The 111,869-nt window shown below is 62.1% G+C and carries 112 protein-coding genes, 2 tRNA genes, 1 other RNA gene and 2 pseudogenes (2 of these 117 running past the window's edge); 32 read left to right on the forward strand and 85 right to left on the reverse strand.

What is annotated here, in order from left to right; translation table 11 throughout:
* Together prmC and grxD are read left to right on the forward strand one after the other, a co-directional pair.
* Positions 1 to 212: the 3' portion of a peptide chain release factor N(5)-glutamine methyltransferase gene (gene prmC / locus B7X65_RS10265; protein ID WP_293594211.1), read on the forward strand. The gene continues 679 nt to the left of window position 1, outside the view; only the last 212 of its 891 coding nucleotides appear in the window; its start codon lies beyond the left edge, outside the window; the stop codon is at positions 210 to 212.
* 98 nt (positions 213 to 310) lie between these two features.
* A complete protein-coding gene (gene grxD, locus B7X65_RS10270) occupies positions 311 to 631 on the forward strand; it encodes a Grx4 family monothiol glutaredoxin (RefSeq protein ID WP_293594212.1) in 321 nt (106 codons plus the stop codon).
* A gap of 73 nt (positions 632 to 704) precedes the next feature.
* Here the strand turns inward: grxD and B7X65_RS10275 are convergent, their stop codons facing one another.
* From B7X65_RS10275 to B7X65_RS10315, 9 genes are all read right to left on the reverse strand, one after another.
* A complete protein-coding gene (locus tag B7X65_RS10275) occupies positions 705 to 950 on the reverse strand; it encodes a hypothetical protein (protein WP_293594213.1) in 246 nt (81 codons plus the stop codon).
* Between the two features lie 69 nt (positions 951 to 1,019).
* Positions 1,020 to 1,226, reverse strand: a complete 207-nt coding sequence (locus tag B7X65_RS10280; RefSeq protein ID WP_293594214.1) for a DNA gyrase inhibitor YacG — start codon at positions 1,224 to 1,226, stop codon at positions 1,020 to 1,022.
* Positions 1,227 to 1,281: 55 nt separating this feature from the next.
* The gene (zapD, locus tag B7X65_RS10285) at positions 1,282 to 2,037 is read right to left on the reverse strand and encodes a cell division protein ZapD (protein ID WP_293594215.1); all 756 of its coding nucleotides are present in this window, start codon (positions 2,035 to 2,037) and stop codon (positions 1,282 to 1,284) included.
* A 38-nt stretch (positions 2,038 to 2,075) separates the two neighbouring features.
* A complete protein-coding gene (coaE, locus tag B7X65_RS10290) occupies positions 2,076 to 2,675 on the reverse strand; it encodes a dephospho-CoA kinase (RefSeq protein WP_293594216.1) in 600 nt (199 codons plus the stop codon).
* A gap of 4 nt (positions 2,676 to 2,679) precedes the next feature.
* Positions 2,680 to 3,540, reverse strand: coding sequence for an A24 family peptidase (locus B7X65_RS10295; protein ID WP_293594217.1), 861 nt, complete (start codon positions 3,538 to 3,540; stop codon positions 2,680 to 2,682).
* On the reverse strand, positions 3,540 to 4,757 hold the full coding sequence (locus tag B7X65_RS10300; RefSeq protein ID WP_293594218.1) for a type II secretion system F family protein: 1,218 nt from the start codon (positions 4,755 to 4,757) through the stop codon (positions 3,540 to 3,542). The genes B7X65_RS10295 and B7X65_RS10300 overlap by 1 nt, the downstream gene beginning before the upstream one ends.
* Before the next feature lie 83 nt (positions 4,758 to 4,840).
* Entirely contained in the window at positions 4,841 to 6,577 is a 1,737-nt protein-coding gene (gene pilB, locus B7X65_RS10305; protein WP_293594219.1) for a type IV-A pilus assembly ATPase PilB, read from the reverse strand.
* A 156-nt stretch (positions 6,578 to 6,733) separates the two neighbouring features.
* Positions 6,734 to 6,810, reverse strand: a tRNA-Pro gene (locus B7X65_RS10310).
* A 19-nt stretch (positions 6,811 to 6,829) separates the two neighbouring features.
* Entirely contained in the window at positions 6,830 to 7,813 is a 984-nt protein-coding gene (locus B7X65_RS10315) for a polyprenyl synthetase family protein (protein WP_293594220.1), read from the reverse strand.
* Positions 7,814 to 7,972: 159 nt separating this feature from the next.
* Here B7X65_RS10315 and rplU point away from each other — a divergent pair, with 159 nt between their 5' ends.
* From rplU to proB, 4 genes are all read left to right on the forward strand, one after another.
* Entirely contained in the window at positions 7,973 to 8,284 is a 312-nt protein-coding gene (gene rplU, locus B7X65_RS10320) for a 50S ribosomal protein L21 (protein WP_096667182.1), read from the forward strand.
* A 28-nt stretch (positions 8,285 to 8,312) separates the two neighbouring features.
* Positions 8,313 to 8,570 carry a 50S ribosomal protein L27 gene (gene rpmA / locus B7X65_RS10325; RefSeq protein WP_096698185.1) on the forward strand — a complete coding sequence of 86 codons (258 nt, stop codon included), beginning with the start codon at positions 8,313 to 8,315 and terminating at the stop codon, positions 8,568 to 8,570.
* Between the two features lie 132 nt (positions 8,571 to 8,702).
* Positions 8,703 to 9,788: an Obg family GTPase CgtA gene (gene cgtA / locus B7X65_RS10330; RefSeq protein WP_293594221.1), complete on the forward strand. Its 1,086-nt coding sequence runs from the start codon at positions 8,703 to 8,705 to the stop codon at positions 9,786 to 9,788.
* Between the two features lie 91 nt (positions 9,789 to 9,879).
* Positions 9,880 to 11,016, forward strand: a complete 1,137-nt coding sequence (gene proB, locus B7X65_RS10335) for a glutamate 5-kinase (RefSeq protein ID WP_293594222.1) — start codon at positions 9,880 to 9,882, stop codon at positions 11,014 to 11,016.
* Here proB and B7X65_RS10340 read toward each other — a convergent pair.
* Positions 11,006 to 11,503: a CNP1-like family protein gene (locus tag B7X65_RS10340; RefSeq protein WP_293594223.1), complete on the reverse strand. Its 498-nt coding sequence runs from the start codon at positions 11,501 to 11,503 to the stop codon at positions 11,006 to 11,008. The two genes, proB and B7X65_RS10340, sit on opposite strands and share 11 nt — an antisense overlap.
* Positions 11,493 to 12,104 (reverse strand): annotated as a pseudogene (locus tag B7X65_RS10345) (RNA pyrophosphohydrolase); the annotation flags it as partial. The pseudogene B7X65_RS10345 and the gene B7X65_RS10340, both read right to left, overlap by 11 nt.
* A gap of 139 nt (positions 12,105 to 12,243) precedes the next feature.
* Here B7X65_RS10345 and B7X65_RS10350 point away from each other — a divergent pair.
* On the forward strand, positions 12,244 to 13,989 hold the full coding sequence (locus tag B7X65_RS10350) for a proline--tRNA ligase (RefSeq protein ID WP_293594224.1): 1,746 nt from the start codon (positions 12,244 to 12,246) through the stop codon (positions 13,987 to 13,989).
* A gap of 5 nt (positions 13,990 to 13,994) precedes the next feature.
* Positions 13,995 to 14,678 (forward strand): lytic transglycosylase domain-containing protein, encoded by a 684-nt coding sequence (locus B7X65_RS10355; protein ID WP_293594225.1) that lies wholly within the window; start codon positions 13,995 to 13,997, stop codon positions 14,676 to 14,678.
* Positions 14,679 to 14,796: 118 nt separating this feature from the next.
* Here the strand turns inward: B7X65_RS10355 and B7X65_RS10360 are convergent, their stop codons facing one another.
* The 5 genes from B7X65_RS10360 to B7X65_RS10380 all read right to left on the reverse strand — a co-directional run bounded on the left by B7X65_RS10360 (position 14,797) and on the right by B7X65_RS10380 (position 21,402).
* Positions 14,797 to 15,267: an NUDIX domain-containing protein gene (locus B7X65_RS10360; RefSeq protein WP_293594226.1), complete on the reverse strand. Its 471-nt coding sequence runs from the start codon at positions 15,265 to 15,267 to the stop codon at positions 14,797 to 14,799.
* Positions 15,264 to 16,208 carry an ATP-binding protein gene (locus tag B7X65_RS10365; RefSeq protein ID WP_293594227.1) on the reverse strand — a complete coding sequence of 315 codons (945 nt, stop codon included), beginning with the start codon at positions 16,206 to 16,208 and terminating at the stop codon, positions 15,264 to 15,266. Before B7X65_RS10365 ends, B7X65_RS10360 begins: the two co-directional genes overlap by 4 nt.
* Before the next feature lie 33 nt (positions 16,209 to 16,241).
* A complete protein-coding gene (argJ, locus tag B7X65_RS10370; protein ID WP_293594228.1) occupies positions 16,242 to 17,483 on the reverse strand; it encodes a bifunctional glutamate N-acetyltransferase/amino-acid acetyltransferase ArgJ in 1,242 nt (413 codons plus the stop codon).
* 37 nt (positions 17,484 to 17,520) lie between these two features.
* The gene (secA, locus tag B7X65_RS10375; RefSeq protein ID WP_293594229.1) at positions 17,521 to 20,286 is read right to left on the reverse strand and encodes a preprotein translocase subunit SecA; all 2,766 of its coding nucleotides are present in this window, start codon (positions 20,284 to 20,286) and stop codon (positions 17,521 to 17,523) included.
* A 135-nt stretch (positions 20,287 to 20,421) separates the two neighbouring features.
* Entirely contained in the window at positions 20,422 to 21,402 is a 981-nt protein-coding gene (locus B7X65_RS10380) for a M23 family metallopeptidase (protein WP_293594230.1), read from the reverse strand.
* A gap of 35 nt (positions 21,403 to 21,437) precedes the next feature.
* Here B7X65_RS10380 and B7X65_RS10385 point away from each other — a divergent pair, with 35 nt between their 5' ends.
* Positions 21,438 to 21,755, forward strand: a complete 318-nt coding sequence (locus B7X65_RS10385; protein WP_293594231.1) for a hypothetical protein — start codon at positions 21,438 to 21,440, stop codon at positions 21,753 to 21,755.
* 111 nt (positions 21,756 to 21,866) lie between these two features.
* Here the strand turns inward: B7X65_RS10385 and B7X65_RS10390 are convergent.
* The 6 genes from B7X65_RS10390 to petA all read right to left on the reverse strand — a co-directional run bounded on the left by B7X65_RS10390 (position 21,867) and on the right by petA (position 26,242).
* A tRNA-Thr gene (locus tag B7X65_RS10390) sits at positions 21,867 to 21,942 on the reverse strand.
* Positions 21,943 to 21,954: 12 nt separating this feature from the next.
* Positions 21,955 to 22,494 (reverse strand): ClpXP protease specificity-enhancing factor, encoded by a 540-nt coding sequence (locus B7X65_RS10395; RefSeq protein ID WP_293594232.1) that lies wholly within the window; start codon positions 22,492 to 22,494, stop codon positions 21,955 to 21,957.
* Positions 22,495 to 22,656: 162 nt separating this feature from the next.
* On the reverse strand, positions 22,657 to 23,268 hold the full coding sequence (locus B7X65_RS10400; RefSeq protein ID WP_096667159.1) for a glutathione S-transferase N-terminal domain-containing protein: 612 nt from the start codon (positions 23,266 to 23,268) through the stop codon (positions 22,657 to 22,659).
* An 88-nt stretch (positions 23,269 to 23,356) separates the two neighbouring features.
* Complete coding sequence (locus B7X65_RS10405) at positions 23,357 to 24,124, reverse strand: cytochrome c1 (RefSeq protein WP_293594459.1); 768 nt, start codon at positions 24,122 to 24,124, stop codon at positions 23,357 to 23,359.
* Between the two features lie 19 nt (positions 24,125 to 24,143).
* The gene (locus B7X65_RS10410; protein WP_293594233.1) at positions 24,144 to 25,544 is read right to left on the reverse strand and encodes a cytochrome bc complex cytochrome b subunit; all 1,401 of its coding nucleotides are present in this window, start codon (positions 25,542 to 25,544) and stop codon (positions 24,144 to 24,146) included.
* A 74-nt stretch (positions 25,545 to 25,618) separates the two neighbouring features.
* Positions 25,619 to 26,242, reverse strand: a complete 624-nt coding sequence (gene petA, locus B7X65_RS10415; protein ID WP_096699600.1) for a ubiquinol-cytochrome c reductase iron-sulfur subunit — start codon at positions 26,240 to 26,242, stop codon at positions 25,619 to 25,621.
* Between the two features lie 235 nt (positions 26,243 to 26,477).
* Here petA and mscL point away from each other — a divergent pair, with 235 nt between their 5' ends.
* Positions 26,478 to 26,906 (forward strand): large conductance mechanosensitive channel protein MscL, encoded by a 429-nt coding sequence (mscL, locus tag B7X65_RS10420; RefSeq protein WP_293594234.1) that lies wholly within the window; start codon positions 26,478 to 26,480, stop codon positions 26,904 to 26,906.
* A 165-nt stretch (positions 26,907 to 27,071) separates the two neighbouring features.
* Here the strand turns inward: mscL and pdxA are convergent, their stop codons facing one another.
* Complete coding sequence (gene pdxA, locus B7X65_RS10425) at positions 27,072 to 28,133, reverse strand: 4-hydroxythreonine-4-phosphate dehydrogenase PdxA (RefSeq protein WP_293594235.1); 1,062 nt, start codon at positions 28,131 to 28,133, stop codon at positions 27,072 to 27,074.
* 198 nt (positions 28,134 to 28,331) lie between these two features.
* Between pdxA and B7X65_RS10430 the strand changes: the two genes are divergently transcribed.
* Complete coding sequence (locus tag B7X65_RS10430; protein WP_293594236.1) at positions 28,332 to 29,627, forward strand: GGDEF domain-containing protein; 1,296 nt, start codon at positions 28,332 to 28,334, stop codon at positions 29,625 to 29,627.
* Positions 29,628 to 29,640: 13 nt separating this feature from the next.
* Here B7X65_RS10430 and B7X65_RS10435 read toward each other — a convergent pair whose 3' ends face one another.
* Complete coding sequence (locus B7X65_RS10435) at positions 29,641 to 30,423, reverse strand: Nif3-like dinuclear metal center hexameric protein (RefSeq protein WP_293594237.1); 783 nt, start codon at positions 30,421 to 30,423, stop codon at positions 29,641 to 29,643.
* Between the two features lie 112 nt (positions 30,424 to 30,535).
* Positions 30,536 to 31,462: a cysteine synthase A gene (cysK, locus tag B7X65_RS10440; RefSeq protein ID WP_293594238.1), complete on the reverse strand. Its 927-nt coding sequence runs from the start codon at positions 31,460 to 31,462 to the stop codon at positions 30,536 to 30,538.
* 247 nt (positions 31,463 to 31,709) lie between these two features.
* Between cysK and B7X65_RS10445 the strand changes: the two genes are divergently transcribed.
* Positions 31,710 to 32,864, forward strand: coding sequence for a trypsin-like peptidase domain-containing protein (locus B7X65_RS10445; protein WP_293594239.1), 1,155 nt, complete (start codon positions 31,710 to 31,712; stop codon positions 32,862 to 32,864).
* A gap of 69 nt (positions 32,865 to 32,933) precedes the next feature.
* Here B7X65_RS10445 and tatC read toward each other — a convergent pair whose 3' ends face one another.
* The 37 genes from tatC to B7X65_RS10630 all read right to left on the reverse strand — a co-directional run bounded on the left by tatC (position 32,934) and on the right by B7X65_RS10630 (position 68,916).
* A complete protein-coding gene (tatC, locus tag B7X65_RS10450) occupies positions 32,934 to 33,734 on the reverse strand; it encodes a twin-arginine translocase subunit TatC (RefSeq protein ID WP_293594240.1) in 801 nt (266 codons plus the stop codon).
* Positions 33,735 to 33,798: 64 nt separating this feature from the next.
* The gene (gene tatB / locus B7X65_RS10455) at positions 33,799 to 34,278 is read right to left on the reverse strand and encodes a Sec-independent protein translocase protein TatB (protein WP_293594241.1); all 480 of its coding nucleotides are present in this window, start codon (positions 34,276 to 34,278) and stop codon (positions 33,799 to 33,801) included.
* 149 nt (positions 34,279 to 34,427) lie between these two features.
* Positions 34,428 to 34,670 carry a Sec-independent protein translocase subunit TatA gene (tatA, locus tag B7X65_RS10460; protein WP_293594242.1) on the reverse strand — a complete coding sequence of 81 codons (243 nt, stop codon included), beginning with the start codon at positions 34,668 to 34,670 and terminating at the stop codon, positions 34,428 to 34,430.
* A 278-nt stretch (positions 34,671 to 34,948) separates the two neighbouring features.
* Positions 34,949 to 35,323 (reverse strand): histidine triad nucleotide-binding protein, encoded by a 375-nt coding sequence (locus B7X65_RS10465; RefSeq protein WP_293594243.1) that lies wholly within the window; start codon positions 35,321 to 35,323, stop codon positions 34,949 to 34,951.
* Between the two features lie 24 nt (positions 35,324 to 35,347).
* Positions 35,348 to 35,722 (reverse strand): hypothetical protein, encoded by a 375-nt coding sequence (locus tag B7X65_RS10470; protein ID WP_293594244.1) that lies wholly within the window; start codon positions 35,720 to 35,722, stop codon positions 35,348 to 35,350.
* A 22-nt stretch (positions 35,723 to 35,744) separates the two neighbouring features.
* Entirely contained in the window at positions 35,745 to 36,113 is a 369-nt protein-coding gene (locus B7X65_RS10475; protein WP_293594245.1) for a phosphoribosyl-ATP diphosphatase, read from the reverse strand.
* 3 nt (positions 36,114 to 36,116) lie between these two features.
* Positions 36,117 to 36,506, reverse strand: coding sequence for a phosphoribosyl-AMP cyclohydrolase (gene hisI, locus B7X65_RS10480; RefSeq protein WP_293594246.1), 390 nt, complete (start codon positions 36,504 to 36,506; stop codon positions 36,117 to 36,119).
* Positions 36,507 to 36,702: 196 nt separating this feature from the next.
* Entirely contained in the window at positions 36,703 to 37,482 is a 780-nt protein-coding gene (gene hisF / locus B7X65_RS10485; protein ID WP_293594247.1) for an imidazole glycerol phosphate synthase subunit HisF, read from the reverse strand.
* Positions 37,483 to 37,508: 26 nt separating this feature from the next.
* Positions 37,509 to 38,249 (reverse strand): 1-(5-phosphoribosyl)-5-[(5-phosphoribosylamino)methylideneamino]imidazole-4-carboxamide isomerase, encoded by a 741-nt coding sequence (gene hisA / locus B7X65_RS10490; RefSeq protein WP_293594248.1) that lies wholly within the window; start codon positions 38,247 to 38,249, stop codon positions 37,509 to 37,511.
* A gap of 91 nt (positions 38,250 to 38,340) precedes the next feature.
* On the reverse strand, positions 38,341 to 39,009 hold the full coding sequence (gene hisH / locus B7X65_RS10495) for an imidazole glycerol phosphate synthase subunit HisH (protein WP_293594249.1): 669 nt from the start codon (positions 39,007 to 39,009) through the stop codon (positions 38,341 to 38,343).
* Between the two features lie 83 nt (positions 39,010 to 39,092).
* Positions 39,093 to 39,713, reverse strand: a complete 621-nt coding sequence (gene hisB / locus B7X65_RS10500; protein WP_293594250.1) for an imidazoleglycerol-phosphate dehydratase HisB — start codon at positions 39,711 to 39,713, stop codon at positions 39,093 to 39,095.
* Positions 39,710 to 40,786 (reverse strand): histidinol-phosphate transaminase, encoded by a 1,077-nt coding sequence (gene hisC, locus B7X65_RS10505; protein ID WP_293594251.1) that lies wholly within the window; start codon positions 40,784 to 40,786, stop codon positions 39,710 to 39,712. Before hisC ends, hisB begins: the two co-directional genes overlap by 4 nt.
* The gene (hisD, locus tag B7X65_RS10510; protein WP_293594252.1) at positions 40,783 to 42,105 is read right to left on the reverse strand and encodes a histidinol dehydrogenase; all 1,323 of its coding nucleotides are present in this window, start codon (positions 42,103 to 42,105) and stop codon (positions 40,783 to 40,785) included. Before hisD ends, hisC begins: the two co-directional genes overlap by 4 nt.
* 7 nt (positions 42,106 to 42,112) lie before the next feature.
* Positions 42,113 to 42,760: an ATP phosphoribosyltransferase gene (gene hisG, locus B7X65_RS10515; RefSeq protein ID WP_293594253.1), complete on the reverse strand. Its 648-nt coding sequence runs from the start codon at positions 42,758 to 42,760 to the stop codon at positions 42,113 to 42,115.
* Positions 42,757 to 44,043, reverse strand: coding sequence for a UDP-N-acetylglucosamine 1-carboxyvinyltransferase (gene murA, locus B7X65_RS10520; protein WP_293594254.1), 1,287 nt, complete (start codon positions 44,041 to 44,043; stop codon positions 42,757 to 42,759). Before murA ends, hisG begins: the two co-directional genes overlap by 4 nt.
* 8 nt (positions 44,044 to 44,051) lie before the next feature.
* Positions 44,052 to 44,300 (reverse strand): BolA family protein, encoded by a 249-nt coding sequence (locus B7X65_RS10525; RefSeq protein ID WP_096667111.1) that lies wholly within the window; start codon positions 44,298 to 44,300, stop codon positions 44,052 to 44,054.
* A 147-nt stretch (positions 44,301 to 44,447) separates the two neighbouring features.
* Positions 44,448 to 45,203, reverse strand: coding sequence for an ABC transporter permease (locus B7X65_RS10530; protein WP_293594255.1), 756 nt, complete (start codon positions 45,201 to 45,203; stop codon positions 44,448 to 44,450).
* Positions 45,200 to 46,129, reverse strand: a complete 930-nt coding sequence (locus B7X65_RS10535) for an ABC transporter ATP-binding protein (RefSeq protein WP_293594256.1) — start codon at positions 46,127 to 46,129, stop codon at positions 45,200 to 45,202. The genes B7X65_RS10530 and B7X65_RS10535 overlap by 4 nt, the downstream gene beginning before the upstream one ends.
* Positions 46,130 to 46,241: 112 nt before the next feature.
* Positions 46,242 to 46,541 carry an STAS domain-containing protein gene (locus B7X65_RS10540; protein ID WP_324487757.1) on the reverse strand — a complete coding sequence of 100 codons (300 nt, stop codon included), beginning with the start codon at positions 46,539 to 46,541 and terminating at the stop codon, positions 46,242 to 46,244.
* Positions 46,538 to 47,191, reverse strand: coding sequence for a phospholipid-binding protein MlaC (locus tag B7X65_RS10545; RefSeq protein ID WP_293594258.1), 654 nt, complete (start codon positions 47,189 to 47,191; stop codon positions 46,538 to 46,540). The genes B7X65_RS10540 and B7X65_RS10545 overlap by 4 nt, the downstream gene beginning before the upstream one ends.
* A 148-nt stretch (positions 47,192 to 47,339) precedes the next feature.
* A complete protein-coding gene (locus tag B7X65_RS10550) occupies positions 47,340 to 48,086 on the reverse strand; it encodes a VacJ family lipoprotein (RefSeq protein ID WP_293594259.1) in 747 nt (248 codons plus the stop codon).
* Complete coding sequence (gene mlaD / locus B7X65_RS10555; protein WP_293594260.1) at positions 48,083 to 48,589, reverse strand: outer membrane lipid asymmetry maintenance protein MlaD; 507 nt, start codon at positions 48,587 to 48,589, stop codon at positions 48,083 to 48,085. The genes B7X65_RS10550 and mlaD overlap by 4 nt, the downstream gene beginning before the upstream one ends.
* A 10-nt stretch (positions 48,590 to 48,599) precedes the next feature.
* On the reverse strand, positions 48,600 to 49,379 hold the full coding sequence (gene mlaE, locus B7X65_RS10560) for a lipid asymmetry maintenance ABC transporter permease subunit MlaE (RefSeq protein ID WP_293594261.1): 780 nt from the start codon (positions 49,377 to 49,379) through the stop codon (positions 48,600 to 48,602).
* Positions 49,376 to 50,221, reverse strand: coding sequence for an ABC transporter ATP-binding protein (locus B7X65_RS10565; RefSeq protein WP_293594262.1), 846 nt, complete (start codon positions 50,219 to 50,221; stop codon positions 49,376 to 49,378). Before B7X65_RS10565 ends, mlaE begins: the two co-directional genes overlap by 4 nt.
* A 378-nt stretch (positions 50,222 to 50,599) precedes the next feature.
* A complete protein-coding gene (locus tag B7X65_RS10570) occupies positions 50,600 to 52,078 on the reverse strand; it encodes a glutamate synthase subunit beta (protein ID WP_293594263.1) in 1,479 nt (492 codons plus the stop codon).
* A gap of 24 nt (positions 52,079 to 52,102) precedes the next feature.
* The gene (locus B7X65_RS10575) at positions 52,103 to 56,899 is read right to left on the reverse strand and encodes a glutamate synthase-related protein (protein WP_293594264.1); all 4,797 of its coding nucleotides are present in this window, start codon (positions 56,897 to 56,899) and stop codon (positions 52,103 to 52,105) included.
* Between the two features lie 235 nt (positions 56,900 to 57,134).
* The gene (locus B7X65_RS10580) at positions 57,135 to 57,833 is read right to left on the reverse strand and encodes a transposase (RefSeq protein WP_293594265.1); all 699 of its coding nucleotides are present in this window, start codon (positions 57,831 to 57,833) and stop codon (positions 57,135 to 57,137) included.
* Between the two features lie 89 nt (positions 57,834 to 57,922).
* Complete coding sequence (locus B7X65_RS10585; protein ID WP_293594266.1) at positions 57,923 to 59,074, reverse strand: ABC transporter substrate-binding protein; 1,152 nt, start codon at positions 59,072 to 59,074, stop codon at positions 57,923 to 57,925.
* A 254-nt stretch (positions 59,075 to 59,328) separates the two neighbouring features.
* A complete protein-coding gene (locus B7X65_RS10590; RefSeq protein WP_293594267.1) occupies positions 59,329 to 60,546 on the reverse strand; it encodes a CynX/NimT family MFS transporter in 1,218 nt (405 codons plus the stop codon).
* Positions 60,543 to 61,757, reverse strand: coding sequence for a deoxyguanosinetriphosphate triphosphohydrolase (locus tag B7X65_RS10595; protein ID WP_293594268.1), 1,215 nt, complete (start codon positions 61,755 to 61,757; stop codon positions 60,543 to 60,545). Before B7X65_RS10595 ends, B7X65_RS10590 begins: the two co-directional genes overlap by 4 nt.
* Positions 61,758 to 61,841: 84 nt before the next feature.
* The gene (gene aroB, locus B7X65_RS10600) at positions 61,842 to 62,957 is read right to left on the reverse strand and encodes a 3-dehydroquinate synthase (RefSeq protein ID WP_293594269.1); all 1,116 of its coding nucleotides are present in this window, start codon (positions 62,955 to 62,957) and stop codon (positions 61,842 to 61,844) included.
* Between the two features lie 112 nt (positions 62,958 to 63,069).
* Positions 63,070 to 63,612 carry a shikimate kinase gene (locus B7X65_RS10605; protein WP_293594270.1) on the reverse strand — a complete coding sequence of 181 codons (543 nt, stop codon included), beginning with the start codon at positions 63,610 to 63,612 and terminating at the stop codon, positions 63,070 to 63,072.
* Positions 63,613 to 63,783: 171 nt separating this feature from the next.
* The gene (locus tag B7X65_RS10610; RefSeq protein ID WP_293594271.1) at positions 63,784 to 65,931 is read right to left on the reverse strand and encodes a type IV pilus secretin PilQ; all 2,148 of its coding nucleotides are present in this window, start codon (positions 65,929 to 65,931) and stop codon (positions 63,784 to 63,786) included.
* Complete coding sequence (locus B7X65_RS10615; RefSeq protein WP_293594272.1) at positions 65,928 to 66,458, reverse strand: pilus assembly protein PilP; 531 nt, start codon at positions 66,456 to 66,458, stop codon at positions 65,928 to 65,930. The genes B7X65_RS10610 and B7X65_RS10615 overlap by 4 nt, the downstream gene beginning before the upstream one ends.
* 26 nt (positions 66,459 to 66,484) lie before the next feature.
* Positions 66,485 to 67,159, reverse strand: a complete 675-nt coding sequence (locus B7X65_RS10620; RefSeq protein ID WP_293594273.1) for a type 4a pilus biogenesis protein PilO — start codon at positions 67,157 to 67,159, stop codon at positions 66,485 to 66,487.
* 27 nt (positions 67,160 to 67,186) lie between these two features.
* Complete coding sequence (locus B7X65_RS10625) at positions 67,187 to 67,840, reverse strand: PilN domain-containing protein (RefSeq protein WP_293594274.1); 654 nt, start codon at positions 67,838 to 67,840, stop codon at positions 67,187 to 67,189.
* Complete coding sequence (locus B7X65_RS10630) at positions 67,837 to 68,916, reverse strand: pilus assembly protein PilM (RefSeq protein ID WP_293594275.1); 1,080 nt, start codon at positions 68,914 to 68,916, stop codon at positions 67,837 to 67,839. The genes B7X65_RS10625 and B7X65_RS10630 overlap by 4 nt, the downstream gene beginning before the upstream one ends.
* 267 nt (positions 68,917 to 69,183) lie before the next feature.
* Here B7X65_RS10630 and B7X65_RS10635 point away from each other — a divergent pair, with 267 nt between their 5' ends.
* Positions 69,184 to 71,610, forward strand: a complete 2,427-nt coding sequence (locus B7X65_RS10635; RefSeq protein ID WP_293594276.1) for a penicillin-binding protein 1A — start codon at positions 69,184 to 69,186, stop codon at positions 71,608 to 71,610.
* Here B7X65_RS10635 and cyaY read toward each other — a convergent pair.
* The gene (gene cyaY / locus B7X65_RS10640; protein ID WP_293594277.1) at positions 71,600 to 71,956 is read right to left on the reverse strand and encodes an iron donor protein CyaY; all 357 of its coding nucleotides are present in this window, start codon (positions 71,954 to 71,956) and stop codon (positions 71,600 to 71,602) included. The two genes, B7X65_RS10635 and cyaY, sit on opposite strands and share 11 nt — an antisense overlap.
* Before the next feature lie 12 nt (positions 71,957 to 71,968).
* On the opposite strand from cyaY, the gene B7X65_RS10645 reads away from it, so the two are divergent.
* The 3 genes from B7X65_RS10645 to B7X65_RS10655 all read left to right on the forward strand — a co-directional run bounded on the left by B7X65_RS10645 (position 71,969) and on the right by B7X65_RS10655 (position 74,483).
* Positions 71,969 to 72,268, forward strand: coding sequence for a lipoprotein (locus B7X65_RS10645; protein WP_293594278.1), 300 nt, complete (start codon positions 71,969 to 71,971; stop codon positions 72,266 to 72,268).
* Positions 72,269 to 72,279: 11 nt separating this feature from the next.
* A complete protein-coding gene (gene lysA / locus B7X65_RS10650) occupies positions 72,280 to 73,569 on the forward strand; it encodes a diaminopimelate decarboxylase (protein ID WP_293594279.1) in 1,290 nt (429 codons plus the stop codon).
* Between the two features lie 86 nt (positions 73,570 to 73,655).
* The gene (locus B7X65_RS10655) at positions 73,656 to 74,483 is read left to right on the forward strand and encodes an MBL fold metallo-hydrolase (RefSeq protein WP_293594280.1); all 828 of its coding nucleotides are present in this window, start codon (positions 73,656 to 73,658) and stop codon (positions 74,481 to 74,483) included.
* Positions 74,484 to 74,554: 71 nt separating this feature from the next.
* Here B7X65_RS10655 and B7X65_RS10660 read toward each other — a convergent pair whose 3' ends face one another.
* From B7X65_RS10660 to B7X65_RS10680, 5 genes are all read right to left on the reverse strand, one after another.
* Complete coding sequence (locus B7X65_RS10660) at positions 74,555 to 75,199, reverse strand: sulfite oxidase heme-binding subunit YedZ (protein WP_293594281.1); 645 nt, start codon at positions 75,197 to 75,199, stop codon at positions 74,555 to 74,557.
* A gap of 69 nt (positions 75,200 to 75,268) precedes the next feature.
* On the reverse strand, positions 75,269 to 76,267 hold the full coding sequence (gene msrP, locus B7X65_RS10665) for a protein-methionine-sulfoxide reductase catalytic subunit MsrP (protein WP_293594282.1): 999 nt from the start codon (positions 76,265 to 76,267) through the stop codon (positions 75,269 to 75,271).
* Positions 76,268 to 76,344: 77 nt separating this feature from the next.
* On the reverse strand, positions 76,345 to 77,694 hold the full coding sequence (ccsB, locus tag B7X65_RS10670) for a c-type cytochrome biogenesis protein CcsB (protein ID WP_293594283.1): 1,350 nt from the start codon (positions 77,692 to 77,694) through the stop codon (positions 76,345 to 76,347).
* Positions 77,691 to 79,934: a cytochrome c biogenesis protein ResB gene (locus B7X65_RS10675; RefSeq protein ID WP_293594284.1), complete on the reverse strand. Its 2,244-nt coding sequence runs from the start codon at positions 79,932 to 79,934 to the stop codon at positions 77,691 to 77,693. The genes ccsB and B7X65_RS10675 overlap by 4 nt, the downstream gene beginning before the upstream one ends.
* 178 nt (positions 79,935 to 80,112) lie before the next feature.
* Positions 80,113 to 80,757, reverse strand: coding sequence for a c-type cytochrome (locus B7X65_RS10680; RefSeq protein WP_293594285.1), 645 nt, complete (start codon positions 80,755 to 80,757; stop codon positions 80,113 to 80,115).
* A 221-nt stretch (positions 80,758 to 80,978) separates the two neighbouring features.
* Between B7X65_RS10680 and yihA the strand changes: the two genes are divergently transcribed.
* Positions 80,979 to 81,710 (forward strand): ribosome biogenesis GTP-binding protein YihA/YsxC, encoded by a 732-nt coding sequence (gene yihA / locus B7X65_RS10685; protein WP_293594460.1) that lies wholly within the window; start codon positions 80,979 to 80,981, stop codon positions 81,708 to 81,710.
* A gap of 104 nt (positions 81,711 to 81,814) precedes the next feature.
* Positions 81,815 to 82,741 (forward strand): alpha/beta fold hydrolase, encoded by a 927-nt coding sequence (locus B7X65_RS10690; RefSeq protein ID WP_293594286.1) that lies wholly within the window; start codon positions 81,815 to 81,817, stop codon positions 82,739 to 82,741.
* 78 nt (positions 82,742 to 82,819) lie between these two features.
* Here B7X65_RS10690 and B7X65_RS10695 read toward each other — a convergent pair whose 3' ends face one another.
* Both B7X65_RS10695 and B7X65_RS10700 read right to left on the reverse strand, forming a co-directional pair.
* Positions 82,820 to 83,716 carry a lipid A biosynthesis acyltransferase gene (locus B7X65_RS10695; RefSeq protein WP_293594287.1) on the reverse strand — a complete coding sequence of 299 codons (897 nt, stop codon included), beginning with the start codon at positions 83,714 to 83,716 and terminating at the stop codon, positions 82,820 to 82,822.
* Positions 83,713 to 84,600, reverse strand: coding sequence for a lysophospholipid acyltransferase family protein (locus tag B7X65_RS10700; RefSeq protein ID WP_293594288.1), 888 nt, complete (start codon positions 84,598 to 84,600; stop codon positions 83,713 to 83,715). Before B7X65_RS10700 ends, B7X65_RS10695 begins: the two co-directional genes overlap by 4 nt.
* Before the next feature lie 168 nt (positions 84,601 to 84,768).
* Here B7X65_RS10700 and metK point away from each other — a divergent pair, with 168 nt between their 5' ends.
* The gene (gene metK / locus B7X65_RS10705; RefSeq protein WP_293594289.1) at positions 84,769 to 85,953 is read left to right on the forward strand and encodes a methionine adenosyltransferase; all 1,185 of its coding nucleotides are present in this window, start codon (positions 84,769 to 84,771) and stop codon (positions 85,951 to 85,953) included.
* A 120-nt stretch (positions 85,954 to 86,073) separates the two neighbouring features.
* Here the strand turns inward: metK and B7X65_RS10710 are convergent, their stop codons facing one another.
* Entirely contained in the window at positions 86,074 to 86,265 is a 192-nt protein-coding gene (locus tag B7X65_RS10710; RefSeq protein WP_293594290.1) for a hypothetical protein, read from the reverse strand.
* Between the two features lie 26 nt (positions 86,266 to 86,291).
* A complete protein-coding gene (locus B7X65_RS10715; RefSeq protein WP_293594291.1) occupies positions 86,292 to 86,498 on the reverse strand; it encodes a hypothetical protein in 207 nt (68 codons plus the stop codon).
* Positions 86,499 to 86,829: 331 nt separating this feature from the next.
* Between B7X65_RS10715 and groES the strand changes: the two genes are divergently transcribed.
* The 3 genes from groES (at position 86,830) to B7X65_RS10730 (ending at position 88,982) form a co-directional block, all read left to right on the forward strand.
* Positions 86,830 to 87,120, forward strand: coding sequence for a co-chaperone GroES (gene groES / locus B7X65_RS10720; protein WP_096667046.1), 291 nt, complete (start codon positions 86,830 to 86,832; stop codon positions 87,118 to 87,120).
* Positions 87,121 to 87,168: 48 nt separating this feature from the next.
* Positions 87,169 to 88,827, forward strand: coding sequence for a chaperonin GroEL (gene groL / locus B7X65_RS10725; protein ID WP_293594292.1), 1,659 nt, complete (start codon positions 87,169 to 87,171; stop codon positions 88,825 to 88,827).
* 81 nt (positions 88,828 to 88,908) lie between these two features.
* Positions 88,909 to 88,982: non-coding RNA, sX9 sRNA (locus B7X65_RS10730), on the forward strand.
* A gap of 68 nt (positions 88,983 to 89,050) precedes the next feature.
* On the opposite strand, the gene B7X65_RS10735 is transcribed toward B7X65_RS10730, so the two are convergent.
* The 3 genes from B7X65_RS10735 to tal form a co-directional block, all read right to left on the reverse strand.
* Positions 89,051 to 89,374, reverse strand: coding sequence for a DUF805 domain-containing protein (locus B7X65_RS10735; RefSeq protein WP_293594293.1), 324 nt, complete (start codon positions 89,372 to 89,374; stop codon positions 89,051 to 89,053).
* A gap of 84 nt (positions 89,375 to 89,458) precedes the next feature.
* Positions 89,459 to 91,024: a glucose-6-phosphate isomerase gene (gene pgi, locus B7X65_RS10740; RefSeq protein ID WP_293594294.1), complete on the reverse strand. Its 1,566-nt coding sequence runs from the start codon at positions 91,022 to 91,024 to the stop codon at positions 89,459 to 89,461.
* Positions 91,025 to 91,033: 9 nt separating this feature from the next.
* A complete protein-coding gene (gene tal, locus B7X65_RS10745) occupies positions 91,034 to 91,981 on the reverse strand; it encodes a transaldolase (protein ID WP_293594295.1) in 948 nt (315 codons plus the stop codon).
* Between the two features lie 121 nt (positions 91,982 to 92,102).
* Here tal and zwf point away from each other — a divergent pair, with 121 nt between their 5' ends.
* Positions 92,103 to 93,569 carry a glucose-6-phosphate dehydrogenase gene (zwf, locus tag B7X65_RS10750; protein ID WP_293594296.1) on the forward strand — a complete coding sequence of 489 codons (1,467 nt, stop codon included), beginning with the start codon at positions 92,103 to 92,105 and terminating at the stop codon, positions 93,567 to 93,569.
* Positions 93,570 to 93,716: 147 nt separating this feature from the next.
* The gene (locus B7X65_RS10755; protein ID WP_096698505.1) at positions 93,717 to 94,565 is read left to right on the forward strand and encodes an SIS domain-containing protein; all 849 of its coding nucleotides are present in this window, start codon (positions 93,717 to 93,719) and stop codon (positions 94,563 to 94,565) included.
* 612 nt (positions 94,566 to 95,177) lie between these two features.
* On the opposite strand, the gene B7X65_RS10760 is transcribed toward B7X65_RS10755, so the two are convergent.
* From B7X65_RS10760 to B7X65_RS10800, 9 genes and pseudogenes are all read right to left on the reverse strand, one after another.
* Positions 95,178 to 96,173 carry an ABC transporter ATP-binding protein gene (locus B7X65_RS10760; RefSeq protein ID WP_293594461.1) on the reverse strand — a complete coding sequence of 332 codons (996 nt, stop codon included), beginning with the start codon at positions 96,171 to 96,173 and terminating at the stop codon, positions 95,178 to 95,180.
* A gap of 101 nt (positions 96,174 to 96,274) precedes the next feature.
* Positions 96,275 to 97,252, reverse strand: coding sequence for an ABC transporter ATP-binding protein (locus tag B7X65_RS10765; protein ID WP_293594297.1), 978 nt, complete (start codon positions 97,250 to 97,252; stop codon positions 96,275 to 96,277).
* 34 nt (positions 97,253 to 97,286) lie between these two features.
* Complete coding sequence (locus B7X65_RS10770; protein WP_293594298.1) at positions 97,287 to 98,198, reverse strand: ABC transporter permease; 912 nt, start codon at positions 98,196 to 98,198, stop codon at positions 97,287 to 97,289.
* Between the two features lie 9 nt (positions 98,199 to 98,207).
* The gene (locus tag B7X65_RS10775) at positions 98,208 to 99,791 is read right to left on the reverse strand and encodes an ABC transporter substrate-binding protein (RefSeq protein WP_293594299.1); all 1,584 of its coding nucleotides are present in this window, start codon (positions 99,789 to 99,791) and stop codon (positions 98,208 to 98,210) included.
* A 28-nt stretch (positions 99,792 to 99,819) separates the two neighbouring features.
* Positions 99,820 to 101,058 (reverse strand): M20 aminoacylase family protein, encoded by a 1,239-nt coding sequence (locus tag B7X65_RS10780; RefSeq protein ID WP_096698400.1) that lies wholly within the window; start codon positions 101,056 to 101,058, stop codon positions 99,820 to 99,822.
* On the reverse strand, positions 101,058 to 102,038 hold the full coding sequence (locus B7X65_RS10785) for an ABC transporter permease (protein ID WP_293594300.1): 981 nt from the start codon (positions 102,036 to 102,038) through the stop codon (positions 101,058 to 101,060). Before B7X65_RS10785 ends, B7X65_RS10780 begins: the two co-directional genes overlap by 1 nt.
* A 129-nt stretch (positions 102,039 to 102,167) precedes the next feature.
* A pseudogene (locus B7X65_RS10790) lies at positions 102,168 to 102,455 on the reverse strand (ABC transporter substrate-binding protein); the annotation flags it as partial.
* A gap of 185 nt (positions 102,456 to 102,640) precedes the next feature.
* Complete coding sequence (locus B7X65_RS10795) at positions 102,641 to 103,339, reverse strand: DUF3047 domain-containing protein (RefSeq protein WP_293594301.1); 699 nt, start codon at positions 103,337 to 103,339, stop codon at positions 102,641 to 102,643.
* A gap of 201 nt (positions 103,340 to 103,540) precedes the next feature.
* The gene (locus tag B7X65_RS10800; protein ID WP_293594302.1) at positions 103,541 to 104,620 is read right to left on the reverse strand and encodes a porin; all 1,080 of its coding nucleotides are present in this window, start codon (positions 104,618 to 104,620) and stop codon (positions 103,541 to 103,543) included.
* Positions 104,621 to 104,920: 300 nt separating this feature from the next.
* Here B7X65_RS10800 and B7X65_RS23895 point away from each other — a divergent pair, with 300 nt between their 5' ends.
* Both B7X65_RS23895 and coq7 read left to right on the forward strand, forming a co-directional pair.
* Positions 104,921 to 105,205 (forward strand): type II toxin-antitoxin system prevent-host-death family antitoxin, encoded by a 285-nt coding sequence (locus B7X65_RS23895; protein WP_363104028.1) that lies wholly within the window; start codon positions 104,921 to 104,923, stop codon positions 105,203 to 105,205.
* Positions 105,202 to 105,831, forward strand: a complete 630-nt coding sequence (gene coq7, locus B7X65_RS10805) for a 2-polyprenyl-3-methyl-6-methoxy-1,4-benzoquinone monooxygenase (protein ID WP_293594462.1) — start codon at positions 105,202 to 105,204, stop codon at positions 105,829 to 105,831. Before B7X65_RS23895 ends, coq7 begins: the two co-directional genes overlap by 4 nt.
* A gap of 151 nt (positions 105,832 to 105,982) precedes the next feature.
* On the opposite strand, the gene B7X65_RS10810 is transcribed toward coq7, so the two are convergent.
* Positions 105,983 to 106,453, reverse strand: coding sequence for an OsmC family protein (locus B7X65_RS10810; protein WP_293594303.1), 471 nt, complete (start codon positions 106,451 to 106,453; stop codon positions 105,983 to 105,985).
* A gap of 240 nt (positions 106,454 to 106,693) precedes the next feature.
* On the opposite strand from B7X65_RS10810, the gene ilvA reads away from it, so the two are divergent.
* From ilvA to B7X65_RS10840, 6 genes are all read left to right on the forward strand, one after another.
* Positions 106,694 to 108,307 carry a threonine ammonia-lyase, biosynthetic gene (gene ilvA, locus B7X65_RS10815; protein ID WP_293594304.1) on the forward strand — a complete coding sequence of 538 codons (1,614 nt, stop codon included), beginning with the start codon at positions 106,694 to 106,696 and terminating at the stop codon, positions 108,305 to 108,307.
* 11 nt (positions 108,308 to 108,318) lie between these two features.
* A complete protein-coding gene (locus B7X65_RS10820) occupies positions 108,319 to 108,561 on the forward strand; it encodes a cysteine-rich CWC family protein (RefSeq protein WP_293594305.1) in 243 nt (80 codons plus the stop codon).
* Positions 108,524 to 109,573: a nicotinate-nucleotide--dimethylbenzimidazole phosphoribosyltransferase gene (gene cobT / locus B7X65_RS10825; protein WP_293594306.1), complete on the forward strand. Its 1,050-nt coding sequence runs from the start codon at positions 108,524 to 108,526 to the stop codon at positions 109,571 to 109,573. Before B7X65_RS10820 ends, cobT begins: the two co-directional genes overlap by 38 nt.
* Before the next feature lie 2 nt (positions 109,574 to 109,575).
* Positions 109,576 to 110,421, forward strand: coding sequence for an adenosylcobinamide-GDP ribazoletransferase (locus B7X65_RS10830; protein WP_293594307.1), 846 nt, complete (start codon positions 109,576 to 109,578; stop codon positions 110,419 to 110,421).
* A 103-nt stretch (positions 110,422 to 110,524) separates the two neighbouring features.
* Positions 110,525 to 111,091, forward strand: coding sequence for a histidine phosphatase family protein (locus B7X65_RS10835; RefSeq protein WP_293594308.1), 567 nt, complete (start codon positions 110,525 to 110,527; stop codon positions 111,089 to 111,091).
* 12 nt (positions 111,092 to 111,103) lie between these two features.
* On the forward strand, positions 111,104 to 111,869 hold the 5' portion of the coding sequence (locus tag B7X65_RS10840; RefSeq protein WP_293594309.1) for a 5'-nucleotidase. The gene runs 203 nt beyond the window's last position; the window shows 766 of its 969 coding nt (coding positions 1-766); its start codon is at positions 111,104 to 111,106; its stop codon lies beyond the right edge, outside the window.

The raw sequence follows: 111,869 nt of genomic DNA on the forward strand, positions 1-111,869 counted from the left end.
GGATCATCGAACAGGCGCCTGCCTACCTGCAGCCGCAAGGCTGGCTGCTGCTCGAGCACGGCTACGACCAGGCCCGGGCGGTGTGCGAGCTGCTCCGGCAGCGGGGCTTTGGCGATGTGCAAAGCCGGGCCGACCTGGCGGGCATCCCCCGCTGCTCGGGAGGGCGCTGGCCCGACCCTGCTCCGGGCACCGGCAGCCAAACGGCGGGATAATCACCCATTGATTTACCGCGTCCGACATCCATTTATTTGAACAAGGCAAAGGCCGGCTTTCCTTCGGCCACCCAACACTTCCATCCAAAGGACCCCTCATGAACGATACCCAGCAACGCATTGACCAGATCGTCAAGTCCAGTGAGGTTGTGCTTTTCATGAAAGGCACGGCCCAGTTCCCCATGTGTGGGTTTTCCGGACGCGCGATCCAGGTGCTCAAAGCCTGCGGCGTGACCAAGCCCGCCACCGTGAATGTGCTCGAGGACGAAGAGATCCGCCACGGCATCAAGGAATACAGCAACTGGCCGACCATTCCCCAGCTGTATGTCAAAGGCGAATTTGTCGGCGGCTCGGACATCATGATGGAGATGTACCAGAGCGGCGAGTTGCAGCAGGTGCTGGGCACACCCGCCGAATAAAACCCTTCCCGGACCTTCCCGCAGGCCTGCCCGTCACCGGCAGGTCGTGGAGCTCTCAGGTCTGACGCCCTTTTTACTGGGTATACCCTTCACACGCCCCCGCATTGACACGGCCCTTGCACTCGCGCTTGAGCCTTGCAGAGCGCTCCCTGGCGGTTTCCTGCGAGCCGGGCATGAACTTGACGCTTTTTCCCGGTGGGGCACTGGCCTTTTTCTGGGCCTTCTTGCTGGCCGCCAGGCTGGGCCCAGCCGAGAAGCCAAGCAGCAGGGCCGCCGCCAACACGGCCGCCGAGCGGCGTGCCAATAGTGCTTGAATCATGTCCCTCTCCTCCTCGTTGACCGACGGCCTGCCATTTGCAGTCCTGCCGTTTTTACACGATGACAGGCCCTATTGCAATCTGGCGTCGCCGTAGACCTGGTCATCCGGCGGCGCATCGGCTGGCAAGCGAAAACCCTCGCTGGCCCAGGCGCCCAGATCGATATTTTTGCAACGCTCGCTGCAAAAAGGCCTGAAACGGTTTTCCTGCGCGTAAATGCTGGGGCCGCCGCAGGTGGGGCAGACCACTGTTTTGGGTGGGGGCTGGTCTGGATTCATGGTCGCAAGTTCAAACTCAAAATCAGGGGTCAGGATCGGCGTCCACGGACCGGCCTCAGGAACAAAGTGTCAATTCGAAGGCGGCGTCGTCGGTACAGGGGTGTAGCCGGTCGTCACTTTCGTGGCGCATGAGGCGCACGGAAACCATCAGGCGGTTGCCGCTGATCTCCGGAATCAACCCCAGGCTGGGGTCGATCAGCAGGCGCAGAAGCTGGAAGGTACGTCCCTGCGGCAGGGTTTGCTGGTACTGCCCGCCCGACGCCACGACTTTTTGCGGCAGACCGGAGTCGCGTAGCAGCTTGAGCAACATCCGGACCGACTCGGCCAGCGGCACCAGTGTGGCAATCCAACGCTGCAAGTCCTGTTGCCGCAGGTGTGTTTCAAAGTGCTGCCAGGCGAAATAAGCCGGCAGATCGAATTCACAGGTTCCCCCGGGGATGCCGATGCGGCTGCGAATGCTCATGAGCCAGTCGTTTTCAGTCAGGGACTGCCCCGCTTTTCCGGGCAGGCTGTTCAAAGCCGCAAAACACCCATCCAACTGTCCGGTGACCTCGTCGAGCACCGCCTCGGAAATCGCCGGGTTGCCGCGGTAGCCGTTGAGCGTGTGTTTCTGCCGATCCAGGTCCTTGAGTACATCCGTTTTCAGGTCGGCACGGGCCGCCACGTCCATGATTTCGAAAATCGTCGTGATGGCGTAATGGTGGTCAGTCGGATGTTCGCGCGCGGCCAGTTCGCCCAAGCGGTGAAACAGATGCTCAAGTCGCAAATAGGTACGAATGCGTTCGTTGAAGGGATACTCGTAAAGGATCACTGCGATATATCTTTTTCAGCGGGTTGGTGGTCCATCCATCATAGCCCGAAGCGCTGCGACAGTTGCCGTACCATGACCGCCAGCGCGGCCAGCGACAGGGGCGCGTCGTTGTAAATGCAGATGTCGGCGGCGGCGAGCCGCTGGTCGCGGCTGGCCTGCCCGGCCATGACGCGTTCTACCGCTTCACGCGTCCATCCGTTGCGTGCCATCACCCGGCTGACCTGGGTTGCCTCGCTGCAGTCCACCACCAGCACCTGGTCTACACGCTGGCGCCAGCGCCCTGACTCGACCAGCAGGGGAACATCAAATACGATACAGGCGCTGGCGGCCTGAGCTGCCTGGCGGGCGGTTTCTTCGCCGACCAGCGGATGCACAATGGCCTCCAGCTGCTTTTTTGCCCCGGCATCCGCAAAAACCAGCTCGCGCATCGCGTCGCGGTTCAAGCCGCCTTCCGGTGTGATGAACCGGGCACCAAACTGCCTGGCAAGCCCGTCCATGGCGGCGCCCCCCGGTGCCGTGACCTGACGCGAGATGGCATCGGAGTCAATCACCGCGGCGCCCCAGTCGGCCAGCATCGCGGCAACCGTGCTTTTTCCGCTGCCAATGCCACCCGTCAAGCCAACGCGCAACGCCCGCATCCGGCTACAGCCCGATGAAGCGCAGGATGGACTGGGGGCCAAACACCATGGCCGTCAGCCCCGCACCTGCCAGGAAAGGGCCAAAGGGCACATACCCTCCTTCGCGCAAGCCGCTGGAGAACTTCAACGCAATGCCGACCAGGGCACCAATCACCGACGCCATCAGGATCATCGGCACCAGCGCGCTCCAGCCGAACCAGGCCCCCAAGGCCGCAAAAAGCTTGAAGTCCCCGTAACCCATGCCTTCCTTGCCGGTCACCAGCTTGAAAGCCCAGTACACCAGCCACAAGGACAGATAACCGGCCACCGTGCCCCACAGGGCATCGGTGAGCTGCACCGCCGGGTTCCAGCCCAGCGCGGCGACGATCAAGCCGGCCCACAGCAGCGGCAGGGTGACGTCGTCGGGCAACAGCGTGGTATCCCAGTCAATCAGCGCCAGTGCCAGCAAGGTGGCGGCAAAACCGCTCCAGGCCAGGCCGGTGGCGGTCAAGCCCCAGCGCCAGGCGCAAAAAAAGAACAAGGCGCCCGTGACCGCTTCCACCAGCGGATAGCGCCATCCGAACTTCGTCCCGCAGACAGAACATTTTCCCTTCAGGAAAAGGTAACTCAGGAGGGGGATGTTCTCGTACCATGCAATCATATGGCCGCAGTTGGAGCAGCGGGAGCGGGGCACCATCAAATTGAATTTTTCGGTGCCGTCCACAGCCTTGCCGGCAAGCTCGGCACATTCGGCCGCCCACTGCCGCTCCATCATTTTCGGCAAGCGGTAAATGACCACATTGAGGAAGCTGCCGACCAGCAGCCCCAGGATACCTGCCAGCGCGGCGTTGAGTTCGGCAGGCAAACCGAGCGCGAGCCCGGGCATCAGACCACTTGGCCCAGTTTGAAGATCGGCAGGTACATGGACACCACGATCCCGCCGATCAGGCCACCCAGGAACACGATGATGATGGGCTCCATCAGGCTAGACAGGCCCGCCACCATCTCATCGACCTCGGCCTCATAAAAATCTGCCGCTTTGCCAAGCATGTGATCCACAGAGCCAGACTCCTCGCCGATGGCGCACATCTGCAGCACCATGGTCGGAAACAGGTTGGCATTACCCATGGCCGCCGTCAGGCTGGTGCCGGTCGAGACTTCCTGCTGGATCTTCCGGGTGGCGTCCTCGTAAAGGGAATTGCCGGAGGCGCCGCCCACCGAGTCCAGCGCCTCGACCAACGGCACGCCGGCAGCGAACATGGTCGACAGCGTACGCGTCCAGCGGGCGATGCAGGACTTTTCGATCAGGGCGCCAAACACCGGCATTTTCAGCAGGAGCCGATCCATGAATCGCTGCACTTTTTCGTTGCGCTTCCAGGCCTGCATGAAAAAGTAAATCCCCCCCCCTACGCTGCCAAAAATAAGCCACCAGTACGCCACGAAAAACTCGCTGATGGCCATCACAAACAGTGTCGGGGCCGGCAGATCCGCGCCGAAAGAGGAGAACACCTCCTTGAACGCGGGGATCACGAAAATCATGATCACCGCAACCACCACAAAAGCCACCACCACCACCGAGGTCGGGTACATCAGTGCCGACTTGATTTTCGACTTGATGGCCTCGGTTTTTTCCATATAGACGGCAAGGCGATCGAGCAACTGCTCCAGGATACCGGCGGCCTCGCCGGCTTCCACCAGGTTGCAATACAGCGCATTGAAGTACAACGGGTATTTTCGAAAGGCGGCGCTCAAGGACGTGCCGGTTTCCACATCAGTCCGGACGTCATTGAGCAATTTGGTCACGCTGGCATTGGCGTTACCGCGTCCGACAATGTCAAAAGCCTGCAGAAGCGGCACACCGGCCTTCATCATGGTGGCCAGCTGACGCGTGAAGATGGCGATATCCCGGGGCTTGATGGACTTGCCCGAACGCATACTGCGCTTCTTGATCTTGGTCGCCAGGACACCCTGACGGCGCAAGGAGGCCTTGACCTGGTTTTCACCGACCGCGCGGGTTTCGCCCCTCACCTGCTTGCCATTGCGATCCTTGCCCTCCCACTCGAAGACAAATTCCTTGATGTCTCTGGATGCTGCAGTTGCCATGGTGCCTTCTTCAGTAGGAAAGTGATGATGGGGACTCGAAATGTCCAGCGACGCGACAAACCCGCTTGTTGAGGGGCAAGGGCTTAAACATTGGTGCAGGCCAGAATTTCTTCGAGTGAGGTCATGCCGAGTTTGACCTTGTGCAGACCTGCTCCGCGCAGGCTTTTGACACCTTCGCTTTCTGCCTGCGCAGCGATTTCGAGTGCGCTGCCATCACGCAGGATGATCCGCTGGAGTTCCTCGGTGATGGGCATGACCTGGTAAACCCCCACCCGGCCCTTGTAACCGTTGTTGCACATGGAGCAGCCCACCGGCCGGTAAGGCGTCCAGGTGCCATCCACATCATCCTCCTTGAAACCCGCGTCCAGCAAGGTCTCGCGCGGAATGTCAGCGGGGGCCTTGCAATTGGGGCAAAGGCGCCGCGCCAGGCGCTGGGCCGTGATCAGGATGACGCTCGAGGCGATGTTGAAGGGGGCAATGCCCATGTTGCGCAGCCGCGTCAGCGTGGCCGGCGCATCGTTGGTATGCAAGGTGGATAACACCAGGTGGCCGGTCTGGGCGGCCTTGATGGAGATTTCGGCCGTTTCCAGATCGCGGATCTCGCCGACCATGATGATGTCCGGGTCCTGTCGCAAAAACGCCTTCAGGGCCACGGAAAACGTCAGGCCAGCCTTGTCGTTCATGCTGACCTGGTTGACGCCAGGCAGGTTGATCTCGGCCGGGTCCTCTGCCGTGGCGATGTTCACGCCCGGCTTGTTCAGGATATTCAGGCAGGTGTACAGGGACACGGTTTTGCCGGAACCGGTGGGGCCGGTCACCAGCACCATGCCGTAGGGACGCTGCACGGCGTTGAGCAGGCGCTCCTTTTCAACAGGCTCGTAACCCAGCGCATCAATGCCCAGTTTGGCGCTGCTCGGATCCAGGATACGGATCACGATTTTTTCACCGAACATCGTGGGCAGGGTGCTGACCCGGAAATCGATCACCCGGTCGGGCCCGATTTTCAGCTTCATCTTCCCGTCCTGGGGAATCCGCTTTTCCGAAATATCCATTTTCGAGATGACCTTGATCCGCGAGGCCAGCTTTTCCTTGATCGCCACAGGCGGCGAGGCAATCTCGCGCAACTCGCCGTCGATGCGAAAGCGCACCCGGTAGGTGTGCTCGTAAGGCTCGAAGTGCAGGTCCGAGGCCCGCATGCTGAACGCGTCGAGCAGCATCTTGTGCAGGAACTTGACAACCGGCGCGTCCTCGACTTCCGAAACACCGGTGTCGTTGCTGTCCGCGCTGGCCGCCTCCGCGGAGGACTCATCAAACTCAAAATCATCACCAATGATGCTGTCCATGGCTTCGGTCGCAGTGGTGGCAGACGCCTCCACCATCTTGGACAGCTTGTCGTACTCGGCAATGACCCAGTCCACGCCCATCTGGGTGGAAAACTTGATTTTTTCTGCGGCTTCCTGGTCGGACGGGTCGGCGGTCGCGACGATCAGGCGGTTGCTGCGCTTGCTCAGAACCACAATCCGGTAAGCCTGACAGATTTTGGTGTCCAGCAAACCCTTGGGCAAGCGCTGTGTATCTATCGCATTCAGATCAAGAAGGGGGGCCGCAAACGCGGTGGACATGGTGTGGGCGAGGTCCGACGGGGACACCGCGCCGGAGCCGGTCAATTCGGCAATAAAGCTGGTACGCCCGCTCTGGGCCTTGCGAAAGATGTCCTCCGCGGCCTTCTGGCCCAGCTTGCCGGCAATGACCAACGCCCTGCCCAAGCCGGGCAATGCCAGCGTGGCGGGTGCATTGCTTACAGAATCGACAGCTGCCATGGTTTTGAGAATCCAGCCCGAATTGATAAAATTGACATCATCGCCGATAGATCTGGCGGTGTAAATCTAAAAGCGTTCTGCCTTTGCTCCGGTGTTGGAACAAAGCAAAGTCAGACATCCGCGGACGGGATGCGGGGCTCGGAAGCGGACCATGAATGGTCGGGGTGAGAGGATTCGAACCTCCGGCCTCTACGTCCCGAACGTAGCGCTCTACCAGGCTAAGCTACACCCCGAAAAATGCCGCCTCAGGCGTCAGGAACGACGCTGCAGCAGCTGAGAAGCCAATTGTAGCAAGGCCTCGCTGTAGGGGTTGACCCCCAGTGCCGCCAAGGCCTGGACAGCGCGTTGAGCCTCCGCGGCCGCTGCATCCCGGGTCGCCTGCAGGGCACCGGTCTTGCGGACGATCGCCACTATCTCGGCCAGCTGCCCCGTCCCGCCGGTCTCGATGGCCTGCCGGATGGTGGCCTGCTCGTCCGCGGTGCCGCGCTGCATGGCGATGATCAGCGGCAGGGTCGCCTTGCCCTCGCGCAGGTCGTCCCCTAGGTTTTTTCCCATTTCCTCGGCGTCGCCGTCATAGTCCAGCACATCGTCAATCACCTGGAAGGCGGTTCCCAGCGCCTGTCCGTAGTCGGCGCAGGCAAGCTCTATGTCAGCCGGCGCCTGCGCCAGCAATGCAGCCAGCCGGGCGCTCGCCTCGAACAACTTGGCGGTTTTGGAGCGAATCACGCGCAGATAGCCTTCTTCGGACAGACCGGCATCGTGCATGTTCATCAATTGCAGCACTTCGCCTTCGGCAATGATGTTGGTCGCCTCGGCCAGGGTTTGCATGATGCGCATGTCGCCGGCATCGACCATCATCTGGAAGGCCCTGGAATAGAGGAAATCTCCCACCAGAACACTGGCCGGGTTACCAAATGAAGCGTTGGCGGTGGCCCGACCCCGGCGCAGGGCGGACTCGTCAACCACGTCATCGTGGAGCAAGGTCGCCGTATGTATGAATTCCACCACAGCGGCCAGATTGAAACGCTGCTCGCCGCGGTAACCCAAAGCACCGCACATCAGCAGCAGCAACGCAGGGCGCAGGCGCTTGCCACCGGCGGCGATGATGTACTGCGATACCTGGCTGACCAGGGGCACTTCGGTGCTCAGGCGGCGCGCGATCACCGCGTCCATGGCTTGCATGTCGTCGGCAATCAGGGCCAGTGCGGCGGCGGTGCTAGAAGAATTTACAGACAAAACGGTCCAGACATGAGATTTCAGGAATTATAGAAAGCAAGCCCCCAGCCCGGCACACCCAGCGGCGCCGAATGGAAGTCCCGTGACAAATAACGGCGCCGTGCTAGAATCTAGGGCTCTGTGGAAATCCGTCCGCAGAACTCACATACGAGGTCTCACATGTACGCGGTCATAAAAACCGGCGGCAAACAATACAAAGTTGCCACTGGTGAAAAAATTAAAGTAGAACAGATTGCTGCGGACGTAGGCCAAGAGATCGTTATTGACCAGGTATTGGCTGTCGGAAGCGGCAGCACAATCACGGTTGGTACGCCCTTGGTGTCCGGCGCTACTGTTACGGTAACTGTCCTGTCTCACGGCAGGGGCGACAAAGTGCGCATTTTCAAAATGCGTAGGCGCAAGCACTACCAAAAACGTCAAGGTCACCGTCAGAACTTCACGGAACTGCAAATCGGCGCCATCGCCGGTTAAGCAGCGACGCACCAAGGAGTATTGAAAAATGGCACAGAAAAAAGGCGGCGGCTCTACGCGAAACGGGCGGGATTCCAAGCCAAAGATGTTGGGCGTCAAGAAGTTTGGCGGCGAAGTGATCAACGCAGGCAGCATCATCGTGCGCCAGCGTGGCACCAAGTTCCATCCGGGCGTCAATGTCGGCATCGGCAAGGACCACACCCTGTTTGCACTGGTGGACGGTTCGGTATCGTTTGCTGTCAAGGGCTCGCTGAACAAGCACACCGTCAACGTGACCCCAGCGTAAGCTGATCACTTCGATGGCATCGAAGCCCCGCTTGGTCGGGGCTTTGTTGTTTTGGCCCCTCTTGTTTTCCAATCTTTGTAAACTACCTTCAGGACTCGGACAGCCCGTGCTGCCGGACACCCTTTAAAAATCATGAAATTTGTTGACGAAGCCTATATTGACATCGCCGCTGGCGATGGCGGGAGTGGCTGCGTCTCCTTCCGCCATGAAAAGTACAAGGAGTTCGGTGGCCCCAACGGCGGTGACGGCGGCCGCGGCGGGCATGTTTATGCCCTGGCGGACGTGAACCTGAACACCCTGGTCGATTTCCGGTTTTCGCGCCGCCACCACGCACGCAATGGCGAGCACGGCATGGGCTCGGACATGTTTGGCGCCAAGGGCGACGACATCATCCTCAAGATGCCGGTGGGCACGATCCTGACCGACGCCGAAACCGGCGAGGTTCTGTTTGAGCTGCTGGTGCCCGGCGAGGAAGTGCTGATCGCCAAGGGCGGCGACGGCGGCTTCGGCAACCTGCGCTTCAAGAGCTCGACCAACCGGGCGCCGCGCAGCAAGACGCCAGGCTGGCCCGGTGAACACAAAAGCCTCAAGCTGGAACTGAAAGTCTTGGCCGATGTCGGTCTGCTGGGCATGCCCAATGCCGGCAAGTCCACCTTCATTTCGGCCATTTCCAACGCCAGGCCGCGTATTGCCGACTACCCGTTTACCACCCTGCACCCCAACCTCGGTGTAGTGCGGGTTGGCCCGGAACAGAGTTTTGTCGTTGCGGATTTGCCCGGCCTGATCGAGGGCGCCTCAGAAGGTGCCGGTCTGGGCCACCTGTTCCTGCGCCACCTGCAGCGCACCCGCCTGCTGCTGCACATCGTGGACATGGCGCCGTTTGATGACAGCGTGGATCCTGTGGCACAGGCCAAGGCCATTGTGGGGGAACTCAAGAAATACGATGAAGCGCTGTACAACAAGCCGCGCTGGCTCGTACTCAACAAGCTCGACATGGTGGATGCGGACAAGCGGGCCGCGCTGGTCAAGGACTTTGTCAAACGCTTCAAGTTCAAGGGCCCGGTCTTCGAGATCTCGGCCCTGACACGCGAGGGCTGCGAGCAGCTGGTCAAGACGATTTACCAGCACGTCAAGTCTGTGCAGAAAAGCGAGCAGGAACCTGAAGAGGTCGACCCGCGTTTTGCGGAGTTGCCGGCAGACCCGCCGGCAGCCGGCTGAAAACGCCTGCAGCCGCTCTTTTGCCGTGCTACATAAATAGTAGCTACTCGCGTCCAGCCACCAAGGGCTGGAGCACTAAAATGCCCTGAACATGCAGGAAAAACCAGTGTCCACCGTCCTCCTCAACGCCAGACGCATCGTCGTCAAGGTCGGCTCCAGCCTGGTCACCGATGAAGGCCGGGGACTGGACGCGCAGGCCATCGGCCAGTGGTGCCAGCAGCTCGCCGTGCTGGTCAAAAGCGGCCGTGAAGTCATCATGGTCAGCAGCGGCGCCATCGCCGAAGGCATGAAACGGCTGGGCTGGGCCACCCGCCCCAAGGCCATCCATGAGCTGCAGGCCGCTGCTGCCGTCGGCCAGATGGGGCTGGTGCAGGTGTACGAAAGCCAGCTGCGCGAAAACGGCGTCGGCAGTGCGCAGGTGCTGCTCACCCATGCCGACCTGGCTGATCGCGAACGGTATCTCAATGCGCGCTCCACCCTGCTGACCTTGCTGCAGCTCGGTGTGGTGCCGGTGATCAATGAAAACGACACCGTGGTCAACGACGAGATCAAGTTCGGCGACAACGACACCCTGGGCGCGCTGGTGGCCAATCTGGTGGACGCGGACGTGCTGGTCATCCTGACGGACCAGAAGGGCCTGTACACCGCCGACCCGCGCAAGGATGCTTCTGCGCGTTTTGTCCATGAGGCCCAGGCCGGTGACCCGGCGCTGGAAGCCATGGCAGGCGGCGCCGGCTCCAGCATCGGCAAGGGCGGCATGATCACGAAAATCCTGGCGGCCAAACGCGCGGCCGGGTCCGGCGCCTCCACCGTGATTGCCTGGGGCCGCGAACCGAATGCCCTGATCCGCCTGACACAGGGCGAGGCCATTGGCACGCTGCTTGTTGCCCAGACGGGAAAGAACCAGGCCCGCAAGCAATGGATCGCCGACCATCTGCAGCTGCGTGGCGCCGTAACGGTGGACGCTGGCGCGGCCGTCAAGGTACGCGACGAGGGCAAAAGCCTGCTGCCCATCGGCATGACCACCGTGCAGGGCGAGTTTTCCCGCGGAGATGTGATTGCCATCCGCGACGGCGACGGCACCGAAGTTGCCCGGGGGCTGGCCAACTACTCCAGCGCCGAGGCCCGGCTGATCTGCCGCAAACCCTCTTCAGAATTTGAAAAGCTGCTCGGTTACACCGGTGAAGCCGAAATGATCCACCGGACCAACCTGGTGCTTACGGCCTGAGTCCCTGGGTTTTGAGCAGGCGGACCATTTCCTCGACCGAGGACGGGGGCGCAGAGTTGTTGCAGGCCCCGGCCTTGGCCAGTTGCAGCGCGTGCCGCGTCGATGCGCTGCCGAAAAGCGAGCGCCATTCCGGCTTGTCGACCTTGACCCAGGTGCCTTCCGGGGTGTAGCGGGCATAGGTCTTGAGCTCCCCGCTGATGCAGCGCAAGCCTTCATAAAACACATTGCGCGCACCGCTGGCGCTGCTGGCAACCATCACGTAGCGGACAATCCCGTCGTCCGAGATACGCAAGGTGGCCGGATCCACGCCAAAAACCAGCGAGGAACCCGCCACATCAAAAGTCAGAAGTTTTCGCGTGTCAAAAGCCGGTGGCGCTGGCACCTCGCCTTCTTTCCAGTCGAGGGGATCGGTGTTGATATTGGGCTGTGCCCAAGCCGCCAGGGAAAGGCCCAGCAAACATGCCGCACCCCAGGATTTAAATGTCATGCTTGTCTTTTCTGGCAGCAGCCATGAAGCTGGTTTGGGGATCGGGCTCGAACGTTGCACCAGGAGGCAATTCGAAAGATGCACCTGGCAAGCCGGGCCCGCGCAGCCCCTGAAGACCGGGCTCGCCCGAACCGACATCGGCCGGATCGCGGTGGCGCATGCCGCCACGCAAATAGCGGTTCCGGTGGTCGGGCCGCGGCTCGAAGCGGTTGTCAAAACGCGGCACGAAACGCGACAGTTCGGTCAGCGCCATTTCATAGACGCCGCGCTTGAATTCCACAACGACGTCCAGCGGAACCCAGTAGTCGTTCCAGCGCCAGGCGTCGAACTCCGGATGGTCGGTTGCGCGCAGGTTCAAGTCCCAGTCGTGACCGACCAGCTGCAGGAGAAACCAGATCTGTTTCTGGCCTTTGTAATGTCCGCGCGCATCGCGGCGGATAAACCGGTCAGGCACCTCATAGCGCAACCAGTCACGGGTCCGGGCAAGCAATTGCACATGTTGCGGCATCAGCCCCACTTCTTCGTGCAGTTCGCGGAACATGGCCTGCTCGGGATTTTCGCCCCGATCAATGCCACCCTGCGGAAACTGCCACGAGTGGGTACCCGAAAGCCGTCCCGGTCAAGCATAATCAAACCTCAATTTTTTAAACTGAGTCCATTATGCACAGCAGAATGCTCAGAGCCAAGCGCACGCCGGGGCGGCAGTCCCAAAAACCTCACGAAGCCCGGAAAAACCATCCATGAAAGCCTCCCAGTTCTTCATTTCCACCCTCAAGGAAGCGCCCGCTGACGCCGAGGTGGTGAGCCACCAGTTGATGATGCGCGCCGGCATGATCAAGAAACTGGGCGCCGGCATCTACAACTACATGCCCATGGGCCTGCGCGTGATCCACAAGGTGGAAGCCATCGTTCGCGAGGAAATGAACCGCGCCGGCGCGGTGGAAATGAGCATGCCGGTGATCCAGCCGGCCGAACTCTGGCAGGAAACCGGCCGGTTTGCATCCATGGGGCCGGAACTGCTGCGCATCAAGGACCGCCATGGCCGGGACTTTGTGGTGCAGCCGACCAGCGAGGAAGTCATCACCGACGTAATGCGCCAGGACATCAAGAGCTACAAGCAGCTGCCCAAAAACCTGTACCAGATCCAGACGAAATTCCGCGACGAACGCCGGCCACGCTTTGGCCTGATGCGCGGGCGCGAGTTCATCATGAAGGACGCCTACAGCTTTGACCGCGACCAGACCGCCGCCAAGGCCAGCTACCAAGTCATGGCGCAGGCTTACCGCCGGATTTTTGACCGCTTCGGCCTGACCTACCGCGCCGTCGCGGCCGACAGCGGCGCGATTGGCGGCGACCTCAGCGAAGAGTTCCAGGTGATCGCCGCCACCGGCGAAGACGCCATCGTCTACTGCCCGGAGAGCGACTACGCCGCCAACATGGAAAAAGCCGAGGCGCTGGCGCCTCAGGGGGCGCGCCCTGCCCCGGCGCAGGACATGACCAGGACACCGACGCCAGGCAAAGCTACCTGCGCCGACGTGGCCGAACTGCTGGGGCTGCCGCTGGCACGCACCGTCAAGTCGCTGGTGCTGGCCACCGATGAACTCAACGACTACGACGAAGTAGTCAAGACCCAGGTCTGGCTGCTGCTGCTGCGCGGCGACCACGACATGAACGAAGTCAAGCTTGGCAAGCTGCCGGGGCTCAATGCAGGCTTCCGTTTTGCCACCCTAGAGGAGATTGAGGAGCACTTTGGCTGCAAGCCGGGTTACCTCGGGCCGGTGGGCTTGAAGAAGCCGCTCAACATCGTGGCCGACCGGGAGGTGGCGGCAATGAGCGACTGGATCTGCGGCGCCAACGAAGCAGACTTCCACATCACCGGCGTGAACTGGGGCCGCGATCTGCCCGAGCCCGACCTGATCGCCGACATCCGCAACGTGGTCGCCGGTGACGCCTCCCCCGACGGCAAGGGCGTGCTGGCGATTGAACGCGGCATCGAAGTGGGCCATGTGTTCTACCTCGGCACCAAATACAGCCAGGCGATGAACGCGACCTTTCTCGACGAAAACGGCAAGCCGCAATTCCTCGAAATGGGCTGCTACGGCATCGGCATCACACGCCTGCCGGCAGCGGCGATCGAGCAAAACCATGACGAGCGCGGCATCATCTGGCCGGACGCGATTGCACCTTTTACCGTGGTGCTCTGCCCCATCAGCCCGGACCGTTTCCCCGAGGTGAAAGCGGCGGCGGAGAAGCTTCATGACGAACTGGTCGCCGCCGGTGTGGATGTGATCCTGGACGACCGGGGCGAACGGCCGGGTGCCATGTTTGCCGACTGGGAACTCATCGGGGTGCCGCACCGCGTCACCATCGGCGACCGCGGCCTGAAAGACGGCCAGCTGGAATACCAGCACCGCCGCGACGCCGCATCGAGCAAGATCGACCTTGCCGGCGCCTTCCACTTCCTCAAGGGAAAACTGGCCCTCTGAGCTCAATGAGGCCGTCCAACTTCTTTTTGTCACCCCAGACACCCGCTGCAGCCGCGCCCCCGCCGGCTTCCGGGCTTTCAAGAAGAAAGTGCCTGCAGTCCTTTTCCATTCTGGGGGGAGCGCTCCTTTTTTCGGAGCAATCCCAGGCCGGTGCGCAGATCGAAGAACCCCTGATCGACTCGGTTCGCACGGCGTTGAGTTCGGCCGTCGCCAGCCAGGCGCCGCCGGTGCCCGAATTTCGCGACACCGAAAGCCGCCTCGCCTACCTGCGCTGGCTGGGCGCCATGAGCGACCGGCTCAGGAAGAAAAAGCCGGAATGGCAGATCCGCAAGGAATTCCTGCAGACGGTCTGGTACGAAAGCAAACGCGCCGGCCTGGACGTGGCGCTGGTGCTGGGCCTGATCCAGGTCGAAAGCAATTTCCGCAAATTTGCGGTCAGCCGTGTCGGCGCCCGTGGCTACATGCAGGTCATGCCTTTCTGGACCCGAGTCATTGGCGACGGCGATGCCGGCAAGCTGTTTCACATGCAGACCAACCTGCGTTTTGGCTGCGTGATCCTGCGGCACTACCTGGACCGGGAAAAAGGCGACCTGTTCCTGGGCCTGGGCCGTTACAACGGCTCGCGCGGCAAGGCGGCCTATCCGGATGCGGTGCTGGGTGCGAGAAAACAGTGGGAATTCACGGCCTGAGGCCGGCGCCCAAACGATACGCCGAATTTTCAAGCCAAAAGTGCCTACAGCCCTTATTCAGCAAGCGCAGGCAGCTATCAATAACAGAGCACGTCAAGGCCGCCGGTGCACGAACCGGTCAATCGGCAGCGTGCGTCGCGCCGGGAAACCGGCGTTCGGCCGCGAACCAGCCCAGCACCGGCAGCGTACCCGGCAACACAGGCCAGACCTCCACCGGCAGGCGCTGCCAGGCACACTGCTGACCCTCGTGCATCTGCAACTCGCCGGTCCAGTCGAACACCTTGCAGAAATGCAGCCGCACCAGCGCGTGTGGGTAGTCCACCAGCTCGATTTTCCAGGGCTGGACGGCGCCAATCGTGATACCGATTTCTTCCCGCAATTCGCGGCGCAAAGCCTGCTCCACTGTCTCGCCGGGTTCCAGCTTGCCGCCGGGGAACTCCCAGTAGTGTTCATAGACTTTGCCCGGGGGCCGCGAGGTCAGCAGGAAGTCGCCGTCCGGCCGCAACAATACCCCAACCGCGACATCGACCACCTTGCGGTCGGCGCCGCCCTCGCGCGGGCGCTCGCCGTCGGCAACCAGCACACTCATGTCGCGTGATCAGCCGCCGCGTCGCCGGGCCGCTCGTATGCCGCGATGGGCGCTGCGGCGGTGGGCCGCTGCTCGCTGTCACGGCCGGCGTAGTCGCGCGCGAACTGGTAGGCCACGCGGCCGCTGCGCGAGCCGCGCTCCAGCGCCCAGACCAGTGATGCCGGTTGGGCCGCGGTGATCGCGTCCTGGCCGACGCCGAACGATGACAGCCACTGCGCGACGATGATCAGGTATTCGTCCTGGCTGAACGGGTAGAAGCTGACCCACAGGCCAAAGCGTTCGGACAGCGAAATCTTTTCCTCGACCACCTCGCCGGGATGCACCTCGCCGTCTTCACTGCGGGAGTAGGTGAGGTTTTCCGTCATGTACTCGGGCAGCAGGTGGCGCCGGTTGCTGGTCGCGTAAATCAGCACATTCGGCGTGGCCGCGGCGATGGACCCGTCGAGGATGGACTTGAGCGCCTTGTAGCCCGGCTCGCCTTCTTCAAAACTCAGGTCGTCGCAGAACACGATGAATTTTTCGCTCAGACCGGAGACCACATCGACGATGTCGGGCAAGTCGGTCAGGTCGGTCTTGTCGACCTCAATCAGGCGCAGGCCGCGCACCGAATAGGCGTTGAGGCAGGCCTTGATCAGCGAGGACTTGCCGGTGCCGCGGGCGCCGGTCAACAGCACATTGTTGGCGGGCTTGCCGAGCACGAACTGCTCGGTGTTGCGCCGGATCTTTTCCTTCTGGCCGTCGATTTCCTTGAGGTCCGTGAGGCTCATGCTGCCGATGTGGCGCACCGGCTCCAGCGAGCCGTGGCCGGAGCTGCGCTTGCGGTAGCGCCAGGCGATCGCCTGGCTCCAGTCGGGTGCGGACAGCGGTTGCGGCAACACGGACTCAATCCGCGCCAGCAGGGATTCCGCACGCGCCATCAGGCGCTCAAATTGCTCGTTCATGGTCGATCAGGTACGAAGGAAAAGCAGGGACGCTCAACTGCGGTAGTCGGCGTTGATCTTGACGTAGTCGTAGGACAGGTCACAGGTCCAGACCGTGTCCACGGCCTGGCCGCGACCCAGCAACACGCGCACGGTGATTTCGCTTTGTTTCATCACGCGCTGGCCGTCGGCCTCGACATAGCCCGGATGCCGTCCGCCGTTTTTGGCCACCAGCACATCGTCCAGGTAAAGGTCGATTTTTGTCTGGTCGAGATCGGCGATGCCGGCATAACCGACGGCGGCCAGGATGCGGCCGAGGTTGGGATCGCTGGCAAAAAAGGCCGTCTTGACCAGCGGCGAATGCGCAATCGCATAAGCCACGAGACGGCATTCGGCAGCGGTTTTGCCGCCCTCGACCTTCACCGTGATGAACTTGGTGGCACCCTCTCCGTCGCGCACGATGGCCTGTGCCAGCTTTTTCGCGATATCCAGCATGGCAGCCTTCAGGACCTGGCCGTCGGGGCTGTCCAGCGAAGTGACAGGGGCATGCCTGGCCTGGTTGCTCGCGATCACGACAAACGAGTCGTTGGTGGAGGTGTCCCCATCGACCGTGATGCGGTTGAAAGAGCCCTCGGCCAGTTCGGTGGCGAGCTGCGCCATCAGGCCTTGCGCCACACAGGCGTCGGTCGCCAGAAATCCCAGCATGGTGGCCATGTTGGGCCGTATCATGCCGGCGCCCTTGCTGATGCCGGTGATGGTCACGGGTACACCACCCAGGGTGATGCGGCTGGAAAACGCCTTGGCCACGGTGTCCGTGGTCATGATGGCCTCGGCAGCCCGGCCCCAGTTGTCGGCCTTGGCATCGGCCAGTGCAGCGGGCAGGCCTGCGGCGATGCGTTCGTGCGGCAGGGGCTCCATGATCACACCGGTGGAAAACGGCAGGATCTGTTCCGGAGCCACATTGAGTTCGCGCGCCAGCGCAATGCAGCTGGCGTGCGCCCGGCTCAGGCCGTCCGCGCCGGTGCCGGCATTGGCGTTGCCGGTGTTGATCAGCATGGCCCGTATGCCCAGGCTCTGACCGCCTTTTTTGGCGAGGTGCTCGCGGCAAATCTGCACCGGTGCGGCGCAGAAGCGGTTTTGTGTGAACACCGCACCGACCGAAGCGCCCTCATCGAGCAGCAGCACCGACAGGTCCTTGCGGCCGGCCTTGCGTATGCCCGCCTCGGCAATGCCCCAGCGCACGCCGGGCACGGGATGGAGCTGGTCGGCAGGCGTGGCAAGCAGGTTCACAGGCATGTTGTCTTGGCTCCAGAAGCAGGCCGGCGGGCGAAACTCAATTGAGTTTGCCGTGGCAGAGTTTGTATTTTTTTCCCGAGCCGCAAGGGCACGGATCGTTACGGCCCACCCGTGGCACGGCGCCGTCCGGCAAGGCCTGCTTGTAACGCAGCGATTCCTCGTCCACCGTGGTTTCCACTTCGCCGGTTTCAGTGGGCGCCGTGTAGGTCACGTTGGCGATCCTCTCCGCGCGGTCTTCCATTTCCTCGGCGGCCTGACCGAGCTGTTCGCCCGACTGGACCTGGACCGTCATGAGCAATTTGGTGACTTCGTTTTTCACGCTGTCGAGCAACTGGCCGAACAGCTCGAAGGCTTCCCGCTTGTACTCCTGCTTGGGCTGCTTCTGGGCATAACCGCGCAGGTGGATGCCCTGGCGCAGGTAGTCGAGCGAGCTCAGGTGCTCGCGCCAGTGCGAGTCAATGCTCTGCAGCAGCACGATGCGCTCGAACTGGGTGAAGTTTTCCTCACCGATTTTTTCAACCTTGTCGGCAAAAGCCGCGTTGGCGGCGGCAATCACTTTTTCCAGCAGGTCTTCATCGGTGATGGCAGTCGCTGCTTCCACATCGCCCTGCAGCGACAGCTCCATCTGCCACTCATCACGCAGCACTTTTTCCAGGCCCGCAATGTCCCACTGCTCTTCCACGCTTTCGGCCGGGATGTACTGGCGCACCAGGTCGGTAAAGCAACCCTCGCGCAGGGAGGCGATCTGCCCTTCCAGGCTGGCCGCGTCCATGATGTCGTTGCGCTGCTGGTAAATCACCTTGCGCTGGTCGTTGGCCACATCGTCGTATTCCAGCAGCTGCTTGCGAATATCGAAGTTGCGTGCTTCCACCTTGCGCTGGGCGGATTCGATGCTGCGCGTCACGATGCCTGCTTCGATGGCCTCACCGTCCGGCATCTTGAGCCGCTCCATGATGGCGCGGACCCGGTCGCCGGCAAAAATGCGCATCAGCGTGTCGTCCAGGCTCAGGTAAAAACGCGAGGAGCCGGGGTCACCCTGGCGGCCCGAGCGGCCGCGCAGCTGGTTGTCGATGCGGCGGGACTCGTGCCGCTCCGTCGCGATGATGCGCAGACCGCCGAGTGATTTGACTTTTTCATGCTCTTGCGCCCATTCGGCGCGCAGGCGTGCGATTTCCGCATCCTTGGCATCTTTGGGCGCATCCTCCATCGCCTGAACCGCTTCAACCTGTTTCTCCACATTGCCGCCAAGCACGATGTCCGTGCCGCGGCCGGCCATGTTGGTGGCGATCGTGATCATGCCGGGGCGGCCGGCCTGGGCCACGATGTCCGCTTCGCGCGCATGCTGCTTGGCGTTGAGCACCTGGTGCGGCAGCTTTTCCTTGTCCAGCAACTGGTCGATGATTTCCGAATTTTCGATCGACGTGGTGCCCACCAGCACCGGCTGGCCGCGTTCATGGCACTCGCGAATGTCCTTGATGGCCGCCTCGTATTTTTCACGCGTGGTTTTGTACACGCGATCGAGCTGGTCCTCGCGCCGGCTCGGGCGATTCGGCGGGATCACTATGGTCTCGAGCCCGTAGATTTCCTGGAACTCGTAGGCCTCGGTGTCGGCCGTTCCGGTCATGCCGGCCAGCTTGCCGTACAGGCGGAAGTAATTCTGGAAGGTGATCGATGCCAGGGTCTGGTTCTCGGCCTGGATCTCCACGCCCTCTTTCGCCTCGACGGCCTGATGCAGGCCCTCGCTCCAGCGCCGGCCCGACATCAGGCGGCCGGTGAACTCGTCGACGATCACGATCTCGCCGTCCTGCACCACATAGTGCTGGTCGCGGTGGTAGATGTGGTTGGCACGCAGGGCCGCGTACAGGTGATGCATCAGCGAGATGTTCGCCGGGTCGTACAGCGTGGCGCCTTCGGGAATCAGGCCCAGGCTGAACAGGATGCGTTCGGCATTTTCATGGCCCTGCTCGGTCAGGAACACCTGATGCGTCTTTTCATCGAGCGTGAAGTCGCCGGGCTTGATGATGCCCTCGCCGGTACGCGGGTCGGCCTCGCCTTCCTGGCGCGTCAGCAGGGGAACCACCTTGTTGATGGCCAGGTACATCTCGGTGTGGTCTTCGGCCTGGCCGCTGATGATCAGCGGCGTGCGGGCTTCGTCGATCAGGATCGAGTCCACCTCATCGACGATGGCGTAGTTCAGTCCGCGCTGAACACGGTCGGCCACTTCGTAGACCATGTTGTCGCGCAGGTAGTCAAAACCGAATTCGTTGTTCGTGCCGTAGGTGATGTCGGCACGGTAGGCTTCCTGCTTCTCGGGGCGCTGCATGTTCGGCAGGTTGATGCCGACCGTCAGACCCAGGAAGTTGTAAAGCTTGCCCATCCATTGGGCGTCGCGGTTGGCGAGGTAGTCGTTGACCGTGACCACATGCACGCCCTTGCCGGTCAGCGCATTGAGGTAGACCGGCAGCGTCGCTGTCAGGGTTTTGCCTTCGCCGGTTCCCATCTCGGAAATCTTGCCGTTATGCAGCGACATGCCGCCCAGCATCTGCACGTCGAAATGGCGCATCTTCATGACACGCTTGCTGCCTTCCCGGACCACGGCAAAGGCTTCGGGGAGGATGGCGTCCAAAGTCTCGCCCTTGGCCAGGCGGTCTATGAATTCCCGGGTCTTGGCACGCAGCTGCTCATCATCGAGGGCTTCCAGTGGCGCTTCCAGTGCATTGATTTGCTCGATGGATTTGCGGTAGGTTTTGAGCAGGCGGTCGTTGCGGCTGCCGAAGATTTTGGTCAGGATATTGGAAGCCATAAATGCGAGGCCGCGCTGACAGCTCCCATGAGCGGGCAGTGCGGCCGAAATCCTTATTGAGTATCGACTTAGGTGTGGGCGCTGCCAGCTGGTTTCAACTGCGCGCGAAGCGCAGATTTTACCTCTGCCGCGCTCTTACTTCGGCCGGACGGTCTGGACGGCCGGTCCCGGGGCCGAAGGAGCAGCGGCAAGCGCCATCGGCGCGGGCAGTTTCTGGCCCGCCGTCAGGAATTTCTGGGGATCCTGGAACACGCCCTGCACCAGCACCTCAAAATGCAGATGCGGCCCGGTCGAACGCCCGGTCGTGCCCACCTCGGCAATTTTCTGGCCCCGCTTGATCAGGTCGCCCTTTTTAACCATCACCCTCGACGCATGACCATAACGGGACACCAGGTCGTTGCCGTGGTCGATTTCGACCATGTTGCCGTACGCCGGGTGATATTCCTGCGTAACCACAACGCCTCCCGCCGCCGCCAGAATCGAGGTGCCGGGTTCGGCCGGGAAATCCAGCCCGGTGTGGAGTGCGGAGCGACCGTTCAGCGGGTCAATCCGCCAGCCAAAAGCGGAGCCGAGCACGCCGGCCGCCACCGGCTGCTGGGTGGGCACCATCATCTTCTTGATCTTCTGGTCAAACAGCCTGGACTCCATCACCGTCATCAGGTCCACACGCTGATCTGTCAATTTGTCGAGGTCGGCCAGGGTCGCCTGCAGCTCTTCCATGCTCAGCGAGCGTCCTTCCACCAGCGCACCGCCGCGCCCAGGCTGGGTCCTGATATCGTTGGGATTGACGCCTGCCAGGCCCGACACCCGCTCACCAAGCGATTCGAGCTGCATCATCTTGGCCTGCATTTCGCCCAGGCGTTTGGCCATGGCGTCGAGGTTTTCCCGCATGAAGCGGTCCCGTTGTTCGAACTCGTCCTTGACCACCAATTTGACGAGGGCACCGATCACCGGCCAGCCCTCGCGCGCACCCTTGAGGAAAACCCAGTGGTACATGCCTGCCGCCACCAGCATCAATGCCAGTGCCGCGACAAAACCCGCCACCACCAGCTTGGTTCCACTCAGATAAATGGCACGGCTTTGCGCCAGCCAGGCATCCGTGATAATCAAATGCACGTGTTCGTCTCCTTCACAATCAGAGCCTGATAACCTTGAACTCCAGCCCTCGTCTCCACCAGGCCGTCACTTTCAGCCAGGCTGTCGAGAACTCGCCATCGCTGGCGCGGCTGGCCGGGCTTATCCAGGAATCCAGCGACCGGCTCAAGGCTGTGGAGTCCCTGATTCCTGAAGCCTTGCGCCCCGCGATTCAGGCTGGACCGATTGAAGACGGCACCTGGTGCCTGCTGGTCAGCAGCAATGCCGCTGCGGCCAAAGTACGCCAGTTGCTGCCCCTGATCCAGTCCCGCCTGATCGACAAAGGTTGGAAGGTTACCTCAATTCGGTTGAAGATACTAATCGGCCGAAAGTAGTAGCCAGCCTGACCTGCTCACGGCCAAGGCCAGCCTGCCTTGGCCGGACTGCTATCAAATGGGGAGTCAACACTGTCCGCTGGCAGCAGGCCGGGGCAGGATGGAGGAAAATGGTGCCGCTTGTCGGATTCGAACTGACGACCTACCGCTTACAAGGCGGTTGCTCTACCAACTGAGCTAAAGCGGCACAAACTCTATTTTACTTGACGCGCTTGAGTGAAGGGCGCTTGCCTTGTTGCGGCTTGGGTGGTTCGGGCGGTTCCGGATCATCGTCGCGCACCGAAGAGGCCGAAGAGGAATTGTTGGCTGGAACCAATTGTACGATCTTCGCCTCCGAGGCTGGAGACGGGTCCACCTCCGTTGCGACAGGCGGCGCGTCCGCCTGAACCGGTGACTGGGGAACACCCTCCGACGGCCCTGTCGCCAGCGGAAACGCCATTCCCTGACCGTTCTCGCGGGCGTAAATGGCAATCACACGGCCAATCGGCACCATGATCTCGCGGGCACTCCCGGCAAAACGCGCCTTGAACTCGATGAAGTCATTGCCCAGCTTGAGCGAGCTCGTCGCATCAAAACTGATGTTGAGCACGATCTCGTTGTTCTTGACGTATTCACGCGGCACCTGCACGGTTTCATCCACAGCCACCGCCACATAAGGCGTGAGCCCGTTGTCGGTACACCAGTCGTACAGCGCCCGAATCAGGTAGGGGCGTGTGGAGGTGGAGTCCAGGGCGTTCATGACATCAGCCAAGCGAGATCCGGGCCATTGCAATAGACGAAGCTGCAAGCGTGGGGTCCCGCTCCTTCAAGCAGGGGCCGCGGGTCCGGCTCTGCCGGCCCGCAGGCGCAGCGGCCCCCTCGGGGGGCAGCGCAGCACACGCAGTGGCAAGCGTGGGGGCCATTACTTTCTCATGACCTTCTCGGACGGCGTGAGCGCCTCGATGTAGGCCGGACGCGAAAAAATGCGCTCGGCGTACTTGAGCAGCGGCGCGGCATTTTTCGACAGGTCGATGTCGTAGTAATCCAGGCGCCAGAGCAACGGGGCAATCGCCACGTCGAGCATGGAGAAGTTGTCGCCCAGCATGAACTTGTTTTTCAGGAACACGGGTGCCAGCTGCGTCAGGCGGTCACGGATGTGCGAGCGGGCCTTTTCGAGCGCCTTTTCGTTGCCCTTGGAAGCGCGTGCTTCCAGCGTGCTGACGTGGACAAACAGTTCTTTTTCAAAGTTGAGCAGGAACAGGCGAACCCGCGCACGGTCGACCGGGTCGCCGGGCATCAGTTGCGGATGCGGGAAACGCTCGTCGATGTATTCATTGATGATGTTCGACTCATACAGAATCAGGTCGCGCTCCACCAGAATCGGCACCTGGCCGTAGGGGTTCATGACATTGATGTCTTCGGGCTTGTTGTACAAGTCCACATCGCGGATTTCGAAGTCCATGCCTTTTTCAAACAGCACAAAACGGCAGCGATGCGAAAACGGGCAGGTCGTGCCTGAATAAAGGACCATCATGGTTCGGAACTCCTAAATGCAAAGGAGTGGAACCGTTGAAGGCATCCACTCCAGAAGGTGCCGGGAAGCCAGCCCCGGCGAAAAAAAATTACTTGATGTCTTTCCAGAATGCCGCGTTCAGGCGCCAGGCAACGAAAGTCAGACCCAGCAGAAACAGCAGCACCCAAGCACCCACCCTGACGCGGGTATTCTGTGCAGGCTCGGCCATCCACTGCAGGTAGCCCACCAGGTCGCCCATGGCCTGGTCGTACTGAAGGTTCGTCATGGTGCCAGGTGTCACCTGCTGCCAGCCCTTGAAGACCGCCACCTTGTGGCCATGCTCTTCCTTTTCCTCATACAGCGGCTTGCGCTCGCCGGACAGTTCCCACAACACATGCGGCATGGCCACAGTGGGGAAGGCCAGATTATTCCAGCCGGTGGCAGTATTGCCGTCGCGGTAATACGTGCGCAGATAGGTGTAGAGGTAGTCCGCACCACTGCCGCCCGCACCTGCGCGTGAGCGCGCGATCACGGTCAGGTCAGGCGGGTTCGCACCAAACCAGTCCTTGGCCTGCTTCGGGTCGATCGAGGCCTTCATGGTCTCGCCCACCTTGTCGGTGGCAAACAGCAGGTTGTCCTTGATCTGCTGCTCGGTCAGACCGATGTCGCGCAGGCGGTTGTAGCGCATGAACGCGGCGGAGTGGCAGTTCAGGCAGTAGTTGACGAACAGCTTGGCGCCGTTCTGCAACGCGCCCAGGTCGTTGGTCTTGTTGGGCGCCTTGTCCCAGGCAATGCCCGTGGTCGCCGCGTGCGCGCCCGTACCGGCCAGCGCCAGCACGACGGCAAAACCCAGAGCCAGTTGTTTCAGTGTCTTCATCATGTCAGGAGTCTCCGGCTCAATGGGCAACAAAAGTCACGCGGTCAGGAACCGGCCGGAAAGTGCCCAGGCGGCTCCACCAGGGCATCAGCAGGAAGAAGCCGAAATAAAACAGCGTTCCGACCTGCGAGACGCGCTCGTTGATCAATGAGGGGGGGTTGATGCCGAGGTAACCGAGCACCAGGAAGTTGACGACAAAAATGCCGTACAGCCACGAATGCCAGGTGGGCCGGTAACGGATCGATTTGGCGGCACTGTTATCCAGCCATGGCAGGAAAAACAGGATGATGACCGCGCCACCCATGACAACCACGCCCCAGAACTTGGCGTCGATCATCAGCATCGCGCCTATCAGCACCACGGCGGCGCCAACAATCACCAGCTTGAACAGCGCGGCGATTTTTGCCTTGAGCGCACCCAGCATCGCACCCGCCAGCACGCAGGCAATAAGCGCATACATCATCTCGCTGGTGATGGCGCGCAGCATCGAGTAGTAGGGCGTGAAATACCAGACCGGGGCGATGTGCAGCGGCGTCTTCAGTGGGTCGGCCGGGATGAAGTTGTTGTACTCGAGGAAATAACCGCCGGCCTCGGGGGCAAAGAAGATGATGGCCGAGAAGATCATCAGGAACACGCTGACCGCAAAAATGTCGTGCACCGTGTAGTAGGGATGGAAGGGAATGCCATCGAGCGGCTTGCCGGCGGCGTCTTTTTTTGCCTTGATTTCCACACCGTCGGGGTTGTTGGAGCCGACTTCATGCAGCGCGATCAGGTGCGCGACCACGAGACCCAGCAGCACCAGTGGCACGGCGATCACGTGGAAGGCGAAAAAGCGGTTCAGCGTGGCGTCGCCGACCACGTAGTCGCCGCGGATCAGCAGGGCCAGATCAGGGCCGATGAAGGGAATGGCGGCAAACAGGTTGACGATCACCTGGGCGCCCCAGTAGCTCATCTGGCCCCATGGCAGCAGGTAACCCATGAAGGCCTCCGCCATCAGCGCCAGGAAAATCGCACAGCCGAAAATCCAGATCAGCTCGCGCGGCTTGCGGTAGCTGCCGTAGAGCAGTCCGCGGAACATGTGCAGATAGACCACGATGAAAAACGCCGATGCGCCTGTCGAGTGCATGTAGCGGATCAGCCAGCCCCAGGGCACGTCGCGCATGATGTATTCGACCGAGCCAAACGCCAGCGCGGCATCAGGCTTGTAATGCATGGTCAGGAAAATGCCGGTGACGATCTGGATGACCAGCACCAGCAGCGCCAGCGAGCCGAACACGTACCAGAAGTTGAAGTTCTTCGGTGCGTAGTATTCGCTCATGTGCTCTTTGTAGAGCTTGCTGGCCGGGAAGCGGTTGTCGACCCAGTTCATCAACCTGGCGGCAGCCGGCGCATCGGGGGAAATTTCTTTGAATTCAGCCATAAGGGGTCCTATTTGCTACTCGATGGGGGACTTGGCGGGCGCCACGCGGCGCCGGCGGGTTGTCCAGCAAAGCTTCAGGCTTTTTTGTCCTCGCCAATCAGCAGCTTGGCATCTGACAGGTACATGTGAGGCGGCACTTCAAGGTTGTCCGGCGCCGGCTTGTTTTTGTAGACGCGGCCGGCGATGTCGAAGGTGGAACCGTGGCAGGCGCACAGAAAACCGCCCGCCCAGTCATCAGGCAGCGATGGCTGGGCACCAGGGGTGAACTTGTCGCTGGGCGAGCAGCCCAGGTGGGTGCAGATACCGACAGCCACAAAATATTCGGGCTTGATGGAGCGGTTTTCGTTGCGGGCGTACTCGGGTGTGAGTTCGCCGGGCTTGCGCTCGGATTTCGGGTCGGCCAGCTGCGGGTCCAGCTTGGCCAGACCGGCCAGTTGCTCGGGCGTGCGCCTGACGATCCAGACCGGCTTGCCGCGCCATTCCACCGTGAGCTTCTCGCCCGGTTTCATGGTTGAAATATCAACTTCTACCGAAGCGCCGGCGGCTTTTGCGCGCTCGGAAGGCTGGAAGGTGCTGACGAAGGGCACGGCGACAGCGGCCACACCGGCACCGCCGACAGCGCAGGTCGTCACGATCCAGTTTCTTTTGTCTTTGTCAATCGGTGCGCCGGGCGGCACGTTAAGGCTTGCTTGGGTCATGGATGTCCTACAAGAACAGGGCTTGAAAAACTTGAAAGAGGGCTTATTGGGGTCAACCCGGGATTGTAACGGAGCGCGAATGGCATTTTCAAGCCGCGAGACCCATTCCGACAGCGCGGCTGCGACATCGGCAGGCCCGGAGCGCCGGGACAGTCCGAACAGACATCGTTACGCCTTTGCCTCGCAGCATGGGCACAATGGCGGGTGTTGACCAACCACACAAGGAGCACCCCCCATGGGAATGATGAAGGAATTCAAGGAATTCGCCGTCAAGGGCAATGTCATTGATCTGGCTGTGGGCGTGATCATAGGCGCCGCTTTCGCCAAGATTGTGGACTCGGTGGTCAGCGACCTGATCCTGCCGCTGGTGGGGGCGGTGATTGGCAAGCTCGACTTCTCGAATCTTTTTGTGGTCCTGGGCAACGTACCCGCGGGCACGGCCATGACACTCGACGCGCTGAAGAAAGCCGGCGTTCCGGTATTTGCCTATGGCAGCTTCATCACGGTGGCGGTCAACTTTGCCATCCTGGCCTTCATCATTTTCCTGATGATCAGGCAGATCAACCGGCTGAAAAGGGAAACCCCGGCAGCGCCGGCTACGCCCGCCGCCCCGCCCGAAGACGTGGTGCTGCTGCGCGAGATCCGCGACAGCCTGAGGAAATAAGCTCCCCCCTGTGGCTCGCTCACTTCGTGTAGCGGGCCTCTCCCCTGCAGGGGACGGCGCCTGCCGGCTGGCGAAGCCAGACCGGCGGCCCCCGCTGAGCCATACATGGCGCCTGCTATCCATCTGATAGCTACTTGCGCCCGTTCTGCCTGGACTGCAGGCCTTTTAACCCCCGAAAAAGGCCAGTTTGCGCGCCATGCGGATGGCCGCCAGCAGGCTGGACGCGTCGGCCCGGCCGCTACCGGCGATATCAAACGCCGTGCCGTGGTCCGGGCTGGTGCGCACCAGCGGCAGGCCCAGCGTGACATTGACGCCCTGCTCCACCCCCAGGTACTTGACCGGAATCAGGCCCTGGTCGTGGTACATCGCCACCACCACGTCGAACTCGCCGCCCTGCCCGGCCGGAGCGCGGGCCCTCATGAACACGGTATCGGGGGCGAAGGGGCCGCTCACATCCAGTCCCTCTTCACGGGCCCTGGCGATCGCCGGCGCGATGATGTCCACCTCTTCGCGGCCAAACAGGCCGCCCTCGCCGGCGTGCGGGTTCAGGCCGGCCACCGCGATACGCGGCCGGCCGCCCGAGGCGCTGCGCACCGCCTGGTGCGTGATGCGCAGGGTCTGCAACACGTTGTCGAAAGTCACGGCGGCTATCGCCTCGCGCAGAGAGAGATGGATGCTGACCAGCACGGTCTTGAGCTCGTCGTTGGCCAGCATCATGCGCACCGGCAACGCGGACACGTCCTTGCCGAGGAAAGCCGCGGCTTCGGACTGCAACAGTTCGGTGTGGCCGGGAAAACGCGCAAACGCCGCGCCGGCGGCGGCCAGCGCTTCCTTGTGGATGGGCGCGGTGACCATCGCCGCACACTCGCCGGCCAGGGTCGCCTGGGCCGCCCAGACGATGCAGTCTGCCGCCGCCTTGCCAGCCAAAGCACTGATTTTCCCAAAAGGGACGGGCGCAGGCAGCTCGCATTTTTGTAGCACAGGGATGCAGCGCGGCGGCACGGCCTGCCAGTGGTCGGCCGCGTCAAGTTGGGCCACGGATGACGCCAGGGCCGGGCCGCCACCGACCAGTTGCGCGGCGCGGCGCAGGCTCGCGACATCACCCACCACCACGCAGCCGGCCAGTTCGGCCGGCGCGTCGCGAAAGGCCCTGGCGATGATTTCCGGCCCAATCCCGGCCGGATCGCCCATGGTGATGGCCAGTGGCCGCTTTCTCAGGTCCTGCATCTCTTCCCCTGGCGGTCTGTACGTCCCATAATGGTTTGCATGGCGCTGGTGCGTCACGGTGTCACAAGCTGCTTGCCGACCCACCTGACGGACAGGTAGCCGGCAAGGCCACTGAACAGGGGAAAGCGAAGACATGCATCCTGCCGGTATTCTCGCGCAAACCCTGACCTGCGCCCCTGCCCCATGGTGGAAGGCGGCATGAACACGGCCGAAACCATCATCTGGAGCGCCGCCGCAGGATCGATTGGCCTGGTGGTCCTGCTCGGCGCGGCAGACGCGCTTGTCAGCCGGAGCCGCGCCAGTGTGCAAAGCCTGGTTTACCTCACGGCTTGCTGGCTGTTTTTCACGCTGCTCAGCGGTCTTGCGGCAACCATGCTGCCACGCCCCGATGTGTCCTGGCTGCATACCGCCCAGGTGCTGATCGGCCCCCTGTGCGGGGGTCTGGGCACTTACGGTGCGAGCCAGTGGCTGGCCGCCGCCCGGCGCGACCGGCTCACCGACCTCAGCTTTCGCACGGTCAGCACCCTGTGCCTGGCGGGTGGACCGCTGTGCCTGCTGCTTGCGCCAGGCCTGCAGCTGCCGGCCTCGGCGGGGCTGGCCGTGCTGAGCCTGTCGGTGACCTTGTGGCTGGCCGTGCGTGCGGCGCAGCAGGGCGACCGGCTCGCTTGGGGGCTGGCCGGTGGCTGCCTGTTGACACTGCCGCTCCAGCTCGGCCTGTACTGGCTGGTGCTCAACACCGGCCGGCCCTCGGTCCTGTTGCAGGGCGGCGTGGCCCTGCTCGGTTTGCTCAGCGTCTCGGTGATCGCCGTGACTTTGTGGCTGCGCAACCACCAAGACCTGGAAATCCGCCATGCCGGCCAGTCGCGGCGCGATCCCACCACCCAGCTTTACAGCAGTGTCGTGCTGGTGCAGAAAATCCTGCGTGCGCAGCGCCGGCTGACGCGCACCCGGCGCGATGGCGCGATCATGGCGGTACGGGTGTTCGAGCCCGAGCGGCTGCTCGACCAGGTGGGCCAGCACGGCCTGAACGAGATTTACGCGCAGCTGGCGCGGCGCATGCAGCGCCACACCGGCGTCGTCAACCCCGCGGGGCGGTATTACGACCGCTGTTTTGTGGTGCTGATCGAGAGCCTGCATTCGCCCGGCTGGATACGCACCATGGGACTGCGCGTGGCCTCCAGCCTGCGGCGGCCGCTGGAGATCAGTGCGCTCAACGGTGAGCGCATCAGGATCAGCGCCGACATCAGCGTCGGCATGGTCCATTTGACGGGTGCAGGCAGGGACGTGGCCCAGCTGCTGCACGAGGCCGAGGAGATGGCCGCGGCCGCACGCGGCATGCGCTCGCGCGCCGCGCTGCTCGACGAGATCAGCCGCCAGGCCGTGCCGGTGGAAAATGCCCAGCTCGGCGTGAGCTGGCATGCCATGCGCTCGGGGCGTCAGCACCACGCACGCAACAACGGCCACGGCGCCCGGCCACGCAGGACGCCGGCCTGACAGCACCCGGTGCTCAGGCCGGATTGTCGATGTCGATGAACTCGTGCGCCAGCCCGAACTGCGCGGCCACGTGCGCCGCCACGGCGGGCGCGCCGTAACGCTCGGACGCGTGGTGACCGCAGGCGATGAAGGCCACGCCCATTTCGCGGGCGTAATGCGCCTGCGGCTCGGAGATCTCGCCGGTGATGAAGGCGTCGGCCCCGGCGGCAATCGCGTCCTCGAAGTAGCCCTGTGCGCCGCCGCTGCACCATGCTATGTTTTTAATAGCTGCTGGCGCCCGTCCAACAAGGGTGACCGGCCGATTTAATGCATTTTTGACATGGGAGGCCAGGCTCTCGGCGCTGTCAAAACCTTCACTGGTGCCACTGCGCCCGCCCAGGAAACCCAGCTTGTTCTCGCCGAACCAGCGGTCCGCCTTCAGCCCAAGCTGCAGACCCAGCTGCGCGTTGTTGCCGAGTTCGGGGTGGGCATCCAGCGGCAAATGGTAGGCGTAGAGGTTGATGTCGTGTGCCAGCAGCAGGCCCAAGCGCTGTTTCATCCAGCCGGTGACGCGTCCGTCCTGGCCGCGCCAGAACAGGCCATGGTGCACAAAAATCGCGTCGGCCTGCGCGGCCACTGCGGCTTCAATCAGGGCCAGGCTGGCGGTGACACCGGAGACGATCTTGCGCACCTCCGCCTTGCCCTCAACCTGCAGGCCGTTCGGCCCGTAGTCCTTGAAAGTCTCGGGCTGCAGCAACTGGTCGAAAGCGGCCAGCAGCAACGCGCGCGGCGCAATCGCGGAGCTGTCAGAACTCATGGGCACCCCACCTTTCTTTTCCAGCCGGGGCCGCGGAACCGGCTTCGCCGGGCCGCAGGCGCAGCGGCCCCCTCGGGGGGCAGCGTAGTACGCGCAGCGACAAGCGTGGGGGTCATTGGGGCAGGAAGCCTTCAATCGACAGGTAACGCTCACCGGTGTCGTAGTTGAAACCCAGCACCGTGCTGCCGGCAGGAATCTCCGGCAGTTTCTGCGCGATGGCCGCCAGCGTGGCCCCTGACGAGATGCCGACCAGCAGGCCCTCTTCGGTCGCGCTGCGGCGGGCAAAGTCCTTGGCGGCATCGCCTTCGACCTGGATCACGCCGTCCAGCAGGCTGGTTTTCAGGTTGGCCGGAATGAAGCCCGCGCCTATGCCCTGGATCGGGTGCGGTGAGGGTTTGCCGCCGCTGATCACCGGCGAGGCCGAGGGCTCCACCGCATAAACCTTGGTGTTTGGAAATTTGGCCTTCAACACCTGCGCCACGCCACTCAGGTGGCCGCCGGTGCCGACCCCGGTAATCAGGTAGTCCACGCCGTCAGGAAAGTCCGCCAGGATTTCCTCGGCCGTGGTCCTTACATGCACTTCGATGTTGGCCGGGTTTTCAAACTGCTGTGGCATCCAGGCGCCAAGGGTCTGCGATACCAGCTCTTTGGCGCGGGCAATCGCGCCGTTCATGCCTTTTTCGCGCGGCGTCAGCTCGAAACTGGCGCCGTAAGCCAGCATCAGCCGGCGCCGCTCGATGCTCATGCTGTCGGGCATCACCAGCACCAGTGTGTAGCCCTTGACCGCCGCGACCATGGCCAGCCCGACACCGGTGTTGCCCGAGGTCGGCTCGATGATGGTGCCGCCGGGCTTCAGCGCGCCCGACTGCTCGGCCGCTTCCACCATGGACAGCGCGATGCGGTCCTTGATGGAGCCGCCCGGGTTGCTGCGCTCGGACTTGATGTAGATCTGGTGGGTCTGGCAGGCCGCACCAAAAAGCCGGTTGATCCGGATGTGGGGCGTATGACCGATGGTGGCGAGGACGCTGGCAGCTTTCATGGCGGGTTCCTTGTGTTTTTGCCCGGAACCGGAGCGGTTGCGCGGACGCAGGGCTGCTGCAAATTATGTCTCCTCCCGACGGGGCGCGCTGAACACGGACCGCCCGCCGGCCGCACCCCTGCGAAGTGGGGGAAAATCGCAACTCTTGGTAATTTGCTGCCGGCCCCCAACTTTGCTGTTCAGCCGCATTTTTTTGTTTTTCTGCTCTGTTTTTCTGTCTTCACGGCCGTTTCCTTCTGGACCCACCATGCGCAAATTCTGGCTTCTGTTTTCCCAAACCGTGACGGTTTTCCTGGCCGCCTACTTTGTCGTGGCCACGCTCAAGCCCCAGTGGCTGAACCGGCCGGGCATGGGCGCGGTGGCGGTGATCGAGGCGCCGGCCGGCCTGACTGGCGCCCCGGCACCGGCCGGCAGCTTTGCCGCGGCGGCCAAGGCGGCTTCGGCGGCGGTGGTCAGCATCAACACCAGCAAGGCGGCAGCGCGCAACCCGAACATGGACGACCCCTGGTTCAAGTTCTTCTTTGGCGACCAGGGGGGGCAAAACGAGCCGCAGGTCGGGCTGGGCAGCGGCGTGATCGTCAGCCCCAACGGTTACATCCTGACCAACAACCACGTGGTCGAAGGCGCGGACGACATCGAAGTCATCCTCAACGACACGCGCAAGGCCAAGGCCAAAATCATAGGCACCGACCCTGAAACCGACCTGGCGATCCTGAAAATCGAACTCGACAAGTTGCCGGTCATCGTGCTGGGCAGCTCGGACACCCTGCAGGTCGGCGACCCGGTGCTGGCCATCGGCAACCCCTTCGGCGTCGGCCAGACGGTCACCAGCGGCATTGTCAGCGCGCTGGGCCGCAACCAGCTGGGCATCAACACCTTCGAGAATTTCATCCAGACCGACGCCGCCATCAACCCGGGCAATTCCGGCGGCGCGCTGGTGGACACCCAGGGCCGGCTGCTGGGCATCAACACCGCAATTTATTCGCGTTCGGGCGGCTCCATGGGCATCGGTTTTGCCATTCCGGTGTCCACCGGCAAGCAGGTGCTCGAAAGCATCGTCAAGGACGGCCAGGTCACGCGCGGCTGGATAGGCGTGGAGCCGCAGGACCTGAGCCCCGAAGTGGCAGAGACCTTTGGCATCAAGCCCGAGGCGCTGGGCGCGGGCGGCGTGATCATCACCGGTGTGCTGCAAAACGGCCCGGCGGCGCAGGCCGGCATCGTGCCGGGCGACGTGATCACCACCGTGGCGGGCAAGCCGGTCCGGACCGTGACCGAACTGCTGAGCGCCGTGGCGGCCCTCAAGCCGGGCGTGGCGGCACCGCTGGGTGTTCTGCGCAAGGACAAAAAAGCGGAAATTGCCGTGATTCCGGGGACCCGGCAACGGCCGAAAATCCAGCGTTAATACGCTTCCTGCGCTATCGATTCAGGAGCTGCCTGCGTCCCACGGACAAGGGCTGCAGGCCTTTTTTGCTTATGGCTTGGCGGCTTCGGCGTCGCTGTCGCTGTCGGGCTTTTTGGTGTGTTTGGCGAACATCTGCGCGGCCACAATGCCGACTTCGTACAGACTGCCGACCACCAGCAGCAGGATGATCATCGAGCCCGCGTCTGGCGGCGTGACCAGCGCGGTGCCAATGGCCGCGATCACCCAGAAATAACCGCGGTATTCGCGCAGCTGCGCGACGGTGAGCACGCCCATGCGCACCAGCAGGATCACCGCGATCGGCACTTCAAACGCCAGGCCGAACGCCAGGAACATGCCGAGCACGAAGTTGAGGTATTCCTCGATATCCGGTGCGGCGGTGATCGACTTGGGCGCAAAGCTCTGAATGAAGCTGAAGACCTGGCCGAACACAAAGTAATAGGAAAAGGCCACACCGATAAAAAACAGCAAGGTGCTGGACACCACCAGCGGCATCACCAGCTTTTTCTCGTGCGAATACAGGCCCGGCGCCACAAAGGCCCAGACCTGGTACAGCACCACCGGCAGTGCAATCATGAAGGCGGCCATGAAAAGGATCTTGATCGGCACCACAAACGGCGAAATCACGTTGGTGGCGATCAGCGTGGCGCCCTTGGGCAGGGCCGCGACCAGCGGCGCCGCGAGCAGGTCGTACAGCGCGCCGGGGCCGGGGTACAGCGCCAGCAGGGCGGCACAGACGCCAATGGCGATGACCACCTTGATCATCCGGTCGCGCAGCTCCATCAGGTGCTGCACGAAAGGCTGCTCGGTGCCCGCGAGTTCGTCGGGCTTGTCGGTGTTGGGGTCGCTCATGGGAGGTGTTTGCGCTGATGGGGTGGCGCCGGAAGGTGCGCGGAAAGAAAAAGATCAGGAAGGATCAGGCATTGCGCCCGGAGGAAGGGCCGGAACGGGGTCGGTAACGCGCCACACGCGCCGCGCCGGACAGCGCGCGCGTACGCGTGCCGGAGCGGGCCTTGTACCACTGCGGCGTGGCGCCGGTCTTGAGGCGCCAGTTCTTTTTCGGGTGTTTGTACTCGGGGAAACTGACCATGCCGGGCAACTCGTCGCTGGTGGCCGTGCCGGTGGTTTCAGCCCATGATTTCTCGAAATCGCTGGCGTTGGTCTGGATGGAGTTTTCGACGTCGCGGGCGGCACCTTCCATCGTTTCCTTCATTTTCTTGAGCTCGTCGAGCTCCATCGAGCGGTTGACTTCCTGCTTGACGTCGGCCACATAACGCTGGGCCTTGCCCAGCAGGGTGCCCACCGTGCGCGCCAGGCGCGGCAGTTTCTCCGGGCCGATCACGATCAGGGCCACGGCGCCTATCAGCGCGATTTTCGAAATGCCGAGATCAATCATTCGAGATCAGCAGACAGGAACGGGCGAACGTGGCGAGACTGCATTGCAAGCAGGGGCTGCGGGTCCGGCTTCGCCGGCCCGCAGGCGCAACGGCCCCCTCGGGGGGCAGCGAGCCGCCGCAGGCTCGCAGTGGCAAGCGTGGGGGCCATTCAAGACTTCTGCTTGGCTTCCACGTCAATCGTGGCTTTGTCGGCCGTCTGCGCGTGGCTGACCTGGCCGGCCGGGGTGTCCTTGGCATCGGCGGCATTCTGACCACCTTCTTTCATGCCGTCCTTGAAGCCCTTGACGGCGCCACCGAGGTCGCTGCCCATGTTCTTGAGCTTTTTGGTGCCGAACACCATCACGACGATCAACAGCACGATCAGCCAGTGCCAAATGGAAAATGAGCCCATATTTCTCTCCTAAACTTTAATTGCAAGCTTGCACAACATTGTGCCCATTCTAAGGGCCTTGTCAGGGGGATGGACGGGAATGACCCGCATTGACCACCCTGGCAACACACCTGCCTCAATTGGGGTCCGGTCCGTCGACTGCAAGTGGGCATTTACCCTGCGAACGAACGTGGAACTCTCTTGAACGCAACCGGGGCCGCGGGTCCGGCTCCGCCGGCCCGCAGGCGCAGCGCCCCCTCGGGGGGCAGGGCGCTACGCGAAGCGAGCAACCGTGGGGGTCAACCTTTCAGCCAGGGTCGGGGCCCGCCCATCACATGGATGTGCAGGTGGTGCACTTCCTGGCCGCCTTCCGCGCCAGTGTTGCTCACCATCCGGAAGCCTCCTTCGGGGTAAGGGTTGCAGCCCTGCGCCACCGCAAGCTGCGGGGCCAGCACCATCATGCGGCCCAGCAAGGCCGTGTGTTCAGGCCCGACCTGCGCCAGCGACGCAATGTGCGCCTTCGGGATCATCAGGAAATGCACCGGCGCCCAGGGGTGGATGTCGTGGAAAACGAAAATTTCCTCGTCTTCATACACCTTGCGGCTGGGGATCTGGCCGGCGGCAATCTTGCAGAAAATGCAGTTGTCAGGGGCGTGTGTGCTGGACGGGCTCATGGCAGGCTCTTGCGGAAAAAGGGGTCAGAGGGATGAGGAAGTGCTGCGGGCGGGCCGGTGGCTGTTGAAACGCATCCAGCCGCGCACGCAGCGGTACAGGTACCAGAGCCAGACGATGCCGTAGGCAATGGCGCCCGGCAGGACCAGCAGCAGCCACAGCGGCGACAGCAGGACCAGCCACATCAGTGTCCACCAGAAGGTCTGGATCATGTAGTTGTGGTGGTCGATGTAGAGCGCGTCGGACTCCTCGCCACGCCGGATGTAGTTGACGATCAGCGCAATCACCGCAAAAACGCCGCCGCTGAACCAGGCCAGCGTGTGCAGACCGTAAAGCACATGCATGACGATGCGGTCGTTGGGGCTTTTGGTGTCGAATTCGGCCAGGTCGGTCTCGCTCATGGATGCCCTTTCTTGCTTCGTTTTATTTTTCAGCCGTCTCACGGGCCTGCACCTTGCGCAGGGCTTTTTCCTCGATGCCGCTGGTGCCTTCGCGGCGCTCCAGCTCGGCAATCACGTCTGCCGGCGACAGGCCGTAATGCGCCAGCGCGATCAGGCTGTGAAACCACAGGTCGGCGACTTCACCGACCAGCTTGGCGGGGTCTCCGCCATGGTCGAGGTCTTTCGCCGCCATCACCGTCTCCGTGGCCTCTTCACCGATTTTCTTCAGGAAGGCGTCCGGTCCCTTGTGCAGCAGACGCGCCACGTAGCTGGTTTGCGGGTCGCCGCCGCGGGCCGGCTTGCGGCTTTCGATGATTTGCGCGAGGCGCTGCAGGGAGTCGTTGGAAGTCATGGCTTACTTGTAAATGGTTGTCGGGTCTTTGAGGACCGGCTCGGTCACCACCCATCGCCCGCCTTTGTAAATGCTGAAAAAGCAGCTGTGGCGCCCGGTGTGGCAGGCAATGCCGGGTTCGTGGCCGAGCTGCGTCACCTTCAGCAAAATCACGTCGTTGTCGCAGTCCATCCGGATCTCGTGCACGGTCTGCAGGTGGCCGGACTCCTCGCCCTTGTGCCACAGGCGCCCACGCGAGCGGCTGAAATACACGGCCTGGCCGAGTTCGGCGGTTTTTTGCAGCGCCTCGCGGTTCATCCACGCGAACATCAGCACGTCGCCGCTTGATGCCTCTTGCGTGATGACCGGGATCAGGCCCTTGTCGTCCCATTGGATGTCGTCTAGCCAGTTCATCGGCATATTATCGCCCCCACGTTCGCTCGCTACGCGTAGCTCTCTGCCCCCCCCGAGGGGGCGCTACGCCTGCGGACCGGCAGAGCCGGTTCCGCGGCCCTGGCTGAGAGGGGAACAGCACTGCGCGACATTCACTATCGAATTTATAGCTGCTCACGCCCGCCAGATATGGGTTTGATGCCAAAAAGGCTTGGAACTAGAGACGGACCGGAATGCCGCGCGCGGCCATGTGGGCCTTGGCCTGCTGCACCGTGTATTCCCCGTAATGAAAGATGCTGGCGGCCAGCACCGCGTCGGCGCCGCCGAGCTGGATGCCGTCGGCCAGGTGGTCGAGGTTGCCGACGCCGCCGGAGGCGATCACCGGCACGCTGACCGCGTCGCTGACCGCGCGTGTCAGGGCCAGGTCGAAGCCGGACTTGGTGCCGTCGCGGTCCATGCTGGTCAGCAGAATTTCACCGGCGCCGCGCCGCGCCATCTCGGTGGCCCAGGCCACGGCATCCAGCCCGGTGTTCTTGCGGCCACCGTGGCTGTAGACGTCCCAGCCCGGACCGCGCGTCAGCGCCTCTGCATCGGAGCGGCGTTTGGCGTCGATGGCCACCACGATGCACTGCGCGCCGTATTTGCCAGAAGCGTCTTCAATCACCTGCGGATTGGCCAGCGCGGCCGAGTTGAAGCTGGTCTTGTCGGCCCCGGCGTTGAGCAGCCGGCGCACGTCATCGACCGTGCGCACACCGCCGCCCACCGTCAGCGGAATGAAGACCTGCGAGGCCACCGCTTCGATGATGTGCAGGATCAGGTCACGTCCGTCGCTGGTGGCCGTGATGTCCAGAAAGGTCAGTTCATCGGCGCCCTGCTCGTTGTAACGCGCAGCAATTTCCACCGGATCACCGGCGTCGCGCAGTTCGACGAAGTTGACCCCCTTGACCACGCGGCCGCCGGTGACGTCAAGACACGGAATGATTCGTTTAGCGAGCATGCTGATCGACGGGTAAGGGCTGTCGATCAGCCGTTCAGCTCATCCGCTCTGGTCTGGGCCGCGGCGAAATCCAGGTCACCGCTGTAAATCGAACGGCCGCAGATCACGCCTTCGATACCTTCGTCTTCCACCGCGCACAACGCCTCGATGTCGGCCATGTTGGACAGGCCGCCGGAGGCGATCACCGGGATGGTCAGCGCCTGCGCCAGCTTGACGGTGGCCTCGATGTTGATGCCGGTGAGCATGCCGTCGCGGCCGATGTCGGTGTAGATGATGGATTCAACGCCGTAGTCCTGGAACTTCTTGCCGAGGTCCACCACTTCATGGCCGGTCATCTTGCTCCAGCCGTCGGTGGCGACCTTGCCGTCCTTGGCATCGAGACCGACGATGATGTGGCCGCCAAAAGCCGTGCAGGCATCCTGCAGGAAGCCGGGGTTTTTCACCGCCGCCGTGCCGATGATCACGTAGCGCAGGCCGGAGTCGAGGTAACGCTCGATGGTGTCGAGGTCGCGGATGCCGCCGCCCAGCTGCACGTCGATCTCGCTGCCGACCTCCAGCAGGATCTTGCGAATGGCCGCTTCATTTTTTGGTTTGCCTGCAAAGGCGCCGTTCAGGTCCACCAGGTGCAGGCGGCGCGCGCCCTTGTCGACCCAGCTGCGCGCCATGGCGGCCGGGTCTTCGCTGAAGATGGTGGACTGGTCCATGTCGCCCTGTTTGAGGCGCACACAATGGCCGTCTTTCAAGTCAATCGCGGGGATGAGTAGCATGGGCAATGAGGCAACGGTGGATGAAAGTGAGACGTGAGGAAAGCGGTGCGGCAGAGATGGCTGGGACGGGGGCAGGCATGCCGGTAGTGAATCAGGGATTCCAGTGCAGGAAGTTGCGGTACAGGGCCAGTCCCTGGTCTGCGCTTTTTTCGGGGTGAAACTGGGTGGCGAAAATATTATCGCGCGCAACCACCGCCGTAAAGCGTGCGCCGTAGTCGGCCTCGCCCGCGGTGTGGCGCGCATCCGACGGGCGCGCGTAAAAGCTGTGCACGAAATAAAACCAGGAGCCATCGGGGATGCCCGCCCACAGGGGATGCGCCGGCACCGACTGGTAGACCTGGTTCCAGCCCATTTGCGGCACCTTGTAGCGGCTGCCGTCGGGCTGCAGCCGCCCGGCCAGGTCAAACTTGAGCACCTCGCCCGGAATCAGGCCCAGGCCACGCGTGCCCTCACCGCCCCGCCCTTCCGCGCTGTGGTCCAGCAGCATCTGCATGCCGACACAGACGCCGAACAGCGGCTTGCTGGCGGCCGCCTGCAACACCGCCTCGAGCATGCCCGAAGCCTGCAGCTCGTGCATGCAGTCGGCAATCGCGCCCTGGCCGGGCAGAACGATGCGGTCGGCGTCCAGCACGTCCTGCGCGCTGGAGGTCACGAGCACCTCGAACCCGCTGTCGGCCGTGACATGCTGGACCGCCTGCGACACCGAGCGCAGGTTGCCCATGCCGTAGTCCACCACCGCGATTTTCTTGAATTTGGCCATCAGGACGGAAGTTTGCTACTGTTTTTATAGCTGTCTGAGCAAGTACAGCATGGACTGGAAGGCAAAAACATACAAGGATTTGCCTACAGCGAGCCCTTGGTCGAGGGAATCACGCCGACCGACCGGGGGTCGATCTCGAGCGCCATGCGCAGGGCGCGCGCAAAGGCCTTGAAGACGGTTTCGGCCTGGTGGTGCGCGTTGTCACCCTTGAGGTTGTCGATGTGCAGGGTCACAAAGGCGTGGTTCACAAAGCCCTGGAAGAACTCGTAGGCCAGCTGGCTGTCGAACGCGCCTATCATGCCGCTCTTGAAGGGCACATGCATGTCCAGCCCGGGCCGTCCTGAAAAGTCGATGACCACGCGCGACAGCGCCTCGTCCAGCGGCACATAGGCATGGCCGTAGCGGCGCAGGCCTTTCTTGTCGCCAACAGCCTGAGCCACGGCCTGCCCCAGGGTGATGCCCACGTCTTCCACCGTGTGGTGCCCGTCGATGTGCAGGTCGCCCTTGGCCTGGATGTCCAGATCGATCAGGCCGTGCCTGGCGATCTGGTCCAGCATGTGGTCGAAGAAACCGATGCCGGTGGACAGCCTGGCCTGGCCGGTGCCGTCGAGGTTGAGCTTGACGGTGATCTGGGTTTCGGCGGTATTGCGCGAAACTTCGGCCGTTCTCGGGGCAAGGGGCGCCATGGCGGTGGGGGTGGTCATAGGGATTCTTTGAGGGCTGCCAGCATCTGCACATTGTCGTCGGCGGTGCCGACGGTCAGGCGCAGGCAGTTGGCCAGCAATGGATGCATTTTAGAAACGTTTTTGACCAGCACCTTGCGTGCCCGCATGCCCTCGAAGGTTTTCTGGGCATCGGGCACACGCACCAGGATCATGTTGGCATCGCTTTTCCAGGCCCGGACACCCGCCATAGCCTGCAGCGCTTCGAAAAGAATAGCACGCTGCGCCCGTATTTCCTGGGCTTGCGCCCCAAATACCTCGGCATGTTCGAGCGCAAACAGCGCGCACTCGTAATTGAGCACACTGATGTTGTAGGGCGGGCGCACCTTGTCGATCTCGGCAATCAGCGCCTTCGGGCCCATCATGTAGCCAATGCGCACGCCGGCCAGGCCGAACTTGCTCAGCGTGCGCATCAGCAGCACATGGCTGTGTCTGCCGATGCGGTCGATGTAACTTTTGCTCGAAAAGGGCTGGTAGGCCTCGTCGATCACCACCAGGCCGGGGGCGGCGGCGATGACCTTCTCGATCACCGCGTCGTCCCAGAGGTTGGCTGTCGGGTTGTTCGGGTAGGCGATGTAGATGATGGAGGGTTGGTGTTCGGCGATCGCGGCCAGCATGGCGGCTTCGTCGAGCTCGAAATCCGCCGTCAAGGGCACACCGATGAATTTCAGGCCCTGCAGCTGCGCACTCATGGCGTACATCACAAAGCCGGGCAGCGGCGCGAGGATGGAGGCACCAGGCACGTCGCAGGCCATGGCCAGCAGCGAGATCAGCTCGTCGGAGCCGTTGCCCAGCATGATGTCGAAACCTTCGGGCATGTTCGCGTAGCCAGCCAGCGCCTGGCGCAGGTCGTTCACGCGCCCGTCCGGGTAGCGGTTCAGGGCCAGTGCACCCAGGCGCTGCCCCAGCTGCGCCTGCAGGGCCGGTGGCAGGCGGTGCGGGTTTTCCATCGCGTCGAGCTTGATCAGCCCCGCCGAGTCCTGAATGGCGTAGGCGTGCATGGACAACACGTCCTGCCGGATCAGTTTTTTGAGCCCGGGGGCAACATCGTTCATTGTTTTTTCATTCTCATTTCGGCGGCGCGGGCGTGCGCCTGCAGGCCTTCGCCATGAGCCAGTTCGGCGGCAATTTTCCCCAGGGTCTGCGCGCCGGCTTCGCTGACTTCAATCAGGCTGGAGCGCTTCTGGAAATCGTAGACGCCGAGCGGGCTGGAAAAACGCGCGGTACCGCTGGTCGGCAACACATGGTTGGGGCCGGCGCAGTAGTCGCCCAGCGATTCACTGGTGTAGGCGCCCAGGAAAATCGCGCCGGCGTGTTTGAGTAGCGGCTCCCAGCGGTGCGGGTCACGGCTGGAGACTTCCAGGTGTTCGGGCGCAATGCGGTTGCTGATGGCACAGGCCTCTTCCATGCTGCGCGTGTGGATCAGGGCGCCGCGGCCGGTGAGGGACTTGGCGATGATCTCCGCACGCGGCATGGTGGGCAGCAGGCGATTGATGGCCTCCTGGACAGCATCGATATAAGCTGCATCCGGGCACAGCAGAATGCTTTGCGCGAGTTCGTCATGCTCGGCCTGGCTGAACAGGTCCATCGCCACCCAGTCGGCCGGCGTGCTGCCGTCGGCCAGCACCAGGATTTCGCTGGGGCCGGCAATCATGTCGATGCCTACCGTGCCAAACACGCGTTTCTTGGCGCTGGCCACGTAGGCGTTGCCGGGGCCGGTGATCTTGTCGACCTTGGGGATGGTCTGCGTGCCGTAGGCCAGCGCCGCCACCGCCTGCGCGCCTCCGATAGTGAAGGCCCGCGTGACGCCGGCCACATAGGCGGCAGCCAGCACCAGCGCGTTTTTTTCGCCTTTGGGCGTGGGCACCACCATGATGATTTCGCCGACACCGGCCACATGGGCGGGAATGGCGTTCATCAGGACCGAAGACGGGTAGGCCGCCTTGCCGCCCGGCACGTAAATACCGACCCGGTCCAGCGGCGTGACCTTCTGGCCGAGCAGGCTGCCGTCTTCGTCGCGGTAGCTCCAGCTCTCGCCGTTGGCCTTTTTCTGCGCCTCATGGTAGCTGCGCACGCGGCGCGCGGCGGCTTGCAGCGCTTCGCGCTGCGCTGCGGGAATCGTGTCAAAAGCGGCCTTGAGTTCGGCCTGCGTGAGTTCGAGCGCATGCATGCTGGCTGCGGTGAGCCCGTCAAAACGCGCGGTGTATTCCAGCACGGCCGCGTCGCCACGCTGCTGCACATCGGCCAGGATGCCGGCCACGCGCTGCTCGATCGCCGCGTCGGTGTCGGCCGACCAGTGCAGGCGCGCCGTGAATTGGGCCTCAAAAGTGGCCTCAGCCGTTGACAGGCGGACGGGGGTAGCTATTAAATCCATAGCAATCTCATACCACAGGCCGGGCGATGGCCGACGAAAAAGCATCGATGATGGCGCGTATCGGCGCCTGCTTGAGCTTGAGCGCGACCTGGTTGACCACCAGATGCGAGCTGATGTCCATGATGCGCTCGACCTCGACCAGGTGGTTGGCCTTGAGCGTGTTGCCGCTGCTGACCAGATCGACAATCGCGTCGGCCAGGCCCGTCAGCGGCGCGAGCTCCATGCTGCCGTAGAGCTTGATCAGGTCGACGTGCACGCCCTTGGTGGCGAAAAAATCGCGCGCGATGCTGACGAACTTGGTGGCCACCTTCAGGCGCGAACCCTGTTTCACCGCCGCTTCATAGTCGAAACCGGCACGCACCGCCACACTCATGCGGCATTTGGCAATCTGCAGGTCCAGCGGCTGGTACAGGCCCTGGCCGCCGTGTTCGATCAGCGTGTCCTTGCCGGTCACGCCGATATCGGCGCCACCGTACTGCACATAGGTCGGCACGTCGGTGGCACGCACCAGCACGACGCGCACGTCGGGCCGGTTGGTGCCAATGATCAGCTTGCGCGATTTTTCCGGATCTTCCAGCACTTCGATGCCGGCGGCTTTGAGCAGCGGCAGGGTTTCGTCGAAGATACGTCCCTTGGACAGTGCGAGCGTGATCATGACTTGATTCTTTCGATGTCCGCGCCTATGCCGCGCAACTTGGCTTCCATCTGGTCGTAACCCCGGTCCAGATGGTAGATGCGATCAATCAGCGTCTCGCCCTCGGCCACCAGGCCGGCGATCACCAGGCTGGCCGACGCGCGCAGGTCGGTCGCCATCACGGTGGCGCCGGAGAGTTTTTCCACACCTTCGATGATGGCGAACTTGCCGTCGATCTCGATCTTCGCGCCCAGCCGCACCATCTCGTTGACGTGCATGAAACGGTTTTCGAAAATCGTTTCCGTCACCTTGCTCGGACCCTCGGCAATCGCATTGAGCGCCATGAACTGCGCCTGCATGTCGGTCGGGAAACCCGGGTATTCGGTGGTGCGGAAGGACTGCGCCTGCATGCGCCCCGACGCCTGGACCCGGATGAAGCCGTCGCCCGCGGTGATCACCGCACCGGCATCGCGCAGCTTGTCGATCACGGCTTCGAGGTGCTCGGCGCGGCCATGGCGCAGCACCACGTCGCCGCCGGCGGCCGCCACGGCGCAGAGAAAGGTGCCGGTCTCGATGCGGTCGGCCACCACCTGGTGCGTGCAGCCGTGCAGGCGTTCCACACCCTGGATGCGGATGCGGCTGCCGCCATGGCCTTCGATCTTCGCGCCCATCTTGATCAGCATTTCGGCCAGGTCGCCTATCTCCGGCTCCTGCGCAGCATTTTCGAGGATGGTTTCACCCTCCGCCAGAGTGGCGGCCATCATGAAATTCTCGGTGCCGGTGACCGTGACCATGTCGGTCAGAATGCTGCAGCCCTTGAGGCGCCCGCGCTGGCCATGAGGTCCAGCCGGCAGTTTGGCAATCATGTAGCCGTGTTCGACCACGATGTCGGCGCCCATGGCCTGCATGCCCTTGATGTGCTGGTCCACGGGCCGCGAGCCGATGGCACAGCCGCCGGGCAGCGACACCGTGGCCTCGCCAAAACGCGCCAGCAGCGGGCCCAGCGCGAGCACCGACGCGCGCATGGTCTTGACCAGCTCGTACGGCGCCTCAGGCGAACTCAGGGCGCCCGCGTTGATGACCACGCTGCCGGGCGCGCTGTCGCTGCGTTCGGCCGTCACCCCCATGTTGCGGATCAGCTTGAGCATGGTGGTCACGTCCTGCAGGCGCGGCACATTTTCAAGCGTCACGGTATCTGCCGTCAGCAATGCCGCGCACAGTTCCGGCAGTGCGGCGTTTTTGGCGCCAGAGATATCGACGGTGCCGGCAAGCGGCCGGCCGCCCCTGATGAGTAGTTTGTCCATGGGTCTGTTTATTCTTCCGCGCCGCTGGCGGCCCACTCGGCCGGTGTGTAGGTTTTCATGGACAGGGCATGCACCTCGTCCGTCTGCATGCGCCCGCCCAGCGTGGCGTACACCCGCTGATGACGCTGGATCAGGCGCTGGCCTTCAAAAGCGGCAGACACGATGGTGGCATACCAATGCCGGCCGTCGCCGGTCAGGGCGATGTGTTCGCAGGGCAGGCCTGCGGCAATGATGGTTTGGAGTTCTTCGCTGGTCATGGTGTATCGCTCACTGAGTATCTGTATTCATTCAAACAGGGGCCGCGGGTCCGGCTTCGCCGGCCCGCAGGCGCAGCGCCCCTCTTCTTCGTGCAAGGGGCAGCGCACCGCCGAAGGCACGCGAAGCGAAAAGCGTGGGGGTCATATTCAGTGCCTGATTTTGTAGCCGATGCGAAGCAAATTCACCGCGATGCCGCTGACCACCAGCAGTGCGCTGCCCACGATGGCCAGACTCAGCCAGGGGGACACGTCGCTGACACCGAAAAAACCGTAACGGAAGCCGTCGATCATGTAGAAAAACGGGTTCAGGTGGCTGACGGTTTGCCAAAATGGTGGCAGCGAGTGGATGGAGTAGAAAACACCACTGAGGAAAGTCATGGGCATGATCACAAAATTCTGGAATACCGCCATCTGGTCGAATTTTTCTGCCCAGAGACCGGCGATCAACCCCAGAGCGCCCAGCAAGGCCGCGCCGAGCACCGCAAACACCACAATCCACAGCGGTGCCAGGAAACTGGGCTGGCCGAAATAGACGGTGACCACAAACACCCCCAAGCCGACGGCCAGACCGCGCACGATGGAAGAGCCGACATAGGCGAAAAACCAGTGCCAGTGCGACAGCGGGCTGAGCAGCACAAACACCAGGCTGCCCATGATCTTGCTCTGGATCAGCGAAGAGGAGCTGTTGGCAAAAGCGTTCTGCAGCACGCTCATCATGACCAGGCCTGGCACCAGGAAGGCCGTGTAGCCGACCGTGTCGTAAACCTTCACATGGTCCTGCAGCACATGGCCAAAAATCAGCATGTACATGACGGCGGTGAGGATGGGCGCGCCTACGGTCTGGAATCCGACTTTCCAGAAGCGCAGAACTTCCTTGTAGAAAAGCGTTTGCCAGCCGGTCATGCGGTCACCCCGATTTTCTCGGCCATGACCTCAAGAAAGACGTCTTCGAGGTCGGCCTTGCGAATCTCGACGTCCTCGGCCACCAGGCCGGCCTCGCGGATCGCGCTGAGGTAGTGCTCGATCTCGTTGGCATTGTGCGCTGGCAGCTGCACGATGCGGCCGGTGATGCGCGCCTTGTCGGCGATCGCCTTCGGCAGTTCGCTGTCGATCTTGAACCTGAGCACATTCGAGGAGGCCGCCTTGAGCAACTCGGAAGTGGTGGCCAAGGCCACCATGCGGCCCTGCTTGAGCATCGCAATCCGGTTGCACAGCGCCTCGGCCTCTTCGAGGTAATGCGTCGTCAGCAGCACGGTGCTGCCCTGCTTGTTGAGCCTGGCGACAAACTGCCAGAGTGTCTGGCGCAGTTCCACATCCACGCCAGCGGTGGGTTCGTCAAGCACGATGACCTGGGGTTTGTGCACCAGTGCCTGCGCCACCAGCACGCGGCGCTTCATGCCGCCCGACAGCTGCCGCATATTGGCGTCCGCCTTGTCGGCCAGCCCCAGACTGAGCAGCAACTCGTCGATCCAGCCGTCGTTGTTTTTGACACCGAAATAGCCGGATTGAATGCGCAGAGCCTCACGCACCGTGAAAAAGGGATCAAACACCAGTTCCTGCGGCACGATGCCGAGCTTGCGGCGGGCAGCGGCGTAGTCGGTCACCACATCGCTGCCATGCACCAGCACACGGCCGCTGCTGGCCCGCGAGAGGCCCGCCAGAATGCTGATCAGCGAGGTTTTACCGGCCCCGTTGGGGCCCAGCAGGCCGAAAAACTCGCCCTGCTGGATATCAAAGCTGACATTGTCCAGCGCCCGGACCCCGGGACCAGTCTGGCTGCGTGTCGATGGGTAGATTTTTGAGACGGACTGGAATGAGATGGCGGGCATGAGCCGGCTATTTTAAGGGCTGACGCCTGTTTCTTCCGGCCCGGCAGCGCAAATGTCCCCAGCCCTGCACCCAGGCAGGGGCCAAAAAGCGCGAACCTGCCCGCTTTCAGGTTCAGGCCGCGGCAGCCGCTGCTGGCGGAATCAACTCTGCGACGCCATACAACTCGGCCAGTTCCCGCAGTCGCGCAGGGGCACCGCGCACCGAGAAGCGCTTGCCTGCGGCCAGCGCATGACGCCGGCATTCCAGCAGGACCGCCAGCGCTGAGGAGTCAAACTGCTGCAACCCACCGGCGTCGGCCACCACTTCTGCGGGCCCGGCAAACAGCTCGGGTTTCAGGCCGCGGGCAAAACCAGCCGCTGCGGCGTGGGTCAGGACAGGAGGAAGCGTCAGCACGGCAGCATTCCCGTTCAGGACTTTTTCTCGCCCACGTTCGTTTTCTCGCCCGCGTTCGACTTGTTGCGCTGGGACAGTGCGGCGATCAGTCCATCCACGCCCTTTGCAGTGATTTCCTGTGCGAACTGGGTACGGTAGGTTTCCACCATCCAGATGCCCAGGACGTTAAGGTCGTAGATTTTCCAGCCCGTGGGGGTTTTTTCCATGCGGTAATCCAGCTGGATCGGTTCACTACGGCCGATCACTTCGGTGCGCACGATCACTTCGTTGTCCGTTGGCGCGGCCCGCAGGGGTTTGACATTGACGGTCTGGTCCTTGACCTGGGCCAGCGCCCCGGAATAAGTGCGAACCAGCAATGTCTTGAACTCTTCCTGCAGGCGCTTTTGCTGCTCGGGGGTGGCTTGGCGCCAGTTCCGGCCCACGGTCGCCGCCGTCATGCGCGTGAAATTCACATGCGGCATGACCTTGCCATCGACCAGCGCAATGACCTTCGCGGTGTCGCCGGCCTGGATGGCCTTGTCGGCCTTGATGATGTCAAGCACTTCGGTGGAGGTACGCTTGATCAGCGCGTCCGGCGCTTCCTCGACGGCACCTGCAACAGGGCCGGCGGCCAGCAGAACACCTGCGAGGCAGGCCCCCACGACATGGCTAAAAATTCGACGGTTCATGGCTTTCTTTCGGTTCGGAACACGGGCCTGCCGGGCCGGGCGGATGTCCCTTTGGCACAACTGACAGGCAAGTGCTTGATTTGACAGCGTTTTCCAGGCTTTGGTTCAGGCGGTTCAGTGAAGTTATGGCACTGCGTGTAAATGTTCTTTACTTGGCCGGCGCCGGCGAAGGCGATTCGGGCAGGTCATACCGCTCCTCGGTATCGCCGTTGGTGTCTATCACCACACCGCGGCGCTGCAGGTAGGCGTCGCGCGTGAAACTGTATTTGTCCAGGGCCGCCTGATCTAGCACCTCCCCGGCGCGCAACAGGCTGGCGCGAAGGTCTACCGCGCGCAGGACATAGAGAGAATTGCGGACAGGTACATTGTCGATCTGCAACACCAGGTCGCCTTTGGCGTCGACTACCCGTGCAGCAGCATCACGCACCGTCGAGGGGCCCAGTACAGGCAGCACCAGGTAGGGACCGGTGGCCACTCCCCAGCGTCCCAGCGTCTTGCCAAAATCCTCGCGGTGACGCTCTATGCCCATGGGCGTGGCCCAGTCCAGCACGCCGCCCAGGCCAATCAGCGTGTTGACGCTGACACGCATGAAGCTGTCGACGGCCGCTTGCGGCTTGGCCTGGAGCACGTTGTTGACGAAAGACCATGCGTCCGACAGGTTGCCGAAGAAGTTGTTGACGCCCGTGCGCACCGGCGAGGGCACCGTATCCTGGTACGCCTGCGCCACCGGCTTGACGATGGCCTCGTCGAGGCCGTCGTTGAAACGGGTCACGCTGCGGTTGAAGGGTTCGAACGGGTCACGCGGGTTCGGGCCGACGGCGCAGCCCTGCAGCAGGGCAAGCGCCAGCAGCCCGGCCCACAGGCCGGTCCGGTTCATTGTGATTCGTGGTTTCATTTTTTTTCGTTACTCCCTGAGGGCGGTGCAGTCACCGAGCCAGAACTGCTGTCCGCCGCCTTGCTGTACAAAAACTGGCTGATGAGATTTTCCAGCACAACCGCGGATTGCGTGCTGGAGATGGTGTCGCCGGCCACCAGATTCTTCTCGCTGGCCCCGGCCTCGATGCCGATGTACTGCTCACCGAGCAAGCCGCTGGTGAGGATCTTCAGCGAACTGTCCTTGGGAAAGGCATAACGACTCTCCATGGCCAGCGTGACACGCGCCTGGAAAGACTTGTCGTCAAACACCAGTGACTCCACACGACCAACCACCACACCGCCGCTGCGCACCGCGCCCTTGGGTTTGAGGCCGCCGACGTTGTCAAATTTGGCCGTGATCCGGTAGGTGGACTGGAAACTCAGGTTCAGCAGATTGGCGGCCTGCAATGCCAGAAACAGGATGGCCGCAGCGCCGATCATGACAAAAATACCAACCCACACATCATTTTTTGAGCGTTGCACAACACCCTCCTCAGGTAAACATCATCGCGGTCAGGATGAAATCCAGACCCAGAACCGACAGGGAAGCCACCACCACCGTGCGCGTCGTGGCGCTGGCCACGCCTTCCGGTGTGGGTTGCGCCTCGAACCCCTGTAACAGCGCAATAAACGTCACGGTAAAGCCGAAAACAACACTCTTGATCACACCGTTGCCCACATCTTTCCAGACATCGACCCCGCCTTGAATCTGGCTCCAGAAAGACCCTGCATCGACCCCGATCATGACCACGCCAACGGCCCACCCGCCAATCACGCCCATCGCGCTGAACACGGCAGCCAGCAGGGGCATGACAATCACGCCGGCCCAGAAACGGGGCGCCAGGATGCGCTGCACCGGATCGACGGCCATCATTTCCATGACGCTGATCTGCTCGCCGGCCTTCATGAGGCCGATTTCTGCAGTCAGCGACGTGCCGGCCCGCCCCGCAAACAACAAGGCCGTCACCACTGGCCCGAGTTCGCGCACCAGCGTCAGGGTCACGAGCAAGCCCAGCGCATCTGACGAACCAAAACGCTGCAACGTGTAATAACCCTGCAGGCCGAACACGAAGCCGACAAACAGGCCGGACACCGCAATGATGACCAGCGAATAGTTGCCCAGGAAATGGATCTGGTCGCGCACGAGGCCGAAACGGCGGAAAGTCGAAGGCAGGGAAAGGAGGAGCCGAAAGAAAAGGCGTGCGCCCAGACCCAGGTCGGCGAGTTTGCTGCGGGTGGCAAAGCCGACATCCGAAGGTTTGTACCAGCTCATGGTGCCGCTCCTGGCTGGCTGGCAACGGGCGCGAGGCCGGGGCCAAAATCTTCCTCAACCGACAGGCCGGGATAGTGGAACTGAACCGGGCCGTCCGGCAGGGCGTTGACATACTGGTACACCAGCGGATCGGTGCTTTGGCGAACTTGCTCGGGCGTCCCCTCGGTCGCAATTTTTCCGTTGGCCAGGATGATCACATGGTCGGCCACGGCAAAGGTCTGCTCGAGCTCGTGCGAGACAAAAATACTGGTCAGACCCATGGCGTCGTTCAAGTGCCGGATCAGCCGCGCCGCCGTTCCCAGTGAAATCGGGTCCAGACCGGAAAAAGGCTCGTCATACATCACCAGCTCGGGGTCCAGCGCGATGGCGCGGGCCAGCGCGATACGCCGTGCCATGCCGCCGGACACCTCGCTGGGCATGAGGTCACGCGCGCCGCGCAGGCCGACCGCGTTGAGCTTCATGAGGACAATGTCGCGAATCAGGGCTTCGGGCAGGTCGGTGTGTTCGTGCAGCGGAAATGCCACATTCTCGTAAACGCTCAAGTCGGCAAACAGGGCTCCGAACTGGAAAAGCATGCCCATGCGACGCCTAGCTGCATAGATCTGCTCCTGATCCATCCGGGTGACATCCTGGTCATCGAACAGCAATTCGCCGGATTGGGCACGGATCTGGCCTCCAATGAGCCGCAAAATGGTCGTTTTCCCACCGCCGGAAGCCCCCATCAGTGCCGTCACCTTGCCGCGTGGCACCGACAGGGAAATGTCGTCCAGAATGACACGCTCACCGTAACCAAAGGTAAGGTGACGCAATTCAACAAGGGAAGGATTGGAAGAGGAGGCCATAAAAAGACACAAGCCGGATATCCGGCTTATTGATCATAAGGGATTACTCTGACCCGCGCGGGCGGTCGGAATCGTTCATTTTTCACAGAAATCGCCCCGGAAAGATGCCCGATTCAGGCCGGGCAGCCTAACCTTCATCGCGCGCGCCGACAAAGATGAAGGAAAGACCGGGAAAGACTGCGGTTTTGCGCGACAGGTCGCGGCAAGGCGCGCCTTCGATACCCTTCCGGGTCCGTCATGCCGGCCAGGTGTTGGCACATAAGCCGCCAGCCATCGGAGCCGCGTTTTCCTCAGGTTCGCGCGCCCTTCGCGGCGCGCGGCCAGCACGCCAAGCCTCGACTTCGCACCCTCGCGGGCATCCGCGAGGGGCCGCGACGGTCAGCGCGGCAGGTCGCTGAAGCCCATCAGGAACTCGTCGACCGAGCGCGCCACCTGGCGGCCCTCGCGAATCGCCCAGACCACCAGGCTCTGGCCCCGACGCATATCGCCCGCCGCAAAGACCTTGGGCACATTGGTGGCATAACCACCGGTGAAGTCGGTAGTCGCCTTGGCGTTGCCGCGTGCGTCTTTCTCGACCCCAAAAGCGTCCAGCACCGGTGCCACCGGCGCTACAAAACCCATGGCCAGAAGCACCAGGTCGGCCTTCAGCAACTGCTCGGAGCCCGGTACCTCCTGCATCTTGCCGTCTTTCCACTCAACGCGCACCGTTTTCAGACCGGTGACCTTGCCCTTGTCGCCGATGAATTCCTTGGTGGAAATGGCGAATTCACGCTCGCAGCCTTCTTCATGGCTGGAACTGGTACGCAGCTTGATGGGCCAGTAGGGCCAGGTCATGGGTCGGTTTTCTTCTTCAGGAGGCTGCGGCAGCAGTTCGAACTGCGTGACGCTGGCTGCGCCATGACGATTGCTGGTACCGACACAATCCGAGCCGGTGTCGCCGCCGCCGATCACGATCACGTGTTTGCCATCGGCGCGCAACTGGTCCTTGACCTTGTCGCCGGCGTTGACCTTGTTCTGCTGCGGCAGGAATTCCATCGCGAAATGGATGCCTGCGAGTTCACGGCCTGGCACGGGCAGATCACGCGACTGCTCGGCTCCGCCGGACAGCACGATCGCGTCAAAATCCTTTTGCAGCTGTTCGGGCGTGATGGTTTCCTTGGCCCAATTGGTGACTTTCGAGTCCTTTCCCAGCGCGTCCTTCGCCCGTCCGACCATGACGCCAGTACGAAAGGTCACGCCTTCGGCCTGCATTTGCGCCACACGGCGATCAATATGGGTTTTTTCCATCTTGAAGTCGGGAATGCCGTAACGCAGCAGGCCGCCGATGCGGTCGTTTTTCTCGAACAGGGTCACGTCATGGCCGACCCGCGCCAGCTGCTGCGCCGCAGCCATACCCGCAGGACCCGAACCCACCACGGCCACCTTTTTCCCGGTCCTGTGTGCAGGTGGTTGTGGCTGGACCCAGCCCTCGGCCCAGGCACGGTCGATGATGGCGTGCTCTATGGACTTGATGCCCACCGCGTCGTCGTTCACGTTGAGCGTGCAGGCCGCCTCGCAGGGTGCGGGGCAGATCCGGCCCGTGAACTCCGGAAAGTTGTTGGTGCTGTGCAGGGTGTCAATCGCACTTTTCCAGTTGCCCCGGAACACCATGTCGTTGAAATCAGGAATGATGTTGTTGACGGGGCAGCCGCTGTTGCAAAACGGCGTGCCGCAGTCCATGCAACGCGCGGCCTGCTTGTTGGCCTGCGCATCGTCGAGCCCGATCACAAACTCCTTGTAGTTTTTCAGCCGCTCGGGCACAGGCTTGTAGCCTTCCTCGATGCGCTCGTATTCCATGAAACCGGTGACTTTTCCCATGAGGCTACTCCAGATACTTCTTGTTCAGGCTGAGGCTTTGGCGGCTTTTTCACCGACCGGCTTGGACGCCGCTTTGGCGGGTGCGGCTGTGGCGAGCTTCCTGGCCGCCATTTCGCCGAGTGCCCGCTTGTATTCCAGCGGGAACACCTTGACAAACTTGCCGCGCGCTTCCGCCCAGTTGTCCAGCAACTCGCGGGCACGCTTGCTGCCGGTCCAGCGGTTGTGGTCTTCAAGCAGTTTCTTCAGTTGCGCTTCATCGGTCTTGCCGCCGTGCCACAAGGCATGGTCGGACCCGGCCTCCTGCTGGGCAGCAGGCTGGACTTTTTCCAGCGACACCATGGCCGTGTTGCAGCGTTTGGCAAACTGGCCGTCCTCGTCGTACACGTAAGCCACACCACCGCTCATTCCGGCCGCGAAGTTGCGCCCGGTTTTCCCTAGCACCGCCACGGTACCACCGGTCATGTATTCGCAACCATGATCGCCCGTTCCCTCGACGACCGCCGTGGCGCCCGACAGGCGCACCGCAAAACGTTCACCGGCCACGCCGCTGAAAAAGGCTTCGCCGGTGGTCGCGCCATAGAGCACGGTGTTGCCGACGATGGTGTTCTTGACCGCGTCACCACGGAAATCGATGCTCGGGCGTACGACAATGCGCCCGCCCGACAGGCCCTTGCCGGTGTAGTCATTGGCATCGCCGATCAGGTACATGGTGATGCCTTTGGCCAGGAAAGCGCCGAAAGACTGGCCGCCCGTGCCTTCGAGCTGGATGCGCAAGGTGTCGTCCGGCAGGCCCTCCGGGTGGCGCCGCGTCAGCTCGCCGGACAGCATGGCGCCGACGGTGCGGTTGACGTTGCGGGCCACCTCGATGAACTGGACTTTTTCACCCTTTTCAAGCGCTGCTTTCGATTTCTCGATCAGGCGCACATCCAACGCCTTTTCCAGCGCATGGTCCTGCTCCATGACATGTTTGCGCGGTACATCGGCCGGTACGTTGGGCTGGTAGAACAGGCGGGAGAAGTCCAGCCCGTCGGCCTTCCAGTGCTCGATGCCCTTCTGGGTATCGAGCAGGTCGGCACGGCCAATGAGTTCGTCGAACTTGCGCACACCGAGCTGCGCCATCAATTGGCGAGCCTCTTCCGCCACGAAGAAGAAGTAATTCACGACGTGTTCGGGCTTGCCGCTGAATTTCTGGCGCAGCACCGGGTCCTGCGTGGCGACGCCGACCGGGCAGGTATTGAGATGGCATTTGCGCATCATGATGCAGCCCTCGACCACCAGCGGCGCCGTGGCGAAGCCGAATTCGTCAGCACCGAGCAAGGCACCAATCACAACGTCGCGGCCGGTTTTCATCTGGCCGTCGGCCTGCACGCGGATGCGGCCGCGCAGGCGGTTGAGCACCAGTGTCTGCTGCGTCTCCGCCAGGCCGATCTCCCAAGGAGATCCTGCATGCTTGATGGACGACCATGGCGAGGCGCCGGTGCCGCCGTCATGGCCAGCGATCACCACGTGGTCGGACTTGGCTTTGGCCACGCCCGCGGCGATCGTGCCAACGCCGACTTCGCTGACCAGCTTGACGCTGATGCTGGCGCGCGGGTTGACGTTTTTCAGGTCATGAATCAGTTGTGCCAGATCCTCGATGGAGTAGATGTCGTGGTGCGGCGGAGGCGAGATCAGGCCCACACCCGGCACGGAGTAACGCAGCTGGCCGATGTACTCGCTGACCTTGCCGCCCGGCAGCTGACCCCCCTCACCCGGCTTGGCACCCTGCGCCATCTTGATCTGGATCTGGTCGGCCGACACGAGGTATTCGGCCGTGACGCCGAAACGCCCCGAGGCGACCTGCTTGATGCGCGAACGCAGCGAGTCTCCGTCCTGCAAGGGCAGGTCAACCTCAACCACGCTCTCGCCAATCACGCTCTTGAGTGTCTCGCCCTTTTTGATCGGGATACCCTTGAGCTCCTGACGGTAGCGGTTCGGATCTTCTCCGCCCTCTCCGGTATTGCTCTTGCCGCCGATGCGATTCATGGCCACGGCCAGCGTGGCATGCGCCTCGGTGCTGATGGAGCCCAACGACATCGCGCCGGTGGCGAAACGTTTCACAATTTCCTTGGCCGGCTCGACCTCGTCGATCGGGATGGCTTTCGACGGATCGATCCTGAACTCGAACAGGCCGCGCAGCGTCATGTGGCGGCGGTTCTGGTCGTTGATCAGCTGGGCGTATTCCTTGTAGGTGTTCCAGTTGTTCGAACGTGTTGAATGCTGCAGCTTGGCAATCGCATCTGGCGTCCACATGTGGTCTTCACCGCGCACGCGCCAGGCGTATTCGCCGCCGGCGTCCAGCATGTTGGCCAGCACCGGGTCGTTGCCGAAGGCGGCCTTGTGCATGCGCAGCGCTTCTTCGGCGATCTCGAACACGCCCATGCCTTCGACCTGGCTGGCAGTACCGGTAAAGAACTTGTCGATGGTGGCGCGGTTCAGGCCGATCGCTTCGAACAGCTGGGCACCGCAATAACTCATGTAGGTGGACACGCCCATCTTGGACATGATCTTGGACAGGCCCTTGCCAACCGCTTTGGTGTAGTTGTAGATCGCCTTGTCGGCACTCAGGTCCCCGGGCAAATCCCTGGCGAGTTCGGCCAGCGTTTCCATGGCCAGATACGGGTGCACGGCTTCCGCGCCATAACCGGCGAGCACGGCAAAATGATGGACTTCACGGGCCGAGCCGGTTTCCACCACCAGACCTGCCGTCGTGCGCAAGCCCTCCTTGACCAGGTGCTGGTGAATGGCCGACAGCGCCAGCAAGGCCGGAATTGCGACCTGGGTCGGGCTGATGCCACGGTCGCTGACGATCAGGATGTTCTTGCCGCTCTTGATCGCGTCGACCGCTTCCGCACACAGCGAGGCGAGCTTGGCTTCAACCCCTTCGTGGCCCCAGGCCAGCGGGTAGGTGATGTCCAGCGTATAGCTCTTGAATTTGCCCTGGGTGTGGGTTTCGATGTCGCGCAGCTTGCGCATGTCGGCGACATTGAGGACCGGCTGACCGACCTCCAGCCGCATTGGCGGGTTGACCTGGTTGATATCGAGCAGGTTGGGCTTGGGGCCCACAAAGGACACCAGCGACATCACAATCGCCTCGCGAATCGGGTCGATGGGCGGGTTGGTCACCTGCGCGAACAGCTGCTTGAAGTAGTTGTACAGCGGCTTGTTCTTGTTGGACAGCACGGCCAGCGGGCTGTCATTGCCCATGGAGCCGGTGCCTTCCTCGCCATTGACGGCCATGGGCGACATCAGGAACTTGATGTCTTCCTGGGTGTATCCGAAGGCCTGCTGGCGGTCCAGCAAGGAGTGCGACTCGGTCAAGCCGGAGCTCGACGCCGAGGTCGCGCTCGCTTCGTCGGAACCCATCTTCAGGCCGTCCGTCGGCGCAGGCACCGTCGTCGCCTGCACATCGTCGAGCCGGATGCGCAGGTTTTCAATCCATTGCTTGTAGGGCTTGCTGTGGGCCAGCGTGGCCTTGATCTCCTCATCGTCGATCATGCGGCCCTGTTCCAGGTCGATCAGGAACATCTTGCCGGGCTGCAGACGCCATTTGCGCACGATCTTGTTTTCCGGAATCGGGAGCACGCCCGACTCGGATGCCATGATGACCAGGTCGTCGTCGGTCACGCAATAGCGGGACGGACGCAAGCCATTGCGGTCCAGCGTCGCGCCGATCTGGCGGCCGTCGGTGAACACGATGGACGCCGGACCGTCCCAAGGCTCCAGCATGGCCGCGTGGTACTCATAAAAGGCCTTGCGGCGCTCATCCATCATGGTGTGCTGTTCCCAGGGCTCGGGAATCATCATCATCACGGCCTGGCTGATCGGGTAGCCGGCCATGGTCAGCAGTTCCAGGCAGTTGTCGAAAGTCGCGGTGTCGGACTGGTCGGCAAAGCTGATCGGGTAAAGCTTTTGCAGATCGGCGCCCAGCACCGGCGAGGACATCACGCCTTCGCGCGCCTTCATCCAGTTGTAGTTGCCCTTGACGGTATTGATCTCGCCGTTGTGGGCAACATAACGGTAGGGGTGGGCCAGCGGCCACTCGGGAAAGGTGTTGGTCGAAAACCGCTGGTGCACCAGGCCCAGTGCAGACACGCAACGCGGGTCGGTCAGGTCCAGGTAATAAGTGCCCACCTGGTCGGCCAGCAGCAGGCCCTTGTAGACCACGGTACGGCTGGACATGCTGGGGACGTAATATTCCTTGCTGTGGGTGAGCTTCAGGCGCTGGATCGCGGCACTGGCGGTTTTGCGGATCACGTAGAGCTTGCGCTCCAGTGCGTCCTGCACGATCACATCATTGCCGCGGCCAATAAAAATCTGGCGCAGGATGGGTTCTTTCTCGCGCACCGTCGGCGACATCGGCATCTCCCGATTGACCGGTACATCACGCCAGCCCAGCAGCACCTGGCCCTCCATGCGCACGGCACGCTCAAGCGCCTGTTCACAGGCCAGCCGCGAGGCATGTTCTTTGGGCAGAAACACCATGCCCACGCCATATTCACCCGGAGGCGGGAGATTGAAGCCCTGCCTGGCCATCTCTTCACGGTAAAGCGCGTCGGGCAACTGGATCAGGATGCCGGCGCCGTCACCCATCAGTTTGTCCGCCCCCACCGCGCCCCGATGATCCAGATTCTCGAGAATCTTCAGACCCTGCTGCACGATGGCATGGCTTTTGTGACCCTTGATGTGCGCAACAAAGCCAACGCCGCAGGCGTCATGCTCGTTGGCCGGGCTATAAAGACCGTTTTGTTCAAAATGCGTGATTTCAGCAGCCGTGGTCATGGCTTACTCCTGGGTCGGTAAGGGAGAACAGCGCCGGAGTGCACATTGCACACCAGCCTGTCTGCCAAGTTTCGTAATAAATCGGAAGGACTGACAGCATAGTGCAGTGCAACAACAATGCCAAGCAGAAAAATTGGGGTCAGATTCTAATTAAAACGAACAGGCAATCTCATTGCATTAATTGGGGACAGATTAAACTGCAAATTAGCGTGGCAGCCCCAATTTGGAAAACCGCTCACGGGCCGTCTGGTTTTCGCGCCGGGCGTCCCACCCGCGTTTTGACGACCCGGCGTTCTGTTATTTTTTGCAGGTCCGTCAGAAAATCAGCATTCCCCAGAGCCCAGCCACTCAGGGCCGATTCCGTCAGTGCTGCCTGCTGACTGGCGGACACACCGCCACGCACCATGTCGGCGTAGGCCGCTTCGCGCGCAAAAGGTGTGTTCCCCAAAGTCCAGAACAGGGGGTGTGGTGTTACCAGCCGGTCGCTGCGCAATCCGACGTAGTGGCCGTGGCTGGACCAGGGGTAATCGCGTGCCTCGGCGACCAGCCCTGCCCGCACCGGATTGAGATCGATATAGGCCATGCAGGCCAGCAGATAGGTTTCGGTCTGGATCGGCGTGGAACGGTAGCGACCCTCCCACAGGGTGCCCGATCGCCCCTGCCTGTCGTTGAAATAGCGCACATACCGCCTGCCCACGGCCTGCATCATGCTTGGCAGGGAATCGGCGGCCTCCGGCGTAACCAGCAAATGAACGTGGTTGCTCATCAACACATAAGCATGCACGGCGACGCCTGATTTTCTGGCGTGTTCCTCAATCAGATCCAGCAAGGTCTGGTAATCGGCGGGGCACGAAAAAATAGCCTGCCGGTTGTTGCCGCGCAGGATGACGTGGTGCGGGTAGCCGGGAAGGCTCAGACGGGGAAGGCGGGCCATGACAATGTACGCTGTGGTTCAGCGCCATCATAGGGGAACCCTCCTCCCCTCTCCCTTTTATGCACTTGCGGATGCGGTGCGCTTTACGCCTAGCGGACCACCTTGCCGTCCGGGGTGATGGTCACCAGATCCACCAGACGGACCGATTCGTATTTTTTGGCACGCAGATTGACGCGAAAGCCGCCCACGTCATAGTCGGTCATGGATTCAAAGGCTTTCTGGAGCCCGGCGCGATCTGCTTTTCCACCGCCAGCGGCGCTGCGCCGCACGCCCTCCGCAAAGGTACGTGCGGCGATATACCCTTCAACACTTTCGTAACTGGGCGTCTGGTCGGTCACGTTCAGCACGTCCAGGTACTCCTTGATGATGGGGGTTCCCGCGCTACGCGGCGAAGGCACGACTTGCGAGATGACCACGCCGCCGATTTCCTTGCCCAGCGCCGTGAACAGCGGATCAATCCCGACCACCGAGAAGTTCAGGAACTGACCGGCGAAGCCGGTTTTGCGCATGGCGCGGATAAAGGCCGCCGAGGTGTTGAACAGGCTGACCTGAATGATGGCCTGGGGCTGGGCCTTGGCCAGCAAGGCCACTGCCGCTTCGACCTTGTCGCTGTTGACCGGCGCGAAGGCGCTCGCCACAAGAGGCGGACGCTTCAGATCAACCAGCGCCTGGTTCACCGCTGCCAGCCCGGCACGGCCCATGGCGTCGTCTTCTGCAAAAACAGCGATGCGGTCCTGGCTCAGGGTAGCGCAATGGCGCACCATTTTGTAAGCCTCGTCAGCCAGGGCCGGACGGATATGAAATGCATTGCTCAGCGCGGCTTCGCGCAGGCCATCCGATGCGGCGAACGGGGCAAAAAACAGCGTGTTGGCCGGCTTGGCGACGGCAAAAGCAGCATCACAACTGGCCGTTCCCACAAAACCGAACAGTGCATCCACGCCTTCGTCAATCAACTGTCTGGCGTTGGCCGCCGCCTTGGCCGGGTTGTAGCCATCATCCAGCGTCTTGACTTCGATCCTGTAGCCCGCCGCACCGTTTTTGGCGTTGATCGCATCAAAGTAGAGCTTCGCACCATTGAGGTAGGCCAGTCCGATCTGATCGGCCGCACCCGTCAAAGGAACCGATTGGCCAATGACCAGTTTGCGGCCACCCTTGCCCGTCTGTGAATGCGCCAGCGGGGTAAGCGTCGCCACGCCAGCTGCCAGGCCGCCCATCACGAGCGCACGTCGATTGATTCTCATGCAATACCTTTTGAAATGTCATCTCGTTAAGCACGATGGATGCCTGAACGCGGGCAAACAGTCCAGGCGCGCTCTTCGTAACAAATTAAACAAGTCCTGCAGAGTAGTCGTTCGGGACGAAAAAAGGCGGTGTGGAAAATGCCAACACGTCATAAGGCTATGCAAGGGCGAGTCTCCGTCCATGGGTAAACCCGACAAGGCCATGGCATGGCCACTTTCGCACTGCCGACCCGGGAGTCGATGTCGGTGCGAACCTAGGGCTCGCGCTCCAGCAGGCCGTGAATCTGCCAGGCCAGCCCCATGCCAGCCAGCGCGCAGGCACCGGTCACCGTCCAGGTCAGCTGCCAATGTCCCACCAGACCAGCCACCCACGCCACCAGCGGCGGTCCGCAGAACTGGCCAAAGGCCGACCATTGCTGCATCCAGCCCACGGTGGTGGGCACGGTGGCCGTGCTCGGTGCCAGACGAACCGCAAGGCTGAACAGCGTCCCCGGGATCAAGCCTCCCACCATTGAAAAAGCCAGCACCGCCAGATACCGTAGCCAAGGGCTGGCATCCACCCCAAAGGCCAACAAGGCACCTCCGCCCATGGCGGCAAACCCTGCAACAAGCAAGGCCAGCGGAGGGACACGCATGTGCAGCAAGCGGCCAGCCCCCAAGTTGCCGATGATGTTGACGGCCGCCGCCAGTGCGGTGAGCCAGGCAGCGACGCCGGGGGGCAATCCGGCCTGGGCGTAAATCGACGGCAAAAATCCGACAACAGCCAGCCACTGACCCGAATACATGGAAAAGCACAGGGCCACCAGCCAGACCCCGCGTGAGCGCAGCGTCAGGCGCAGAAGGCCACGGCTACCGGAAAAAAGCGACGTCCCAGGGGATGAGGCTCGCGATGACTTCTCTTCCAGAGACTGGTCAGCAGGGACGCTGCGATACAACAGGATGGCGAGCAAAACGGACAAGGCGGACAGGAGCCACCATAAAATTCGCCATCCCCAGGCGACATCGGCCTGCGCCATCACCCACGGCCCCACGAGCATGGCCAGTGCTGCGCCCAGCGGCATGTAGGCCCCCCACGCACCCAACGCACGACTCAAACGCCCGGAGGGCACCAGCGCACGCAGCAACCCCGGCGCGGGCAAAACCACACACAGAAACCCCAGCCCTTCAAAGACGCGGCTTGCAAGCAGCCAGGCCGTACCCTGCGCCGCGCCGCCCAGGGCGCTGGCCACGCTGAGCACCAGCAAGCCGGCGAGCATGCTGCGCCGCGGACCGTAGCGCTGAATCAGCAACCCGGCCGGCAAACCCAGTGTCATTCCGGCGAGCTGAAACAGCGCCAACAAAAAACCCGCCTGCACCAGGGACACGCCTAGCACCTGCTGCAGCGCTGGCAACGCCGGCGGCAGTTTGCCCACATGCAGAGCCGCCACCACGCCGGCGGCGATCACCAGGCTGGCGGGATGAACGGCTTTCAAACAGGAAACACCACGCGGCCGTTCAGGCGCTCGTGTTCCTTGGTGGCAAACCGGTCTGTCATGCCGGCGATGTAGTCGGCCACCACACGCTCGGGTTTGGCTTGGCGCTCTGTGCCGCTGACGGGCCTGCTGCCCAGTTGATCGAAGCGGTCGCTGTGCGCCTGCGGCATCTGCGCCGGATCGGCCATGTAAGCGGCAAACAGGTCGCGCACCACCTGCTGGGCCGTCTGTGTGGTCTCGACCACCTGTGGATGGCGGTATAAATTTTGCAGCAGGAAACGCTTGAGGGACGAGGACTTCAGGGCCATTTCATCACTGAAGCAGACCAGCGGCGGATGCCGGCGCACGGCCTGCACATCGGCCGGCATCGCAGCCCGCAAGGCAGCGCCGGTGGCGTCCATCACGTCGTACACTTGGGCACTGAGCATGCGGCGTATGGTTTCAAACAACAATCGCCGCCCCTGCAAACCGGGGTGCCTGGCGAGCGTTTCCCGGTGGTACGTCTCAAACAACTCGACCTCCTTGAGCTGCGCCAGGCTCAGCAGGCCAGAGCGCACGCCGTCGTCAATGTCATGGGCGTTGTAGGCGATCTCATCGGCGAGATTGGCAAGCTGGGCCTCGAGGCTGGGCTGCTGCGCGTGCGGGCCGTCGCCGGAGGGGGCCAGGAAACGCTGCGCCACGCCACCAGGTTCACGCCCTTCGATCCGCCGGGCGTTGCGGCGGGAGCAATGCTTGAGAATGCCCTCGCGGGTTTCAAAGGACAGGTTCAGGCCGTCGTAGTCCGGGTAACGCTCCTCGAGCGTGTCCACCACACGCAGGCTTTGCAGGTTGTGCTCGAAGCCGGCGCTGTCAGGGTTGTGGCTTTTCAGGCAGATGTTGAGCGCATCCTGACCGGCGTGGCCAAACGGCGTGTGGCCGAGATCGTGTGCCAGCGCGATGGCTTCGACAAGGTCTTCGTTCAACTGCAGCGTGCGGGCGATGGAACGGCCAAGCTGTGCGACTTCGAGCGAATGTGTCAGGCGGGTGCGGAACAAATCGCCTTCATGGTTCAAAAACACCTGGGTCTTGTAAACCAGGCGGCGAAATGCTGTGGAATGCACAATCCGGTCGCGGTCGCGCTGAAAGGCCGAACGGGTCGGCGCAGCGGGCTCGGGATAGCGACGGCCGCGCGACCGGACCGGGTCGCAGGCGTAGGGAGCCAGTACAGTCATCAATCAAGCATCCAATCGGGCTTCCGCCCTTTCAATACGTGCGCAAATAGCTATTATTTTGATAGCAATCCATCGCAGGAGCATTCATTCGCAGCATGCGTCGATCACCTCGCGCACCAGTGCATCCGGCGCACTGCGCACCGTTGCATGGCCAGGAGCGTTGATCACGACAAATCTGATTTCGCCAGCTTCCGCCTTTTTATCCACACGCATCAGTTCGAGGTAGCGCCCCGCGTTGTCGGTGGCAGACAGCCTGGGGCCGACAACCGGCAGCCCGGCGCGCTGGACGAGCGCACGCAGGCGGTCGACAAACGCCACGTCGACGAGGCCCAGCCTTTGGGACAGCCGCGCAGCCATCACCATGCCGCAACCCACGCCTTCGCCATGCAGCCATTGACCGTAACCCAGTCCCGACTCGATCGCATGTCCGAAGGTATGCCCGTAATTCAGAATGGCGCGCAGCCCGGCTTCACGTTCATCCTGACCCACCACCGCGGCCTTGATCTCGCAGCTGCGCCGGACGGCGTGTGCCAGCGCCGCCGGTTCGCGCGCGAGCAGGTCCCCGATGTTCGCCTCGATCCAGTCCAGAAAAGCCATGTCGGCAATCGGTCCGTACTTGATGATCTCCGCAAGCCCGGCGCTCAACTCGCGCGGGGGCAAGGTCTGGAGCACGTCCAGGTCGCAGATCACGCGCTCCGGCTGGTAAAACGCGCCCACCATGTTTTTGCCCAGCGGGTGATTGATGGCCGTTTTCCCACCAACCGAAGAATCCACCTGCGCCAGCAAGGTGGTGGGTACCTGCACAAACGGCACACCGCGCATATAGCAAGCTGCCGCAAATCCCGTCATGTCACCCACCACGCCACCGCCCAGCGCAAAAAGCACGGTCTTGCGATCACAGCCGTTGGCCAGCAGGGCGTCGAAAATCAGTTGCAGGGTGGGCCAGTCCTTGTGTGCCTCCCCGTCGGGAAGAATCACCTGCAACACCTTTTTGTAATGCCCCTGCAGTGCCAGCTGCAGGGACTGGGCATAAAGAGGGGCCACCGTGTCATTCGACACAATCAGTGCGGTGCTTGCACTCGGCAGACTCAGGTAAGTACCAGGATCACCCAGCAGGCCGGCACCAATGGTGATGGGGTAGCTGCGCTCGCCCAGGTCAATGAAAACCTGCTGCGTTGTCAGGAGGGAATTTGAAGCCATGACACAAGTGTAGAGGCTCTGCCGGTCCGTACGGCGCTCTGCGGCCCGCATCACGGCGCTTCGCCGTCATACCGTGCTGCACATCAGCCTGGCGTCTGCGGCAGATGGGGCGTCAGGCGCCAGGCGCAGGAAGAACACCCGCCAGCTCAAGCTGCATCATCACCATGTTGACCAGTGCAGCCACCGAAGGCCGCCCGGTTTCCACCACAAATCGGGCGCTTTCGCGGTACAGCGGGTCGCGCAGCGCATACAGCTCGCGCAAGCGCGCCAGCGGGTCAGGCACCTGCAACAGCGGGCGATTCCGGTCGTGCCGCAAGCGGCGAAAGACCTCTTCGGGTGCCGAATGCAGATACACCGCCTGGGTGCGCTGCTTCAAATGCTGGCGATTGGCCGGCCGCAACACCGCCCCGCCACCCGTCGATAGAACGCAGGGCTGGCCCAGCGTCAATTCATCGATGACGCTTTGTTCAAGGTCACGAAAGGACTCCTCGCCCTCACGCTCAAAAAACTCGCGGATGGACAAACCGACGCGCTGCTCAATGACCTGGTCGGTGTCGATGAAAGGTCGGCCGAGACGTCGGGCCAGTTGGCGCCCGATGGTGGACTTGCCGGATCCGGGAAGACCGATCAGCGCCACGTGGGCATGCTCGCTCAACAGATGCCCCCGTCAGGATGAATCACGGCAACAAAAAAAGAACGTGTCGTTGAACATATCTCGGCCTGAACAGGACATGCAGACACCGTATCCCTCGGAGAACAGCCAGCCCGGCAAGGCGAGCCGGGAGGCCATCCCGGCTTCGCGTCGCGTCGCGTCGCGTAGTCAATGCTAGCGCAGGGCCGCGCCGTTGGAAATCATTTTGGGCGAGATGAAGACCAGCAATTCGGACTTGTTGGCCGTACGTGTCCTGGTTTTAAACAGGTTGCCCACTGCAGGCAGATCGCCCAGCAAGGGAACCTTGGTTACGTCCTCACGCTCGTTCTGTTCAAAAATGCCGCCGATCACCACTGTGCCGCCGTTTTCAACCAACACCTGGGTCTGAATGTGTTTGGTATCGATCGCAAAGCCGTTGCTCGTCGACCGGCCCACACTGTCCTTGTTCACGTCAACATTCAGGATGATGTTTCCTTCAGGCGTGATTTGCGGGGTCACTTCCAGCTTCAGGTTGGCCTTGCGGAAGGCGATGGAGGTCGCGCCACTGGAAGTCGCTTGCTGGTACGGCAACTCCGTGCCTTGCTCGATCAGGGCCTTGACCTGGTCGGCCGTCACGATACGCGGGCTCGACACAATCTTGCCTTTGCCATCGGCTTCCATGGCTGAAATTTCAAGATTGAGCAGTCGAGTGGCGCCTGACGAAAAGAGGGAAACTGCAAAAGTGGCAGCATTGAATCCGTTTTGGCCCACGCCAGGAAGGTTCAGAAAGTCGCCTGTAGTAGTTCCGTAGTTCACGCCCTGAACGGGAGCTCCGGGTGTGGTACCTGGATTGATGTAAGTCGGACCGAATGATGCATTACTTGCACCGTTGAGCGTAAACGGCCGACCACCTAGTCGAACACCCAATGATTTCCCGAAAGTATCCGAGGCCTCCACAATGCGTGCCTCAATCAGGACCTGCCGCACGGGAATGTCTATTTTTGCAATGAAGCTCTGCACTTGTTCCAGCTTGGAGGGAATGTCGGTCACGAACAGCTGATTCGTTCTGGCCTCTGCAATTGCACTGCCACGATTGGACAGGATGCGGGCACTGGTTGGGCCGGTGCCACCCGCCGTGATTTGGGCACCGATATCCGCTGCTTTTGCATAGTTGATCTGGAAGGACTGCGTGCGTACCGACTCCAGGGTCTGGATCGCGTTGCGCGACTCCAGATCGAGCTTGTCTTTTGCGGCCAGTTCGTCCTTGGGTGCAATCAGCAACACATTGCCTGTTTTCCGCATTCCCAGACCTTTGGCCTGCAAAATGATGTCCAGAGCCTGATCCCATGGCACATCCTTGAGGCGCAGGGTCACGGCACCTGACACGCTGTCGGATGTGACGATATTGAAATTGGTGAAATCGGCAATGACCTGCAACAGGGACCGCGTCTCGATATTCTGGAAGTTCAGGGACAGTTTTTCACCCGTGTAGCCGGGCCCCTGCGACAGCTTGGATTCGTCCACTTTTTGCTGACGGACTTCCAGCACAAACTGGTTGTCGCTCTGGTAAGCACTGTGTTCCCATGAGCCTTTGGGTTCGACCACCATGCGGACCTTGTCCCCCAGCTGGGAAGTGGTCACGCTTTGAACCGGCGTGCCGAAGTCGGACACATCCAGCCGGCGACGCAAGCCCTCGGGCAAGGCGGTTTTCAGGAATTCCACCACCAGGGTCTGCCCCTGCTGGCGGATGTCGACGCCCACCTGGTTATTGGCAAGATCGACCACAATCCGGCCCGAAGCGTCCGTCCCCCGCCGGAAATCGATGTCTTTCAGCGGCAAGGTGTCGCGGTTGCGGTTTTCGGCAAACACAGGTGCAACGACGGGTGAGGGCGTCGCAACGGCCACCGGGTCCAGCGTGATCAGCAAGGATTTCCCCTGAATCTGCGCCGTGTAGGCCGTCGACGCCTTCAGATTGAGGACAACGCGCGTTCTTTCGCCCGCCTGGACCACGTTGGCAGAGCGCAGATTGCCCAGGTTCAATTCAAGGGCCGAGCGGCCCATGGAATTGCTGACGCCAGGAAAATCGAGCGCAATCCGCGCGGGCGTTTGAATCGTAAAGCCAGTGGGAACTGCGGTCAGCGCTTCTTTCAGGTCGATACGAATGACTTCCGAGCCACCCTGGACGGAACCCGACACCGCCTCGATGGCATTGGGCGTCTGGGCCCATGCTTGCGTTGCCAGCGCGAGCGTCACCCAAGCCGTACCGATGGCCAGGCCAGCCGATATCCGCGACCATGCACCCCGCGTCGGGACGGCCTGCGTCGTCCATGCATTTTTGTTCATTTTGACCCCTCTTGAAGCTGTAAAGTCGCTGTCCGCTCTAACCATTCGCCTGCAGCGTCCTGCACAATTTCCCGCAGGGCGACCTCAGTCTCAGAAATTTTCGTGATGCGCCCGTAGTTCTGGCCCAAGTAGTTGCCCACCCGCACCTGGTACAGCAGGTTGTCCACCCGCACCAGCGCCACCGGCTGCCCTTGCTTGGTCAGGCTACCCACCATCGCGACCGCATCGAGCGGCATCGCTTCCAGCGGCTCCTTGCGTCGACTCAACTCAGGCGCAATCAGGGCTGCATTGGCAGTTGCCCGGTTGGAGTCTCGGTTCAGCGCCTGCGTCAATTTCTGGGGGCTGAAAGGCTCGACAGCACCCTCCTGGGTATAAGCCTGCGGCGAAAACCTGGTGGGCTCAGGCAAGGGGTCGATCCTGGGCCTCGTCAGATTGCGTTGCTCGGTCATCCACTGCTGCAATTCCTCTTGCTCGGAAGAACTGCAGGCCGTCAGATTCATGCAAACCACCGCCGTGGACACCAGCATGAGCGTCTTTTGGATAGTTGTTCGCATCATTTCTTGGGGCCTTTCGCTGGCGCCGCTTTACGCTGCAAGGCAACTTCTTCAGGATCGAGATAGCGGAATGTCTTGGCGGTCGTGTCCATGCTCATCATTCCGTCCTTGACCGGAGCAATCGTCATGTTGTTGAGCGTCACAATGCGGGACAGATTGGCAATATCGGCTGCAAAAGCCCCGATGTCGTGATAACGCCCAGACACCTTGATCGCAATGGGCAGCTCCGCGTAATACTCCCTGACGCTGACCTGTCCGGGCCGAAACAGCTCAAACTGCAGACTCCGGCCCAAGCCAGCCTGGTTGATGTCTGACAGCAAGGCATCCATTTCGGCCTTGCTAGGCAGTTGTTTCTCCAATTGGGTCACGTATTGCTGGACCTGCTCACGCTGCTTTTTCAGGGCTTCCAGGTTGACCGCCTGCGCCAGCTTCTTCTTGAAATCTTCCCGCAACTGTACTTCCTTGGCCTGTTCTGCCTTGAGTTCCTCGTCAGAATCGCTGAGCCATACAAACCACAGCGCAACCACAACGGCGGCGGTCACAAACACATACAGGAGAAAACGAGGAAACGCCGGCCAGGAAGAAGGGTCATTCGGGTTGAGACCGACAAATTGCGCCTTCAGACCGTCCTGAAGCGCAGAAAAATTAACATTGAATTTCGGTGTACGTGCCATAGTCAGTGCCTGTTCGGGGCTGGTTCGTCAGCTCTTGGCCGCAGGAGTGCCTGGCTGGGCGGGCTTGCCCACGGCGGCGCCGGAAGACCCCGCCGCTGATGCTGCCGCTTTCTGCACATCCGTGGCCCGCCTGAGTCCCACGCGCATCGAAAAATTCGCAACACGCCGCTGGTCGCGTGCGCCCAGCGTGATTGTTCTGCCTGTGATTTCAATCAGTTCGGGCCGGGTCAACCAGGGACTGTTGTTGCCCAGATTGCGCAGCAATTCGGAGACCCGCTCGTTGGACTGGGCCACGCCAGTCAACAACACCACCTGGTTGTCCTGTTTCATGCTGGTGATGTAAACACCGTCCGGCAGTTGCCTGACCAGCTCATCGAGCAGATAGACCGGCAGATTCCGGTTGCCCTGCAGGTCTTCCACCGCCATTTGCCGGGCACGCAAAGCAGCGATTTCCTGCTGCAGGCCTGCAATTTCCTTGATCTGGTTTTCAAGACGGGTGATTTCGGTTTTCAGAAATAAATTCTTGCCCTGCTGCCCCGAAATTTGGGCCTGGTACCAGGAATAGACCGCTCCGCAGAGCAGACCGCCAATAAGGGCAGCAATGCCCAAGGCGACGAAAAAAGCCTCACGGCGGCGTTTGCGCGCCGCTTCGCGATGAGGAAGCAGATTGACCAGAATCACTGGAAAAACCTCCGCAACGCCAGCCCGCAAGCGGTCAGGTAAGACGCGGCTTCACGCTTCATCTTGTTCTCCCTTACATTGCTGCCCAGAACCATGCCCTCAAAGGGATTGGCAACCATGCAGGCAAATGAAGTCTGCTGGGTCACTGCCTCGGTCAACCCCGGCAATGCGGACGAACCGCCCGCCAGCATCACGTAATCCACCTTGTTGTGCGGTGTACTGGTAAAAAAGAACTGGAGCGCACGGCCAATTTCCTGAGCCATGCTGTCGACAAAGGGTTTAAGCACGCTGGCATCGTAGTCATCCGGCAGGTCGCCGCTACGTTTTTTTCCCTCCGCCTCTTCCGGAGAAAAGCCATACTGGCGAACGATCAGCTGGGTCAGCTGCGCCCCGCCAAAAGCCTGATCGCGCTCATACAGCACTTCGTCGTTCTTGATGACCTGCATGCTGGTGGTGAGGGCGCCGACTTCGAACAGGGCCACCATGGTGTCCAAGCCCTTGTTCGGCAGGCTTTCAATCAATCGGGCCGTCGCCAACCGTGAAGCATAGGACTCCACATCCACCACCACCGGTTTGAGACCTGCCGCCTCGGCCAGCCCCTGCCGGTCATTGACTTTTTCCTTGCGGGATGCGGCGATCAGCACTTCCACGTCACCCGCCGAGCTGGCGCTGGGACCTATGACACAAAAATCAAGGCTGACCTCATCCAGTGAAAAGGGGATGTATTGATTGGCCTCGGCCTCTACCTGGATCTCCAGCTCCTGCTCGCTCATTCCGCCGGGCAGGATGATTTTCTTGGTGATCACCGCCGACGCGGGCAGGGCCATGACCACATTTTTGGTACGTGTTCCGCTCTTTTTGACCAGTCGGCGCACGGCCTCGGCAACTTCGTCAAATTTCTCGACGTTGCCGTCGGTGATCCAGCCCCGTTCCAGGGGCTCAATGGCACACCGGTCAAGCACCAGGTTGCCGGCCTTGTCCTGGCTGAGCTCTACCAGCTTGACGCTGGACGAACTGATGTCCAAGCCCAGCACGGCTGGCGATTGACGGTTTAATAAAGACCCCAGAGAGATCAAGACGGTCCCCAGATGACGGCTAATATGTAGCCCTACAAACTTAAGAAATCACTTGAATGCTATCAGTAAGGTCCTTGTACAACAAAGGATTTTTCGGTTTTAGCTTACTATCACCGTTGTCAAAAGTAGACGCTTCCCATGGCTTGACCGGGCTGATGCCAGCGCGGCGACAAGACCACAATTGCAAAATGTGAAATCCCTGACAACCTGCAAAGTCTTCCAGCATCGTGGATTTTTACAATGCTGGCGCGAACTTACGTTAAACCCATGCCGTCAAATTCTTCGACTTCCGAATCCCGCCCCTCCCCTGCCAGCCAGCGGCCCTGGCCGCTCAAGTTGCTCAAGGCCTTTGCGTGGGGCTTGGGTCTGGCGCTGGCTGGCCTTGTTTCACTCCTGATCATCATTGCGGTTGCGCTGGCGGTCGCCTACCCGAACCTGCCGGATGTGTCCGATTTGCTGGACTACCGACCCAAACTTCCTCTGCGCGTCTATTCAGCGGATGCGGTTCTGATTGGTGAATTCGGCGAGGAGCGCCGCAACCTGACACCGATAGGCGAGATACCCAAGGTCATGAAGGATGCAGTGCTGGCCATTGAGGATGCACGCTTCTTCTCCCATGGGGGGGTTGATTACATCGGTGTGATCCGGGCCGGCCTCGCCAATGTGGGGCGAGCCAAGAGTCAGGGCGCCTCGACTATTACCATGCAGGTCGCCCGCAACGTCTACCTGTCCACCGAAAAGAGCTACACGCGGAAGATCTACGAGATTTTGCTGACCTTCAAGCTGGAACACCTTCTGAGCAAGGACCAGATTCTGGAGATCTACATGAACCAGATCTTCCTGGGGCAACGCGCTTATGGCTTTGCCGCCGCGTCCGAGATTTATTTCGGCAAGCCTCTCAAATCCATCAGCATTGCCGAGGCCGCCATGCTCGCGGGGCTGCCGAAGGCCCCTTCCGCCTACAACCCGGTCAGCAACCCCAGGCGAGCCCGGGCGCGTCAGCTTTACATCATTGAGCGCATGGAAGAAAACGGCTTTATCACGCCGGAACAGGCGGTGATGGCCAAAAACGAGGAGGTCAAGGTCAAATCCGGCCCTGACACTGGGCGGGTGCATGCCGAATTTGTGGCAGAAACCGTGCGCCAGCTGGTTTATAGCCAGTATGGCGACGAGACCTACACGCGCGGCCTGAATGTCTTCACCACCTTGCGGGCTGCCGACCAGACCATGGCTTACAAGGCGCTGCGCAAAGGCATCATGGATTATGAAAGGCGGCAGATCTACCGCGGCCCCGAAAAATTCATTGCCCTGTCCAGCGATCCCAAGGAAACCGAAGACGCGATTGACGACGCATTGGCCGAGAATCCGGACAACGATGACGTGATGTCGGCTGTGGTGCTGGAGGCCGGACCGAAAAAAATCGTGGCCCTTCGCCAGAACAGCGAAACCATTGAAATCACCGGCGACGGCCTCAAACCGGCCCAGTCGGGCCTGTCCGAAAAAGCGGCACCCAACATCAGAATCCGTCCCGGTGCCCTGATCCGCGTGACCAAAACACCCAAAAATACTTGGGAAATCACACAACTGCCGGAGGTCGAGGGCGCTTTTGTGGCGCTGGACCCGCGCAACGGCGCCATCAGGGCGCTGGTCGGCGGCTTTGACTATGAGAAAAACAAGTTCAACCATGTGACGCAGGCCTGGCGCCAGCCTGGTTCCAGCTTCAAGCCGTTTATCTATTCAGCCGCCCTCGAGAAAGGTTTCACCCCGGCGACGGTCGTTAACGACGCGCCCTTGTTTTTTGACGCAGGCGTCACCGGCGGCCAGCCTTGGGAGCCAAAAAACTATGACGGCACCTTCGAAGGCCCGATGAGCCTGCGCCGGGGTCTGGCCAGGTCAAAAAACATGATTTCCATCCGGATACTGCAGGCCATCGGCCCCAAATATGCCCAGGAATGGGTGACCCGGTTTGGTTTTGACGGTGACAAACACCCGGCCTACCTGACGATGGCACTGGGCGCCGGCTCGGTCACACCGCTGCAAATGGCCATCGGCTATTCGGTGTTTGCCAATGGCGGCTACCGCGTCAATCCCTACCTGATCACCAAAATCACCGACCAGAAAGGCAAGGTTGTGGTCGACAGCCCGGTGCCAACACTCGACGAGTCGGTTCGTGGCATCGAAGCGCGCAACGCCTTCATCATGTCCAGCCTCTTGCAGGAAGTTGCCCGCAGCGGCACCGCCGCCAAGGCCCAGGCGACCCTGAAACGGCCAGACCTCTATGGAAAAACCGGCACCACCAACGATTCGATCGACACCTGGTTTGTGGGCTTCCAGCCGACCCTCACTGCAGCCGTATGGATGGGCTACGACACGCCGAAAAAACTCGGTGACCGGGAGACCGGGGGCGGCCTGAGCCTGCCGGTCTGGATCAACTTCATGGACTACGCGCTCAAAGGCGTTCCGGTGACCGAGTTTTCAGCCCCCGAGGGTGTTGTCAATATCGGCGGAGAGTGGTTTTATGATGAATACGCCAAAGGTTCCGGCATCAGCAGCGTCGGACTGGGAGACCGTCCCGCCGCAGGCGCCGGGGTCGACAACCCGATCACCGGCCAACCAGTCCCCCCCGGCGCCACCATCCAGACTCCGCCACCGAGCGATGAACGTCGCCGGATTCTGGATCTGTTCAAGAACTAGCGGAGCGCGCGCCTGACGGTGCGCTGAACACGAGCGGCTGCCCGGCCTGCGCGCTGGCGTAGCGCGACAGCTCAGCAAACAGCGCGCTGCCATCCTTGGTGTCTGTCCAGTGGCCCTGGTTGAATCTGTAATGAAAACCGCCAGCGCGGGCGGCCATCCAGATTTCCTGCAGCGGCTTCTGGAGATTGATGATGATCTGGCTGCGGTCGGCAAAAGTCAGCGTGATCATGCCCCCGGTTCTCTGGTTGTCGACGTCGGCATCCGTTTCGTCGTTGATGCGGTCACACGCCATTTCAATCGCCTTGAGGGCGGCCTCGGCTTGGTCCAGATATTCCAGGTCGGTCATTACAATCCCATCATGTTTGCAAGATTTCAAATCCAGCGTCAAATTCTAGGCCGCCGCCAGGCTGCCTCCTGCGCTCATGGCCTTTCAACCGCCGCCGCGGCCCTGGCCATTGCCATGGGTCTTGCCGCTTGCGGCCAGAAGGGCCCCCTTTTTCTCCCGCCGCCGCCCAAAGCCCGTCCGGCGGGCATTGCCCCTTTCGCGGCGCCTGCGCCCGCCGCCGCCGCCAGCGCACCGGAAAGTGCCACAGCCGTCCCGACCGATCTGCCGGCACCGCCACCCGCATCCGGTCCCGCGACCTTGCCGCTGCGATGAAAGCGCCGGGCATGAGCACCACTGCATCAACCGCCCTGCCGGGCGCACCCCAGCTGGCCTACCGCCAGGACGGCCTGTACCTCGAAGCGGCCCGCCTCGATACCCTGGCCAGCCAGTACGGCACACCGCTGTTCGTGTATTCCAAAGCTGCCATGCTGGCGGCCCTGGCGGCTTACCAGCAGGGCTTTGCCGGACGCAATGCGCAGATCTGTTATGCCATGAAGGCCAACTCCTCCTTGGGCGTGCTGCAGGTGTTTGCCCGTGCAGGCTGTGGCTTTGACATTGTCTCCGGCGGTGAGCTTGAGCGGGTGCTGGCGGCAGGCGGCGATGTGCGCAAAGTCATTTTTTCCGGGGTCGGCAAAACACGCTCCGAAATGCAGCAGGCCCTGACCGCAGGCATCGGCTGCTTCAATGTCGAGAGCGAGGCCGAACTGGATGTACTGTCCGGGGTGGCGCTGGCCATGGGCCGCATCGCGCCGATCAGCATTCGCGTCAACCCGAATGTCGACCCGAAAACCCACCCCTATATCTCGACCGGTCTCAAGGGCAACAAGTTCGGTGTGGCGCACGAGGATGCACTGCGGATTTACCGATACGCGGCGTCGCTTGAAGGACTGCAGGTAGTCGGCATCGACTGCCACATCGGTTCGCAAATCACCGAAACCACCCCTTACCTGGACGCGATGGACCGGGTGCTGGACCTGGTCGACAGCATAGAAGCGGCGGGCATCACGATTGAACACATCGACTTTGGCGGGGGCCTGGGCATCAATTACAACCAGGACGCACCGCCCGCGGCAGATGTGCTCTGGCAGGAACTGCTGGCCAAACTGGATGCACGCGGCCATGGCGGCAAAAAACTGATGGTCGAGCCGGGTCGCTCGCTGGTGGGCAATGCCGGCGTCTGCCTGACCGAGGTGCTTTACCTCAAGCCCGGTGAGCAGAAGAATTTCTGCGTGATCGACGCCGCAATGAACGACCTGCCGCGTCCCGCCATGTACCAGGCGTTTCATGCCATCGTGCCGCTTGAGACGCACCAGGACAGGCAGGAGTCGTCCTACGACGTGGTTGGCCCGGTCTGCGAAAGCGGCGACTGGATAGGCCGTGACCGCACGCTGGCTGTGGCCGCAGGCGATCGTCTGGCCGTGCTTTCGGCGGGCGCCTACTGCATGAGCATGGCGAGCAACTACAACACGAGGGGCCGTGCCGCCGAGGTACTGGTCGATGGTGAACAAGCCCATCTCATACGCAAGCGCGAAACAGCGGCCGACACCTTCCGCGGCGAAAAATTGTTGCCCTGAGGACAACGTCACTTGATACTCATCAAATGACCCTTGCAGGGGTGGGGGTAGAGTCGATTTACTTCAAATCGACGTTAAGCACTGACATGGCTCTGGAACTTTACCGCGACAAAAATCACGCCTGCCTGATGTTCACCGACCTCATTGAGGAAGATGGACAAGCGGTTCAGGCCAACCAGTTTCTCATCGTGGACCACGGCACGGGGGCCATCATTGATCCCGGCGGCAACCTGGCCTACAACGAACTGTTCATGGGCATGACGCAGCATTTTCCGCCGCACAAGCTGTCCTACATCATCGCTTCACATGCCGACCCCGACATCATCGCTTCACTGGATCGCTGGCTAAGCAGCACCCAGGCCATGCTGGTAATTTCAAGGGTGTGGGAGCGTTTTGCTCCGCATTTCACCAAGGTCGGCAAGACCGAAAACCGTGTGATCGGCGTGCCCGACGGTGGCGGACGCCTGCCTCTGGGTGCCAATGAACTATGGTTGATCCCGGCGCACTTCATGCACTCCGAAGGCAATTTTCACTTCTACGATCCGATCAGCCGCATCCTGTTCACCGGCGATCTCGGCGTGTCGATGATGTCCGGCGCCCAGGCGCGCCAGCCGGTCACCAGCCTCAAGCCGCACATACCCCTGATGGAAGGTTTCCACCGGCGCTACATGGTCTCGAACAAGATCCTGCGGCTGTGGGTCAACATGGTGCGCCCCATGGACATCGCCATGCTGGTGCCGCAACACGGCGCACCGATCGTCGGCAAGCAGGCGGTGAACGAATTCTTCGACTGGATTGAAAACCTGATGTGCGGCATCGACCTGTTTGACGATCGCGCTTACCAGTTGCCGACGGCAACCATCGACCCGGTCGCACGCCAGACCCGGCCGGCACTGCGTGCCGTGAATCGCTAGGTTTCAGGCAAAAACATGCTCCAGCCCTTATCTATCATGCGTCTTCAGCTCCTGATTCAGGAGCATTTGCTTCACTGCAGGCGCCTTGCGGCGGCAGGATGGGGACCGGCCGAACGCTTGCGCCGGCCCCAGCGCTGCCAGACGCGCCAGCCCAGCAGCGCCGCGATGATGGCCGCATAAACCGACACCTCGGCAAAATCGTTTTTGCCTGAGCGCATCCAGAAAAAATGCAGAAGGCCTAGGCCCGCAATCAGGTACACCAGCTTGTGCAGCATCTGCCAGCGCTTCGCACCGAGCTGGCGGATGGCCGCGTTGAATGAGGTCGCAGCCAGCGGTGTCAGCAGCAGGAAAGCGGCAAATCCCACCAGGATGAACGGCCGCTTGATGATGTCCTTGACGATATCAGCCACATCAAAGCTCATGTCGAACCAGCTGTAGCTGAGCAGGTGGAGCAGCACGTAAAAATACACAAACAGCCCCAGCATGCGGCGAAAACGCGCCAGCGCGGGCGTGTTGCTGATCACCCGCAGCGGTGTGACGGCCAGTACGATGCACAAAAAACGCAGGGTCCAGTCACCCGTTGCCCGGATCAGCGCTTCCGCGGGGTTGGCGCCCAACTGGTTGGTCAGCGCACTGTAGAACAGCCAGATGAACGGCAGCAGGCAGGCAAAAAAGACCACCGGCTTGGCCGCGGGATGGAGGAGAAGTTTTTTCATGGTTGAAAAACCGAATCGGCGCCGAGGTGCATGACGAGGTGTTGCGTCCTGGCGAGCCTCGGCTGCGAATCAATAAAACTTCTTCAGATCCATGCCCGCGTACAACTGCCCCACCTGGGCCTCATAGCCGTTGAACATCAGGGTTTTGCGTTTTTTTGCAAACAGGCCGTCTTCCCCAATACGGCGCTCGGTCGCCTGGCTCCAGCGCGGATGGTCCACGGACGGGTTCACATTGGAATAAAACCCGTATTCGTTGGCAGCCGCCTTGTTCCACGCGGTACGCGGCTCCTTGTCGGTAAAGCGGATCTTGACAATGCTCTTGCCGCTCTTGAACCCGTATTTCCAGGGAACCACCAGACGCACCGGCGCACCGCTCTGCTTGGGCAGCACTTCGCCGTACATGCCGAAACTCAAAAGGGTCAGCGGGTGCATCGCCTCGTCCATGCGCAGCGCCTCGACATAGGGCCAGTCCAGCACGCGCGAGCCGACAAACGGCATGGTTTTCGGATCGGCCTGGGTGATGAACTCGACATATTTGGCGTTACCCAGCGGTTCGACCTTTTTTATGAGCTCCGCCAGCGAATAGCCAACCCAGGGAATCACCATGGACCAGCCTTCCACGCAACGCAGGCGGTAAATGCGTTCTTCCTGGGCGCTGAGCTTGATCAGGTCCTCGATGGCCCAGGTTCTGGGCTGCTTGACCAAGCCTTCGATGGCCACGGTCCAGGGCTTGGTCACCAGGGTGTGGGCATTTTTCGCCGGGTCCGACTTGTCGGTGCCGAATTCATAGAAGTTGTTGTAGCTGGTGACGTCCTTGTAGTCCGTCACTTTCTCCATCGTGACCGCACCCGCCACCCCCGATTTGGCACCGGGCAAAGCCGCCAGCTTGCCTGGCTTGGTGACCGCCTGAGCCAGCGCTTGCCGACCGGCCCAGGATGCGATGGTCGCACCAGCGGCGCCGGAAGCCATCAGCTTGATCAGATTGCGCCGCTGGTGGTAAACGCCCTGGGGCGTGATGTCGCTGGGAATGGCGTGGTCGAAGCCACTGTGGTCGGTCTTGATCAGCATGGTGTGTCCTTGTTGTCGTGGATGGCTGAGAGTTGGTCTTGGTACGCAGCCACTTCTTACAAGGATTCAAACCCCGGCTACAAGGTTCCGTAACTGTGCAGGCCCGACAGAAACATGTTCACCCCCAGAAAGGCAAAGGTGGTGACGGCCAGCCCCACCAGGGCCCACCAGGCGGCCACGGTACCGCGCAGGCCCTTCATCAGCCGCATGTGCAGCCAGGCTGCGTAGTTGAGCCAGACGATCAATGCCCAGGTTTCCTTGGGGTCCCAGCTCCAGTAGCCGCCCCAGGCCTCGGCCGCCCACAAGGCGCCAAGCACGGTGGCGATGGTGAAAAACGCAAAACCGACGGCAATGGCCTTGTACATCACGTCGTCGAGCACTTCGGCGCTCGGCAGGCGTGCCGCAATGCGCTGGCGGCCCAGCAAAATGGCGGCGGCAATCAGGCCGGAGACCAGCAGATAACCGAGCCAGTAATTGGTACCCCCGATTTCGGTTGACTTGCGAAACACAATCGGCACAAAACACAGGACCACGCCCAGCAGCCACAGTGGCGTCAGTTTGTACCAGCGGGTCTCCTGCGCCTGCTGTTTGATCAGGTAAGCCAGCGAGACCATGGCCGCCAGCGAGAACATGCCGTAACCGATGAAGTTGGCCGGCACATGCAGCTTCATCCACCAGCTTTTGAGGGCCGGCACCAGTGGCTGGATTTCATGCGCCTCGCGGACCACGGTGTACCAGAGCAGAAAACCCACGGCAGCACTGACCACCAGCATCACAAACGCACCCATGGTGCGGGTCTTGTACTGCGCTTCGAAGTAAAGGTAGAACGCCGCGGTCATCCAGCTGAACAGCACGAACACCTCGTACAGGTTGCTGACCGGAATGTGGCCGACGTCGGCACCGATGAGGTAACTTTCGTACCAGCGCACCATGGTGCCGACCAGTGCCATGCCCACAGCCACCCAGGCAATCCGCGAGCCCAGCAACTCCATCGTGCCGCTCTGCCCCCGGGCAAACATGCCCATCCAGTAGAACGCCGTGCTCATGAAAAACAGCACACTCATCCAGAGAATGGCCGACTGGCTGGACAGGAAATACTTGAGCCAGAACACCTGTTCGGCGCGTGCCAGATCACCCTGGTAGGACACGATACCGAGCAGCGAAAAGCCCGCTACCAGCAGCATCAGCGCGCGCAGCGGCCGCCAGAACCAGCCCATCGCGATCACGGCAGGAATCGCGCCCAGCAAAATGCCTTTTTCATAGACATCCATGAAAGCGCCGTAACGGGCAAGGGCATACAGCCCGCCGGCCAGCGCAATGGCCGCAAAAATCCAGTCCAGCGCATTGCGCTTGGCGAAATAGCCTTGCTGCAAGCTGATGGTGGTCGCGTCCGTGGTGCGCGAGTTCAGGGTGGTGGTGGTGTTCATCGGGGCACCTGTAAAAGTTTTGTTTTCAGCATTTCAAATTCCTTACCGCCGTCCATGGTCTGGCGATTGGTCGACATGGCCATGGTCGCCTGGCTGCCTGCGCCAGATTCTGGGCCCTTTTTTTCAAGCTCTTTTCCGGGTTCCATGGAATCCGCACCGTCTTCGGCCGGCGCCAGCCAGACCCAGAGGCGTCGTTCGCGTACATAAAGCATGGCAAAGATGCCCAGAATCAGCAAGGCGCAACCGAGGTAGACAATGTTTCTCCCGGGGGCACGCGCCACCTGGAACACACTGGCCTGCAGCTGCGTGAAGTCCTTCAGTTCAAACGCCATGGGCGCCGGGTAATGGTGGGCATCACTGAGAGACAACACGGCCTGTGCCATGAAAGCCTGGGTTTTTTCGTCGCGCGGCAGCGGCTGCAGGCCGCTTTGCTCACGCGTGAGCTGCACCAGTTCAAACAACACGCCATTCAGAATGCGCACCAGCACTTCTCCGGCACGGCTGCGCTCGTCTTCCGGCACGTTGGTTTCCATGAAATCGGAAACCGCCTGCAGTCCGGCCAAGGGCCTGGCCTGGGCTCCGGCCACCGGCTGGTCGGGGCCGGCGAACAGGGCCAGTGCCCGCGACGCGGACGCGGACAGCTGCGCTGCCAGATCAGGCCGGTCCGTCGCGATGGCCTGGCGCACATAACGCTGGACGGCTTTGTCGCGCTGGGCCGGGTCGGCCAGCGCACGACGCAGGCGCAGGAAACCCTCCATGCTGCCTTGGTCGTCGGCGGGGATGCGCAGGTACTGGAATGGCTCTGCCGGGGTATCACGCACGCCCAGCAAAAACAGCGCCGGGCTGAACTCGGCCGTGTCCATCTTGACCGGCAGCATGTAGTTGTGAAACTCCCTGGCCTGGCCAGACGCGTCGCGCAGCTTGTAGCTCACACTGGGGCCGACGTTGCGCAGTTCCTTCTTTTCGCGGGTCTTGTTGGCTGCGCCCAGGCGTGAATCGAGGGCCTGGCGTAAATCGACCTTGCGCACATCCGCGCCCGACGTTGCACCCATGCTGCCCGAGCCGCCAAAATTCTCGACGTTGATGACACGCAGCGCGGTGTACTCCAGCGTCATTTTTTCGGCGCCTTCCCCTTGACCATTCGTCAGGCTGCTGGAGCCGCCAATCGTGCCCTGGATTTCAAAAGGCTTGCTGGCCCCCTGGCTGCCGGTGGCCAGCGGCACCGCCTTGAGCGTGACGCTGGAGCCGCCATCATCAAAGCTGGACTGGTAAATTTCTATGCCTTTGTGGCGGACCGGATGATTGACCTCGACACGGGCCGGGATCTTCTCGCCGGTTTCCTTGTCGTGAATCACGATCTCGCTGGCAAACAGCTTGGGCATGCCGGTCGAGTAGTACTCGACGATGAATTTTTTCAGCTCCACCGCAAAGGGCAGATCCTGCAGCAAAACGCCGCCGGGCTGGTTCAGGATGGCGGTGCTCGACTGCGTGCCCTCGGCGACCAGCAGGTTGGCGCGGAAGGTCGGGTTGCGCTCGCTCAGGCGGTGCTGGGCCGGCACATCGGCAATCAAGCCGCCGCCGGTGTAGATGGTCTTGTTGTTAAGCCACATCTGCGCCCTTACGATCAGGTCGCCATCGAGCAGTCCGCCCACACACACCAGCACGATGGCACTGTGCGCCGCAATGTAACCGAGCTTGTTGGCGGCGCCCGCCTTGGCCGCCACCATCCAGCCTTCGCCGCCGGCGGTGGTTCTCTGCTGCAGCTTGACCTTCCAGCCGCCCTGCACCAGCGTCTGCCCGATGCGCCGCGCGGCCGCTTCAGGCCCTTCATCCAGCGCCGCTTCGGCGCGGTGCCCGAAAGCCTTGAGGCTTTGTTCACGGATGTTTTCCTTGAGCTGGTTCAGGTCAGCGAGGATTTTCGGGGTATTGCGGCTGATGCACAGCGAGGTGGAAACCACCAGAAAGGCCAGGATCAGCATGAACCACCAGGCGCTGTACACCGTGTACAGGCTGACGGCGCCAAACACCTGCGCCCAGAACGGGCCGAACTGGTTGACGTAGTTGCTGATCGGCTCCTGCTGCTTGAGCACCGTGCCTATCACCGAGGCGATGCAGATCACCGTGAGCAGCGAGATGGAAAAGCGCATCGACGACAGCAACTCCACGGTGGAGCGCAGGGCGTGTGAGCCCGCCCTGAGCCTCAGGCCGTGGGTGGAAACTGCGTGGCTGGGAACGGTCATGCGTGGGTGTTCGGTTGGGCGGCAACAAAAAAGGCGGGTCTTCTGCAAAAGACCCGCCCTGTATGGAGTGATTATTCTGGCTGGGGTTCAATACAAACCGGGCGAACCCCTGTATTTTCCCGGAAAAGAGGTTTCACCCTTCCCTCCAGCCATGGATTCCATGGGCTTTTCAGGGAATTCAGCGCAAACCGGCGATGTAGTCAGCCACGGCGCGGATTTCCTTGTCGTTCAGTTTGGCGGCAACCTGCGTCATCTGCAGGTTGTTGTTTCGCCCACCGTCGCGGAAAGTCGTCAGCTGGGCTGCGGTGTATTCGGCATGCTGGCCGCCCAGACGCGGGTACTGCGACGGCATGCCGGCGCCGTTCGGGCTGTGGCAACCGGCACAGGCTGGCACCTGGCGGTCGGAGATGCCGCCGCGGTAGATGCGCTCACCCAGCGTCACCAGTGCCTTGTCCTTCGCGAAACCGGGCTTGGCTTTTTTGCTGGTCACCCAGTAAGCGATGTTTTTCATGTCGTCGTCGCTGAGGGCGCTGGCAAACCCCTTCATGACGGCATTGTTGCGCTTGCCCGACTTGAATTCCTGGAGCTGCTTGACCAGGTATTCGGGGTGTTGCTGCGCCAGTTTCGGATTGGCGGCAATCGCGGAATTGCCGTCCGCCGCGTGGCAGGCGACACACACTGCGGTGTAAGTGGCCTCCCCCTTGACCAGATCCGGCTTGGCCACCTTGGCCGGAGCGGCCTCGCCGGCCGCCCGCGAGACAGCCGGTACAAGCAGCAGGGCGGCAAATAAATAAGTAATCAACGAAGTGGAAACAAGCTTCATATCGGGGGTTTAATAGTTGACTCTAAGTTGGACCAGGCAATCGGCGCACAGCCTTGGGCTGAAATTAATAGCCCGCTGGGGCGCCGACCAACGCAAAACTCCCTGATTTTACAATGGCTTGGGGGACAATCCCAAATATGAGCATATCTCCCCGATCTACACCCGTTAAAACGCAGAAGCCGACCGCCAAACGGGCGCCGCCCAAAGAAGCGGCGGCCAAAATGGCCGCCGCGCTGGCCGCCCAGCCACCCCAGTCCGCCGAGGCGAAAATTGCCATGGGCTGGCTGCATACCGCCAAGTTTCTGACCACGGCCCCCGAACTCAAACACCTGCCGATGTATGAGTTTCCCGAGATTGCCTTTGTCGGCCGCTCCAATGCGGGCAAGTCCACCTGCATCAACACGCTGACGCAGATCAACCGCCTGGCCTTTGCCTCCAAGACCCCGGGCCGCACGCAGAGCATCAATTTGTTCTCGCTCGGCAAACAGGGGGTGACCGATGCGGTGCTGGCCGATTTGCCGGGTTACGGCTACGCAGCCGTGCCCAAGGCCGCCAAATACCGCTGGCAGCAGGTGATGGGCAACTACCTGCAGACGCGCGACAACCTCAAGGGCGTGGTACTGCTGTGCGACCCGCGCCTGGGGCTGACCGAGCTCGACGAAATCCTGCTGGACGTGATCCGCCCGCGGGTCGAGGAAGGCCTGAAGTTTCTGGTGCTGCTGACCAAGTCCGACAAGCTCAACAAGACCGAGGCCGCCAAGGCGCTGTCCATTGTGCGACTGCAGGCTGGCGGCGGCGATGTCAAACTGTTTTCTGCGCTCAAGCGGCAAGGCGTGGAAGAAGTGGCCCAGCACCTGTGGCAGTGGGCTCATCCGCCGGTCAAGCCGGACAAGGCCGCCAAGGCGGTGACCACCCCGCCGCCGGAAGAAGAATCAGAGTCCGGCGAGGCCTGAGTCCCCGCCGGCAAGGCCGGATCTGCCGCTTGTGCATTTTTCAAGCAAAAACTGCCTGCAACCCATATGAAACGGGCGCAGGCAGCTATCGAATACATAGCGACATGGTTGAAATCCGCCAGATCCCCCTGCCCCACGGCATCAGCCTGTCCTGCCACATGGCGGGTGAACCGGGCCGGCCCGTCCTGATGTTCCTGCACGGCTTTCCGGAAGGGGCTTTTGTCTGGGACACCCTGCTGGCGCATTTTGCCAAGCCGGAGAACGGGGCTTACTTCTGCATCGCACCCAACCTGCGCGGTTTCGGGACGTCGAGCGCACCGCCGGAGGTGGACGCCTACCGGCCCAAACACCTGATGCAGGACATCGCCGCGCTGGTGGCGGCAGTCTGTCCGGCCGACCGGCCCCAGCTTGAATGCCTGGTGGCGCACGACTGGGGCGGCGCCATCGCTTGGAACCTGGCCGCCGCCATGCCGCAGCTGATGAAAAAACTCGCCATCATCAACTCGCCGCATCCCGGCACGTTTTTGCGCGAGCTGCAGCACTCGCCGGCCCAGCAGGCCGCCAGTGCCTACATGAATTTCCTGATCCGCCCGGACGCCGAGGCGCTGCTGGCGAAGGACGATTTCCGCCGCCTGTGGCAATTCCTGACCAACGGCAGCGACCATCCGCCGGCTTGGCTCACGGACAGCGTCAGGGACCAGTACCGCGAGGTCTGGCGCGCCGGGCTCACGGGCGGCTGCAACCTGTACCGTGCATCGCCGTTGCGTCCGCCCCGGCTCGGGCCACCGCACAACGACCCGGCCGCTGCCGCCGTCACGCTGGCGCGCGAGCGGCTGACGGTCCTGCTGCCAACGCTGGTGATCTGGGCGCTCGACGATATCGCCTTGCCGCCGGCGCTGATCGAGGGCCTGGCCGACTACGTGCCGGACATGCAGCTGCAGCAGGTGCCGGGCGCCTCCCACTGGATCGTGCACGAGCAGCCCGAACGGGTGGCCGGCTATCTGCAGGACTTTCTGGGCCAGGTCCGTTAGCTATTGTTTTTATAGCTGTCTGCGCTTGTCCCATAAGGGCTGGAGACCGAAAATACACGAAAAACTGGGCTGTTCGACCTAGTAAAGCGAAGGCTGCTCTTCCGGCCGCGTCTTGAACCGCTTGTGCACCCAGTAGTACTGCGCCGGCATGGTATCGATGTAGGCCTGTAGCTGGGTATTCATGAATGCGGTATCCGCCACCGGATCCTCCGACGGGAAGTGGGTCCAGGCCGGCAGCACCTCCACCTCGTAACCCCAAGACGTGAGGCGCGGCACCAGCGGCACCACCTTGGCGCGGCCCAGGCGGGCGAAGCGGGAGAGCGAAGGCACGGTTGCTGTCTGCACACCGTAAAACGGCACAAACACGGAGTCGTCGGGACCAAAATCCATGTCGGGCAGCAGGTACAACGGCTGCCCTTCGCGCAAGGCCGTCACGATGGGCTTGACGCCGTCAGCCCGTCCGAACAGCCGCAGGTGGCCAAAACGCTGGCGGCCGCGCAGTATCCAGCGGTCCACCAACTTGTTCGACTGGTCGGTGTAGATGGTGGTTGACTGGCGCGGCGAATGCAGGGCGGCGGCGGCCCAAGCCGCATCGAGACCGACAAAATGCGGCAGAAAAATCACCGTGGGGGCGTTGCCGGCGAGTTCGTGCACAGCGCCGGTCAGCCGCACGCGCCGCTGCACCCACGCCTGCGGCGCGTGCCACAGCCAGGCACGGTCCAGCCAGGCCTGCGCAAAATACACAAAGGTCTGCCGGGTCAGCTGGCGCCGCTCGGCCTCGCCGAGTGAAGGGAAACACAGCTGCAGATTGGCCTGCACGACGCGCCGGCGCGCCCCGACCAGGCCATACAGCGCCCAGCCCAAGGCCACACCGAACGCCCGCGCCAGGGGCAGCGGAAATACCGCCAGCACCTGCATCAGCCAGATGACGGTTCGGGTGACCAGACGGCCAAGCCATGGGCGGGAGTGCTTCAAAACGCGTCCTTGCGTGGTGTCTTGTAACGCGCGTAGCCCCACAGGTACTGCCCCGGCTGGCTCAGCACGATGGCCTCGATCGCCTGGTTGATGCGCGTCACAACATGGAGGATCTCGGCCTGCAATGGCCCGGCGCGCGGGCCGCCTTCGGCCGGCGGCGATTCCTGCGCCTGCAGGCCGGCGAGGGGCGGCCAGATCTTGAGAAAATAGCCTTCACCGCGCGGCAGGCGCTCGCAGCTCACCGGCAGCAACACGGCCCCGCTTTGCAGCGCCAGCCGGGCCGCCAGCGTCATGGTGTAAGCCGGCTGGCCGAAAAACGGCGCCCATACCCCCAGCCCCTCAGGCGGCACCTGGTCTGTCAGCAGGGCCACGGCCTGGTTGGCCTTGAGTGTCTTGTGCATCAACCGGATGCCGCTCAGGCTGGCAGGCACCACCGTCAGCTGCGGCCGTTGCCGGGTCGCCTGTTCAATCGCCGCCAGCCAGGACTTGCGGGCCGGCCGGTAAATCGCGGTGATCGGGCCATACAGCTCGGCCAGCGCCTGCGGGCCCAGCTCGAAGCTGCCGCAATGCGGTCCGAAAAAAATCACGCCACGCCCCCGTCCAAACGCCTGCTCGGCATGCGGCTGGCCCTCGACCTGCACATTGCCCAGGCATGACTCGGTTTGCGGCCGCATCCAGAGCTTGGGCAGTTCAGCCACAAAACGTCCAGCCTCGGCAATCGCCGGCCGGGCTGCCTCGAAAGTGATGCCCGCCTGCGCCACATTGGCGCGAAACTGCCGGCGGTAGCTGGGGCTGAGCAGCCAGACCAGCCAGCCCAGGGCCGCGCCCAGCGCATGCAGCGCGCGTAAAGGCCAGTGGGAGAAAAAACGGAACAGCAGGATCATGAAGGGCAGCTATGGGCGGGAACCCCTGTCGATGGACAAAACGATATAATTTAGGTTGTCGCCGAGTTACTGAACAACTTGCAGGGCGACATTAAACCAAACTGCTAAAGCGTTCGCCGAGGCACCCCAAGCCGGCAACGCGCCGACTAACTTCATGGAGTGTACGCAATGGCGAACGATTTTCTCTTTACTTCCGAATCCGTCTCCGAAGGCCATCCCGACAAGGTAGCCGACCAGATTTCCGATGCCATCCTCGATGCCATCTTCAAGCAGGACCCGCTTTCGCGCGTGGCCGCCGAGACCCTGACCAACACCGGTCTGGTGGTGCTGGCCGGTGAAATCACCACCAATGCGCATGTGGACTACATCCAGGTTGCCCGCGACACCATCAAGCGCATCGGTTACGACAACACCGAATACGGCATCGACTACAAGGGTTGCGCGGTGCTGGTCGCCTACGACAAGCAGAGCAACGACATCGCCCAGGGTGTGGACCATGCGTCTGACGACCACCTGAACACCGGCGCCGGCGACCAGGGCCTGATGTTCGGCTACGCCTGCGACGAAACGCCGGAGCTGATGCCCGCGCCGATTTATTACGCCCACCGCCTGGTCGAGCGCCAGGCCCAGTTGCGCAAGGACGGCCGCCTGCCTTTCCTGCGTCCGGATGCAAAAAGCCAGGTCACCATGCGCTACGTGGACGGCAAGCCGCACAGCATCGACACCGTTGTGCTCTCCTCCCAGCACAGCCCCGACCAGAGCGAAACGCCGCACAAGATGAAGGCCTCGTTCATCGAAGCCATCATTGAAGAAATCATCAAGCCGGTGCTGCCCAAGGAATGGCTCAAGGACACCAAGTACCTGATCAATCCCACTGGCCGTTTTGTCATCGGCGGCCCGCAGGGCGACTGTGGCCTGACCGGCCGCAAGATCATTGTGGACACCTACGGCGGCGCCTGCCCGCACGGCGGCGGTGCATTCTCGGGCAAGGACCCCTCGAAAGTGGACCGTTCGGCCGCTTACGCCGCCCGTTACGTGGCCAAAAACATCGTGGCCGCCGGCCTGGCACGCCAGTGCCAGATCCAGGTGGCCTACGCGATCGGCGTAGCACGCCCGATGAACGTTACGGTGTACACCGAAGGCACGGGCGTGATGTCCGACGAAAAACTCTCGGCGCTGGTCAATGAGCACTTTGACCTGCGCCCGAAAGGCATCATCCAGATGCTGGACCTGCTGCGTCCGATCTATGAGAAAACCGCTGCCTATGGCCACTTCGGCCGTGACGAGCCGGAATTCACCTGGGAACGCACCGATAAAGTAGCCGCCCTGAAGGCAGCGGCCGGCCTCAAGTAATTTATTCCCCTTGCGCCGGTGGAAGCCCGCAGATGGCCCCGTTTCCGCCCTGCGCTCAGGGCGGTAGTCAAAAAAAAGCCACCCGGGACGGTGACTTTTTTTGTTCGGCTGGACGGATTCTCAGCGGGTAAAGGGTGACGGCTCAATCCATTTGCCAGCCCCGACGTCGGTTGGTTTGGCATTCCGGTCGGGCTTGGACTGCGTCTTGTTCGTTCCCTCCTCGCCAAAGGTCTTGTTCAAGGCGCTGTCTTTTTCCACTTCGGTTTCGTTCTGGTCCCGCTGGTTGCCTTGTCCCACACTGACGTCAGCCATATCTTCTCTCCATGGTAGTTAAGGGATCAGCTCGCGAAGCCAGACGGGCTGCCGGAAGGCTTCTGCAACTGCGCGACCGCCGCTGGAGTACCGGCTTTGACAAGAAACGGCCATGCCGAGCGGACCACGCCGCCACCCATGCCTGTCCCGTACAACCTGCCGTCTCCAGTCGCTGGACGCTCGTAACGAATGCCCGGCTGACCGGTTCCCGTGGCAATAACAAATTGGCTCATAAATTCCCCAATGTGGGCGAACGTGCCCGTCCATCAATCGTCAAGCCACTTTAAATCGGCAACCAGGCGCCCGTTGTCAGACGCCGGCCAGACTTTTGTAGGACAAACCATGCCGCTCCCCCTATGCGGCGGCGCCCACGGCAGGACATGAAACCGCCAGCGGCCTGTCCATTTTTGTGCCTTCTGACTTGAAACCGCCATGAAACGGCCTTATGATTAGCACTCGATGGTATTGAGTGCTAACAACCACTTACACCAGCCCATTCACAAGCACCCGCGTACCGCGCTGGTGCTTTTTGATTCCAAACCTGTTTCAAAACAAGGAGCTCCCATGAAACTTCGTCCCCTGCACGACCGCGTGATCGTCAAACGTGTTGAAAACGAAACCAAAACCGCCTCCGGCATCGTCATTCCCGACAGCGCCGCTGAAAAGCCTGATCAAGGCGAAGTGCTGGCTGTGGGCCCCGGCAAAAAGAACGACAAGGGCGAAATCAGCGCCATGGCCGTCAAGGTCGGCGACCGCGTCCTGTTCGGCAAATACAGCGGCCAGACCGTCAAGGTCGATGGCGACGAACTGCTGGTCATGAAAGAAGACGATTTGTTTGCAGTGGTCGAGAAGTAATTTCTCCCACGTCCACAACCCCTATTAACTGAATCTGGAGAATTAAACATGGCAGCAAAAGACGTCATTTTCGGCGGCGAAGCCCGCGCACGCATGGTCGAGGGTGTGAACATCCTGGCCAACGCAGTCAAGGTTACCCTGGGCCCCAAAGGCCGTAACGTGGTGCTCGAGCGCTCTTTCGGCGCCCCCACCGTGACCAAGGACGGTGTGTCCGTCGCCAAGGAAATCGAACTCAAGGACAAGCTGCAGAACATGGGCGCGCAGATGGTCAAGGAAGTTGCTTCCAAGACCTCCGACATCGCTGGTGACGGCACCACGACCGCAACCGTTCTGGCACAAGCCATCGTCCGCGAAGGCATGAAGTATGTCGCCGCCGGCATGAACCCGATGGACCTGAAGCGCGGCATCGACAAGGCTGTCACGGCCCTGGTCGAAGAGCTGAAAAAAGCTTCCAAGCCCACTACCACCAGCAAGGAAATTGCCCAGGTCGGCACGATTTCCGCCAACAGCGACGAAGAAGTCGGCAAGATCATCGCTGAAGCGATGGACAAGGTCGGCAAGGAAGGCGTCATCACTGTTGAAGACGGCAAGTCGCTCAACAGCGAACTCGACGTGGTTGAAGGCATGCAGTTTGACCGCGGCTACCTGTCGCCCTACTTCATCAACAACCCCGAAAAGCAGTCCGCCATTCTGGACAACCCGTTTGTGCTGCTCTACGACAAGAAAATCAGCAACATCCGTGACCTGCTGCCTACCCTGGAACAAGTCGCCAAGTCCAGCCGTCCTCTGCTGATCATCTCGGAAGACGTCGAAGGCGAGGCCCTGGCCACGCTGGTTGTCAACACCATCCGCGGCATCCTGAAGGTTGTGGCTGTCAAGGCCCCTGGTTTCGGCGACCGCCGCAAAGCCATGCTCGAAGACATCGCCACCCTGACCGGCGGCAAGGTCATCGCTGAAGAAGTCGGTCTGACCCTCGAAAAAGTGACGCTGGCCGACCTCGGCCAGGCCAAGCGCATCGAAGTGGGCAAGGAAAACACCATCATCATCGACGGCGCCGGTGCGGCTGCTGACATCGAAGCCCGCGTCAAGCAGGTTCGTGTCCAGATCGAAGAAGCGACCAGCGACTACGACCGCGAAAAACTGCAAGAGCGCGTGGCCAAGCTGGCCGGCGGTGTTGCCGTGATCAAGGTTGGCGCTGCCACCGAAGTCGAAATGAAAGAGAAAAAAGCCCGCGTGGAAGACGCCCTGCACGCTACCCGCGCTGCTGTGGAAGAAGGCATTGTGGCTGGTGGCGGCGTGGCTCTGCTGCGTGCCAAACAGTCTGCTGGCACCATCAAGGGTGACAACCCTGACCAGGACGCCGGCATCAAGCTGATCCTGCGCGCCATTGAAGAGCCGCTGCGCATCATCGTTTCCAACGCCGGCGAAGAGCCAAGCGTTGTCGTGAACGCTGTGCTGGCCGGCAAGGGCAACTACGGCTACAACGCCGCCAACAGCACCTACGGCGACATGATCGACATGGGCATTCTGGACCCCACCAAAGTGACCCGCACGGCCCTGCAGAACGCAGCATCCGTGTCGTCGCTGATGCTGACGACCGAGTGCATGGTGGCCGAGGCTCCGAAAGACGAGTCCGGCGCCGGCGGTGGCGGCATGGGTGGTGGCGACATGGGTGGTATGGGTGGCATGGGCGGCATGGGCATGTAATCCGGCTACTGCGCAGGCGCCATGCGTCGTTGGGCAGAAGGGGAAAGGAAGGGGCCCCTCCCCCTTCCCGTCGGAATCCTCACGTACCCAAGGTACGTTCCGGTTCCTGCGCTCCGTCCGCCTAGCCTGGCACCTGCTCGCTACGCCGTCCGGACTTTCCGGACAGCAAACAAAAAACCCGCAGGGCTCGCGCCCTGCGGGTTTTTTCATGCGCACGCGAAACTCAGACCGATGCGTATTCGCTGCCAGCGTCGCGTGCCGGCTGGACCCACCAGTAGACCAGCACGAACCAGCCGATGACGGTGAGCATGATGAGTTGCCACCAGCCGCTTTTGCCGATGTCGTGAAGACGGCGCGTACCGGCGGCCAGGGCCGGCAGCAGCAGTGCCAGGCCTACCAGGCCGCTGAGCGTGTCACTGAGCATCGAAGCGGCGATGGAGACCAGGATCTGGAACAGAAAGAACCACCAGAATTCAGGGCGCGATGCGCGACCGGAAAAGGTCGCGTACTTGGCGAAACAGGTGGAAATGGCTTGACCGAAGTTCATGTTTTTTCTCCTCCTCAGGATGCAGACAGGGCAAATTCCCCGCGCCATGATATGCCAGACCCGTGCCAGCGCTGTGGCTGTCCCTCAGCGAAGGCGCTGCAGCAAGCCCGCCGTCGAGGCGTCCAGCCCCGAAACATCTCCACTGCGCAGGCGCAACTCGATGTTCCTGGCCAGCACCTTGCCGAGCTCGACGCCCCACTGGTCAAAACTGTTGATGCCCCAGATGGCACCGCTGACAAACACGCGGTGTTCCTGCAGGGCAATCAGTGCCCCGAGGCTGGCCGGGCTCAGTTCTTCGAGCAGCAGGAAAGTGCTGGGCCGGTTGCCGGGGAAATGCTTGTGCCCACCTGTATCGTCCTTGCCCAGCATCAGCGCCTGGGCCTGGGCCAGCACATTGGCGAGCAGCTTGTCATTGTGGCCAGGCAAGCCATGGAAGGATTTTTTGACCGCGACAAACTCGACCGGCACCACGTCCGTGCCCTGATGCAGCATCTGGAAGTAGGCGTGCTGACCATTGGTGCCGGGCTCGCCCCAGAGCACGGGCGCGGTGGCAAATGGCAGCGGCTGGCCCCGCGCGTCCACGCGTTTTCCGTTGCTCTCCATCTCCAGCTGCTGGAGATACGCCGGCCAGCGGCGCAAGGCGCTGCTGTAGGGCGCCAGACTGCGGCTGGTGAAACGGTGAAAGTTGCGGTACCAGACATCGAGCAGGCCCAGGCGCACCGGCAGGTTCTGCGCCAGCGGTGCTGTGCGGAAATGGCCGTCCATCGCGTGCGCACCAGCCAGCAGCGCGCGAAAGCCCTGCGCGCCGATGCTGATGGCCAGCGGCAGGCCAATGGCCGACCACAGCGAATAACGCCCGCCCACCCAGTCCCAGAAACCAAACGTCGTGCTGATACCAAAGGCCTGGGCCGCTGCGACGTTGGTCGTCAGTGCCGCGAAATGACGCGCGATGTCCTGTCCGCCCTGTGCCTCGAACCATTGCCTGGCCGACAGGGCATTGGTCATGGTTTCGGTGGTCGTGAAGGTTTTTGACGCGATCAGGAACAGGGTGTTCTTCGGCCTGAGCTGCGCCAACACGCCGGCGAGCTCCTGCCCGTCGACGTTGGAGACGAAGTGAAAGCGCTTGCCGGGGATGCGCAAGGCGTCGAGCGCCAGCACCGCCATCTGCGGACCGAGGTCGGAGCCACCTATGCCGATGTTGACGATGTCGGTGATGGCCCCGTCCAGGCGCACCTGCTCTGCGTAGGCCAGCATGGCGGCCAGGGTCTCATGCACCTGGACGAGCCCGTTTGCTATATTTTCAGGAGCGGCTGTCGCCCGTCCCTGCTGGGCTGGAGCCTGATTTCTCAATAGAAAATGCATGGCCGCACGGTCTTCGCTGCGGTTGATCTTCTCGCCGGCAAACATCGCATCGCGGTATGGTTCCACGCCACGCTGGCGCGCCAGGTCCAGCAGCAAGGCCTGGGTGGGCGCGTCGATCAGGTTTTTGGAGAGGTCGGCAAAGACGTGAGGCGCCTCCAGGCTGAATGCAGCGAACCGGCCGGGATCGGCCGCAAAGGCCTGGCGCAGATCGAACCTTTTCCCTGTCGCGTCAAACTGCGCCTGCAGCGCAGCCCAGGCCGGGGTCTGGTGGCAAGGTGGTCGGTTCATCGGCCGGACCTAGGCGGCCAGCATCAGCTGTTCAAGCTTGACCGCATCGGCCGCAAAGGCGCGTATGCCTTCGGCCAGCTTTTCGGTGGCCATCGCATCCTCGTTGAGCGCGTAGCGGAAGGTCACCTCGTCAAAGCCGACGGCCGGCAGGTCCAGCGCCTGTGCGGCCTGGGCGTCCAGCGCGCGCGCCAGTGGTGCCTCGCTGGCGGCCAGCTGGCCCAACAGCTCGGGGCTGATGGTCAGCAGGTCGCAGCCGGCCAGGGCGGTGATCTGCCCGATGTTGCGAAAACTCGCGCCCATGATCTCGGTCTTGATGCCGAGTTTCTTGTAGTGGTTGTAGATCTGGCGCACCGACTGCACGCCCGGGTCGTTGGCGCCGGCATGGGCGGCCTCGTCCCACGCGGCGCCTGCCGATTTTTTGTACCAGTCGTAAATACGACCGACAAAGGGTGAAATCAGCTGCACCCCGGCCTGGCCGCAGGCCACCGCCTGACAGAAGGAAAAAAGCAGGGTCAGGTTGGTGTGGATGCCCCGGTCTTCGAGCCGGCGCGCGGCCTGGATGCCCTCCCAGGTGGCCGCCACCTTGATCAGCACGCGGTCGATGTGGATGCCTTCGGCCTCGTACAGCTCGATGATGCGTTCGCCACGCGTCAAGGTGGCGCTGCTGTCGAAGCTAAGGCGTGCATCCACTTCGGTCGACACCCGGCCCGGGATGATGGACAGGATCTCGCAGCCAAACCGCACCAGCAGCCGGTCCATGGTTTCATCGAGGGCGTGGCCGCGAAACTTCGCCACGGTGTCCACCAGCAGTGGCCGGTAATCGGACTTTTGCACGGCCTTGAGAATCAGCGAGGGGTTGGTGGTCGCGTCCTGCGGCTTGTAGGCGTCGAGCTGTTTGAAATCACCGGTGTCGGCCACCACGGTGGTGAACTGCTTGAGGGCTTCGAGTTGGTTCATGGTGAAAGTGTAGATGGGTCACGGCCAGGGCACTGTAAGACCAGGACCTGATTGAGTTACGATTATGGCAACATCCTATGAAACTTTATTACATATCTGCCGATCGGGAAGGTTGGGGCACATGAGTTTTGATCTGGTCCTGTTTGGCGGCACGGGCGACCTGACCTGGCGCAAGTTGATGCCCGCGCTGTTCCAGGCCTTCCGGCACGGCTCGCTGCCCGCAGACGGCCGGATTGTGGGTGTGGGCCGCGATGCCATGAGCGATGCAGAGTACCGTGCATTGATACGCGCACGTTTTGACAGTGTCGAGCTGGCCAAACGCCCCACCGGTGACGAGTTCGAACGTTTTGCCGCGCTGCTGCACTACCTGCGCATGGACCTGTCCGGTCCGGCCGACTATGCGGAACTCGCGACCCTGCTCAAAGCACGCCAGGCCGACACCGTGGTGATGTACCTTGCCACCGCGCCGACACTGTTCAAGGCGATCTGCGAAAACATGGCGACCGTCGGGCTCAACGGCCCGCAAACCCGCGTCGTGCTGGAAAAACCACTGGGCCATGACCTCGCTTCGAACCGCGCCATCAACGAAGCCGTGCTGCGTGTGTTGCCGGAAAAGCAGATTTTCCGCATTGATCACTACCTCGGGAAACCTTCGGTGCAAAACCTGTTTGCGCTGCGTTTTGGCAACTCCCTGTTCGAGCCGCTGTGGCGCCGCGAGACCATTGCCAACATCCAGATCACGATTGCCGAGGAACTCGGCGTGGAAAAACGCGGTGCCTTTTACGACAGCACCGGCGCGCTGCGCGACATGGTGCAAAACCATGCGCTGCAGCTGCTCTGCGCGATCGGCATGGAGCCGCCGATCAACGCCCACGCCGATGCCATCCGCGATGAAAAGCTCAAGGTCCTGCGTTCGCTGAAGGCATGGACACCGGAAACCCTGAAGCATCACGTGATTCGCGGCCAGTACGCCGCCGGCAACATCAACGGCGAAGCCGTGCCCGGCTACCTGCAGGAAAGCGGCGTCAGCTCGGACAGCCGGACCGAAACCTTTGTCTCCCTGCGCGCCGAAATCGCCAACTGGCGCTGGGCCGGCGTGCCGTTTTACATACGCACCGGCAAACGCCTGGCCGATCGCGACGCCCACATCGAGGTGAACTTCCGCCCGACGCCGCATGCCATCTTCAAGTCGCCATTGGGCGCCGGCAACCGGCTGGTGATCAACCTGCAGCCCAAGGACGGGCTGGAGCTGCACCTGCTGGCGCAAGGCCAGGACAACCGGCAGGGTGTACGCGCGGCCAGCCAGACGCTGGCGCCGGTGCAGCTGGACCTCGACTTTGACAAACGTTTTGGCACCGAACGTGTCGGTGCCTACGAACGCCTGCTGCTGGACGTGATCGATGGCCGGCTGAACCTGTTTGTGCGTAGCGACGAGCAGGAGGAAGCCTGGCGCTGGGTCGAACCGATTCTGGACGCCTGGCAACACGACACCGACGGCCCGCGCCCTTATACGGCCGGCACCTGGGGACCCAGCGCATCGAGCGCCATGATCGCGCGGGACAGCCACTGGTGGAGCGAAGAAAGTTGAGCCCCCACGGTCGCTCACTGCGAGCCTGCGGCAACTCCCTGCCCCTTGCATTGGAAAAGGGGCCGCTGCGCCTGCGGTCTGGCGAAGCCAGTCCCGCGGCCCCTGCTTGCAATATCCTTGTCATGCGCGACCATTGGGGATCTTCCAGTGCTTGACCGCATCAAAGCCTGTCTGCCCTCGCTGGCGCCGGCCGAGCAGCGTGTTGCGCACCTGGTGCTCAGCGATGCACGTGCCTTTGCCAGCCTGCCGGTGACCGAACTGGCCGCGCGCGCCCATGTCAGCAAGCCGACGGTGATCCGGTTTTGCCGCAGCGTCGGGTATGACGGCCTGTCGGACTTCAAGCTCAAGCTGGCCGGCAATGTCAGCGAAGGTGTGCCGTTCATTCACCGCAGTGTCGATGCGGACGACAAGACCGGCGACGTGCTGGTCAAGGTGATTGACAACACGGTGGCCGCTTTCCTGAAGTACCGCAACGACGCCAGTTCGGCGCTGATTGAAAAGGCCGTGCTGGCCCTGGTGGCGACCTGCAGCAGCGGCCAGCGCATCGAATTTTTCGGTGTCGGCAATTCCGGCATCGTCGCGCAGGACGCGCAGCACAAGTTCTTCCGCCTCGGGGTGCATGCCATTGCCTACAGCGACGGGCACCTGCAGGTCATGAGCGCCTCGCTGCTCAGGCCGGGCGACTGCGTGGTGATCATCTCCAACTCGGGCCGCACACGTGACCTGATGGACGCCTGCGACATCGCCCGCAAGAACGGCGCCACCACCATCGTGATCACGGCCAGTGGCTCGCCGCTGGCCGCCGCCGGCCACATCCATCTGGCGGCCGACCACCCGGAGGGCTACGACCGCTACAGCCCCATGGTGTCGCGCCTGCTGCACCTGATGATCATCGACATCCTGGCCACCTGCGTGGCGCTGCGCATTGGCAGCCCAACCCTGCACCCGTTGCTCAAGGAAATGAAGAACAATTTGCGGAGCAAGCGGTACGCGTAGGGTTCTTCGGTTTTTTTCTTACTGAGCCTGTTGAAGCCGCGTTTTCCCTCAAGGCTTTTTGGTTCGCTGCTGCCTGTTGGCCGGGGGTTGCCCGGCAGCAAGTAACTTTCTTTTGCGTCGCCAAAAGAAAGTCACCAAAGAAAAGGCGACCCGATGGTCTGGGTCCCTCCGCTTCGCTGCGGGCAGCCTGCGGTGCTCGCCGAAAGTGGGGTCGAGCTCGAACTCGCCTTCGGCTCAGACAATCGCTCGCCCTGATCCACTTTCGGCTGCGCTCCTCGGCCCAGCCCGACGGGTGGGAGAAAGAAAAAAATGCGGGGGAAGAAAATCCGGAGTCCTTGAAGCGCGCAGCGCTTCAAGGAAGGGAATTTCAACAAACGGCCATGTGTGCACGCGAGCGCAGCGCACGCAGCCAAATGAAGTCCCCCTCCATCGCCCAGCGGGGCGAGGGAGGGGTTAGGGGTGGGAGTGGGGAGTTGCGCCTACTGTCCCGAGCAGACCGCAGGCGCAGCGTGATGCCGCGAAGGGCTTGCACCCTTTTTGCGCCCATTTGGGAATGAAATCAGCCTCTAGCCCATATACAACAAGCGCCACCAGCTACAAAAAAAGGAGCGGTTAGATGCGGCCTTCTTCCACCGCATGGCAGGCGATCTTCACACCCTGGATGGTCAGGAGCTGCGGCCGCTCGGCGCGACAGCGGTCGTTGACGTGCGGGCAGCGCGGGTGAAAGGTGCAGCCTGTCGGCGGGTTCAATGGGTTGGGCACCTCGCCCTGCACCGGGGTGCGGGCGCGGCCGGTGTCATGCATTTTCGGGATCGCGTCCAGCAGCATGCGTGTGTAGGGGTGCTTCGGGCTGGCGAACAGCGTCTGCTTGTCGGACAGTTCGACCAACCGTCCCAGGTACATCACGCCCACCTGGTCACTGACATGGCGCACCACCGCGAGATTGTGCGAGATGAACAGGTAGGTCAACCCGCGCTCGCGCTGCAGGTCTTTCATGATGTTGAGCACCTGCGCCTGCACACTCACGTCGAGCGCCGAGGTCGGCTCGTCGCAGACCAGGAATTCCGGCTCGGTGGCGAGTGCCCGGGCAATCGAGATGCGCTGGCGCTGGCCGCCCGAAAACTGGTGCGGAAACTTGACCATGTCCAGCGGCGACAGGCCGACGGACTTGAGCAGTTCGCCCACGCGCGCCTTGAGCTCGGCCTCGTTGGTGATCAGGCCGTGTTCCTTGAGCGGCTCACCCACGATGTCTTCCACGATCCAGCGCGGATTCAGGCTCGCGTACGGGTCCTGGAAAATCATCTGGATGCGGCGTCGCAGTTGCCGGCCCTGTGGCGTCTTGAAGGCGGCATGCGCATCCTGGCCATCAAAGGTCAATCCGCCACGGGTCGGCTCGTACAGGCCCACCAGCAAACGGGCCACCGTGCTTTTGCCGCAGCCCGACTCGCCAACCAGAGCCAGTGTCTTGCCTTTTTCAATCTCGAAGCTGACGCCGTCGACGGCATGCAGCATCAGCCGGGGCTTGCCTTCGAGCACGCGGTTCAGCCAGGGCGGGGATACATCAAAGGTCTTGGCCAGGTCAAAAGCCTGAACCAGAGGAGCCCCCACGCTTGTCGCTGCGCGTACGTCGCTGCCCCCCGGGGGGGCTGTTTTCCCTTGGGGCGGCCCTGCGGGAAAACGGTCGCCCACGCTTGTCGTTTCACTGTTGCTCATGCGGTCGCTCCCACCGTGGCATCGTGCAGCCAGCAGGCGGCGCGTGTGGCACCGGCAGGCAGCAGGTCCGGCCTGTCCTGCGTGCAGCGGTCAAACACCTTGGGGCAGCGCGGATTGAAGGCGCAGCCCTGTGGAATGGCGTTCAGACGCGGCATGGCGCCGTCAATCTGGTTGAGTCGTTCGCGGTCCAGCGTGATGTCGGGGATCGCCTCCATCAGGCCTGCGGTATAGGGATGGGACGGGTGATTGATCACCTCATGCACCGGGCCAATTTCGGCAATCCGGCCGGCGTACATCACGGCCACCCGGTCGCAGGTTTCGGCAATCACGCCCATGTCGTGGGTGATCAGCATCACCGCGGCACCACGCTTCTTGCAGATGCTTTTGAGCAGCATGATGATCTGCGCCTGGATCGACACATCGAGCGCCGTGGTCGGCTCGTCGGCCACAATCAGCTTGGGTTCGGCGGCCAGCGCCAGGGCGATCACCACGCGCTGGCGCATGCCGCCCGAGAACTGGTGCGGAAAATGTTCAATGCGCTGCTCGGCCGCCGGAATGCCGGTGTCCTGCAGCAGGGAAATGGCGCGCTGGCGCGCTTCGGCGTTGCTGACCGGCAGGTGCGCCTGTATCGTCTCGATCAACTGGCGGCCCACCGTGTACAACGGGTTCAACGAGGTCAGGGGGTCCTGGAAAATAGCGCCGATCTTGCGGCCGCGAATGTGGCGCATCTGCTCGTAGGGCAGGTTGTCGATGCGCTCGCCTTCGAGCAGGATCTGCCCGCCGCCGATGCGGCCCGGCGGCTCCAGCAGGCCGATGATGGCAGCGCCGGTCAGCGACTTGCCGGCGCCCGACTCGCCGACCACGCCGAGGATTTCACCGGGCGCGATATCAAACGAAATGTCGTCGAGCGCCCGCAGCGTACCGCGCCGGCCGGGAAACTCGACGATCAGGTTCTTGACTTGTAAGAGGCTCATGTTGAAATGCAGTCAGTTTCAGCGCGATGGCTGTTTAGCGCAGGCGCGGGTTCAGGGCATCGCGCAGCCAGTCGCCCAGCAGGTTCACGCTCAGCGAAATCAACACCAGCATCAGGCCGGGAAACACCGTGATCCACCACTCGCCGGAAAACAGGTAGTCGTTGCCGATGCGGATCAGGGTGCCCAGCGACGGCGACGTGGGCGGCGCGCCTACGCCCAGAAAGGACAGGGTGGCTTCGGTGATGATGGCCGTGGCCACCTGGATGGTCGCCAGCACCAGCACCGGCCCCATCACATTCGGCAACACGTGGCGGCGCATGATGCGCATCGGTGTCACACCGGTCACACGTGCTGCCTGCACGTACTCCTTGTTGCGTTCGACCAGCGTCGAGCCACGCACCGTTCTGGCGTACTGCACCCATCCGGTAAGCGTGATCGATATGATCAGCACCCCCAGCGCCAGGGAGTCCTGCGCATTGGGAAACAGGGCCCGCCCCACCCCGGCAATCAACAGAGCCACCAGAATGGCCGGAAAAGACAGCATCACGTCACACAGGCGCATCAGGGCGGAGTCAATCCAGCCGCCATAAAAACCGGCCAGCAAACCCATGCCCACGCCGAACACGACCGACAGGATCACCGAGGCAAAACCCACCGCCAGGGAAACGCGGGCACCGTACATCAGGGCCGAGAGGATGTCCCGCCCCTGGTCATCGGTGCCCAGCAGGTACTTGCTCGAGCCCTCGGCCGACCAGGCCGGTGGCAGCCGGGCATCGCTCAGCTCGAGCGTCGTCAGGTCAAACGGGTTGTGCGGCGCCACAAAGCCCGCAAACACCGAACAGAAGATGCAGATGAGGGCGACTGCAGCCGCAGCCATCGCCACCGGAGAGGTGCGAAAGCTGTAGCCAATGTCGCCATCCCACCATCGGAATAGCGCGCTTTTCATCAACCCTTGTTACTTGTTGACTTTGACGTACTTCCAGGGCATCCCGTTGTCGGGCCACTGAACCATTTCAATGTTCTTTTTGGCAGCCCAGTTGAGCGCCTGCTGGTGCAGCGGCAGATGGCCCACCTCGTCCTGATGGATCTTCAGCGCTTCGTGGATCATCTCGTTGCGCTTCTTGTCATCGGTCTCGGAAGCCACCAGGTTGGTCAGCTGGTCAATCCTGGCATTGCTGTAGGCACCCAGATTGAACTGGCCGCGGCCACCCTCACCTGGCGTGGATAGGATGGGGTAAAGCACGTTGTGGGCGTCCACCGTGCTCGGCGTCCAGCCCAGCATGTAGAAGCTGGTGTCACGGCGCAAGATCTTCGGAAAGTAGGTGCCCTTGGTTTCGGCTTCCAGATTGATCTTGACCCCGATGCGCGACAGATTTGCGGCCACGGCCTGGCAGATTTCACCGTCGTTGACATAACGGTCGTTCGGGCAGTTCATCTTCAACTCGAACCCTGCCCCATAACCGGCGTCAGCCATCAGCTTCTTGGCGGCTTCCACGTCAAACGGCAGGCGTTTGGCGAGGTCGGGGGCGTAACCCTTGATCTCGGGTGCCAGCAGTGTGGCCACCGGCGTGGCCGCACCGCGCATCACACGGTTCTTGATGGCTTCGATGTCGATGGCCTGGTAGAAAGCCTGGCGGACGCGCTTGTCCTTGAACGGGTTTTTGCCCTTGACGCTGGAAAACTGCAGTTCGTCGCGCTTCTGGTCCATGCCGAGGAAAATGATGCGCAGCTCGGGGCCTTGCAGCACCTTGAGCTCGGCATTGGCCTTGATGCGGGCCACGTCCTGCACCGGCACCGGCTCCATCACGTCAATTTCGCCGGACAGAAGTGCCGCGACGCGGGTGCTGTTGTTGCCGATGACGTTGAAGACCACTTCGTCCACATTGCCGTCGATCTTGCCCCAGTAGCTGCCGTTGCGGATAAAGGTGGTGCGGACATTGGGCTGGCGCTCACGCACGCGGAAGGGGCCGGTGCCGTTGGCACGGAAAGACGCGGCGTTTTCAATGCCTTTGCGGCGGTCCACTGGCTTGGTGGCCTGGTTCGTTTCGCACCACTTCTTGCTCATGATGTGCCACTGCGTGAACAGCTCGGGCAGGATCGGAAAGGGGTTGTTCAGCACGAAGTCGATCGTGTGATCGTTGATCTTCTTGATTTCCTTGATCTGGCCGACATAACTCTTCATGTCGGAGCCGTCACCCTTGGCGCGTTCATAGCTGAAGATCACATCGTCCGCGGTGAACGGCGAGCCGTCATGGAACTGCACGCCCTTGCGCAGATTGAAGCGCCAGACCGTCGGCGAGGTCTGCTTCCAGTCGGTTGCCAGCGAGGGGGCCAGCTTGTAGCTGCGATCGCGCGTGACCAGCGGTTCGTACACATTGCCCACCACCGTCAGTTGCAGCGATTCGTTGAGCGAATGCGGATCCAGCGAGAGGGCATCACCCTGGTTTCCGACCCGCAGGGTCACTGCGGACGCTACAAAAGTTGTAGCTGCCAGCGCTGTACCCACAAGGGCAAAAGCGGCTTTTTTCGTGAAATTCATGGGACTCTCCTGTTGAACAAAAAAATAATCAGCGCGGCACGGACAAAGGCATGGATTGCTCCACCAGCCCGGCATGCAGGGCGGCACCCAGCGGCAGGATGTCGTCGTTGAAATCGTAACGGCTGTTGTGCAGAAAACAGCTGCCGACACCGTTTTCGGCCCCCTGGCCGATGCGCATGTACGCGCCGGGTTTGACCTGCAGCATGAAGGAAAAGTCTTCGGCGCCCATGCTGGGCTCCATGCCGCGCACGACGTGGTCCTCGCCCAGCAAGGTTTCCGCCACATCGGCGGCAAACATGGCTTCATCGAACGCGTTGATGGTGGCCGGATAAATGCGCTCGTAATGCACGGCGGCGGTGGCACCAAAGCCGAGCGCGACTGCGGTGCAGAGTTCGTTGAGACGACGCTCTATCAGGTCCTGCACGTCCGGGTTGAAGGTGCGGACCGTGCCCACCAGGGTGGCCTTGCCCGGCACCACGCTGAAGGCGCCCATGTCGCCGGCGTGCATTGCGCACAGGCTGATCACGGCGCTGTCAATCGGCTTGACGTTGCGCGAGACAATGCTTTGCACCGCCGTGATGATGTGCCCCGCCACCAGCACCGGGTCGACCGTCATGTAGGCGTGGGCGCCATGCCCGCCGCGGCCGGTGATGTCGATGGTGATGCGGTCAGCGGCTGCCATCATGGGCCCCGGGTTGATGCCCACCGTGCCCGGCTTCATGGACGGCCAGTTGTGCATGCCGTAAACCGCCTGCACCGGAAACCGGTCAAACAGGCCGTCTTCAATCATGACCCGCGCGCCGGCAAAGCCCTCTTCGCCGGGCTGAAAAATCAGCACGGCCGTCCCGTCAAAATTGCGCGTGGCCGCCAGGTAACGGGCTGCGCCCACCAGCATGGCAACATGCCCGTCATGGCCGCAACCGTGCATCATGCCGGTCCGCGAGGATTTCCAGGCAAAGTCGTTGTGTTCCGTCATCGGCAACGCGTCCATGTCGGCACGCAGGCCGATCATTTTTCCGCTGTCACTCTGCTGGCCCTTGATGACGGCCACCAGCCCGGTCTTGCCGATGCCGGTATGCACCTCGTCCACGCCACAGCGCTGCAGCGCTTCCTTCACGCGGGCGCTGGTGTAGACCTCTTCGAAGCCGAGCTCCGGATGGGCATGCAGGTCGCGGCGAAAGGCCGTGATTTCGGGATGGAACTCGCTGATTTGCGCGAAGGCGCGGCCGTTGGCCTTGAGCACCGGAGCAGGCCGGGGCGACAACATCAGTGCCCCCCCGCCGAACCCACGCGCAAACGTGGGTCCACCACAAAATACAGCAGGTCAACCACCAGGTTGATCACGACAAAAATCAGTGCAATCAGACACAGGTAGGCGGCCATCACGGGGATGTCGGCAAAAGTCACCGCCTGGATGAAGAGCAGGCCCATGCCCGGCCACTGGAAAACGGTTTCAGTGATGATCGCAAAAGCGATCAGTCCGCCCAGCTGCAGGCCGGTGATGGTCATGACAGGCACCAGGGTGTTTTTGAGCGCGTGCCCAAAATGGATGGCGCGGTTGGACAGGCCACGTGCGCGCGCAAACTTGATGTAGTCGGTGCGCAGCACCTCCAGCATTTCGGCGCGGACCAGCCGCATGATCAGCGTAAGCTGGAAGATCGCCAGCGTCACGGCCGGAAGCACGATATGGTGCCAGCCCTTGGCAGTCAACAGGCCGCTGCTCCACCAGCCCATCTGCACCACGTTACCGCGCCCGAAACTGGGAAACCAGCCGAGGCCTACGGAGAAAGCCAGGATCAGCAGGATCCCGATCAGGAAGGTCGGAAGCGACACGCCCACCAGCGACACCGTCATGAGCAGCTGGCTCAGAAAAGTTCCGCGGCGCAGGGCCGCATAAACACCCATCGGTACACCAATCACCAGGGCCATGACGGCGGCCACCAGAGCCAGCTCCAGCGTGGCCGGAAAACGCTCCGCAATCAGGCGTGAGACCTTGGCCCCCTGACGCAGGCTGAGACCAAACTCGCCCTGCACGGCATTGACCAGAAAGTGGCCGAACTGCACGAAAAAGGGCTTGTCCAGCCCCAGATCGGCGCGCAGCTGCGCAATCTGGTCAGGCTGCGCATCCTGCCCAAGCAGAAACACCACCGGGTCGCCAACATACTGGAACAGCATGAATGCAATAAAAGCCACAGCGACCATCACGATCACAGCCTGGAGCAGGCGACGGAGAATAAATGCAAACATTCGGGGGTATGGTTTTGAGCGAGAGCCCATGCTAGCAGAGCAAGCACTGTGCCGACACCGGGATTTCCTTTAGGCCTAAAGAAAAGAACTACAAAAAAGGGCCCCGAAAAGCCCTCTTGGATTACACGCTCAGTTGACCTTGATCAGTCGCCAGTCGAGCCGGTTGTCGGCGCGGTGCACGACATCAATGTTCTTCTTCATCGCCCACGGAATGATCTGGTTGTGCAGCGGAATATGCGAAACCGTGTCGTTCGACAGCTGCAAGGCCTCGGTCAGCAGGCGGTTACGCACCGGCAAATCGGTCTCCACCTTCACACGGTCCACGATGTAGTCCATGCGCGGGTTGCTGTAGCGGCCAACGTTGTAGTTGCCATCACCGCCGGCGCCCACGCTGCGGACCAGCGACTGCAGGCTGTAAAAAAAGCGGGTGAAGTTGCATGGTTTTCCCCTGGAAAGTAAGCACCAGATATACAACCTGCTCCTCAGGACAAAGCAAGGGATTTCCCCTGAACGGGACCCCCTGAAACCTGCGCGAGGGCCAAGGCGATGCGCCCGGGGTGCACGCCCGTCAGACGCTTGCAACTCTCAGGCCAGGCAATCAGCTAGTGCGCGTGCGCAACCTTGTCGAGCGTGACCGGCCCGTACCAGGCGGAGGTATTCGAACGCGTGTTGTCACTGTCGGTCATGATGCCTATGCCCACCAGCGCGCCCGGCGCTTCGCCGAAAGTCATTTCATAGTCCGCGCGAATATCGCGCTCGTAGTCGACCCACTGGCGCAGCTTGCCGGCGCCGGATTCGACGACAAGCTTGCGTATCCTGTCGGTACGCGGATTGACAATCACCGTGCCCGGCGGGCGGGTGTTGCACCACACGTACATCAACGTTGCATAAGGCAACTCCTCGCCGGTCAACGCGCGTGCCAGTTCGGACAACATGGCATTCTTGCTGGAGAACTTGCTGCGGTCGCCTTCAAACACCAGCACCACGCGTACCGGTGAATCATCAGCGTCGCGCAGCGCCATGTCGGCTTGCGCAATCAGCTCAGGCACTTTCCAGGAAAAGCGCACGCTGGCCAGATCATCTGGCTCCACGCGCAGCGCCTGGCGCACCATGCTCGCAGAAGAGCTGGAAGTTGCAGCCATCGCCTCGCGCCCGTCCTTGCGCTCATAACGAAAGTGGCTCGGTTTCTTGCCCGGAAAAGGGTAGTGCCGCCAACCTGGCGTGACCCGGTCACCGGTGGACGCAGTCACCCAAGGGGTGGCGCTGAGCCGTGCGGGATCAGCCGGGGTAGCCGGCGGCATGAAAGATGCACAGCCCACAAGCTGCAGCAAGGCCAAGAACATCACGCCACCACCCGACCTACCCCACCGTTGCGCCCGGTCAACCTGCGTCATCAGCATCTCCCCCAAAGTGGCACGCTTTTACATTTTCCATGAAAAAAGCCGCCCGAAGGCGGCTTTTTAAACTCTCTTGATTGAAGCTGGCACAAGACCAGCCATCAATTAGAAGGAGTGCTTGATACCGAAGTCGTAACCGGTCGAACGTGCGTTCGCTGCAGTCACGGCGCCGTTCAGAGCCTGGGAAGCACCACCGCTGTTGGTCACGCGAGCGATCGTGGTGTACAGAGCCGTACGCTTGGACAGGTTGTGCACATAACCCAGAGCCCATTTTTTGGACTTAGGCGTGGTCGCAGCGTCGGTTTTGTAGGTGGAGTAGGCCACACGGATCTGGCCGGCACCCATTGGGACCAAAGCACCGATCAAAGCGCCCTTGCCCGTCACATTGGTGGGGACAGAGTCAACTTTGTCACGGGTCACCAAAGCCATGGCTTGGGCGACACCGAAGTCATACGAACCGCCAATGTTGGTGGACTGGATCTTGCCCGTGGTGGCGGTCGCAGCGTACTTGGTGCTGGACGTTGCCAGAGCCACGTTGATCGGGCCGTTGGCGAAGCCGAGGCGGATGGCAGAACCGGTGCCGTCTTTTTCAGTCGCCACGCCGGTTTTGTTGTTCTCACCGAGGTAGTGCTGGAACTGGCCGTAGAAGCCGCCCAGATTGCCTGGCAGGAAGTAGCCAACGCTGTTGGAAGCGCGAACGCTGACTGGCCCACCAAGGCTGGAAACGTTGGCCTGGGAGCCGCCCACGCCAACCGTACCGAACGGATCAAACACGGTCTGATTCCAGAACTGTGGCGTGTAGTCACGGCCCAGACGCAGTTCACCCAGGCCGCTGGACAGGCTGACCGTCGAACGACGGTTGAAGGTCAGGCCGCTGCCCACGGAAGCGCCATTAGCCTGGTTGTTGGTGTTCGTGGCTTGAAAGGTGCCATTGTCGGCGTTTATGCCGGCTTCCAGCCAGAAGCTGGCAGACATGCCACCGCCGAGGTCTTCCGTACCACGGAAGCCCAGACGGCTGGTGTTGTAACCACCGCTCGTCAGTTGGCTCTTGCTGGAAGAACCAACGCCGGAACCGGAGCCGTGAGCGTAGTTCACGTCAACAACGCCGAACAGGGTCACGGAAGACTGGGCCGAAGCCACGCCGGCAGCAGCCAGGATAGCCAAAGCGACTAGGGATTTTTTCATTGCGAGTTTCTCCAAGGTTAAACATAGGGCTCCAGGATTTTGGATCCCCGGGCCAACCTCCATTTAGGAAGTTGTATGTATTGCACCAGAGGCTGAGAGCTTTCGCAAAGGAATTGGCGCGATAAATTCAATTTCGTTGCACCCCTGCAACAAACGCAAAAACCGCTTGCGCGGCATTTATTCGTCTTTCAAAAGCTGGCTGGCGTCGATACTCATGTACTACAATTTGTACTACATTTACAAAAATCATCTGGACAAAAAGATAGCCGCGTTCGATAACTTTCCGGCCCACCATTCCCAATGACATTCCAGCTGATTTCGCTGCGCGACGCCAACCAGAATTTTTCGAGGCTCATTGCCGCGGTTGAACGTGGCGAGGCCTTCTGCATCACCCGGCGTGGACAGGAAGTGGCGCGGCTGACCCCCTCGCCCACGCCTGCGCCTCAGGGGAGGTTGTCTGGCATACAAGACCGGTTGCCGGCCGAAATAGCCGCACCGGACGCATCCCTCGGGGAACGTGTCCGCCAGCTTGAGGTCCGACTGGATAAACTTTCATCTGCACTTCCGCCCACTGACAAGCGATAAATACCATCATGGATGCCCTGCTCACTTCCGCCGACAGCGCCCTGCGCACCCTGTTTGCCAAACCCCGTGCCAGCCGGACATGCCCGACCGTGCCCGCACAGGACACCGAACTGAGCGTCGCGGACAAGGCGCTGGCCGGCGCACTGATGCGGGTCAACCATGTCGGCGAGGTCTGCGCGCAGGCGCTCTACGCCTCGCAGGCCCTGAGCACACGCAATCCCGTTTTGCGCCAGCAGTTCCTTGACGCCAGCAAGGAAGAAGGCGACCACCTGGCCTGGACGCGTGAGCGGCTCGATGAACTCGGCGCCCGCCCTTCCTTGCTCAACCCGCTGTGGTACGCCGGGGCTTTCGGGCTGGGCCTGCTGGCGGGCCGTCTCGGCGACCGGGTCAGCCTGGGTTTTGTGGTGGAGACAGAGCGGCAGGTCGAAACACATCTGGCCAGCCACCTGGAACGCCTGCCGGAAGGCGACCACGCCTCGCGCGCCATCGTGGCGCAGATGAAGGACGACGAGGCGCGTCACGCACAGGAAGCGCAAAGTGCCGGAGCGTTGATGCTTCCCGCGCCCGTCAAGGCGCTGATGCGGGCATCGGCCAAAATCATGACGACAACCGCGCACTACGTCTAGGAACCTGTTTTGCGCTGTGACAACCCTTCGACAAGCTCAGGGCGAACGGGCTTGTAGCGCTTCAATGAGCAGCGATGCCTCGCAGTCGCTATATTTTCAATAGCTAATCACGCTTTCCCCACAAGGGCTGTAACCCCATTCACTCTAAAAATCAGGCTTCGATCAATTCAAAACTGGTGGTGATGTCAGCCGTTTTTCCGAGCATGATGGTGGCCGAGCAGTATTTGTCATGGCTCATGGCAATCGCGCGTTCCACCGCGCTGGCCGCGATGCCGCGTCCCGTCACGACAAAATGCATGTGGATTTTCGTGAACACCTTGGGGTCGGTTTCGGCCCGTTCGGATGTCAGCCTGACCGTGCAGCCGCGCACATCGTGGCGGCCGCGTTTGAGGATCAGCACCACGTCATAGGCCGTGCAGCCGCCGGTGCCGGCGAGAACGGTTTCCATCGGGCGCGGCGCCAGGTTGGCGCCGCCGTTTTCCGGCTTGGCGGCGTCGGGCGCGCCATCCATCACCAGCGTGTGGCCGCTACCGGTGGTTGCCAGAAAACTCATGGCCGAGCCAGAAGTTGTTGTTGTCCCCGTGGCGGTGTGGAGGCCGGTCCAGCTCACTGTGCATTCCATGAAATACCATCCTCAAAAGTCAGAAATAGTTGTCAAAAGTAGCTGCGAGTGTTTATTTTTCACAACAAAACATTGTTGCAGTGCAACATGCCTCCGCTATACTGAAATCATCGCATGAAGACAGTTTTTTTCATGCAATGGTTGTCTCCTCCATCCCTGAAAGGGTGGATTTACAGGCCCAGACCGCAAGGTCTGGGCCTTTTTTCTTGCCTACTATGATGTCGGGTTGCGAGAAAACACATGCCCACCCCCCCCAAACCCGCTCCCCGCCGTTCACCCGGCACCCCTCGGCCCTCCTCCGCCGGGGCGCTCACGCCCGCTGACTACCTGAAAAAAATCCTGACCGCACGCGTGTATGACGTGGCGGTGGAGTCCGCCCTGGAGCCGGCGAAAAACCTCAGCCGCCGGGTGCACAACACCGTGCTGCTCAAGCGCGAAGACCAGCAGCCGGTGTTCAGCTTCAAGCTGCGCGGCGCCTACAACAAGATGGCGCACCTGAGCCCCGCCCAGCTCAAAAAAGGCGTCATCTGCGCCTCGGCCGGCAACCATGCGCAGGGCGTGGCACTCGGCGCGCACAAGCTGGGCGCACGCGCGATGATCGTGATGCCGGTGACCACGCCGCAGGTCAAGGTCGATGCCGTCAGGGCGCTCGGCGGCGAGGTGATCCTGCACGGCGACAGCTACTCGGACGCCCACCTGCATGCCGTCACGCTGGAGAAAAAAAACGGCCTGACCTTTGTGCACCCGTTCGACGACCCGGACGTGATTGCCGGCCAGGGCACGATCGCCATGGAAATCCTGCGCCAGATCCAGACCATCGGCAAAGGCTCGCTCGACGCGGTGTTTGTGGCCATCGGCGGCGGCGGGCTGATTTCCGGCGTCGCCAACTACATCAAGGCCGTGCGTCCCGAGGTCAGGATCATCGGCGTGCAGATGAACGATTCCAACGCGATGGCCCAATCGGTCGGCGCCGGCAAACGTGTCACGCTGCCCGACGTCGGCCTGTTCGCCGACGGCACGGCCGTCAAGCTGGTGGGCGAGGAAACCTTCCGCATCAGCCGCGAACTGGTCGATGAATTCATCACGGTGGACACCGATGCCGTGTGTGCCGCGATCAAGGACGTCTTCATCGACACGCGCAGCATTGTTGAGCCCTCGGGCGCCATGAGTGTGGCCGCTATCAAGCAGTACGTGGCTACCCACAAGACCAAAGGCGAGACCTACGCGGCCATCCTGTGCGGCGCCAACATGAATTTCGACCGCCTGCGTTTTGTCGCCGAGCGTGCCGAGGTCGGCGAGGAACGCGAGGCGCTGTTCGCGGTGACGATTCCCGAGGAGCGCGGCAGCTTCCGGCGCTTTTGCGAACTGATTGGCGAGCTGCCGGGCGGCCCGCGCAGCGTGACCGAGTTCAACTACCGCATCAGCGACGCCAGTCAGGCCCATGTGTTTGTCGGCCTGACCACCCACGGCAAGGGCGAGAGCACAAAAATCGCCGGCAACTTCAGCAAACACGGATTCAAGTCGCTGGACCTGACCCATGACGACCTTGCCAAGGAACACATCCGCCACATGGTGGGCGGGCACACCGCGCTGTCCAAAAACGAACGCCTGCTGCGTTTTGTATTTCCCGAGCGGCCGGGGGCATTGATGAAGTTCCTCGGCGCCATGAAACCGGGCTGGAACATCTCCCTGTTCCACTACCGCAACCAGGGCGCGGACTATGGCCGCATCCTGGTCGGCCTGCAGGTCCCCAAGGCCGACAACAAGGCTTTCAAGGCCTTTCTCGACACCCTGGGCTACCCGCATGTGGAAGAGACCGACAACCCGGTCTACCGGCTGTTTCTGCAAAGCTGACAGGCCTGGCCATGACTGCGGCAGGCGCATCCGCTCCCTCCAATTCATCATGCCCCCGTTGCGGTGCCGCTTTTCGCTGCGGCATGGTGGGAGGGGACACGGAATGCTGGTGCGTCAAGCTGCCTCACATCATGCCGGTGCCGTCCACCCCATCATCCACAACCGGCACGGCGGGAGCCTCCTGCTTTTGCCCCGCCTGCCTCCAGAAAATCACCGATGACCGACCACAAGACATTTTTCCTGCCCGCGATTGAACCGACCGCCAACGCCGCGCTGGCCGCCCGGCTACAGCACAAGATCGACCAGAAAACCAAGCCGCTGGGCGCGCTCGGCCAGCTCGAAGCCCTGGCGCTGCAGCTCGGCCTGATCCAGCGCAGCGAGGCCATCACGTTCCAGTCGCCGCAAATGGTGGTGTTTGCCGCCGACCACGGCATTGCCAGCGAGGGCGTATCGGCCTTTCCGCAGGCCGTGACGCTGCAGATGGTGGGCAACATGCTGGCCGGCGGCGCCGCGATCAATGTGTTTGCGCGCCAGCACGGTTTTGCCCTGCAGGTGGTGGACGCCGGCGTGGCCGCCGACCTGGCCGACCACCCGCAGCTGCAGCAGCGAAAAATTGCCCCGGGCACCAACAACATGTGCGAGGGTCCCGCCATGTCGCTCGCGCAGGCCCACGCCGCGTTGCAGGCCGGCATGGATGTCATGCAGGGCCTGTCCGGCAACGTCGTGGCCTTTGGCGAGATGGGCATTGCCAACACCTCGCCCGCCGCCCTGCTGCTGGCCCGGCTGGCCGGCCTGCCGATCGGCGACGTGGTCGGGCGCGGCACCGGCCTGGACGATGCGCAGCTGGCCCACAAACAGGCGGTGCTCACGCGCGCCCTGGCCCGCCACGCCGATGTGCATGAGCCGCTGGCCGTGCTGGCGGCGCTGGGCGGTTTCGAAGTCGCCATGATGGCCGGCGCCATGCTGCAGGCGGCCAGCGAGCGCCGCGTGGTGCTGGTCGACGGCTTTATCGCCGGTGCCGCCGCGCTGGTGGCGCGCGCCCTCGTGCCGCAGGTGCAGGACTACCTGGTGTTTTGCCACCGCTCGGCCGAGCGCGGCCACCACCTGCTGCTGGCCCACCTGAAGGCTGTGCCGCTGCTCAACCTGGACATGCGCCTGGGCGAAGGCACGGGCGCGCTGCTCGCCTGGCCACTGCTGCAATCGGCAGCGCTGTTCATGGCAGAGATGGCGAGTTTTGATTCGGCCGGGGTCAGCGGGAAGAGTTAGACATGCTCCAGTTCATTCGCCACTACCTGCTGGCCGTCCAGTTTTTCACCCGCATTCCGGTCACCGGCGCGCTGGCGGCGTGGACCGGCTACAGCCCGGCCATGCTGCGCGCCAGTGCCGCGCATTTCCCCGGCATCGGCTGGCTGGTCGGCGCCGTGGCGGCCGGCGTGTACAGCCTGCTGATGGCGCTGCTGCCACCCACCGACTTCGCACCGCTGGTGGCCGCCGTCCTGTCCACGGTGGCAACGGTGCTGCTGACCGGCGGCTTTCACGAAGACGGGCTGGCCGACGTGACGGACGGGCTGGGTGGCAGTTACGACCGGGACCGCGCCCTGGAGATCATGAAGGACTCACGCGTCGGCGCTTTCGGCGCGATGGCGCTGGTGCTCGCACTGCTGGCCAAGGTGGCGCTGGTGGCGCTGCTCGGCTCGGTCGAAAGCGCCCTGTCCGGCATGGAAGAAGCTCCCGACCTGCCCCTGGACGGCTGGCTGGTCGCCGCGGCCCTGTTTGCCGCGCATGTGGTCTCGCGCACCCTGCCGCTGCTGCTGATCCGCGTGCTGCCGCATGTCGGCGATGCCGCGGGCTCCAAGTCCAAACCCCTGGCCGACCAGATCACGCTGGCCAGCGTGGCGGTGGCGTTTGTATGGTCATTTTCGGCCCTGGCCCTTGCCAGTTATGCGCTTTCAGCTATGACTTTGATAGTGGCCTGCAGCTTCTCCGTGCTCGGCCTGCTGTGGATGGGCCGCCTGTTCTCGCGCCGCCTGCAGGGTTTCACCGGCGACTGCCTGGGCGCCACGCAGCAGGTCTGCGAGATCGCTTTTTACCTCGGCCTGGCGATCGCCTTGTAGTCAGCTTGGCAGGCATTTTTCCCGTTCGCCCTGAGCCAGTCGAAGGGCCCTGCGTCGAGCTCAGGACAGGCTTCGACAAGCTCAGCCCGAACGGTGTAACGGCATGACCCTCTGGCTGGTGCGCCACGCGCAGGTCCTGCTGGCGCCGGGCACCTGTTACGGCGCGCTGGATGTGGCGGCGGACCGGGAGGCGACGGAGCAAAGCGCTGCCTCCCTGGCCGACGTGCTTCCCGCTGGCGCGCAGATCAGCACCTCGCCGCTACAAAGATGTGAGCAACTTGCGCAGGCGCTGATTGGGCTGCGGCCGGATTTGACCTTTCAAACCGACGCCCGGCTGCAGGAGATGAACTTCGGTGCCTGGGAAGGCCGGCGCTGGAGCGACATCATGCGCAGCGACTTCGACGCCTGGATGGCCGACTTTGCCGGCCACGCCGTCGGCGGCCACGGCGAAAGCGTGCGCGCCGTGATGGCGCGCGTGGCCCAGGTTTTCGACGAACTGCCGGCCGGGCCGGACACCGTCTGGATCACCCACGCCGGCATCATCCGCGCCGCGCAGCTGCTGGCCTGCGGCGTGCGCGAGGTCACGCGGGCCGACCAGTGGCCGCTTGAGAGCGTGGCCTGCGGACAATGGCGCACACTTGAGCTATCGTTGACTCCACCCCCGCAGTAAACAGGTAAACCCATGGCAGCAACTCTGGACGGACAACTGGTGGTCGCGATTTCATCGCGCGCGCTGTTTGATTTCGAGGAAGAAAACCGGGTGTTCGAGGACGGCCTGGGCCAGCCGCCCGCGCCCGGCACCAAGCGTGACGCCGCCTACATGCAGCTGCAGCTGGACCGGCTCGACGTGCCGGCCAAACCCGGCGTGGCTTTTTCGCTGGTCAAAAAGCTGCTGGCTTTCAACGACGCGCCCGACAGCCTGGACGACGCCTCGCCTTCGGCCAAGCTGGCACAACGCGTCGAAGTGGTGATCCTCTCGCGCAACGACCCGGTCTCCGGCATGCGTGTGTTCCGCTCGGCCCAGCATTACGGCCTGGCCATCCAGCGCGGCACCTTCAACCGTGGCGAGCCGCCGTGGCGCTACCTCAAACCCCTGCATGCCAACCTGTTTTTGTCGACCCACCTCAGCGATGTGCGCGAGGCGCTGGCGGCCGGCGTGCCGGCCGCGCAGGTCTATCCGCAGTCGGCCCATGCCAGCGACCAGCACCCCCATGAAGTGCGCATCGCATTCGACGGCGACGCGGTGATTTTTTCCGACGAGGCCGAACGTGTGTTCCAGGCGCAGGGCCTGTCGGCCTTCCAGGCGCATGAACGCGACAAGGCCACGCAGCCGCTGCTGGCCGGGCCTTTCAAGCCGCTGCTCGAAGCGCTGCACCGCCTGCAGCAGGTCGGCACCTCGCGCATGCGCATACGCACGGCGCTGGTCACGGCGCGCAGCGCGCCGGCGC

Origin of the sequence: Polaromonas sp. 39-63-25, from assembly GCF_002278925.1 — a bacterium.
GTDB lineage: Bacteria > Pseudomonadota > Gammaproteobacteria > Burkholderiales > Burkholderiaceae_C > Polaromonas.

Coding starts and splice junctions, on each gene's coding strand:
- grxD (WP_293594212.1), top strand. CDS start 311: ATGAACGATACCCAGCAACGCATTGACCAGATCGTCAAGTCCAGTGAG.
- B7X65_RS10275 (WP_293594213.1), bottom strand. CDS start 950: ATGATTCAAGCACTATTGGCACGCCGCTCGGCGGCCGTGTTGGCGGCG.
- B7X65_RS10280 (WP_293594214.1), bottom strand. CDS start 1,226: ATGAATCCAGACCAGCCCCCACCCAAAACAGTGGTCTGCCCCACCTGC.
- coaE (WP_293594216.1), bottom strand. CDS start 2,675: ATGCGGGCGTTGCGCGTTGGCTTGACGGGTGGCATTGGCAGCGGAAAA.
- B7X65_RS10295 (WP_293594217.1), bottom strand. CDS start 3,540: ATGCCCGGGCTCGCGCTCGGTTTGCCTGCCGAACTCAACGCCGCGCTG.
- B7X65_RS10300 (WP_293594218.1), bottom strand. CDS start 4,757: ATGGCAACTGCAGCATCCAGAGACATCAAGGAATTTGTCTTCGAGTGG.
- pilB (WP_293594219.1), bottom strand. CDS start 6,577: ATGGCAGCTGTCGATTCTGTAAGCAATGCACCCGCCACGCTGGCATTG.
- rplU (WP_096667182.1), top strand. CDS start 7,973: ATGTACGCGGTCATAAAAACCGGCGGCAAACAATACAAAGTTGCCACT.
- rpmA (WP_096698185.1), top strand. CDS start 8,313: ATGGCACAGAAAAAAGGCGGCGGCTCTACGCGAAACGGGCGGGATTCC.
- cgtA (WP_293594221.1), top strand. CDS start 8,703: ATGAAATTTGTTGACGAAGCCTATATTGACATCGCCGCTGGCGATGGC.
- proB (WP_293594222.1), top strand. CDS start 9,880: ATGCAGGAAAAACCAGTGTCCACCGTCCTCCTCAACGCCAGACGCATC.
- B7X65_RS10340 (WP_293594223.1), bottom strand. CDS start 11,503: ATGACATTTAAATCCTGGGGTGCGGCATGTTTGCTGGGCCTTTCCCTG.
- B7X65_RS10350 (WP_293594224.1), top strand. CDS start 12,244: ATGAAAGCCTCCCAGTTCTTCATTTCCACCCTCAAGGAAGCGCCCGCT.
- B7X65_RS10355 (WP_293594225.1), top strand. CDS start 13,995: ATGAGGCCGTCCAACTTCTTTTTGTCACCCCAGACACCCGCTGCAGCC.
- B7X65_RS10360 (WP_293594226.1), bottom strand. CDS start 15,267: ATGAGTGTGCTGGTTGCCGACGGCGAGCGCCCGCGCGAGGGCGGCGCC.
- B7X65_RS10365 (WP_293594227.1), bottom strand. CDS start 16,208: ATGAACGAGCAATTTGAGCGCCTGATGGCGCGTGCGGAATCCCTGCTG.
- argJ (WP_293594228.1), bottom strand. CDS start 17,483: ATGCCTGTGAACCTGCTTGCCACGCCTGCCGACCAGCTCCATCCCGTG.
- secA (WP_293594229.1), bottom strand. CDS start 20,286: ATGGCTTCCAATATCCTGACCAAAATCTTCGGCAGCCGCAACGACCGC.
- B7X65_RS10395 (WP_293594232.1), bottom strand. CDS start 22,494: ATGAACGCCCTGGACTCCACCTCCACACGCCCCTACCTGATTCGGGCG.
- B7X65_RS10400 (WP_096667159.1), bottom strand. CDS start 23,268: ATGATGGTCCTTTATTCAGGCACGACCTGCCCGTTTTCGCATCGCTGC.
- B7X65_RS10405 (WP_293594459.1), bottom strand. CDS start 24,124: ATGAAGACACTGAAACAACTGGCTCTGGGTTTTGCCGTCGTGCTGGCG.
- B7X65_RS10410 (WP_293594233.1), bottom strand. CDS start 25,544: ATGGCTGAATTCAAAGAAATTTCCCCCGATGCGCCGGCTGCCGCCAGG.
- petA (WP_096699600.1), bottom strand. CDS start 26,242: ATGACCCAAGCAAGCCTTAACGTGCCGCCCGGCGCACCGATTGACAAA.
- mscL (WP_293594234.1), top strand. CDS start 26,478: ATGGGAATGATGAAGGAATTCAAGGAATTCGCCGTCAAGGGCAATGTC.
- pdxA (WP_293594235.1), bottom strand. CDS start 28,133: ATGCAGGACCTGAGAAAGCGGCCACTGGCCATCACCATGGGCGATCCG.
- B7X65_RS10430 (WP_293594236.1), top strand. CDS start 28,332: ATGAACACGGCCGAAACCATCATCTGGAGCGCCGCCGCAGGATCGATT.
- B7X65_RS10435 (WP_293594237.1), bottom strand. CDS start 30,423: ATGAGTTCTGACAGCTCCGCGATTGCGCCGCGCGCGTTGCTGCTGGCC.
- cysK (WP_293594238.1), bottom strand. CDS start 31,462: ATGAAAGCTGCCAGCGTCCTCGCCACCATCGGTCATACGCCCCACATC.
- B7X65_RS10445 (WP_293594239.1), top strand. CDS start 31,710: ATGCGCAAATTCTGGCTTCTGTTTTCCCAAACCGTGACGGTTTTCCTG.
- tatC (WP_293594240.1), bottom strand. CDS start 33,734: ATGAGCGACCCCAACACCGACAAGCCCGACGAACTCGCGGGCACCGAG.
- tatB (WP_293594241.1), bottom strand. CDS start 34,278: ATGATTGATCTCGGCATTTCGAAAATCGCGCTGATAGGCGCCGTGGCC.
- tatA (WP_293594242.1), bottom strand. CDS start 34,670: ATGGGCTCATTTTCCATTTGGCACTGGCTGATCGTGCTGTTGATCGTC.
- B7X65_RS10465 (WP_293594243.1), bottom strand. CDS start 35,323: ATGAGCCCGTCCAGCACACACGCCCCTGACAACTGCATTTTCTGCAAG.
- B7X65_RS10470 (WP_293594244.1), bottom strand. CDS start 35,722: ATGAGCGAGACCGACCTGGCCGAATTCGACACCAAAAGCCCCAACGAC.
- B7X65_RS10475 (WP_293594245.1), bottom strand. CDS start 36,113: ATGACTTCCAACGACTCCCTGCAGCGCCTCGCGCAAATCATCGAAAGC.
- hisI (WP_293594246.1), bottom strand. CDS start 36,506: ATGAACTGGCTAGACGACATCCAATGGGACGACAAGGGCCTGATCCCG.
- hisF (WP_293594247.1), bottom strand. CDS start 37,482: ATGCTCGCTAAACGAATCATTCCGTGTCTTGACGTCACCGGCGGCCGC.
- hisA (WP_293594248.1), bottom strand. CDS start 38,249: ATGCTACTCATCCCCGCGATTGACTTGAAAGACGGCCATTGTGTGCGC.
- hisH (WP_293594249.1), bottom strand. CDS start 39,009: ATGGCCAAATTCAAGAAAATCGCGGTGGTGGACTACGGCATGGGCAAC.
- hisB (WP_293594250.1), bottom strand. CDS start 39,713: ATGACCACCCCCACCGCCATGGCGCCCCTTGCCCCGAGAACGGCCGAA.
- hisC (WP_293594251.1), bottom strand. CDS start 40,786: ATGAACGATGTTGCCCCCGGGCTCAAAAAACTGATCCGGCAGGACGTG.
- hisD (WP_293594252.1), bottom strand. CDS start 42,105: ATGGATTTAATAGCTACCCCCGTCCGCCTGTCAACGGCTGAGGCCACT.
- hisG (WP_293594253.1), bottom strand. CDS start 42,760: ATGATCACGCTCGCACTGTCCAAGGGACGTATCTTCGACGAAACCCTG.
- murA (WP_293594254.1), bottom strand. CDS start 44,043: ATGGACAAACTACTCATCAGGGGCGGCCGGCCGCTTGCCGGCACCGTC.
- B7X65_RS10525 (WP_096667111.1), bottom strand. CDS start 44,300: ATGACCAGCGAAGAACTCCAAACCATCATTGCCGCAGGCCTGCCCTGC.
- B7X65_RS10530 (WP_293594255.1), bottom strand. CDS start 45,203: ATGACCGGCTGGCAAACGCTTTTCTACAAGGAAGTTCTGCGCTTCTGG.
- B7X65_RS10535 (WP_293594256.1), bottom strand. CDS start 46,129: ATGCCCGCCATCTCATTCCAGTCCGTCTCAAAAATCTACCCATCGACA.
- B7X65_RS10545 (WP_293594258.1), bottom strand. CDS start 47,191: ATGAACCGTCGAATTTTTAGCCATGTCGTGGGGGCCTGCCTCGCAGGT.
- B7X65_RS10550 (WP_293594259.1), bottom strand. CDS start 48,086: ATGAAACCACGAATCACAATGAACCGGACCGGCCTGTGGGCCGGGCTG.
- mlaE (WP_293594261.1), bottom strand. CDS start 49,379: ATGAGCTGGTACAAACCTTCGGATGTCGGCTTTGCCACCCGCAGCAAA.
- B7X65_RS10565 (WP_293594262.1), bottom strand. CDS start 50,221: ATGGCCTCCTCTTCCAATCCTTCCCTTGTTGAATTGCGTCACCTTACC.
- B7X65_RS10570 (WP_293594263.1), bottom strand. CDS start 52,078: ATGGGAAAAGTCACCGGTTTCATGGAATACGAGCGCATCGAGGAAGGC.
- B7X65_RS10575 (WP_293594264.1), bottom strand. CDS start 56,899: ATGACCACGGCTGCTGAAATCACGCATTTTGAACAAAACGGTCTTTAT.
- B7X65_RS10580 (WP_293594265.1), bottom strand. CDS start 57,833: ATGGCCCGCCTTCCCCGTCTGAGCCTTCCCGGCTACCCGCACCACGTC.
- B7X65_RS10585 (WP_293594266.1), bottom strand. CDS start 59,074: ATGAGAATCAATCGACGTGCGCTCGTGATGGGCGGCCTGGCAGCTGGC.
- B7X65_RS10595 (WP_293594268.1), bottom strand. CDS start 61,757: ATGACTGTACTGGCTCCCTACGCCTGCGACCCGGTCCGGTCGCGCGGC.
- aroB (WP_293594269.1), bottom strand. CDS start 62,957: ATGGCTTCAAATTCCCTCCTGACAACGCAGCAGGTTTTCATTGACCTG.
- B7X65_RS10610 (WP_293594271.1), bottom strand. CDS start 65,931: ATGAACAAAAATGCATGGACGACGCAGGCCGTCCCGACGCGGGGTGCA.
- B7X65_RS10615 (WP_293594272.1), bottom strand. CDS start 66,458: ATGCTGGTGTCCACGGCGGTGGTTTGCATGAATCTGACGGCCTGCAGT.
- B7X65_RS10620 (WP_293594273.1), bottom strand. CDS start 67,159: ATGGCACGTACACCGAAATTCAATGTTAATTTTTCTGCGCTTCAGGAC.
- B7X65_RS10635 (WP_293594276.1), top strand. CDS start 69,184: ATGCCGTCAAATTCTTCGACTTCCGAATCCCGCCCCTCCCCTGCCAGC.
- cyaY (WP_293594277.1), bottom strand. CDS start 71,956: ATGACCGACCTGGAATATCTGGACCAAGCCGAGGCCGCCCTCAAGGCG.
- B7X65_RS10645 (WP_293594278.1), top strand. CDS start 71,969: ATGTTTGCAAGATTTCAAATCCAGCGTCAAATTCTAGGCCGCCGCCAG.
- lysA (WP_293594279.1), top strand. CDS start 72,280: ATGAGCACCACTGCATCAACCGCCCTGCCGGGCGCACCCCAGCTGGCC.
- B7X65_RS10655 (WP_293594280.1), top strand. CDS start 73,656: ATGGCTCTGGAACTTTACCGCGACAAAAATCACGCCTGCCTGATGTTC.
- B7X65_RS10660 (WP_293594281.1), bottom strand. CDS start 75,199: ATGAAAAAACTTCTCCTCCATCCCGCGGCCAAGCCGGTGGTCTTTTTT.
- msrP (WP_293594282.1), bottom strand. CDS start 76,267: ATGCTGATCAAGACCGACCACAGTGGCTTCGACCACGCCATTCCCAGC.
- ccsB (WP_293594283.1), bottom strand. CDS start 77,694: ATGAACACCACCACCACCCTGAACTCGCGCACCACGGACGCGACCACC.
- B7X65_RS10675 (WP_293594284.1), bottom strand. CDS start 79,934: ATGACCGTTCCCAGCCACGCAGTTTCCACCCACGGCCTGAGGCTCAGG.
- B7X65_RS10680 (WP_293594285.1), bottom strand. CDS start 80,757: ATGAAGCTTGTTTCCACTTCGTTGATTACTTATTTATTTGCCGCCCTG.
- yihA (WP_293594460.1), top strand. CDS start 80,979: ATGGCCGCCGCGCTGGCCGCCCAGCCACCCCAGTCCGCCGAGGCGAAA.
- B7X65_RS10690 (WP_293594286.1), top strand. CDS start 81,815: ATGGTTGAAATCCGCCAGATCCCCCTGCCCCACGGCATCAGCCTGTCC.
- B7X65_RS10700 (WP_293594288.1), bottom strand. CDS start 84,600: ATGATCCTGCTGTTCCGTTTTTTCTCCCACTGGCCTTTACGCGCGCTG.
- metK (WP_293594289.1), top strand. CDS start 84,769: ATGGCGAACGATTTTCTCTTTACTTCCGAATCCGTCTCCGAAGGCCAT.
- B7X65_RS10710 (WP_293594290.1), bottom strand. CDS start 86,265: ATGGCTGACGTCAGTGTGGGACAAGGCAACCAGCGGGACCAGAACGAA.
- B7X65_RS10715 (WP_293594291.1), bottom strand. CDS start 86,498: ATGAGCCAATTTGTTATTGCCACGGGAACCGGTCAGCCGGGCATTCGT.
- groES (WP_096667046.1), top strand. CDS start 86,830: ATGAAACTTCGTCCCCTGCACGACCGCGTGATCGTCAAACGTGTTGAA.
- groL (WP_293594292.1), top strand. CDS start 87,169: ATGGCAGCAAAAGACGTCATTTTCGGCGGCGAAGCCCGCGCACGCATG.
- B7X65_RS10735 (WP_293594293.1), bottom strand. CDS start 89,374: ATGAACTTCGGTCAAGCCATTTCCACCTGTTTCGCCAAGTACGCGACC.
- pgi (WP_293594294.1), bottom strand. CDS start 91,024: ATGAACCGACCACCTTGCCACCAGACCCCGGCCTGGGCTGCGCTGCAG.
- tal (WP_293594295.1), bottom strand. CDS start 91,981: ATGAACCAACTCGAAGCCCTCAAGCAGTTCACCACCGTGGTGGCCGAC.
- zwf (WP_293594296.1), top strand. CDS start 92,103: ATGAGTTTTGATCTGGTCCTGTTTGGCGGCACGGGCGACCTGACCTGG.
- B7X65_RS10765 (WP_293594297.1), bottom strand. CDS start 97,252: ATGAGCCTCTTACAAGTCAAGAACCTGATCGTCGAGTTTCCCGGCCGG.
- B7X65_RS10770 (WP_293594298.1), bottom strand. CDS start 98,198: ATGAAAAGCGCGCTATTCCGATGGTGGGATGGCGACATTGGCTACAGC.
- B7X65_RS10775 (WP_293594299.1), bottom strand. CDS start 99,791: ATGAATTTCACGAAAAAAGCCGCTTTTGCCCTTGTGGGTACAGCGCTG.
- B7X65_RS10780 (WP_096698400.1), bottom strand. CDS start 101,058: ATGTTGTCGCCCCGGCCTGCTCCGGTGCTCAAGGCCAACGGCCGCGCC.
- B7X65_RS10785 (WP_293594300.1), bottom strand. CDS start 102,038: ATGTTTGCATTTATTCTCCGTCGCCTGCTCCAGGCTGTGATCGTGATG.
- B7X65_RS10795 (WP_293594301.1), bottom strand. CDS start 103,339: ATGCCGCCGGCTACCCCGGCTGATCCCGCACGGCTCAGCGCCACCCCT.
- B7X65_RS10800 (WP_293594302.1), bottom strand. CDS start 104,620: ATGAAAAAATCCCTAGTCGCTTTGGCTATCCTGGCTGCTGCCGGCGTG.
- B7X65_RS23895 (WP_363104028.1), top strand. CDS start 104,921: ATGACATTCCAGCTGATTTCGCTGCGCGACGCCAACCAGAATTTTTCG.
- B7X65_RS10810 (WP_293594303.1), bottom strand. CDS start 106,453: ATGGAATGCACAGTGAGCTGGACCGGCCTCCACACCGCCACGGGGACA.
- ilvA (WP_293594304.1), top strand. CDS start 106,694: ATGCCCACCCCCCCCAAACCCGCTCCCCGCCGTTCACCCGGCACCCCT.
- B7X65_RS10820 (WP_293594305.1), top strand. CDS start 108,319: ATGACTGCGGCAGGCGCATCCGCTCCCTCCAATTCATCATGCCCCCGT.
- cobT (WP_293594306.1), top strand. CDS start 108,524: ATGACCGACCACAAGACATTTTTCCTGCCCGCGATTGAACCGACCGCC.
- B7X65_RS10830 (WP_293594307.1), top strand. CDS start 109,576: ATGCTCCAGTTCATTCGCCACTACCTGCTGGCCGTCCAGTTTTTCACC.
- B7X65_RS10835 (WP_293594308.1), top strand. CDS start 110,525: ATGACCCTCTGGCTGGTGCGCCACGCGCAGGTCCTGCTGGCGCCGGGC.